Here is a 115,343-nt window from a genome sequence, read left to right as displayed (position 1 = left end):
CAATTTTTACTAAAATTCTTCTCCAAATCCGTTAAGGTCACGGGTAAGTGTTATCCATAATACAAAATTCATGCGTTTAGAGCAGTTGCAGGCATTTCTGTCCGTAGCCGAAACTGGGAGCTTTCAGCAGGCTGCTCGTAAGTGTGACGTGACGCAATCTACCATTAGTCGGCAGATTCAAAGTCTCGAAGCAGAACTAGGGTTGCCATTGCTGCACCGCACGGCTCAAGCAAAATTGACTGTCGCAGGCGATCGCTTTCTCCCCCACGCTCGTAAAATTTGGCATGAATGGCGCACCGCTTCTCAAGAACTCGCTGATCTCTTAGAAGGCAAGCAGCCCGAACTTTGTGTTGCTGCAATTCACTCAGTTTGTGCATTTCATCTGCCGCCTGTGCTTCAGCAGTTTTGCCAACAATATCCAGAAGTTCAGCTACGAGTCACTTCCCTGGGCAGCGATCGCGCCCTCAAAGTTCTCAAAGATGGGCTGGTGGATCTGGCGATCGTGATGAACAACCGTTTCCTGACAGCTAGTCCCGATATGGTGGTTGATCCGCTTTATGATGAGCCAGTCAAAATCTTGATGTCGGCCAACCATCCGCTCACTCAATACGCTGAAGTGCCCTGGTCAGAGTTGGTGCGGTTTCCCCAGGTGGTTTTTAAAGATGGATATGGGATGCAGCGACTGGTACAAGAACAATTCCAGCGTCAGGGAGCCGTTTTGAATGCGGTTCTCGAACTCAATACACTGGATGCTTTTCGGGGGATTGTCCGGCAGGGTGAACTGATTGCGCTGTTGCCCCAGGGAGCTATTCAGGATGTCCATCACGACCCGATGCTGGCCGTGCGATCGACCACTGACCCCACCATTATTCGCCAAGTTGTCTTAGTCACTACTCAAGATCGGCTACAAATTCCTCCAATTCAGCGCTTTCGTCAGCTTGTTCATGAATTGATGATTCCCGCCAGTATGGTTGCAGAAAATACGGTTGCTCGATCGCCCAGAGCGGTAGTCTAAAGTCACACCGAATCGAGCCAGTCTGGAGAAACCCTTAAGTTTGGTTGAATGGGATTATGAGCAACGAATTTAGAGCGCTACTGCGAAAAGTGGGCAGCGGCCCTCATACCAGTGAAGATTTGAGCCGGGTAGAAGCAGCGGCCGCCACTCGCATGATCTTGCTACAAGAAGCAACCCCTGCCCAGATTGGCGCTTTTATGATTGCCCATCGCATCAAGCGCCCGACTGGAGAAGAGCTGGCGGGAATGCTCGACGCTTATGATCTGTTAGGCCCAAAACTTCAACCGATCGCGGCTTCCTATCCAGCGACCGTGTTCTCGATTCCTTATGATGGGCGATCGCGCACGGCTCCCATTTTACCGATCACGACGTTGATTCTCGTTGCGGCAGGCGTTCCTGTGATTTTGCATGGGGGCGATCGGATGCCTACCAAAGAAGGCATTCCCCTGATCGAATTGTGGAATAGCTTGGGCATCCATTGGGAAAAGCTGTCTCTTGCTCAAGTTCAGCAGGTTCTGGAAGCGACAAAACTTGGGTTTGTTTATGTGCCCAATCACTTTCCTCTAGCACAAGGAATCGTGCCCTATCGCGACCAGATCGGCAAGCGTCCTCCCTTCTCGACGTTGGAGTTGATGTGGTCGCCCTATGCGGGTGAAACGCATTTAGTGAGTGGCTTTGTGCATCCGCCGACCGAGAACATGTTTCGTGAAGCGTTTGCCCTGCGGGGATTGCAGCATTTTACGACCGTCAAAGGGCTAGAAGGGAGTTGTGACTTGCCTCGCGATCGTACTGCTATCATCGGTCTCAACACGCCGACTCACCCGTCAAACCTCACCAGTGAAAGTACGTTTGATCGGCTACATCTGGTTCCTCGTGAGTTTGGGTTTGCGGGCAAGGAAGTCGCGATCGCATCCCCTGACGATCTAATCACCAGCTTTCAAACCGTCTTGCAGGGCAAACCCTCTGAGATGATGCAGGCTGTCCTGTGGAATGGAGGATTCTATCTGTGGCGGTGTGGAGTCTGCTCTGACATTCAAGCAGGATTCTCACTGGCGGAGGCTCTTCTCTCTCAAGGCAAGGTCGCTCAAACTCTCAAGCAGATCATTGCGGCTGTCGATGCGGCTAGTGCTGTGTCAAGCAGAGATTAGGGATTCTGTTCTCTTTGCTAACGGGCTAAACTACGGGCAAAATCATGCCTTCTCGCGCCAATAGGCTATTGGGAAACATCGTTTGCACCTCGGCTTCTACCTGATCGAGAAAATCATCGTCGTGGTTAGGGTCGTGGTGAAACATCACTGCCTTCTTGACCCGGGCCGCTTCTGCAACTTTCAGCGCTTCTTGCCAGGTAGAATGTCCCCAGCCGATCTTGGGAGTTTTGGTATCGTAGTATTCTGTGTCGGTATAGCAAGCGTCGTAAATCAAAACGTCTGCGTCGCGGGAGAGATACACCAGATCTTCGTCAATGCGATCGGGATAATGTTCGGTATCAGTAGCGTAAACGGCGGTGCGACCTTGCCAGGTAACTCGATAGCCTAGAGCCGTGTTGGGATGGTTGAGCGGGCCTGTCTCGATCGTAATGTCATCTAACTGCACAACATCCCCAGCCGACAGCTCATAAAACTTCATGTCTGACTTCATCACCTGCATTGGCACCGGAAAGTTGGGATGGTGCATCTGGTCACTGAGTCTCTGTTTCATGGTCGCGCCGTTGGGAGCGATGCCGCCGTAAATGTGAAAACAGTTTCCGGGAATAAATGCAGGCAGAAAGAAGGGAAAGCCTTGAATGTGATCCCAATGGGAATGGGAGAAGAACATGTACGCTTCGACGGGGGACTGCTTGAGTAGCTGTTTGCCTAAAACCCGCAGGCCCGTGCCGCCATCAAAGATCAACCGTTTGCCGCCGACTCGCATCTCGACGCAGGAAGTGTTTCCCCCATAGCGGACGGTCTCGCTGCCAGGGGCGGGAATGCTACCTCGCACCCCCCAAAATTGGATCACGAACTCTGGTGAATAGGTCATTTCTGGATCTGCGCTTGCCTCAAGAGCCTGTAATCTGAGTTGAGAGTGTTGATCAGGAGCGGTTGTCTCACGGTCAGAGTGTGACATTTGGGTCAAAAAAGGTTTGGTTCACCAATGGCTAAACAGTAGAAATGCTTGCCGCTTCAGCTTTGATATCTTCATATGCTACCCATTTCAGTGAGGGAGCTACCAGTCTACCCACCATTACAATCTTCTAATAAAGATTAAAGGCTCAGGAATTTCCCAAGCCTCTTTTGTGCTGATTAATTTTGTAAACGTCTAGGTATAGGCTTTGATGCATTTTTCGACGAGAGGCAGCACTTTATCTACATCCTGCCAGCCCAAAATCTCGGTTACTTTTTTCTCTAGGTTCTTGTAGGTTCTAAAGAACTCCGCAACTTCTTCTAGGCGATGAGCAGCGATGTCATTGAGCGACTTGACGTTGACGTAACGAGGGTCTTTGTCAGGGACACAGAGAATTTTTTCGTCACGATCGCCACCATCAATCATTTCTAACATGCCGATCGGACGTGCGGCAATCACACATCCCGGAAAGGTGGGCTGATCCATGATCACCATGCCATCGAGGGGGTCGCCATCATCGGCTAGCGTGTTAGGAATGAAGCCATAGTCGTAGGGATATTGCACGGAGGCATAAAGAACGCGATCGAGCGCAAAGGCGTTCAAATCTTTGTCAAATTCGTATTTATTCTTGCTCCCAGCAGGAATTTCGATCAAAACGTTGATCAGACCGGGTTTAGGTTGAGCAGGAATGCGAGTTAAGTCCACTGGCGGTTTCTCCAAGCGAAAAAGGGATGAGGGAGTGTCTTCGATGATCTGTTCCCCCTTTGGGGGTAATACGCTACGCGAGAGGGGTAAGGGATGAGAATGTATCTGTTTATCCTTTATCCATTCTTGATTTTAGGGGAAGAGGGCGATCGTCCACTCAAGAGATCTGCGATCGCCCAAAATTCCGGTGTTTAGGCTTCTTCTTCGATGGGAGGAGGCGGTTCGATCGGCAGCTTGTAGCCCTGCTCAAACGCAAAGCGCACGAGTTGTGAGCGATTTTCTAGCTGAAGCTTGCTCAAAATGTTGCTCAAATGGGTTTGGACGGTACGTGGGCTGACAAACAGATGATCGCCAATTTGCTTGTTGGTGTAGCCCTGGATCACTTCCCAGAAGACTTTCTCTTCGGCAGGGGTCAGGGGAAGGGGACTGGGCGGCGGCGCAGCGGCAGGAGTCGTTTTGGATTGTTGCATCAGCCGGACGATTTCAGAGTTCATCCGTCGCGATCGTTCTAGCTGTGCTTCGATTTTGGCCAGCAGTTCTCTCGGCTCAAAGGGTTTGATCAGATAGTCATCGGCTCCGATCGAGTGCCCCTGTACCCGGTCTTCAACTTCTCCTTTGCTGGACAAGAAAATGAATGGAATCAGTTGCCCCAAGCGAGTAGCCCGTAGCCGACGGCAAAATTCATAGCCATCCATTTCGGGCATCAGCACGTCGGACACAATTAGATCGGGCGGGTCTTTCTCAAAACTGGACAAGCCCTCAAGCCCAGATGCCGCATCCTGAACGAGATAGCCCCGCTTTTCGAGGTAGCGAATTAAAGCTGTGCGAAGGGTTGTGTCATCGTCAACGACAAGAATCTTTTTCATTCACGTCTCCATGTAGCCCGCAAAGACGTACATCATCTTGGTTTTAGCCTTCTCAAATGGATCTTAAATGGAACTGCGTAAAGCGAAAGCGATCGCCACGATTCGGAACGTTCTCTCATGAAACTGTTCTTGCCACTTCATCGTATTTTAGAATCTTGTGATATTTCTTGATGATCGGAAATTTTGCGTCAAGAGTTGATGAAAAAATACGATGAGACAGTCTATCCCCACTTGAGAAAGTTTGGTAGCCTACAGAGCAGCCTTAACCCATCTATCGTACTCGACAAGCCAGATTTGGATGATCGATGTGCTTTTGATGGAGTCAAGCTGTCAGATTGCCCTCGATAAACCCCCTTCGATTTTATGTACGAAAAAATTACTCCGCCCACCCCTGGTTCTGCAATTACGTTTCGAGACGGTGAGCCGATCGTCCCTGATAATCCAATTATTCCTTTTATTCGCGGGGATGGCACGGGGATTGATCTGTGGCCGGCTGCTGAGAAGGTGTTTGATGCGGCGGTACAGGCTGCCTATGGAGACAAGCGCAAGATCACCTGGTTTAAGGTCTATGCCGGGGATGAAGCCTGTGAGCAGTATGGGACGTATCAGTATCTCCCCGAAGACACGCTGGAGGCGATTCGGACTTATGGGGTGGCGATTAAGGGGCCGCTGACGACTCCGATCGGGGGGGGGATTCGCTCCTTGAATGTGGCCCTGCGTCAGATTTTTGATCTCTATGCCTGTGTGCGTCCCTGTAAATACTATGCGGGTACGCCTTCTCCTCACAAGACTCCTGAAAAGCTGGATGTGATTATCTATCGGGAAAACACAGAGGATATTTATCTAGGAATCGAATGGAAACAAGGCAGCGAAGTGGGCGATCGCTTGATCAAGCTGCTCAACGAAGATCTGATTCCTGCGACTCCGGAGCATGGCAAAAAGCAGATTCCGCTTGATTCTGGAATTGGCATCAAGCCCATCAGTAAAAAAGGCTCTCAACGATTAGTCCGGCGGGCGATGCAACATGCGCTCCGATTGCCCAAAGCCAAGCAAATGGTGACGCTGGTACACAAGGGCAACATCATGAAGTATACAGAGGGGGCGTTTCGGGACTGGGGCTATGAGTTGGCGACGACAGAATTTCGAGAAGTGTGTGTGACTGAGCGGGAGTCCTGGATTCTCGGCAATGTGGAGCGTCAGCCTGGGATTTCGCTAGAAGACAACGCTCGTCAGATCGATCCAGGTTTTGATGGGCTGACAGTCGAAAAGAAAGCCGCCATCTGCAACGAGGTGAAAGCCGTGTTAGACGCGATCGGCGAATCTCACGGCAGCGGTCAGTGGAAAGAAAAATTGATGGTCAACGATCGCATTGCAGACAGCATTTTTCAACAGATTCAGACTCGTCCTGATGAGTATTCAATTTTGGCGACGATGAATCTCAACGGCGATTATCTATCCGATGCGGCAGCGGCGATCGTCGGTGGGCTAGGCATGGGGCCAGGAGCCAATATTGGGGATTCTTGTGCCATTTTTGAAGCAACTCATGGAACAGCCCCCAAACACGCGGGACTCGATCGCGTCAACCCCGCTTCAGTCATTCTCTCTGGCGTGATGATGCTGGAATTTATGAGCTGGCAAGAAGCGGCAGACTTGATCAAGAAGGGACTGGGCGCGGCGATCGAGCATCGAGAAGTCACCTACGACCTGGCCAGAATGATGGAACCTCCCGTCGAGCCGCCTCTGAAATGCTCCGAATTTGCGGATGCAATTATTCGGCACTTCTAAGGGAGTTTTGACTTAACGTCAGTTCGATAAACTTTTTCGCTTCGTTGCCAGGGGATTCGCCCCCTAAATCCCCCATTCTGAGGGACTTTGAATCAGCATAATTTCTTTGAACTCTGGAACTTTCTCTGGGTCAAAGTCCCCCAATTTTGGGGGATTTAGGGGGCTGAAGCTGATCGCAACGAAGCGAGTCACTCTCATCGAACTGACGTTAACTTAGAGAAGAGACTAGAGACTTTGGACTTTACATAGAGCAGGGTCAAGTCTTGGGTCTCTTGTCTAATGTCTAAGGATTGGAAAACGTGTTGATTTGCCCGCCACCGATAAACCGACCTGGGATCGGGCGAGGGGCAGACAGAGGAATGTTGTTTGCAGGAATGACCTGGGTCGAAGGTTGAGGCGCAAAAGCGTCGGGTGAGGCTCCTAATCCTGGAGTTGGAAGCGGTTGCCCAGGATTGAACTGAGGTGTACTGGATTGAAGGGGGGGCGCGATCGCAGGAGTCGCTGGTGTCCCACCAGATAAACTATTTTGTGAACCAGAAATCGGCTGAGACCCTTCAACTAAGTTGGTGAAGGAATTGGTAGCGGGGGCATTGTTGGGAGTCGTTGCATTAACGCCAAAACTGCCCAAACTGGTGGTGCCTTCGATCGGCGCGCCTGACCCAGGGACAGCAGTAAAACTAGAAGGAGTCAAGGGGGAACGATTTTCGGCCGTTGTGGCATTAGGCGGAGTCGTCAAGGGAGATTGCAGGGGACTTTGAGGTAGCGGGCTGGGCGTTGAAGAAGGAGTAAGCAGATTATTAGTTGAGAAGATCTGCTGAGTAGCAAAGGGCGTTTGCTCAGAAGGCTGCTGTCCGCCTGAATTATTGGCTGAGTTGGGGAAACCCGATCGCTGTAGCGGGATCGGTGAATTGCCTAAATTGCCAAAGAGTCCGGGGGTGAGCTGAGTTTGATTGGGTTGAGTTTGATTGGGTTGAGCTTGATTGGTCGTAGAACCTGCGATCGGAATGCCTTGCAGATTGGCCAAATTTGTAGGTTGAGGGGCTGACTTAGTTGCCCCAGACTGATCGGGACTTGCAGGATTGGCCAAAATGCCCACATCATTGAGCAACAGCGGCAAAGTGTCAATATCTGCGCCGATCGCGCGATCTTCTGCCGAAAGCGCATTCTCATCGGTCTCAGCGCCTGATTGAATTCCCAAATAACTCAAAAATTCGGGTCGCGTCCAAAACTCCCACGTAAAGAGCATGACCAGCATCAAGACGATCGCAGGTGCCCAAAAGACAGGACGGGTCAGCGGGCGAAGTCGAGCGATTAAATAGCGACGAGCAGGCGAAGATTGGCGGCGCATAACTCAGGGGGCGGTAAGAGGAGTGGAAAAGTTGACAGAAGATTTGAGACTGCCCTAATAAACAAAATTGTAGTGGGCAGAGGCGCGATCGACCTCCGTGAGCCAGGTTTCGCCTACAAAATTTCACGAACAGAACTTTACTTAATTTACTCAAATCATTTAAGTGCATCCGTTAAAGCTCGATCCAAAAGTTTGAGAAGTGACAAGGTATACGAGGGCGATCGCCGAAAAATGTCACTCGGCTAAAACTCGTGAATGCGGGTTGGGTAAGCTTTTTAGCTTCAAAAACACCTTCTAAACGACCTGAATCTCTTTAATTTAAACGAGCACTCCATAAGTCAGGAGATCTCCATGTACATCTGTGGACTTATGGCAAGATTTGGAAATATTTCGTAACATAGACGCATCAACGGGCAACGGTGTCAATTGGTTAATCAACCCATCAACCTACCCGTTTGCTGATCAAAAGGAGCCGAAATGACTCGTCAACAAACGTCCGATCTGATTGCGTTCGTCTCAAGTCTCAAAAATGGGATTTGGCTCCTGGGAGTTTCGTGCTGGCTGTTTGGCATCACCGATCGCACGATCGCATCCTTTTCGGATGGTTATCTCTCTGCTCTCGACATCGTTCAACTTTTTACAGCGTCGTTCTTTTTCGTTAGCTGGCTTTTTCTAAAACCTGCCAAAGTTGATAGAGAAGTCATTCACCAAGAATAATTGATGAAAGGGTAGGGCTGACTTCGGTAATCGTGGCTGGCGGTCAAAACCGTATCTATCGAAACGAGGTCTGCCTTCCCAAACCAGAAGAGTTTCTCAACCTAGCAACTGCCTTCTGCGTCAAAACTAAAAGTCTCTATTCATGCCTCATGCCTCATCCCTATTCTTAAAAGTCCGACGCATCACCCACTGCATCAAATCAGGAAAAAGCCGATTGGACACGAGAGAAGGATTAGCAGAGCCGACAAGCACCTCTGTTCGTTTGTGTTTTACAGCTTCCCAAACGGCTTTGGCGACATCTTCAGGCTTCTCGACTACAGGCACACTGAGAACTTGCTCAACCTGTTGACGACGATCGCTCTGGTCGGCCGCATCCTTACCCCGAAAGATAGCCCGCTCCAAAAAGTCACTTTTGATAATACTGGGATAGATTCCACAAACCGTAATGCCCTTGGGTGAAAGTTCTGATTGCAGGGATTGGGTCAGACCTGTAACCGCAAACTTAGCCGTACTGTAAGGGACAAGATAAGGAATCGGCACTTTGCCCCCGATCGAACTAATGTTGACAATGGTGCCGCTTTTTTGCTCCAGCAGATGAGGGAGTAGAGCGTAAATGGTATGAATATAGCCCCACAAATTGGTGTCGATCGCTTGATGCCAGTCATCCAGTGAGAAGGCTTCGGCGGGCCCCGAAATGTAGATACCTGCGTTATTGATTAATACGTCGATCGATCCAAATTCTGACAACGCTTGATCGACAAGATTTTTGACCTGTTGAGGATCTTTCACATCAGTCGGAACTGCCAACGTAGCGTGACCTGATGTTTTGAGTTCTTGCGCTAATGCAAAGAGTCGATCGCTATTTCGAGCCGCTAATACTGTGTTGTAACCCTTTTGAGCAAATAGCAGCGCGATCGCTTTACCAATCCCTTGAGAAGCCCCTGTAATCAGAACTGTAGAAGCCATATTTCTGCAATCGAAATGTAAGAGATATTATCCATTAGTTTGCCGAATTAGCTCAAGAAATCGTCTTACTTTTGTTAGATTCTGACGGCTCAAAAGGGTCGTATTCCACACAGAAAAGTTAGAGATAATTGAGTTGCATTCACTTAGAAAGAGAACCTTAATTTAAGTATTTGAAATGTCTGTCTTTGGGGGCGTTGGTGCTTTAGTTCCCCAGGGGGATAGCGCACTCAGGTTCACCCTATAGGATGGAAAGCGTTCAGAAAAGTTTATTAAGGGCCATACAGGAAACCACTCAAACCCACGCTTTTACGTGCAGACGGATTAACCTTATCAGGGCGAGCGTACTTCCTTCCTGTAGATGGACGGCCGCGAATCACCAAGCAATGTTAAAATTTGTGAAGATTTGGAATAGTGAATTTCTGCATAAACCTGCCTTTTAGACATTCTGCGCCCTGATTGTGAGTTGGGTAGTTCCTCTGAAAAGCCGCTCACAAATCTCAATCTCTTATCACTCAAAGTCGTCGATCACAAACTCTCGGCAACGGGAGCCAATCAGATTAGTGCGGCCTAAAAGTTTTGATGCAATCTCTCGTGGAGTAACAGTGTGTTTCAATCTCATCAGGCACTCATGCAGCCCCAACCGATCGCCAAAGGCGCAGGTGTTAATTTTGTAAGTCAGCCTTCCCAGCGTGGAGTTTTTGTCGCGGTTTTGGTGATGGGCGTTTGGGCGATCAGTCTCTTGACGCTGTTGGCGATCGACCTTGATGGAGTACCACTTTGGGGAAGAATCGCTTTAGCAGTCTGGCAGACCTTTCTCTACACAGGTTTGTTTATTACGGCTCACGATGCAATGCATGGAGCCGTTGCTCCGCACAATCCCAAACTTAACAATCTAATGGGGTCGATCGCGCTGATCTGCTACGCGCTTTTCTCCTACAAAAAAATGATCCGAACTCACTGGCTACACCATCAAAGTCCGGCGAGTGAAACTGATCCCGACTTTCACAATGGCAAGCACAAAAACTTCTTCGCCTGGTATCTCTACTTCATGTTCCGCTACTGGAGTTGGACGCGCCTGCTGGGATTGATGGTGATTTACAACATAATGAGCTTTTTGCTGCACATTCCAGAAGCCAACCTCAACTGGTTTTGGGTGGCCCCAGCGATCGTCAGTTCCCTACAGCTCTTCTTCTTTGGAACCTACCTGCCGCACCGCGAGCCTGAAAGCGGCTACCAAACTGAAACGCGCGCCCAGAGCACTAACTGGAATAGTTTCGTCTCCTTTATCACCTGCTACCACTTCGGCTATCACGAAGAACATCACGAAAATCCTAACGTGCCCTGGTGGAGACTTCCTGAATTGCACCGCGATCGTCAAGCAGCAGTCTAGTAGACCTCACTATGAGTTTTGTAACCATTTCCCTGGATGGGAGAGAACCTCTTTCCTTTCCTGAAAAGGGATAAAAGAGTGGGTATAGTTCTTCAATCCAGACTGGTTCTTCAACCATTGCCCTGGGAATTAAGAGAGGCTGACTGCTAAACTCGTTGGTTAGAAATGCCTGGAGCTTGTTGGTTCTAACTTGAACTCTTCTTGAAGGGGGTTGGCTAATCTAGTGCTCTTGTGCTTCCCTTTTAAAGGACGCTGCGATTGAACCAATCCATTCCTGCGTTTGTAAAATTAGGTTTCAATCGTGCCTAATCTGCTGATGCCCCTCGCTAGAACTGACTCATGAATGACTTCCCGGAGTTCTCTCAGCACGGCTACCAAGTCGAAAAAGAACTAGGTCATAATCGTGCTGGAGGTCGTGTAACTTATCTTGCTACCGAGATTGCAACTGGCAAACAGGTAGTGATTAAGCAGTTTCAGTTTGCGAGAGCGGGTTCTAATTGGGCAGATTTTGATAGCTACGATCGTGAAATTCAAGTTTTGCGCGGGCTGCATCACGATGGCATTCCTCACTATTTGAGTTCGTTTCATAGCGATAGTGGGTTTTGCATGGTGCAAGAATTCAAAAATGCGGACTCTCTGGCTGAAGTGCGGAGTTTTAGCCCCAGTGACGTTGAGCAGATTGCGATTTCTGCCCTGGAGATTCTAATTTATTTGCAAAATCGCATTCCCCCCGTTATTCATCGAGATGTTAAGCCAGAAAACATTTTGGTCGATGATCAACTCAATGTTTACCTGGTAGATTTTGGCTTTGCGCGGATTGGCGATGGCGAAGTGGGCATGAGTAGCGTCGTCAAAGGCACTCTCGGCTTTATGCCCCCCGAACAGTTGTTTAACCGTCAGCTAACCGAAGCGTCTGATCTCTATGGGTTGGGCATTACGCTAATCTGTCTATTAACCAAAACCAAGACGACCGAAGTCGGAAATCTAATCGACATCACCTATCGAGTCAGCTTCAAACATCTGGTGCCAAAACTGAGTCTATCCTGGACAAACTGGCTAGAAAAAATGGTCGAACCCAGCGTCAAGGCTCGATTTTCAAATGCCAAAGTGGCCTTAGAAGCGCTGCCTGATCACCCCATGCGGCTGCCAGATGCTCGATTGAGTCAGTCTACGCTAGAGTTTACGGTCAACCGACCCGGAGAAGTCTTAACCCAAACGGTGACTGTCACCAATCTGATCCCTGATACTTTATTGCAGGGCAGATGGCAGGTTGCGTCCCATCCGAGTGATCAGGCTCACCCCTGGATCACCGTTGCGCCTGCTCAGTTTGAAAGTAACCACGCAGACTGTGAGATTTCGATTCATAGCGATCGCTTGATTCCCAACAAACTTTACGATCGCAAGCTGCTTTTACACGCCAATACCGCTACTCAAACCTATACGCTGACTCTGCACATTCGCACTAGTCCGATTCGTCTCAAGCTCAGAAGTGCAACAATGGTGCCGCTGGTGGTTCTCAATGCTTTTGCGATCTCGACTGCCTGGTTAATTTCATCGATCGCTCTGATTACCGGAACCGTGGCTTTAGCCTCCTCTGGAGTGATTTTAGGCACTGCTGCTGGGGTCGCCGTTGGATGCGAGGTTGCCGCCTGGATGTTGTCTGTCGCGGGGGCATCTTCTGGCGCAAATGCAGGGGTGATTGCGGGCGTAGCCACGGGCGTTTTGACGGTTCTGATTGCGCTGACGCAGACGATCGCCCTGCCAGGAGCCGCGCTCTTAGCGGGAGTAGCGATCGGGTTTGTAGGCGGAGGCATTTTGGGGGGAGCAACTGGCGTTGTTGTCGAACACTTTGTCAGTCGCAAAATCAAACCAGAAGCGGCAACGCTCATTTCACTGCTAACGACTGCCTTTGGGGTAAGTTTGGGGTTGGGGCTGACGTTTGGATTTTCGGCTTCGGTTGTTCCAGTTGCGATGGCGGGGTCAGGCTTGCCGTTGGGATTTTTGCTGGTGTACGGGTTGATGCAGCGGGTTAGAGTGTTTAACAACAATCGGCGATCGGAGCAACACTTAATTCGCCCTTAATTGCGGTTGAGCTTTTGAGTTTATACTCACGCTTGAAACGCATCTCCTCTGATCTCACGTATCTGCTTTAGCGAAGTCTGGGGGCGCTGCTTGAGAAGACCGTACTTGAGCATAATCAAGATTTTTCCTTGTAAGTAGTGAAGCTCGCCACCTCGGTTTCCAATCAGTAGCAGAGATGCATAGCGCACCAGACTTTTGAAGAGCGCTGTCAGATCAGTTAATAGATCACTCTTTGCCTTAATCCTCATATAGGCATAAGTCGCTCCTTCCGAAAGCAGCCTTTTGTTAAGGAAGTTTTGGCTTTGTCGGCTTAAAGGAACAGGATGATAGACCACGCAAGCAGGGTTATAAACCAGACTGTAATTACTCTGTTTGAGGCGAAGCGCGAGTTCGCTGTCTTCTCCATAAATTTGAATTTCTCGACTTTTGTTGGGCCCCAAATCTTCGTCAAATCCAGAGAATTTTTCTAAGAGCGATCTACAAATTGAATAATTCACACAGGCGGGTAAAGTGTGTTCGGGATAGAGGCTCAACTCATCTCCTTGATCGTAAGCGGGCAAGAGATGTTCCCATTGAGTGGGAATGCTCCAGTTAGGGTTTTTGTCTTCATAGCAAGGGATGATCTTGCCGCCAAGGATACCGATTTTGAGGTCAGTTTGAGTAAACGTGTCCCGAATATTTTGTAACCATTGAGCATCGACCTGAGCATCATCATCGGTGAAAGCAATAATCTCACCTGACGCATTTTTCCAACCAATGTTTCTAGCTCTAGAAGCGCCTGAGCCTTCGTCTTTTAGATAAGTAATTTTGTTAGCTTGGATGAAATCTACCAGGGCATCGCGAGTCAAACAATTTTGACTTTGATCAACCACAATCACCTCAAAAGGTTGAATGGTATTCTCAAAAACTTTCTCAACTGCTTGAGCGATCGTCTCGTGTCGATTGGCCGTTGGAATCACAACGGAAATGGTTGCAGCGGGGGTGCTGTCTCCTCGATCTGAGCCTTGGTTCAATGGAAGTTCTCCGACTACTATCGCTTGTGGAAGATATAGAAAGATTTCTCCATGACATTGTAGACATAAATACTGGGATTATATGTTACCCGCATCACAGTCTGACAGGATGTTTGAAGCTTCTGGTTATCTAGAGATTAAATTTTGGTAATTGGAGCAAAATATCTCTGCGTACCTTCTTTAGAGTGCTGGACAATTGAGCGTCCAACCTCATCTGACAGAGAGAACAGACCCCATCTTTAGGTAGAGTTTGCTCTTCTCTACAAGATGAATTTCTTTGCGATCGTCTCTCTCCCATCTTTTGAGCAGAAATGGCACAATGCAGGGGAGACGTTACCTGCGATCTCATCGAGTTACCCGCAAGGGGTCGCTTTGAGTTTGCTACAAGAAGTCGCGCCTTTGGTGATAGTGATGATGCAGCCGCTCCTCAAAACCGTTTCTCAGATTCATTACCCAGACAGCGATGGGCGACCGATGGCAGATAATACCAAGCAGTTTCGCTGGATTGTGACGATCAAAGAAAATCTAGAACTGCTGTTTGTTGACGATTCCAATATATTTGTGGCGGGTGATTTGCTGTGGTATCCGATCGAGGGCGACAACACGATTTGCCAGGCTCTTGATGTCATGGTGGTCATTGGCAGACCCAAGGGCGATCGCGGATCATATAAACAGTGGGAAGAAGACAACCTCCCTCCTCAAGTGACATTTGAGATTTTGTCTCCGGGCAATCGGCTCAAGGAAATGGTGAAGAAGCTCAAGTTTTACGATCGCCACCAGGTTGCCGAGTATTACGTCTATGACCCTGACGATAATGAGCTAATTGGCTGGCAGCGGGGCGAGCAACTCGAAATTATCGAAGAAACGTCAGGCTGGACAAGTCCTTCATTAGGAATTCGGTTTGAGATAACTTCAGAAACTTTGGAGATTTATCGCCCTGATGGAGACAGGTTTCTAGGTTTTACAGAGTTAGCTCAACTGCGCGATCGAGAGCGCCAACGTGCGGAGACAGAGCGCCAACGTGCAGAGACCGCCTTAACGGAGCTAGAAGCAGAACGCCAACGTGCGGAGACTGCTCTAACCGAGCTAGAGGCAGAACGTAGACGCAGTGATGAGTTGGCTGCAAGACTGCGAGAGATGGGGATCGACTTGAACGAGAGGGATGAGGGATGAGGGAGAACTTTGTTCCGCACTGCGAGGAGGGATGGGGATAAAGATTCAGTAGCTCGTCAAAATTAGATTGGTGAAATCCTGATGCGTATGACTCAGATCATCTGTCTTGCTAACGCTTTGAAATATGGCGATCGCTGCATTGCGGGGATTGATCCTACAACAGGTAGCTGGATTCGTCCGATTTCTGATTTGGCAGATGGGCGAATTACACCCGACATGAGACTGATTGATGGTCAAGAGCCTGAGATTTTGGATGTGTTGGAGATTCCTTTAAAAGAAGAGCCGAGTGAGACAGCGTTAGAAAATCGATCGCTCCTGCCGGGAGTCTGGAAACGAGTCGGGCGAGTTGCCCCAGCGGACGTTTTGCACTATTGCAGCCATGACGCTGAAATCTTACACAACGCTGAGAAGTATGTGACGGTGACGGCGCTCAACGCGCTTCCACTTTCAGAAAGGCGCACCGTTCAACTTGTCTATGCTCAAGAATTCTCGGTTAGCAGTAAGCCCAAGGCCCAAGGCGGACGATCGTGGAAAGGCTCGTTCGTGACCAAGACAGGAAAGATTTTAACGAATGCGATTATTACCGATCCCGTGTTGATCGATCACCTGGAGACAGGACATTCTCTACAAACGCCCTGTCTCGTCACCGTTAGTTTGGGAATGCCGCACCGACCTATAACCGGATGGCAAGGAGATGATCCCTGTTGGAAATTGATTACGGGAGCGATCGAGTTAAATGAACGTGAATTGGATGAAATTCCTCGCTGTAGCCACTCTAGGCAGCCCCCTAAATCCCCCAAGTTTGGGGGACTTTGAGCAAGAAATCCTGTCCGAAAGTCCCCCAGATTTGGGGGGTTGGGGGGCAGAAGCGTTAAATACCGAAGCGAAAAAACTCTATCGAATTCACGTTAATTTAACGCTCACCAAATCTTTGAATGCGATCGCCGTCACCCTACACCGCCCCCTGATTTAATTTCGGTTGCCCAGCATTTTGTCTCGCAGATGTTTGATTTTGTCTCGATATTTTGCGGCTTCCTCAAACTCTAGACTCTTGGCTGCTTCTTTCATCTGCGCTTCGAGTTGGACAATCAGATTAGGAATATTTTCGAGGGGAATGTCATCGGCTTGCTCGTAGACTTGATCGAGTTCTTGGGCGTTGAGGCGACGAGACACCTCCAAAAATGACAGAATCGAGTTGGCGGCTCGACGAGTAATGGGCTGAGGCGTAACCCCGTGTTTTTCGTTGTATTCCTGCTGAATTTCGCGCCGTCGTTCGGTTTCGCTGATCGCCTGAATCATACTGTCGGTCATGTTGTCGGCGTAGAGAATCGCCTGACCTTGAATGTGTCGTGCGGCTCGACCGATCGTTTGGATCAGCGATCGCGCCGCTCGCAAAAATCCTTCTTTGTCTGCATCCAAAATGGCGACTAGAGAAACTTCTGGCAAATCTAATCCTTCCCGCAGCAGGTTTACGCCGATCAGCACGTCAAACACGCCGTCTCGTAGATCTTGAAGAATTTCGATGCGTTCGATCGAGTTGATTTCTGAGTGCAAATAACGAACTCGGACACTTCTTTCTTGCAAGTATTCAGTCAAATCTTCTGCCATGCGTTTGGTTAGCGTCGTCACTAACACCCGCTCATTTTTTGGGACGCGATTTTGAATCTCAGCCAGCAGATCATCCACTTGCCCCTGAGTCGGACGCACAAACACTTCGGGATCAAGTACGCCTGTGGGACGGATCACCTGCTCGACAATACGATCGTCAGAAATATTCTGTTCCCAGTCGCCAGGGGTGGCAGACACAAAGATGCACTGATTGACCTTTTCCCAAAACTCTTCATTTTTAAGCGGACGGTTATCCGCAGCGCTGGGCAATCGGAATCCATGATCGATTAATACTTTTTTGCGCGCCTGATCGCCGTTGTACATCGCTCTGATTTGCGGTAGCGTTACGTGCGATTCGTCGATCACGAGCAGCCAATCTTTTGGAAAGTAATCGATTAAGCATTCCGGTGACTCTCCTGCTTTTCGTCCTGCTAAGTGTCTCGAATAGTTTTCAACGCCGTTGCAAAAACCAACTTCTCGCAAGACTTCTAAATCATATCGAGTGCGTTGCTCTAATCGTTGCGCTTCGAGTAATTTTCCATCTTTTTCGAGTTCTTCTAAGCGTTCTTTGAGTTCTGCTTCGATCGCATCACAGGCCGCCTCTAATCGATCTTCGGGGGTGACAAAGTGACGAGCGGGGTAGATGTTTACGCCTTCCATACTTTGCAGCGTTGCCCCTGTGACGGGATCAATGTAGCGAATTGCATCAATCTCATCGCCAAAGAATTCAACTCGAATGATCCGATCTTCGTAAGCGGGGCCAATTTCTAACACGTCGCCCTTGACGCGAAATTTGCCGCGACCCAAATCGAGATCGTTGCGCGTGTATTGAACCGAGGCCAAATCTCGCAAAATCTGACGCTGATTCATCTCTTCGCCCACCCTGAGCGGAATCGACGCATTCAAATACTCCGACGGAATCCCCAGTCCATAAATGCAGCTAATCGAGGCGACGACAATCACATCTTTGCGCTCAAATAGCGATCGCGTGGCCGAATGTCGCAGCATATCAATTTCATCGTTAATCGAAGCTGTTTTTTCGATGAACGTGTCGCTGACGGCGATGTACGCTTCGGGCTGATAGTAGTCGTAATAGCTGACAAAGTATTCGACCGCGTTATCCGGAAAAAACTGCCGCAACTCATTACAAAGCTGTGCCGCCAGGGTTTTGTTGTGCGCTAAGACGAGCGTCGGTTTGCCCACATTTTGAACAACACGAGCGATCGTATGGGTTTTTCCGGTTCCCGTTGCGCCTTTTAGAGTTTGGTAGCGGTGACGTTCATTCAGATTTTGGGTGAGGTGAGCGATCGCTTGAGGCTGGTCGCCTGCTGGCTCAAAAGGGGCTTGAATGTGAAAGTCTGGCATGTTGTTAAAAAGTCTGAATTTGCGGTGTTTGGCTCAAACTTGACAACCGATCGTTGGCATCAGCGTCGTCTTTAAGGTTCTGAGTTGCGTCCTGGGTTCAGATTCACCTTTGTCATAGTCAGACGAACTGAGTTTTCTCTCTCTATTGTAGGTCGATCGTTTCAGCCTTGTTTTTGCAGAATTTCTAAATGCACTCTAAGAATTCTCAAGCGGTTGCAGCAAATCTGACCAGCAATTTTAGTAAATTTGGACTATAAAGAAAAAGCAATTGTTCCTTATTTTGCTTCGGGCGCTGATGAAAAATTCTCCTAAGTCTAACGCCACTTCTCAACCAAGTGATCGGGCCGAAACTGACTGGAACTATGAAGCAACCGTTGCCGAAGTCGAGTCAATTCTCACGCAAATCGAGTCTGGTGAATTGGATCTCGCGGATGTCTTCGATCGCTTCTCAACGGCGGTTGAATCGCTGCGTCAATGTGAATCCTTTTTAGCCCAACGCCAAAAACAAGTTGATTTGTTGATCGAGACGCTGACCGACGAGCAAGAATTTTGACGTAATGAAGACGTAATGAATGGGAAGCTGAATCCTTTAAGCAATGCTGCCTCGTTTGCGCGTTTCTTTGTAGGAGGTGCCCACATTTCGCAGTCCAGCGCGGATCATTTGTTGTTCTAACAGTGCAAAAAAGCGAGAACGATCGCCCCCTCTGACCACGGCCTGATTGTGCGCTTCGGCCAATGCGACGGGGTAGCCATATCCCTTTTGCACCTGCGCCAACATCAAACTCAAAGCCGAATTGAGCAACGTCTGATCTTGTGCAACCCAGGCAGGGACTTCGACACGGGCAATCTCGCTGCCGACATGCACATAGCAAAAATGAATTGCATGTTCTCCATACAGATCCAAAATGCGAGCGGAGCTTTGCCACAGAGGGCTGCGTTGTCCAGGTTCGAGCAGTCTACCCCAGAGTGCAGTGTCTTTGAGCGGATCAAGCACCTGACAAGGCGGACGAGCCGTTTTATCAGCACAGTGAGTTGGGCAATCGGGCGCAAGATAAGGACAACTCTGTAACCTGAGAAAGTTTAACGCTTCACCACTTCGAGACGCACTGATATAGCCGACGATCGGGACTCCGGCCTCTCGCATCTGATCCCAGGCTTGCAAAATTGGCGTGAGAATCAAATTTCTAGCCTCTGTGGGCATCGGTTCAAGAAACCAGTAGATCAGTGAGCCATCCACCATTGCTAACGTCGGAGGCTTTGGAGTGAGGGGTGAGGGGTGAGGAGTGAGGGGTGAGGAGTGAGGAGTGAGGGGTGAGGTTCTGGTTTTGGGATTGGCCGATGTTTGGGTCGCAACCTGCGGGTAACTCGAAGCGACCCCTTGCGGGTAACTCGAAGAGATCGCCGTTACTAATTCTGCTAACACGGTTGCTTCGGAGGCGGTGCGTCGATAGCCCATCCATTCTTCGGTGCGAATGCCCCACTGCCGCGAAACATAGAGATCTTCTGGTTGATAAAAAACTTCGGGAAGGCTGTCTAGCAGGGGCAGTTTGCTTTGTCCATAGTGCAAAACGATGCGCCCAACGTTGATCAGATAGCAGTAGGCGATTTCGTGATGGCTGGGGGCGATTTGAGATCCATCGGTGGCGATGACCGTGTGAGCGATCGGAGCCACATCCACTTCAACTCGCGTGTCCAACGGTTCCACAGGTTCGGCGGCGGTGAAGATGAGGCGATCGCGCCAGGTTTGTTGATGTTCGACGAGTTCGGTTTGACGCAGGCGGGCCTGTTCGATCAAAGCTTGGGCGCGTTCTAGTCGCTGACGAGTGGCCACAGCCTCTAACGTGAGGTGTTGGCTGATGCCCTGCATTTGTTGTGCGAGTTTGGTCAGGTCAAGCATGGTACTTGGGCAGCGGAGGGAGGAGGGAGGAGAGAGGAGGGAGGAGGGAGGAAAGAATAGTTCCCATCGGTTTCAAAGGTTGTTGATATCTCTCACTTTGTTTTGATGGACTGATGGATTAATTCTATGACGCTTTTTGCAGTCAGTACACTTGATCGCCTGGTCTAATGCCAGGTTGAGAAGGCTTGAGTAAATTGCTGAAGTGACAAAAGATGAATGCGATCGCTCGCTCCAATAGACTGACGATCGCGATCGGTGTTGTAGCCCCAATCTGCTAAAAATAGCGTCACGTTTTCCAAGTTAGCCTGTTGCTCGATGCCTTGCAGGGTCTTCAATCGATCTTCGATAAACCAGATTGGGACGGGGCCATTTTTTTCGATCAGTTCTCGTAAAATTTGGGATTTTGGACGTTTGACTTCTTTGCCGTAAACCTGATCGTCTGTTAGTTGAATGCCTTGCTGACGGAGCAACTGTTGGATAAATCGCCCTTCTTTGGTGCTGATGATCACGGTTTGAATTGAACTCTCTAGCACGTCTGCCAACCGTTGCAAAACACCTGGATAAAAGCGATGTTCGGATAGCCAGCCTTCGAGATCTGAGGCAATCTGGCGATCGCGAATCTCGTCTACCAGTGCGCTGATCTGCATTGCTTCTACAGGGTCTCTAGTGGTGATTTGTAGGGCGATCGCTGCCCAGTTTTGCAAAATTTCGCTTTCTTCGATGCCCAACACCAACGCTCTGATCAACACAGGCATTTCCCATCCGGTTTCGACAACAGGACGCAGGCGATAAAACAGAGGCGATAAATCTTCTCTTGGTGTGGCATCTTGCCAAATTTGAGCATAAGCCTTCCAGGCCGTCTGAAAGTATTCTCTCAGTCCGTCACAAATTACGCCGTCAAAGTCCAAAGCGAGAATGGTCGGATTCGCTGTCATCTTTTGTTTGCAAACTGCTGCAATCTCAGACTACATGCAGAACTCAAGCTTGACCGACAAATTGATTAAGATAGCGTTCTCTAGAAGTCGATCGCTCTTTGAATCCTGAACTTGAATTCTGAAAGTTAAGATTTCTAAAACTGGGGCGCTAGGATTCGAACCTAGGGATGTCGGGACCAAAACCCGATGCCTTACCACTTGGCGACGCCCCAATACGTGACCACAAACTAATATAACAGTATTCTGGCGAAATGTGTCAAGGGAAATCTGAGAAGACAGAAAGAAGGGCGAGTGTAGCGATCAGTACGCCAAAATTAGTCTAATTTGCTTACGATCAGGGGCTAAGGATCGAGAATTAAATCACTCTTAATTCTAGCTGGCGGTTCAAACCGCGCCTACAAGAGCGAAGTCTGCCTTCGTAGATAGAAAAACTAGAAAAACGTCAACACGGCGACAATAATGGAGAGAAGCTGGATGGAGGATGACGAGTGTGAATGCAGCCGAACAAGCGATCGACCTTGAGACTGCCAGCAAAATTGCCACCGTAGTCAACTTGTTTAAATTAGAATTTCCGGATGCACGGGTCGATTTGAAGCCTTGGGCGAATGATCCAGACACGCGGGAGTTAGTCGATCCAGACTCGATCGATTTGGGGTTTCACTTTCCGGGGCGGAGTCGGCTGTTTCAAAGTCGCAGCATTTTGGTGCAGATTCGGTTTTATTCTGATTTAGAAATGAAGGCTAGACGAGCGATCGGAGTCGAAGTGGCTGGGTTTGATCATCAGGGCAAGCAATGGCGATTTTCTACGGTGCAGGATTGGAGTTTTGAAGGGATGAGTAGTCCGACTCCAGAGATTCGAGAACGTTTGAAGGGATTTTGCTGCAAGATTTTAGAAGTTTTTAATGAGAAAGATTGAGGACGGGAGAGAGACAAGAGACTGAAGTTTAAGAGTCCAAAGTCTAATGTCTGAAGTCCAAAGTCGTTTCATCAATTTCTTCGCTTGACTCCTCAAAATCGGGTTGCCATCGACAGTGGTTGAAGTTGACTTTACCGGATTGATTGAATTGCACACCTTCAGATTCGAGGAGCGATCGCTGGAGATAATCTCCCCCATTGCGAAACGGAGACTCAGAAATTTCGCCCTTTGCGTTGATGACTCGGTGCCAGGGAATGTCGGATTGCGTATCCACTCGAAATAGCGCGTAGCCGACGAGTCTAGCCCTTCCAGCGAGGTTGGCTAGTTGCGCGACTTGTCCGTAGGTGGCGACCTGTCCGTAGGGGATTTGGCGGACGATGGTGTAGATGCGATCGTAGCTAGACACCTTTTCTACAAGAGACTCTTTGCTAACGATAGATCAAACTGCTGATAACCCTCTGCTTTGCCTGTTAAAACTTCAAACGGCTTGTCGGGGTCTCCCAGGTGATTTAACACTAAAGTTGCACCCGAAAAGTCTTGGTGGTGTGTGTAATCGTTTAGCGTGACTACGGTTTTTAAGCCTGCTTGTAGGGCTGCCTGTAATCCTTGATAAGAATCCTCGATCGCCAAACAAGTTTCAGGCTGCAAATTCATCACTTCTAAGACATGAAGATACACGGCAGGATCAGGCTTTTTGTGAGGAACGACATCTCCAGCAGCGATCGTCTCAAACCAGCCGGGACTTTCTGATCCGAGCGTTGTTTCTAGCAGAGCCAAAACGTTATCTAAACTGCTTGTGGTTGCGATCGCTAGTCTGACTTCCTGTTCACGCGCTTCTTGTATCAGCCGTTTTACTCCCGGACGTAAGGGCATGACCCCCTCTCTCACGAGACTTTTGTAGTGGCGACTTTTTGCGTCGTGCAGCGTTTCGATAAAGTCTTCCAGTCCATTGGGTGGCTCAAACGACGGCTCATAGGTCTGAATGTAATACAGAATTCTCTCTTTGCCTCCTGCAACTTCTAGCAAATCGCCATAGAGGTCGATCGACCAATCCCAGTTCAGTCCTGCTTCTTGAAAGGCTCGGTTGAAGGCGACTCGGTGGCCGTCTCGTTCGGTGTCAGCCAGGGTGCCATCAATGTCGAAAATGAGGGTGAGGGGCATGGGGGGATGAGGGATGAGGGATGAACGTTCTGGTTTTGTTAGATTGGTGATCTAGTTTGGTATCAGTTTTTGCAACTTGTTGCTATTTTTTGATTACGACAAGCATCTTATTGAAAGTAGAGAATCTGGATGTCGAGAAACATCATACTGGAGTACATTTCAAACGGCTGCGAAATCCTTCTGTAGAGGATGCGCTTTAGTATGCTTACTTTGACTCTCATACCCAATCAATTTGTTAATGCTACAGATCCTTCGCCCCCTAAATCCCCCATTCTGGGGGACTTTGAGAATCCGAGACTTCTTTGGCTTGAAGTCCCCCACAAGTGAGGGATTTAGGTTGCTCTCCCAGATCTGTAGCACTCAAAGATCAATTTGGTATCAGAGTAATAAAATATGTTTCCAACTTGCGGAATGCTCATTTTCGATCGCGATTCTTTAATGAATATCCTTCCCATTCAAAAGACGTAGGCGTGATGAATTTAACTGGTTACAAGTCTGATTTTATTCGTGGTATTGTGGCGGTTTTAACAGTTTCGACTTGTTTGATTGCGGGAATGGCGATCGCTCCTTCTCGTGCCTTGAATCCTTCAGTTGAGCAGAGTTACCGGGGTCAGGGCCGCTTTCAGTTTCGGGAACAATCAATCCTAATTCAGAATATTTTCTACCGCTACACCAATGGCAATTCTAGAACGGTGCACATTAACTTAAGCAATGGTCGAGTTATGCAGCTTGAAGGAGTGTTGAGTCGATCGAATAGGCGGACGATTTTGACCATTCAAAGTGGCGGATTTACGGCCAATCGGGACGCAGATATGAGCGGTGAACTAACGCTAAACGTGATCAATGGCAAGCTGCGCGGCCTTAAAGGAAATCTCAGATTTGATAGTCAGCCCATTTCGATCGACTTTACCAGTTTGTGAAATTCAATTAGCAACGGGTTCCGCTTGTCGTCTTTTTGAGTTGGCTTGATGTTTTTCGGCTTGACGCGCTTGACGCTGGCGATCGACTTCTGTTTCTGGAATGAGTTTTTCCAGGGTGCGGGCGATGATGGGCAAAAAGCCAATGACTGCAACCACGCCGACGATATTAAACATCATTTGAGCGTTGGCAATTTGTCGTCCAACATCACTACCCGAAACTGCCTGTGCCAATTGAGCAAGCTGGGGCGCTAATAAGATTCCTACAAGGGCGCTGGCCAGATTAAACAGTAAGTGAAAGACTCCCGTCCGTAGTGCGGGGCTGCCTCGTCCGATCGTCGCCAACAGCGTATCTGCACAGGTTCCCACTTCTGCACCTAGCATGATTGCAATGCCAGCCGGAAGACCAATCAGCCCTGAGCCTGCCAATGTGACCACGATCGCAACCGTTGCAGAAGACGACTGAATGATGATCGTAAAGATGGCTCCCACCAACGCGCCCAAAAAGGGATTGCGGCCCAGGCGCTCCATCCAGTTGAGAAAGGGTTCATGGTCTCGGAAGGGTTCCATTGCGGTATCGATCGCTTCCAGTCCATAAAACATTAAGCCAAATCCCAGCAGCACAATGCCAAGAGATTTTTGATGAGAGGTTTTGCCCAAAAAGAAAACCAGCATTCCAGAAAACATCAAAATGGGAATATACAGCCCAATGTTGAGAGAAATAATCTGTGCGCCAACGGCTGTCCCGATATTTGATCCTAAGACAACACCCAGCGATTGAACAAAGGTGAGAATATTAGCACTCACCATCGCGATCACTAGAATGATGGTGACAGATGAAGACTCCAAAAAAGTGGTGGCGACGATGCCTGTAGCTACGCCTGCAAATCGGTTGGTTGTAAACTTACTAAGCAGATTTTTCATCCGTTCTTCGCCGACATCTTCTAACCCTTCGGCAAGTCGAGTTACGCCATAGATAAATAGGACTAACCCTGCGATCGCTCCCATTGCCATCTTAAAGAAATCGATTCCTTTAGTTTCTTTTTGATCGAGCGGAAGGTCAGGCTTGTTAGATCCGCTAGATTCCCCTTTTTGTTCGTCTTTTTGCTGGCTTTTGGGAGCGGATTGGGCAGCGGCAATCGACGTGAGGCTTGGAGATGAAGTCTGAGAATTTAAGGATGGCGGCGCGATCAGTAGCGTTAGAGTTAGTAGCGCGATCGCTAAATAATTGAGTACTTTCCTATTCAATCGCTTGAGAAAAAACATGATGATTCCTCACAATTTCTTGTGTTAAAGCTTCTATTGCAGTTGTGAAAAGGGTGCGATCGATTTACAGTCCGTCAGAATATGAGCAAGATACCAAGTCTTACAACTTCAGCCCTACAACTTGTTTGGAAGCGCTGATTATGAGTTAAACAAATGTCAATTGAACTAATAAAAGCACAGCAGTTCAATAGGATTAGAGTATTAGATCAATTTGATTTTAAGTCTCTTCTAAAAGAGGTAGTTTTCTATTTAATTTGGTTTAGAAACCAAAGCTTATTTTCTATTTAATCTTCTATTTAATCTAAGTTAATGACTTCTAAACTTGAGCTTAATCATTGTAAATTGATCCCCAACAAAGTGCTCAAAGTGATGTCAGTTTGGATGATTTCTTATACCAAATTGATCTTTGAACGCTACAGATCTTGCAGCCCCCTAAATCCTCCACGAGTGGGGGACTTTGAATGTAGGAGTTCCCCAGAGGTCAAGACTTTTCTAGGTTTCAAAGTCCCCCAGAATGGGGGATTTAGGGGGCGAAGGATCTGTAGCATTAACAGATTGATTTGGTATTAGAGAGTTAATTTTTTCGCTTTGGCGTTGCGTGTTTCTGCCTCCCAAGCTGCCAATTTTAGGGAACTTTAAGAGAAGATTTTTGGCTCAAAGTCCCCATCGAATTCACGGCTTCAGGGGTTTGTAATTTGCGAAGGCGGATTTTGTTCTCGTCGCTGCGATTTGAACCGCCAGGCAATAAGTGACAAGTTTTTAGGGGGTCGATCTCTTCGAGTTGCCCGCAAGGGGTCGCGATGCGGCTTGCCCCAATTCTTCTCGAAGCATTTGTTTGTAGATGCTGGGCAGTTCAGCTGTATTGGCGTTGTCTTCGATTCCATAGCCGAGACTTGTCCAGGTGCCAGAGAGCCGCTGTAAAACGGTGTTGATTTTTCCTTTTTTGAGCAACTGACGCAAATCTACGCCCCACGCCTGCGAGTCACTTAGCCATTGATAAACGACTTGATCTTGATATTCAGGCTCAAAACTATAACTTTGCCAAAAAAACATTCTCGGTGGGGCAGGGTGATAGCGTTGGGCTTGCTCAATCCAGGTGGTGGTGATGAATTGATAGCGTCCCGCCGCCGTCGAGCAGTTTCCTGTGTTGGGGCCCGCGACGATCGTCACACAGCGATCGGGATGATGGCTCAAATTGCTGATATGGTCTCCGCCATAAATCACCGTGTAGGGGCTACGCACATTCGACTCACTCGCCGAAATCGTTCGCATCAAAGCCCGAATATAAGGATCGCCGCCCCGCATCACCAAAGGAGCCTTGGCACCAGGGGCCGAATCTGCAAACCACGAAGAAGGACGCTTTCCCGCCATGTGCATTACTAAAAAGATCACGCCCAGCAAGATCACACTGCGAGCGAGCAGGTTTCCAACAAATTGTTCTAAGCCATCTGGTTTGGACTCAGGATTTGCCATAGGTTGCGATGAGGTATCTAAAACGGTGCTAGAGCCAATTACTCCGAAGCATTCTAACCTTAAACTCATCAGTCACCACTTCTCTAACGGTCGGTTCACCAAGTTGACACTTTTAGTCCAGTGTTCAGTTCGATAGCGTTCTTTGCTTCGCTGTTTGGTGCTTCTGCCCCCAACCCTCCAACTTGGGGAGACTTTTAGCCAGAGGTTCTGATTCAAAGTTCAGCAAATTCATTGAGTTCACGCTGTTTAGAACACGATCGTTCCGTTCTGAGATAGAAGTGTTGGACTCTAGAAGTGGATCGTTTCGATCTCAAATAGAAAGATTGGACTGTAGAAGTGGATCGTTCCGTTCTGAGATAGAAGTGTTGGACTGTAGAAGTGGATCGTTCCGTTCTGAGATAGAAGTGTTGGACTCTAGAAGTGGATCGTTCCGTTCTGAGATAGAAGTGTTGGACTGTAGAAGTGAATCGTTCCGTTCTGAGATAGAAGTGTTGGACTCTAGAAGCGGATCGTTTTGATCTCAAATAGAAACGTTGGATGGCTGGAGGTCGATCGTTCTGTTCTGAAATAGGAACGTTGGGTTGTGGAAGCGGATCGTTTCGATCTCAAATAGAAAGGTTGGGTTGTGGAGAGCGATCGTTCTAATTTTTTCATCCCTCCTCCCTCCTCCCTCCTCCCTCCTCCCTCCTCCCTTCCCTAGCCCGTCATTCGACTCAGCAAGGGAGCCGCACCGAGAAGCGCTTGAGTATAAGGGTGTTGTGGATGTTTGAAGAGCGTCTGTGTGTCACCGAGTTCGACGATTTTTCCAGCATTCATCACGGCGATACGATCGCAAAAAAACCGCGCCACCCAAAGATCATGCGTAATAAACAGATAAGTTAGATCAAATTCGGTTTTCAACGTTTGCATCAGTTGCAGCACTTGAGTTTGCACCGTCGCGTCTAACATGCTGACTGGCTCATCGCAGATCAAAAGTTTGGGACGAGTAATCAAGGCACGCGCGATCGCGACTCGCTGTTGTTGTCCGCCCGAAAGCTGATTGGGATAGCGATCGTAAAACTCTGCTGGCGACAAGCCCACTCGCTCTAACATCGACTCGACTTCTTGTTTGGCCTTTTCTAGCGTAGCTAATTGGTGAATCAATAACGGATCGGCCACGCTTTGTCCAACGGTCATTCGAGGATTGAGACAGGCGTGCGGATCTTGAAACACCATCTGAATCTGACGGCGCTGTTGTTGAAGCTGGGCGCGATCGAGCTTTGTCAAGTCCTGCCCCAAAAATTCCACGCCCCCGGAGGTTGGATGCAACAGTTGCAAAATCGTTCGTGACAGCGTACTTTTTCCGCAGCCCGATTCTCCGACCAAGCCCAAAGTCTCCCCGGCGTAGAGTTCCAATGTGATGTCATCGACGGCTCGGATCGTTCGATCAGTCTGAGAAAACAAGCGATCGAGCAAATTCTGTTCCAGCGCGTAGTGCTGTTTGAGATTTTGTAATTTCAGAATAGGTGAGGTGTGAGGCGTGAGGCGTGAGGACTCAGATTTGGCTTGTTGTTGAAGGTGGAGGGCGGCGTTGAGCAGCGATCGCGTGTAGTCGTGCTGAGGTGCTTGAAAGACGGATTGTGTCGTGCCCGTTTCGACAACTTTGCCATCGTACATGACCGCGATGCGATCGCAATATTCGGCAACCAGGGCCAGATCGTGGGAAATCAGCAGCAGTGCCATATTCCGCTCACTACACAGTCGAGTCAGTTCTTGGAGAATTTGAGCCGAAATGGTGACATCCAGACTGGTCGTCGGTTCATCCGCCACGATGAGTTTGGGATTTAATAACAGAGCGAGGGCGATCGCGACTCTTTGCCGCATTCCTCCACTAAACTCATGGGGAAACTGTGACCAGCGGCTTTCGGGAATGTTGACGGCGCTAAGGGTGGCGATCGCTCGTTCCTTAGCCTGTCTTGTCGAAAGGGTTGGCTCGTGGGCTTTGAGGGTTTCTAGACAGTGATCGCCGATCGACATCAACGGATCAAGGCGCGTCATTGGATCTTGAAAAATCAGCGCAACGGCTTCTCCTCGAAAGCGACGCAACTGAGCAGGCGACAGGTCTAAAACCGAATCTCCTTGAAAGCTGACTCGTCCCCCAACTCTGGCATCCGAAGAGAGCAACCGCATCGCGGCCCGTCCCAATGTGGATTTACCGCAGCCTGATTCTCCGACCAGTCCCAGACGATCGCCCGGCTGCAAGACAAAGGACACATCATCCACGACATTCTTTTGCCCTTCGCGGTAGGCCACACGCAGATTTTCAATGCAGAATAAGGGTTCGCTCATCGTCAGCAATCCGTTTTCCGCTACTTTACCAGACCTGATCGTGATTCCGATCGTCCCCTTAATCTTCGACCTGATTGACTCGACGCAGACTCAAGACATCGGTCATCTTCTTGATCTGAGCAAAGGTATGTTCGAGTTGAGCATGATCACAGATGTCGATTCCCAAGTCGATCACAGCCGTCTGATCGGGAAACGTCCTCACTTGAGCATTGCGAACGTTGATATTGTTGTCGGTTAGACGCGAGAGAATATCCTTGAGAACGCCAACGCGATCGATGACTTCAATCTGAATGCAAACGGGATAAACCTGCGGTCGGCCGCCATTGTGAGTTGTCTGATTCCAACTGACGGGCACCAGACGATCGCCATCGACCTGATCCACATTCGGGCAGCCCTGACGATGAATGGAAATGCCCCGATTACTGCGAGTGACTGCGCCAATGATCGCTTCTCCCGGCACCGGATTGCAGCAGCCCGCGACGTGATACAACAAACCCTCCACACCTGCGATCGGTGACTTGCTAGAGGGGGCAGGCGGCAGCGATCGTAAAGTGGAGGGCAGCGGCAGCAAAATCTTAGAATCGAGATTATCAGAAAGTTTGGCTAAAGGCTGTTGAGCTTTGACGGCTTCTCGAATGCGATTGATAACCAGATTGACGGTAATTTCGCCATAGCCGACGGCAGCTAACAAATCTTCGACGCTGTGGTAGTTACATCGCTCGGCAGCGGTGAGCATCGGGGCAGACTTGAGCAGCGCTTCAAAGCCATTTTTGCCCAATTCTTTTTCTAACAACTCTCGCCCACGGGCCACATTTTCGTCGTGATGCGATCGCTTATACCATTGACGAATGCGATTTCTGGCTCCCGTGGTGACGGTGAAGTTGAGCCAATCGAGGCTGGGGTGAGAATTCTTTTGGGTAATAATTTCTACGATGTCACCGTTTCTCAACGTCGTATCTAGCTGCACCATGCGACCATTGACTTTAGCTCCTGCACAGTGGTTGCCAACTTCGGTGTGAATGCGATAGGCGAAATCTACGGGGGTCGATCGCGGACTCAGAGAGACGACTTCTCCGCGTGGCGTAAAGACAAATACATCACCATCAAACAGATTGTCTTTAATGCTTTCGAGGTATTCTTGCGCGTCTTTGAGGTCGTTTTGCCAGTCGAGAAGTTGTCGTAGCCAGGTAAATTTTTCGTCGGTGGTGGTCAGGGCACTGTTAGAGCCGCCTTCCTTGTATTTCCAGTGGGCGGCAATCCCATACTCGGCAACGTGGTGCATTTCCAGAGTACGAATCTGAATTTCTAGCGGTCGTCCCTGGTCGCCGATGACAACAGTGTGAAGCGATTGATAGCGGTTGGGTTTGGGCAGTCCGATGTAGTCTTTAAAGCGTCCGGGAATGGGACGAAAGCTGTCATGAACGACGGCCAGAGCGCGGTAGCATTCATCATTGGTTTCGACAATCACCCGAATTGCCGCCACGTCATAAATTTCTTCATAGCCTTTTTGCTGGCGCTGCATCTTTTGATAAATGCCATACAGATGCTTGGGACGGCCGCTAATTTCGACACAGTGAACGCCGAGTTGATCTAACCGCTCTTTGAATTTGTTGGCCACATCGCTGAGGCGGGTTTCTCGATCGATGCGCTTCTCCGCTACCAATTGCTGAACTTCGCGATAAGCGTCATTTTCGAGATATTTGAACGCCAGATCTTCGAGTTCCCATTTGAGATTGCCGATGCCTAGACGATTGGCGAGGGGCGCAAAGATTTCTCGCGTTTCCAAGGCAATCCGGCGGCGTTTTTCATCGGGTAGATGTTCGAGTGTCCGCATATTGTGCAGGCGATCGGCTAGTTTGACGACGATCACGCGGATATCCTGCGCCATTGCCAAAAACATGCGGCGAAAGTTTTCGGCTTGACGTTCTGTTTTGCTGGAGAAATTGAACTTAGAAAGCTTGGTTACTCCGTCCACTAGCAGCCGCACCTCTGCCCCAAATCGCTGCTCGATCTCTTCGGGCGTGACCTCCGTATCTTCGACCACATCATGCAAAAATCCAGCCGCAATCATGACGCTACTGCCGCCCAAATCGCGCAACAACCCCGCAACCGCTACGGGATGAGCAATGTAAGGTTCGCCAGAGGCTCGATACTGCCCTTCGTGAAGCTGATAGGCAAAGTCAAAGGCTCGACAAATCAGATCGTTGTCTTTAGGAATCTCGCCCGCAGAGAGTGGGGGTTGCTGAATGAAACACTCGCGCAACCAATCTGGAGGCGTGAAGTCAGTGGTAGGAATGATAGAAGCCGCTACGTTCATGCTGTCAGGCTCGGAGAGTTGGGATCGGAGACTTAACTAAATAACGAATGATTCTACTGCAAGAGTGTATACGAATATACATTTAGTCGCTTTGAAAGTGAAGAGTTCTAGCAGAGCTAAAAGCGTGCCAGGTTCATTCACGAAACTAACTGAGCAAATGAGAGACTGCAAAACAGCGATTCTTGGTCAGACGCTAGAAGATTTGCCGAGTTATATCAATTAAAGGGTGAATTTTTTGACTGTCTTAGGGTCAGACTGGTTTTATGCTCATTCTATCAATTGGAATAAGTTTCCTTACAGGAATCTTGGGCTTTAAAGGGATTTTTGGCAAGCAATAAATTATGTCGTCTGCTGAAATACGATCGATGAATCCAGACAGAACCCCTAAAAAGCGACCCAAACTCCACGCTAAACTGAGCAAAGTGTCAAACCTTGAGAGCATGTTGCCAGCGTTACACCGCGATCGCTACCAAGAATTTTCCCACGCTTTGCAGGCGCTTGAGGCGTTGGTCAATCAGCCTGAGTGCGACGGTGCGATTTTAAAGTCAGAAGTTCTAGACATTCAAAAATTCTTTCAAACCCAGATCAGCAGTTTGGATCTGGAAGCTTTGGACGTAGACGTTAGTCAGCGATCGTATGCCGTTCAAGTCGAGATGGACAAGCAGCTTAGACTCTTGAATATGGATGTGATGTTTTTGCAGACGGCGCGGCGATCGACAACCCATGATCAACGAGTGCAGCAGATTAAAGAACGACTCAAAACATTGATCAGCTATTGTCAAGGATTGCTCACAATGCGTCGAGCCGAAGAGTAACTTTGAGGTCTGTTTTGGAATTTCAAAAAAATTACATTTAGAAGTTCTAAATTATGGAAGTTCGAGCTGAGAAACCAGAAGATATAGAAGCAGTTCGCAGCGTTAATGTTGCGGCGTTTGGGCGAGAGGGTGAGGCGGATTTGGTCGATCGCTTGCGAGGCGCTACTTCTACGTTATCGCTGGTTGCGGTGGAGGCTGATCAAATTGTGGGACATGTATTTTTTAGTCCAGTTGCGATCGCAGGAGAATATACCAATGATTCAACTAATAATTCAACTAATGATTTAACTAATGGTTTACTCATTCTTGGATTAGCACCCGTCGCAGTGCTCCCCAACTATCAGCGACAAGGAATTGGCTCATTACTGATTCGGCAGGGTTTACAAGCGTGCATTCAATCTGGTTGCAAAGCGGTTGTTGTCCTGGGTTCTCCAAAATACTATTCACGATTTGGGTTTACTCCAGCCAGCGAGAAGGGACTGAAGTGTGAGTATGCAGTTCCAGATGAGGCATTTATGGTATTGGAATTAAAAGCAGGTGCTTTAGAGGGCTGTGTTGGAACGGTGAAATATCGATCGGAGTTCGCCGCACTTGAGTAGCGCACTGTTTTGTGGCTGTTTGCTTGACAAGACTTTTTGCCTGGCGGTTCAAATCGCAGCTAAAAGATCAAAATCCGCGCAGGCGGATTAACAAACCCCTGGATGAGTTTAGTCTGCAAAGGCATACGTTGTTCTTTTAACGTGAATTCGATGAAATCTCTCGCTGTGACGATCACTCCAGGCAGCCCCCTAAATCCGCCAAGTTTGGGAGACTTTGAGCAAGAAATCCTGTCCGAAAGTCCCCCAGATTGGGGGATTGGGGGGCAGAAGCGTTAAATACCGAAGCGAAAAAACTCTATTGAATTCACGTTCTTTTAGGCGCAAATTCTATTTGCCAGTCTCAACTTTGTAGACAAAGGGTTGTTGGAGAACAGTGGTGGAACTTTAATGATTGATTCAATACAAAAAATAGGGTGCATCCAATTTGTAGAACACACCCCAGGACTTATATCAGATCAACCTTTCAGCTTGTCGGCGGCAAAACAACTCGTTTAGCTAACCCGACACTTTTCAAGCCTTGAATCGCCCACCAGGTGACATCCACTTCCCACCATTTCCAGCCCGCTTTGGCCACATTGGGGTAAGCATGATGATTGTTGTGCCAGCCTTCGCCATAGGTGAGAATTGCTGCCCACCAGAGATTACGAGAATTGTCGTCAGAGTCAAACGATCGATACCCTCGCATGTGAGAAGCCGAATTGATCAACCAGGTGCTATGCCACAACAAAACGGCTCTCAAAAACACCCCATAAATCACAAACGACCATCCGCCCACCAGATACAGCCCAACTGCTACGGGAATTTGAAGTAATAGAAAGGAGCGATCGAGCCAGCGATAAAACCGATGTTTGTCTAGATCAGGCGCAAACTTTTTGTAAGAATCGTAGTCAAAAAACTGCTTCTGTGGATAAAACAACCAGATCATATGACTCCACCAAAACCCACGATCGGCAGAGTAGGGATCTTGAATCGAATCTTCGGTATGCAGATGGTGCATTCGATGTCCGCCCACCCAAAAGACCGGGCCGCCTTGTAATGCGAGTGCGCCTAAGACTGCCAGCGTATATTCCAACCATCTCGGCACCTGAAGACTACGATGCGTCAACAATCGGTGATAGCCCAGACAAATCCCAATGCTGCCAAATAGCCAGTGCAGCACCAGCATCACGCCCAGCGCCGACCAGGAAAAAAACCACGGAGCCAGCAGCGCCAGCAAATGAAAGGTGCCAAAGAAGCCCAGATTGACCCAGCTAAAAGCAGGCGACTCCTCGCGAGTAGCTCCAGGAGAGCGACGATTTGAAACAACAGATTGCGTGGGATTAGAAGTCATAAAAATCCTTGATTTAAGATGGCGGTAACTCACCCAATAAACTCACCAAATAACAGAGTGTGCAAATCGCAAGATTCTAGATGCGATTCGTTATTTGCAGCGACTCCGGGTGAATCGCTCCAAGAGAGCGCCTTGATCAACGGCGAGACCGCTTCACCCGTTTAGTAAGAAAGCCAGTTACAGTAAGAGTAAGGATGCAAGTGTTACTTACATTCCATCACGATAGCAACAGTTTTGTATTTGTGCAAGTGCTGCTTGCATTTCTCGCATGTCTAACCCCAGAAGCCCCACCCGACAGCGTTTAATTAATGCAGCACTGGAGCTATTTGCCGCTCAGGGAGTCACCGAAACGACGACCAAACAGATTGCAGAGTTGGCCGACGTGAATGAAGTGACGCTGTTTCGGCATTTCGGCAACAAACACGGATTGCTGCTGGCGGTGATCGAGGAAGCGGCGGTGTTTACCAACCTGGGGCAGGACTTGATCCAGCGAGCCGATCAGACCAGTAGTATCTATCAAGCACTCAAAGACTACGCAACGGCGTGTTTGCAAGCATTAGAGCGAATTCCAGAAGTGGTGCGATCGGTCGTCGGTGAGTCAGGTCAATATCCTTCTGAAAACCGTGAAGCGTTGGGCAGAGGGTTTACTCAAGCCAATCGATATGTGGCTGCTTACTTTCAGACCGTCATCGATCGCGGGCAGCTTCACAGCCATTTACCCGCCGAAAAGTTGGCTAGTTTGCTCAATGACATGCTGTTGGGCTATGCGGTGATTGAGTTCACCAGCGAGTTTCATGATCTGTGGCAGGATCGCGATGACTTTTTAGAAAATTTGGTGACGCTGTTTTTGCATGGAGCGGTTTCTCAGACTCCAGGGGCGATCGTTCCAGTTGTGCCACCCGTCGCGGCGACTCCGATCGCAAAGATTGCAGACCTACCCGCCAATCTGGTGCATTCAATTCTGCAAAGGGGCAAAAAAGCAGGGCTGCAAGACTATGCGCTGGTGTATGTTTTGTTTGGGGCAGGCTTGAGTCTAGATGAGGCGTTGAGGCTGGAGCGACCCCTTGCGGGTAACTCGGAGAGATCGCACCATGTTCACGATGCCACCCATCAGCTTTTGCAAGTTAGTCAAGGGTTGATTAGACAAGTCCCGATCAATCAGTGGATCATGGGCAAACGCTACGGCTCGTATGCCAAAAATCCCTTAACTCAATGGCTGAGAAGTCGTAAAGATACTCATCCAGAAATTTTTGTGGAGAACGGTCGACCGCTGCTAGAAGACGAAGCTCAACAGCGTTGGCAACAATTAACTCACGGTCTGGTCACGCCCGAAGGACACCCTCCTAACCTGGAGCAAACCCAGCAAACCTGGCGAGTTGAGATGTTAATGCGCGGCATCAAACTAGAAGATCTGTGCATTCTAACGGGATTGGATGGGGCGAGATTGCAGCCTTATGTATATCGCGCTAGAGAAAAGGCCGCATTAGAGCAGGCAATTCGGCTTGACCAGAGAGGATGACGTGGGGATGTCAAAAGGCTTGCAAAGACAATATTCTCAGCTTGTGTAAGACTTTTCTCTCAGGCAATTCTCATCTTTTTAGCTGGGTGAAGTGTTAATCTGTAACAAGTATGTTGTACCTTGCAATCAGCTAATAAAACCAATTTCTAAAATCTTAGCTCCGTAGAAAATAGTTCAGTCGTTGAAGCTCATTGAGACCCCTTCAGAAAACGTTTAAGACAGGCATAGAATGTCATTCATTTTAAATGATGATCCAGCGAAGTCAGAAGAGGCTCTATTGCTGGCAAAGGTTGCCCAAAAAGATCAGGCTGCACTGTCCCAACTATATGATCGCTACGCTCGAATTATTCACGCCATCGCCCACAAAAGTCTGAGATCGACCGAGGAAAGCGAAGAGGTTGTGTTGGATGTGTTTTCACAAATCTGGCGCACGGCCGATCGCTACGACCCCACTCGCGCCAGGGTGGACACATGGATTTTTATGCTGGTTCGCAGTCGAATTTTAGACCGATTACGCAGTTTGCAGCGGGCCACCAAGACCGAAATGGCTTCGATCGAGGCGGTTCAGATCCAATCGGGTAAATCTAGCGTAGATCCGATCGAAGATGCCCTAATTTTAGAACGTCGGGATATTGTGTCTACTGCCCTCAGCAAACTTCCGGATGAGCAGCGGCAAGTCATCGAGTTGGCCTACTACAAAGGGTTGTCTCAGAGCGAAATTGCGGCTGAGGTGGGGGCTTCTTTGGGCACGGTCAAAACGCGAGTTCGTCTGGGGCTGAGTAAGCTCCGCACGGCTTTAGGAAATTGGCAAGAATGAGAAGTGGGTGGGAACTCTGGACTCTGAACTTCGGACTCTGGACTGCTACTAAAGTCTCTAGTCGAATGTCTCCGGTCTGATGTAACGATTCCCGTGTCTCTAGTTCCATTTCTCTGGTCTAATGTCGCTGCCTCTTCTGCCGCGTTAATCTAGATAATTGCCAGGAGACCTTGAATTCAACCCCTAAAATTAGAATGCGTATTATTTTTGATCCAAGTTCATATACTTACGATGAAGCAGAGATGTGATGGAACCTGAAAATCCTTGTATTGATGAGATGATCGCAGCGCGCTCGTTAGATATTTTGGACGAGGACGATCGACGGTTGGTAGATCAGGCGATCGCGCAGTCTCCAGGATTGGCAGCAGAATTGGCAGATTTTCAGGCGGTGGTGGCGGCCCTAGCTTATAGCGCTCCCAGTCCGGCGATCGCGCCCAATCTCAAAGAACGGTTGTTTGACAAGATTAGAGTTGCAGATTCCGCGCGGCCGCTACCCGGTGATCGATTTGTTCGCGCTGAGGATCAAGTGTGGCAACCTCATCCTTTTGTCCCTAGAGTGACGATCGCTATTCTGCATCGCGATCGAACTGACCGTAAGTTGACTTGTCTTTTACGGGCTGAAGCCGGGGTGACTTATCCCACTCATCGTCATGCATCGGTTGAAGAAATCTACATGCTGGAGGGCGATTTGGAGGTGGCGGGGCAGGTCTATTATGGGGGCGATTACATTCGCTCAAGTCAAGGCTCTAGTCATGCGCCTCATACCCAGGGCGGCTGTATGTTTCTGATCAAGACATCGCTGGATGATGAATATTTCAATTAACTTAAATTTGGACTTTGAACTAGAAACCTGATCTAAAAGTCCCCCAGAATTCGGGGATTTAGCGATTATCAAAATCTGGATTGCCGATTGTCTTGCAACCCTTTCTCGTTAGTGCAGTCTTTAGTCTCCTACTAGAAGACTTGTAAACCAGAATCTTGTCTAAAAGTCCCGCAGAATTGGGGGGTTGGGGGGCAGAAGTGCCCAGCAACGAAACAAAAAAAATTGTCGAATTGACTTAAGCTATAAAACCTTTTACACCCTCCACAAAACCATCCGAAGCACAGAAGTTAATTTGTAACGATTCAACTCGGCAATCGCCATCACACGCTAAAAGACATCCAGAGAACAGACAGACTTTAGAGAAAAGTTTATGAACAAGATAAGCAGATCAGTAGTATAAAAACAATCTTGTTTAACCCAACTGATTTGCAAGTTCTTTTCTCTATTATGATGACCGTTACTCATGCAAGGCTCACTTAGACGCATTTTCACTGGGGCACTCTTTTTTGCAATCACGTTTGCCCTCGCCGTAATAGGCTATGTCATGGCAGGCTGGTCAGTTTTGGACTCCGTTTACATGGTGGTGATCACCACATTTGGAGTGGGCTATGGCGAAGTGCGCCCGATCGACACCCGCGACAAAAAAATCTTGACTATCCTGGTCATCGTCGCCGGAACATCATCAGCCGTCTACATGGTCGGCGGTTTTGTCCAAATGATTACCGAAGGTGAAATCAACAAAGCATTAGGAGCCAGAAAAATGACCCGCGCGATCGAAACCCTAGAACAGCACATTATCATTTGTGGCTTTGGGCGCATGGGGCAAATCCTAGCGCGAAAAATAGCCGATGCCAATCTGCCCTTCGTCGTCATCGACAACAACCCCGAACGCATTGCCAAAGCCGAAACCCTCAACTACCTGGTGCGACTCGGCAGCGCTACCGACGAAGCAATTTTGTACGCCGCAGGAATCGATCGAGCCAAGGTTCTCGCGACGGTTTTGCCCGATGATGCCGTTAACGTGTTTATCACTCTGACGGCGCGTGAGTTAAATCCTAATCTGATGATCTTGTCGCGGGGCGAGCTTCCTTCTACTGAGAAAAAACTTAGACTTGCGGGGGCCGATCAAGTCGTTCTCCCCGCCGCCATCAGCGCTTTGCGAATGTCTCACATGATCACTCACCCCGCCACTTTGGATTTTCTAAATCAAGACGACGGCCGCAGCAATCTCAACGAGTTACTTGCTCAGGTGGATGTCCAGGTGGATGAGTTGGCGATCGCGCCTGGTTCTCCAATGGTAGGAGTCACGATCGGCGATATTGAATTTCGCGGCAAAGGCACGTTTATCATCGTTGCACTGCGCCAAGCCGACGGAACGACCATCAATCATCCCAGCCAGTCGCTAACCTTAGCCGAAGGAGATGCGGTCATTGTCATGGGGCACCGAGGCGACATTCCAAAATTTGTTCGTAGGCATGTGGTTAAGCGTCCTGGTCGATATAGAGGCGCTACGTTTTGATTAGCCAACCAGTAGAGTGCGATCGGAGCACGTACGATCGTCCCTTTTTTTATAAACAGTCCTTTTGCCCGTAGCGCTACTGATGGCTTTTCCTGGGCTTCGCTAGGTATGCGGAGTCACTTTTTTGGAAATTTGTTGAATTGGTAGTTAATGAGAAACAATTCAGGCTCTATTTCAGTAATAACACTTAATTTATTCGTTAGGTAGTAGAAGATCAAATTTTTACAGACTCTCAGAGATCCGTGAAACCATCGTCCAGAAAGGCTTCTAATAAAGAATTAACCAAGAACGATCGAAAGTAGTGACGCAGCCCAAAAGAACTGTTAGAAGTATTAGAAGATACACAGTACGGTTGGAGAACTGTCACCCCAACGGACTGATTTCAAGACCTTAGCTGCACTTCATTTACACATCCATGAACACCAAATTCTTCTCAGGTTTCCTCGCTGCGACCGCTGTTGTCACCGGAGTGGTTGCTCAGTCTTCAGCCGCATCAGCCGCCGCTCTTTCTCCCAGCGACACCGTTTGGAATAGCGCTCAACCCACCATTCTGGACAAGTCTCAAACAGGCTTTGACGACGCACCCTATCAGCAGTACGTCCAAGCAGAAAGTGTTGAGCTTCCCAATAGCGGACAGTTCAAACTTGATGCCGCCAAGCTCAAGCTCAAGTATGACTACAACGTTTCTGCATTCTTCATCAACGAAGGGGCAGGCTACCGCAACCAACTCGCCTTTACGTCAGAGGGTGCAACCAACACCAAAGGGCTGCTCTTTGGAGACATCTCTTGTGAAGGAAGTGGTTGCGTCGGCGGTTGGGGCGGAAACGCACTGAAGCTGGGAGATGGCGTTAGATTGGGTCAGATTTTGGGCGGTTCTCAACTCGACTTTTCTCTACGCGCAGATGGTCTAAATCGGGGCACAGGCGCAAACGTCTTTGGCACCCAGACGGCTATGAATGCAGATGGTCTTCAACACGTCGTGGCTTATGCGGTCAACAATCGCTACTTGCTGCTGGGCTTTGAAGATCTGTACGGTGACAAGAATGCGACGGGCGGCAAAAACGAAAACTCCGATCGTGACTTCAACGATACAGTCTTCATCGTAGACATCGGTGAAAAGAATGTTAGAGCACTGATGAAGCCTGTGCCTGAGCCTTCTGTCGCGCTGTCCTTGCTGGGTCTGGGGGCTGCGGGTCTGATGCTGCGTCGCCGTCAAAACAGCACCGTCAAATAAAGTTTCTGCTGTTCCTAATCCATGTGAGTAGTTCGTAGTCTGTGCTGCGGACTACTTTTTTTGTGTTAGTTCAATTGAGTTCTTTCACGTCGTTATTTAACGCTTCTACCCCTGACTCCCCAGTCTAAAAAACTTTAAGCCAATTTTTGTGGAACTCGAAAGTTTGAGAAAAGCGGCGCATCAGAATTTTTGCAAGGCACGATCGCAGATTCCTTAGACATTGGATTCAGACACTGAATTCAGACATTGCATAGAAAGAGCGATCGCGCCAAACATTAGGCTCCTAGCCAGCGGGCTGCATCTTTGGCATGGTAAGTGAGAATCAAATCCGCCCCGGCCCGTTTGAAACTAGTCAGCGTTTCTAGAACAATCTTCTCTTCATCGACCCAGCCGTTGAGCGCTGCCGCTTTGATCATCGAATACTCACCCGATACGTTGTAGGCGGCTACCGGAAGATTGGTCGCTGCTTTGACTTGATGAATGATATCCATGTAAGACAAGGCGGGCTTGACCATGAGCATATCGGCTCCTTCTGCGATGTCGAGTTCGATTTCTTTGATCGCTTCACGCACATTGCCAGGGTCCATTTGGTAGGTACGGCGATCGCCAAATTGGGGGGCTGATTCTGCTGCGTCTCGGAACGGCCCATAGTAGGCAGAGGCATATTTAGCAGCGTAAGAGAGAATTGAGATGTCTTCAAAGCCTGCGGCATCCAGTCCTTCTCGAATCGCTGAAACAAAGCCATCCATCATGCCAGAGGGCGCAATGATATCGGCTCCTGCCTTTGCCTGAGCGACGGCGGTTTTTTTCAATAATTCCAGCGTTGGATCGTTGAGAACTCGTCCCGTCAGATCGCCAACTTGGAGATAGCCACAGTGACCATGCGGCGTATATTCACAAAGACAAGTGTCGTTGATCACGATCAGATCGGGTACTGCTTGTTTGACGGCAGTCGTCGCTTTCTGGACAATTCCGCACTCGTGCCAAGCGTCCGTCGCATCCACATCTTTGTCAGCAGGGATGCCAAACAAAATGATTGCAGGAATACCCAGGTCGTAGACTTCTTTGGCTTCTTCGACGATTTTGTCGATCGACAACTGAAACACCCCCGGCATGGAGCGCACTTCTTTGGCGATCGCGTCACCAGGTACCGCAAACAGCGGGTAAATCAAATCACTGGTAGTCAACACATGCTCACGAACCATCCGACGCAGTTGAGGATGATTGCGGAGACGACGGGGACGATGAGTTGGAAACATAGGGACTGAAGGAAGTTGGCTGAATGTTTGCAGTATTTTAAGAGTCTAAGGCCTTCGGAGGGAGGAAGTACTTATATGGAAGATTACAAAGTGTAAAAGTGAGAGAGGGAGGAGGGAGGAGGGAGGAGGGAGGAGGGAGAACTGGCTTTGGGGTTCTTTGGTTAACAGGGTTCGTGAGTTGATCGAAAGCTAATGCATGGAGTCTCCTCACGAGTTCCTCAGATGATTGTTTTATTCTTTGAGTGAGAGGTACTGTTTTTGTCTCGTAGGCTAGAGGTGAAAGGGTGACCATGATCAAAACGATGGCTTCAGACTTATCGCTTGATGAACTGTGGGAGACGGTGCCGTTGGGTGAGCAGACTTTTCGACCTGAGCAAATTACCCATCTTCCTGAGTCGGTGCAGCAGTATCTCAACCACGCCATTGCTGACAAAACAGTGCTTGCATCGGCGGTTCGCTTACGGATGCATGGCGAAATTAAGTTGCAGCGTTGGCTTCCCTTTAGAGCGGAGCAAGTGATTTGTCGAAGTCGAGGAATGATCTGGCAGGCTACAGTGCGAATGAATGGCATTCCGATCGAGGGATTTGATCGTCTGGTTGATGGAGCAGGCTCAATGCAATGGAAACTGTTGGGCATGATTCCAGTGATGATGGCCGCGGGGGGTGATGTGACGCGATCGGCCCTTGGTCGAGTTCAGGCAGAATCGGTCTGGTTGCCGTCTATCTTTTGTGACGATCGCGCTGATTGGACGGCTGACGGTTCACGTCTTCACGCTCAATTTCTCGCCTATGGCAATTTAGCAAAGCTCTCGCTGACAGTTGACCAGGGGCGACTTCTAACAGTAATGTTGTCGCGCTGGGGCAATCCAGAAGGGGCTGAGTTTCATGATGTGGACTTTGGAGCGATCGCAGAAGAAGAACGAACGTTTGGCGGCTACACGATTCCGACTCGACTGCGAGTGGGCTGGTATTTTGGCAGCAATCGCTTTGAGTCAGAGGGCGAGTTTTTTAGAGTGACGATCGAAGATGCGATCTATCGATAAATCAGGGCGTAGGACGAGAAGCCGATTTGGGTGGGGGAATCGTAATGTCGATCGCCGTTACGGGTTGCCCCAGACTGGCGAGTGAGGGTTGAATATCTTTCTGATTGCCCACGACTAAAGTCACAATTTTTTCAGGCTGAAGATATTTTTTTGCAACACTTTGAACATCAGCGATCGAGGTTTTCTCAACTTGCTGGCGATACCGAAAAATGAAATCCATCGGATACCCAAAGTACTCATATCTCAGCAATCGCGAAAGCGTCTGACTGGGATCTTGAAAGTTAAAGATAAACGAATTCAATACAGAATCTTTAGCGAACGCTAATTCACTTTCAGAAACAGGCTGAGTGCGAATCTTTTCTAACTCGCCCAACACCGATCGAATAAAGGGAACTGTCGCGTCCGATCGCGTCTGTCCTCCTGCTATAAATACGCCTGGGTAATCGAACTGCGGACTCCAACTGGCGTAAACTGAATACGCAAGACCCTGGCGCGATCGCACTTCGTTAAATAGTCGCCCTCCAAATCCACTTAACACATTGTCCATAACAGACAGCGCTGGGTAATCGGGATTTTTTAGCGTATCGCCCAGATGCCCCATTTGAATATAGCTTTGCGTTAGCTGTGGCTGACTGACAAAGAAGATACCGCCCTGTTTGGCTTGAGAAACGTCTGGTAGTGAAGGAGTGGATCGAGCTTTTGCGGAATTCCAGGTGTTGAATTTTGACTCAATGAGCGATCGCATTTTTTGACTATCAAAATCACCTACAATTCCCAAAAGCATATTTTTGGGATAAAAATAGCGTTGGTAAAAACTGATTAAGTCTTCACGGGTGACGTTTTCTAGTGTTGCATATTCAACGGTTCTCGCGTAGGGACTAGTGTTGCCATAAATAAGTTTTTCAAATTCTCGACCTGCAATTTCGTTGGGGTCATCGTTGCGTCGAGCGATTCCTCCTTGCGTTTGCAGTTTTGCTAAATTAAATTTTTCAGGCGCGAAGGCTGGCTGCTGAATCACTTCTGCAAACAAGTCAAAGACTTCCGTTAAGTCTTCGCTGAGAGCGCTAAAACTGGCACTTCCTGACGTAGAGCCAATGCTCGTTTCGACGGAGGCCGCCCGTTGTTCTAGGCGTTGATTGAGTTGGTCAGGGGAATTTTTTTGAGTGCCGCCCGATCGCATCACGGCTCCAGTCAATCCCGCTAAACCTGTTTTATCGAGGGGTTCAAAGCGATCGCCTGTACGTACCAGTGCTGTACCGCTGACCAAAGGCAATTCGTGATCCTCCATCAAGTAGACGATCATGCCGTTTTGAAGCTGAAAGCGAGTGTAGTCAGGCAGCTTAATTTCGGGAGGGGATGAAAATTTGAGATCGGTGTAATGCTTGGGTACGTCAGCAGAAGCTGGGAGAATCAGCGCCAACGATAACAGCAACGCAGGCAAGACAATGAACGAAAATACAAGTGTAACAGTTTTTGCAATCCGATTTTTACGATTCATTGCTTTCATTCAACACACAATCCCTAACAAAACTTTCAACACTCAAGCCAACAGTTCGTCAACGCCCATTCTAAAACCTGGTAACACGATTTGAGTACAAACCACTTCACCAGAAACAAAGATTTTTCTCGTCTCCTGAGTCAGGACGATGACCCAAAAATTGTTTGGGAAAATTAGCCAAACTTCTTCACCACCAGACTGCAAATACTCATAGGCTTTTGCAATCACAGCTTCTGCAAAGTCAGTCGGTGAGACCACTTCAGCACTCAACGGAAAACTTTGGGGCAGCGTTTCAGCATTGCCAAACTGAGCCGCTAGAGATGGATTCAAGTAGGCAACATCTGGCTTGCGTCCTTGTTTGTTTGTGCGACACGGCGCTTCTGTATAAACTTCTCCACCCAGCTTACTTTGCTCTTTGTAATTCTCCCAGTGAGTTGCCAGTTTTGCCTGGACTCGACCATGCTTCAGCGTCATTCCATTATTTGCAATGAGATGTCCATCAACCCAAACCTCCGGATTCTTATGGATTAGCGCTCCATTGACCCATTCTGTCCCTTTCACAGGGTTTTGCATCCAATCTTCTAGAGAGCAGATTTCTCGCAAACTGGTAGAAGTCATTTTGTTACTCCTGTTACGTCTTGATTTGAGCTTAACGTTCTAGAGGCAGAATGCGTCCGATCGTTCGATTCTCAGCCGTAAAGGTTGCTTTAGCGACGCGTTGGACATCATTGGGAGTAATTTTGGCGATCGCTTCCAACTCTTTGAATAAATTGCGCCAGCTTCCGGTTTTGACTTCATACTCCAGCAACGATTCAGCCATGCCCCTATTTGAGTCGAGCGATCGCAGCAATCCCGCTTTTGCTTGAGTTTTTACCCGGTCTAATTCTTGAGCAGAAACCAACTCCGTTTTCAGGCGTTCTGTTTCCGATCGCAGCGCTTTTGCCGCATCTTCCACTGATTTTCCGGGAGCCGTCAGCGCGTAGAACAACATTAAGTTGGGATGTTTGTCGCCGGGAAATCCATTGAGTCCCTGAGCGGCCAACGCGACTCGCTTCTCTTCGACTAGAGATTTGTATAAACGAGACGTGCGCCCATCGCTGAGAAGACTGGCGATCGCTTCGTAAATAATACTATCGGGATGGTTCAATGCGGGACGGTGATAGCCTTCGAGATACCAGGGTTGTGAGTTGAGACGCAGGGTGACTTCTCTAGTCTGAGTTTGAGGTGGCTCCACAGCCGTCACATCTGGAGGAGCAGGTCTTGATTTGAACCGACCAAAATAAATCTGGGACAAGCGCTTCACTTCTTTGGGATCGACATCTCCCACCAGGGCGATCGTCAGATTATTGGGCGCATAGTGAGTCTCAAAAAATTCCTGCACATCTTTGCGCGTCAGATTGCGAATATCCTGGTCGTAGCCAATCACCGGACGCTTGTAGGGATGAACCTGAAACGCTTTGTCTAAAAAAGCTTCGATCATTTGCCCGATCGGGGAGTTATCCGTCCGCAGTCGGCGCTCTTCGAGAATGACAGCTTTTTCTTTGTAAAACTCGCGAAACACTGGCTCCAAAAAGCGCTCTGACTCCAACGACATCCACAGTTCCAATTTGTTTGCTGGGAAGCTGTAAAAATAGCGAGTGGCATCGCTCGACGTATTAGCATTCAACCCCACGCCGCCTGCTTGCTCAACGATGCGTCCCAGTTCGTTTTGCTCAACCAGCTTGGCGGCTTCGGCTTCGATGCGATCGAACTCCTGCTGCAATTTAGTCGCTTCTGCGCCTTTTGCGGTTTGGATTTGTTCAGAAAGCTGATCTAAGCGATCGAGCAAGGGCTTTTCTGCTTGAGCATTCGTCGTCCCAATTCGCGTCGTTCCCTTAAAGGCCAAGTGTTCTAAAAAGTGAGCCACTCCTGTTTTTCCATCCGGCTCGTCTGCGCCGCCCACATCTGCATAGGTGAGAAACGAAACAACGGGAGCCTGGTGCCGTTCCAGAACAATAAACTTCATGCCGTTGTCGAGCTTAAACTCAGTGACCTGATCAATCACTCGATCCACATAGGGCTGAATGGATTGAGTCGGCGGAACTTCGGTACGAGCATAAGCGGCTTGAGGCAACCCTTCCCACGTCAGAACGATCGCCAGAAAAATTACCAAACGAATCACCAAACATCTGAAAACTTGACTTTGCAGCAATGGATCTCACTCACGATGAAGAGCAACGGGATCAAACTCTTTAAACGATAGTGAGTAATGGCAATTTTTGGGGAATTTTTAACGAGTTTCTTACTGACGAAAGCTGCGCTGACGGTAAAAAATATAGGTGTCAAACAGGGCACCGACCAGAGCACAGGCGCACCCAATCACCAGTGAGCCTTCTAGCGCGTTACCATTACCAAAGGTTTGAAGAAAGATTTTGACCTGCTCAAGTCCCATTCGAGAAAAGCCATCCAGCCAGGGAAACAGCCCCAATAGCCCTAGCCCGGCGATCGCGCTTCCAACCAACACCAAAGGGGCAATAAAGCTGAAGACGCTTGTCAACGCGAGAGAACGCAAATAGCTGGATGCAAGGCTCATATACATGGCACACTCTGAGCAGTCATACAGGACAGGTAAACTGGAAAAACGCTTTCCGAGTCTTCCTCCAAACTTCTTCCAAGATAGAAGTGATCAGGGTAGTTCCGACCAATTGTTCAGAAATCTTAAATCTTTATAAAGAAACTTGGTGAACTTTCTCACAGCAGTATGACATTCACCCAAAGATTTTTTTTGTAACCCGCTTTACCAGTTGCTGACCTATTGCAGAGATTTACGCAGATCTACTTAGGGGCAGAATTTGCGTTTCAAACTTGGTTAAATGGCTTGTGTCTTCAGAGTGATGAAGGAACGATCGCAACTTCGTAAAATCACTCCATTCCATTAATTTGACACTGAGGAATTTCTATGCAAGTCCTTAAACATCCAGAAGCCAACAATAATCCTGGTGATCCTCGAAATCGTGAAGTGGTTTTTCCGGGCTACGACATTCAGGACGGTAACTTGGCGACTCCGATCAACTCGTCTCCGATCGTCCGGGCTTATATCAATGCACTCCCAGCTTATCGGGCTGGATTGTCACCGCTGCGTCGAGGGCTAGAAGTGGGAATGGCTCACGGCTACTGGATTTTTGGCCCATTTGCCAAGTTGGGGCCGCTGCGCGACACCGATATTGCTAATCTGGCCGGGCTGCTGTCTACGATCGGGCTGCTAATCATCTCCACACTTACCCTTTCTCTCTATGCCAGCAGTAATCCTCCTGGGCCGACGGTTACCATTACAACGCCCAATCCACCCGATACATTCCAATCAGAACACGGTTGGAATGAGTACGCCAGTGGCTTTTTGATCGGGGGAATTGGAGGAGCAGCCCTTGCTTACTTCTTGCTGAATAATATTGCTTTGTTTAAGAACTTTGCGGCAGGGCTGTAGGCGATCGTCATTGCTACTTTCTTAGACTAAATAAGATTGAATTCACATTAAAAAATCAGGCGGATGCAATCGATAAGACTGGATCTGCCTGATTTAGGTTGAAGCGTAATCTAGTTGACCGACTGTTTGAGCAGTTTGGACAACAATTAACCATTGAAGTCAGTTAACAGACCGCAGGAACAGGCTCAAAGAGGGCTGACTCAATCTTGCTCAAGGCTTCTTCGAGGTCATCATTGACGATTTGAATGTCAAACTCATGAGCCGCATTCACTTCTTCTCTGGCTCTTGCCAAACGCCGCTCGATCGCACTGTCAGAATCTTGTCCCCGGCCACGAATGCGAGTTTCTAACTCACTCATCGAAGGGGGCAAAATAAACATTCGCAGCGCACTGGGGAAGGTTTTGCGAATCTGCCTCGCTCCGTCTAGTTCGATTTCTAATATTACCCACTGTCCTGCTTGGATCTTGTCTTGGACTGCCTGACGAGGAGTGCCATAGCAGTTGCCCGCAAATTCTGCCCATTCCAGTAGTTCGCCCTGCGCGACCATCCGCTCAAATTGGAGCCGCGTCACAAAGTAATAGTCTCGTCCGTCAATTTCTCCAGGACGGGGAGCGCGAGTTGTGACTGAGACAGATACATAAATTTCTGGATGACGACGAAGCAGCGATCGCAGTAAGGTGCCTTTTCCTACACCGCTTGGCCCCGTCAAAACAATGAGTCTACCCTTGCCCATAGTCTGCCTCGAATGCGTTAGCGCTAAAGTTCCCGGTTTCGTGATTATGTGAGTATAGCGTGTAACCTTTATGAGTTTAGAGTTCTGAGTTCTTAATCCAAAACTTGGAAGAAGTCAAAACGCTACTCTTCTGTCTCTCTGGTAAAAACAAATCGATTGGCCACCGTTTCGGGCTGAATGGCTGAGAGAATAATATGTCCTGAGTCTGTAATAATCACGGCTCTAGTGCGTCGTCCATAGGTGGCATCTACGAGCCTTTTTTCGTCTCTTGCGTCAGTGATTAGTCGTTTGATAGGGGCAGATTCAGGACTGACGATCGCCACAACTCGATTGGCGGACACAATATTGCCAAACCCAATGTTGATCAACTTGATATCGGTCATGGGCGGTTTGTCCGATCGAGCCAAGCTAGGGAACTCACCCCTCATCGTATCTGCAAAAAAATCTCACTACAAGGTAAACACGCAAACTTAATAGATAGCTTTTGGATACCGGACTTAAGACAGCAAATTCAAGACATTAAACTCAAAACCTTTTCTATTCACTTCTATTCACAGTCTAGCCAGTCCTGAATTCCTTATTTTTACACCACACGATAGACTCAAGAGAGGGATGAATTCGTAACAGATGAATTAAAAACAATGGTTGCAGAATTGAACTGTCAAACCTGAAGACTGTTCATCCTCGATTGTTCATCGTTTCTAAAGAACTATTTTGCAACCTGTTGACCTAACGACACTGACCGCGGCCTGCTGCGAAATTCGGACTGATTGGCTGCCTGCTCGATTGGAGCAAGTCTATCAGCACGATCGCTTTACGGTATCTCTGGCGCTCCGCACATTAGATCGGCGAGGTTGGTTAACGATTTCCTGGCATCCGCAAGCGGCTCGAATTGGGGTGGGCAGTCCACCGCCTCGGACTCCAGATACCTTTACCTTTAGTCAACAGTTGCGTCATCAGGTGGGAAATCTGGCCCTGGTGGCGATCGTCCCTGTGGCTGCGTGGGAGCGTGCGCTCGATCTGCAATTTGCCAAACGTCCGGGTGATCCGGTTTTGTGGCATTTGTATGTCGAGATTATGGGCAAATACAGCAATGTGATTTTGGCAAATCAGGACAATCAGATTGTGACAGCGGCTCATCAGGTGAGTTCTAATCAATCTAGCGTTCGCCCGATTCAGACGGGTCAGCCTTATGAGTTGCCGCCTGCGCTCAGAGATCCGAGTCCCACTTTGAGCGAAAGTTTGGAAAGCTGGCGATCGCGCGTTGCGCTGGTGCCCGGTGCCATTCGTCGTAACCTGCTCAAAAACTATCGGGGTCTCAGTTCTGCCCTGTTGCTCTCAATGCTGCAAGCGGCAAAGCTTGACCCAGACGAATCGACCGAAAATTTGACCGATGCAGATTGGGATCGCTTGTTTGACCGCTGGCAGACCTGGCTAAAGACGCTAGAGAATGGCGAGTTTCAACCGGGTTGGACGGCGACAGGCTACACCGTAATGGGTTGGGCCATGACTGAGCCAGTGAGTTCGGTACAAACGCTGCTCGATCGCTACTACACCAACCAACTCAACCAGCAGGTTTTTGGGCAACTTCGTCATCAAATTCAGCAGAAGCTCAATACGCTGTTGGGCAAGCTACGAGTCAAAGCAGATTCTTTTAAAGGTCGGTTGGCGAGCGCTGATCAGGCTGATCAATCAAAGCAGCAGGCCGATTTGTTGATGGCGCACCTGCATTTGTGGGAACCGGGACTAAAAGCGATCGAGCTTCTAGACTTTGAAACCGAGCAGCCGATCAAGATTCCCCTTGATCCCGAAAAAAACGCGGTGCAAAATGCTCAGGCACTCTACAAACGTCACCAAAAATTAAAACGAACTCGTGGGGCGATCGAGCCGTTACTTCAAGCCGTTCAAGAAGAAATCGACTACCTCGAACAGGTCGAAGCCACGCTGACTCAATTTACAGACTATCAAGCGCCCGAAGATTTAGAAGCGCTGGAAGAGGTGCGCGAAGAACTGATTCAGCAAAATTATATAGAAGCGTCTGACTACCAAAAAGAGCCAGCTAAAGAAGATGCGGCAAGTCGTCCTTATCAGTACAAAACGCCCAGCGGCTTTGAATTATTGGTGGGAAGGAACAATCGACAAAACGATCGACTGACGCGATCGGCAAATGAATACGATCTCTGGTTTCACACTCAAGAAATTCCTGGCAGTCATGTCCTTTTACGACTGGAACCTGGAGCCGCGCCTGACGAATCTGATCTGCAATTTGCGGCTGACTTGACGGCCTACTACAGCCGCGCTCGACAAAGTGAGCAAGTCCCCGTCGTCTACACCGAACCCAAGCACGTCTATAAACCTAAAGGCGCAAAACCTGGAACGGTTATATATAAGCAAGAGCGCATCCTCTGGGGACAGCCTCAACGAGTCAGCGAAAAGTAGCGATTAGGCCCGGCAATCAGTCAGGCTTTTCGATCGCGTCCTCTACCATTAGAAAGAGCTATGTCACCAAACTGTGAATATTCGTGACAAAAAGTTTGTGTATGTTGTTACAATGTTGAGCGAATAGGGCTTAATGACCTAGAAAGAACCCGCCGCAAGTATGGGAACGCGTGGATGGGTCTTCTCCAATGTAAAAAGATACGAAAACGACAACAGGTTGATTTGGGCCGGCTTTTTGACAAAGCTGGCTATTTTTTCGCCAAACGTCACTAAGACGAACCTTCACAAAGGGTTGGCAACTACTAGTTTTTACCAGTAAATTTTGAACACTGCCGTATCACAAAAAACAGTCTGCCTTCTCTAACATCCAAGGTGAGCGATCGAAAGCGTTTCGCGATATGATGCAAAGCCATTAATGCCCCCAAGTCTCGGTAAATCCTTTCGGTGAATCCTAACTACGCACTCGTTCACGAATGGTTAACGCCCAAAGCAACAGGTGGCTCAGAACTTGTTGTGCAGGAAATTCTCAAACATGTGGATGCTGATTTGTACGCACTGATTGATTTTGAATCGGTGAATCCCAAAAGCTATCTTTATCAGCGCAAGATTGGCACGACTTTTTTACAGCATTTTCCGTTTGCTCAAAGGGGTGTTCAGAAATATTTGCCGTTTTTGCCGTTGGCGATCGAGCAGCTTGATCTGCGTCACTATGATGTGATTCTCTCGTCGTCTCATGCAGTGGCCAAAGGCGTTCTCACGGCTCCGCATCAGATGCACATTTGCTATTGTCACGCCCCAATGCGCTATGCCTGGGATCTGACATTTGACTATCTAGACGGCAGCAGATTAGGGCGGGGTTTGGCAGGCATTCCGACTCGATATTTGTTACATCGACTGCGCCAATGGGATGTGATTTCTGCCAATCGAGTCGATCATTTCATTGCCAACTCTAAAACCACGGCTCGACGCATCTGGCGCTACTATCGACGATCGTCCAAAGTGATTTATCCCCCTGTGAATATCGATCGCTTTCCGTTTAACTCTGCCAAACAAGATTTTTATGTCACGGTTTCTCGACTCGTTAGCTACAAAAAAATCTCACTGATCGTTCAGGCGTTTAATCAATTGGGATTGCCTTTAGTTGTGATTGGCAGCGGTGCAGAACTCAAACACCTGCAACGCATCGCCCAGCCCAATGTTCAGATTTTAGGATGGCAACCCGATGAAGTCGTGAGCGAGTATCTTTCTCAAGCCAAAGCCTTTGTCTACGCGGCTTACGAAGATTTTGGTATCGCTCCCGTCGAAGCTCAAGCCTGCGGAACTCCTGTGATCGCGTTTGGGGCAGGCGGCACTTTGGAAACGGTGCGAGATGTGCGGCAACACGGCAGCCAAGGAACGGGCGTTTTATTTTCTGAGCAAACTGAACAAGCGGTGATCGAAGCGGTGCAAATTTTTGAAACACACTATCCTATTTTGGAGCCAGCCGTCGCCCGATCGCACGCTCTTTATTTTCGAGCCGATCGCTTCCAACAACAGTATTTGTCATTTTTAGACATCGCTTATCGAGACTTTCAAGCCAAAAACTCCTGACATTCTGGACGAATTATTCAAAATTACCTATTTAGAGGGGAGCAAATTCACTCAGAAGGAGTCTATGGCTTTATGATTTGACTGTGTGGTGTGGAATTGTTAAGGAGTAAGATGACTGCCGAAAGCCGACTCATCTCCGGTAAATCTATTCGGACATTTCTCAAGCGTGAGATAAGACCGCTTATTCTCAAAACCCTGCATGGGAAACGCGCTAAAAGAATGTTTGATATTGCATTCTCGCTTGCAGTTTTAATTTTGTTTTCTCCGGTTTATCTGCTTCTCTCGATGCTGATTGCGCTCAGTTCGGAGGGGCCGATTTTCTACGTGCAAGAGCGCGTCGGGAAAAACTACAAACGATTTGGCTGCATCAAATTTAGAACGATGGTTGCCAAGGCCGACGAAGCACTGGTCGAGATCATGGAAACCTCTCCCCAGATGCGCCAGGAATTTGAAGACAATTTCAAACTCAAGTACGACCCGCGCATTACCTGGATTGGTCAGATTCTCAGAGTTACGAGCCTCGACGAGTTTCCTCAATTTTGGAACGTGCTGAAGGGCGATATGAGTGTGGTCGGGCCGCGTCCCCTTGTGGTAGAAGAATTGCCCAAATATGGACAACATACCGATCGCATTCTCACCACTCGCCCTGGCATCACAGGATTGTGGCAAGTCTCCGGGCGTAACGACATCCCCTATCCTCAACGGGTCAGAATGGATCTCTACTACGTCAACGCTAGAAATTTTTGGCTAGATCTGCGGCTGATCGTGAGAACGATCGGGGTTGTCCTCTTCCCAAAAAACAACGGCGCGTATTAGATTGCAAAGCGCACCCTACGTCAGCTTTGGCCTTATGAAATATCGGGGTCTGTAGAAAACTTCTTAACTGAATTTTCAAAATCAATCAAATCGATCGACTTTCTGCTCAAAGCTTTACAAAAGCTTCAGGGAGTCGATTTTTTATGTAGAAACCATCAAGCCTGACCGCCGATCCGGACTAAACCCCCCTTGCGTGTATTTACTAGCAGCACGGCTCTATCAAATTTGCGTTTCTACCGATTGGTTTCTAGTCTTCATCAAAGATCGAAACGCGACCTTGAGCAGTCCAGCACAGTACGGCGAGTGATGAATCCTTCAACAAATCTTGTTCTAGATTCTATCGAACCTTCATCACCCAAACAACCGCTTTACGGTAGCCTGGATGTTATTTGTGCGACTGTCCGAGGGATAACTAGACGTAGAAAATTCAAGATAGATTGACGTTACAGTAATCGGAAGCGAGTCAGCGATCGTGCATGGCGGCTCCTTTCTAACCAGTAGTTGCAGGCGAGGAAAATCAAGAATGACGCAGCGTAAGCGGGCACTTTTAACGGGTATCACAGGTCAAGACGGCTCCTATTTGAGCGAATTGCTTCTCGAAAAGGGCTACGAAGTTCATGGCATTATTCGTCGGACTTCGACCTTTAACACCGATCGCATCGATCACATTTACGAAGATCCCCACGTTGAAGATGCAAGACTGTTTTTGCACTATGGCGATCTGGCAGATGGCACCACGCTGCGCCGCATTTTAGAAGAAGTTCAGCCTGTCGAAATCTACAACCTGGGCGCTCAATCTCACGTCCGCGTTAGTTTTGACTCGCCAGAATACACCGCCGATGTCGTCGGAATGGGCGTTCTGAGAATTCTAGAAGCCATTCGTGACTATCAACAGCGCACCGGAATCGAAGTTCGCTTTTATCAAGCAGGCTCTTCTGAGATGTATGGCAAAGTTCAGGCCGTCCCTCAAAATGAAGACACGCCGTTTTATCCTCGCAGCCCTTACGCCTGTGCCAAGATGTACGGTCACTGGCAGACGGTCAACTACCGCGAATCCTATAACCTGTTTGCGTGTAATGGGATCTTGTTTAACCACGAATCTCCCCGTCGCGGCGAAACCTTCGTGACTCGTAAAATCACCCGCGCTGTTGCTCGGATTGTCGCTGGCAAACAGAAGAAGCTCTTTATGGGCAACCTGGATGCCAAACGCGACTGGGGCTATGCCAAAGATTATGTGCGGGCGATGTGGCTGATGCTGCAACAAGAACAGCCCGACGACTATGTGGTCGCTACGGGTGAGACGCACTCGGTCAAAGAATTTCTGGATCTGGCTTTTGGCTATGTGAATCTGGATTGGCAAGACTACGTTGAGTTTGACGATCGCTATCTCCGTCCGACGGAAGTAGATCTTTTGATCGGTGACCCTGCCAAAGCCAAACAAAAGCTCAATTGGGAACCCTCTGTCACCTTTGAAGAGTTGGTTCACCTGATGGTTGAGGCTGACTTAGGCGCATTGGGCTTAGGCTCCCCCGACAGCAAATTTGCTCAAGATCACGCCACCATTCGCCAAAATCTTGTCGGTAGCACATCGTTTTAGGATCGCACTCGCCCTGGAGAAGAGCATGACCTCAACAACGTTAGATCTCAAAAATAAGCGGATTTTGGTAACGGGCGGCGCTGGCTTTTTGGGTCGTCAAGTGATCAGCCAGCTCTGTGACGCGGGGGCTGACTTAGAGAAAATTACGGTGCCGCGATCGCAAGACTGTGACCTCAAGCAGCTCGAAAACTGTCAACGGGCAGTCGATCAGCAAGATGTGGTTGTTCACTTAGCGGCTCACGTCGGCGGTATCGGTCTCAACCAGGAAAAGCCTGCGGAGTTGTTTTATGACAACTTGATGATGGGCACTCAGTTGATTCACTCGGCGTATCAGGCAGGGGTTGAGAAGTTTGTCTGCGTGGGTACGATCTGCGCCTATCCCAAGTTCACACCCGTTCCGTTTAAGGAAGACGACATCTGGAACGGCTACCCCGAAGAGACCAACGCCCCTTATGGGGTTGCTAAAAAAGCTCTGCTGGTGCAGCTTCAAGCCTATCGTCAGCAATATGGATTTGATGGCATTTACCTTCTGCCTGTGAATCTATACGGCCCCGAAGACAACTTTGATCCGCGCAGTTCGCATGTGATCCCAGCGTTGATTCGCAAGGTGCATGAGGCGCAGATTCGAGGTGACGAGCAGCTACCCGTGTGGGGCGATGGCAGTCCGACTCGCGAGTTTCTCTACTCGGTGGATGCGGCGAGAGGAATTGTGATGGCCACTCAGGCGTACAGCGATCCTGAACCTGTCAACTTGGGAACGGGGTATGAGATTTCGATTCGCGATCTGATTACCTTGATTTGTCAGTTGATGGAGTTTAAGGGTGAGATTGTTTGGCAAACGGATAAGCCCAATGGTCAACCGCGTCGCTGTCTAGATACCGAACGGGCAAAAGCCGCTTTTGGTTTCACCGCTCAGGTCGGATTTGAGGAAGGCTTGAGAAATACGATCGCCTGGTATCGCCAAAACGCGCAGTAGTCGATCGCTCAAAATTCATCAGCTTGTAGAGATACTCCAACCGGGTGTCTCTCTTGCTTTTTAAAGGGTTTTTGGAAGACAAACATCGGGCGCACAGAGATGGGGGAACGCGATCGTCGTCACCTTCAAGTTAGCTATAGCGTAATCGCTGAAACGTTTGTTGAGAAATGTTTTTACGCTGTGGACGGTTTCTATAAAGATGAGATTAATTTCAATCTCATCTTTGGCTATTCCCTGTGGGTACGCACCAAACCTTCTCTTTGGGCATTGATAAAACCTACTTTACAAACTCTCTAGGAGGAATTAAACTTTGATGGTTAGTGAGCATTCACCAGGAATTTAGTTATGAGCCTTTGGGACAGCATTTTAGCCGAATCAAACGCAGGTTTTACTGGAAGTACACTGGCTTTTGGAGATCCTCGCGATGTTTTCATAAATAGTGTTAATAGAAATTCTTTGAACACCCAATGGTTTTTTCAAGGTGCTGTATGGAGAAGCAGTTATTCAGATCAAGGTATCTACGGCAATACTGCCGCAGGTGGGAATGGTAATGACTACACCACGGCTTACAACGAATACAGCAGCGGAATAGACTTTTTGTTTGGCGGTGCTGGAGCAGACACTTTTGTTGCAGGTGATCAATTTGGTCCTCACTATTTTAGTAACAATTTCGGTCTTACGAATCCTCGTTTTGCAGTTGTTACTGACTACAACATCAATGCAGGTGATATGGTTCAGTTATCATCACTAGGACTTAATGGCTACACTTCTGGCGAAATTAATCTTCCTGGTAATGCAATTCCAGATGCGGTTCTTTATTACAACAACAAACCAATAATGGTCTTTTTGGATACTCCTATAACTAGTTTGAAGTTTACTCTTGGCTAGAGTAAGCGCGAATCTTGCTGTAAGTTAAAGAATTCACCAGCAGAGAATCCACAAACCAATAATGGTCTTTTTGGATACTCCTATAACTAGTTTGAAGTTTACTCTTGGCTAGAGTAAGCGCGAATCTTGCTGTAAGTTAAAGAATTCAGCAGCAGAGAATCCATTCGCTTTCTAGCCCCTAGAATCAGACGCAGAAGAACTTTTTGAATCTGAACGACACACCCTCAGAGATCAATCACGGCAAAAGTCGGGTAGGCGCGAATGGCATATTCTTGCCAGACTCGAAACCCGCGATCGATCAACACTGGATGCTCAATGTCATAGCGCAAAATTGCCTGACGAATGTTCTCAGTTTCTTGCTCGTGATCAAACTTGGCAGAGTGAATGGCGATCGTCGTCAAGCAAGTCTGATATTTCTCTTCCAAATATTTCAGATCGGGCAGAACATGTAGACAGTTGATGCAGCCATAAGTCCAGAAGTCGAGCAAAACGACCCGCCCTTTGAGATTTTTGAGCGAGAGGGGACGATCGATATTTAGCCAAACGCAGTCTTGAGGCAGTTGGGGGGCACGGACACGAGGCATAAAAAATTCGCAAAGCTTGATGCCCTCACCCTAGCGAAAAAAAGAGGCCCGATTCGATCGGGCCTCTGATTCTACTAACTTGTTTGTTGCTGACTTTTACTGAATGGCTGGGATGGGGATGGGTTCGTCAGAGGGGGCTTCTAGTGTTTTGGGGAGTTCGATCGGAGTTTCGGGCGGGGCGGGTTCAACAGGACGATTCGTTTGATTTGACGGTTCGGCGACTCTAGCGGCTGGCTGTCTTGGTTCAGTGGGTTTGACTTTAAGAGGAGGTGAGGCAATTGGCGGATTAAGCGGCATTCCCAATCGCTTCTCTAATTCGCTTCTCGGCTTGGTTGCAGGCACTTCGGGAGTTTCAGGTAACTGAGTTTCAGGAAGCGAGGGAGCTTCTTCTGGTTCAGCTTTTTCGACTGCTTCGATCGGGTCTTCTACAAGCGGCTCAGGCGCAGTGCTGGGAGAAGGTTGGGGCATTTCGGGGCGACGGAGGCGATCGAAGAATCCTTTCTGAGGGGTCTCTTTGACGGGTGAAATCGGAAGGTTGGGAATTGGCTCCTCTGAATCCGTTGGCTCGACTGCTTCTTCAGGAACAGGTTCTACAGAGGGAGTCGGATCTGGTGTGATAGTTGGAGACGGTTTTACTGTTTCAGGACGACGGAAGCGATCGAGAAAACTTTCTCTTGGGGCTTCTTTGACCGTTGGACTCGAAGGGTCTGAAGTTGGTTCTTGGGCTGGCTCGGCCCCTTGCGGGTAATTCGGAGAGATCGTCTCTTCAGGATTTGGCTCCATTGTGGGAGTGGGTGTCACCTGTGGGAGTGGTTTTATTCGTTCGGGGCGACGGAAGCGATCGAAGAATCCGCTTTGAGGGGCCTCTTTGACAGGGGGAATCGGAAGTTCGGGAATGGGCTTCTCTACTGACTCTGGTGGAGCTTCCTCTATCTCAGGAATGGGAGACACACTCGGAGTCGGGTCTGGCGTAGGAATGGGAAAGGGCTTGGGCGATCGAGGGCGGCGGAAGCGATCGAAGAATCCGCCTTGAGGAGCCTCTTTAGCCGATGGAACCGGGAGTTCGGGAATGGGGCTTTCAGTCGGTGGTGCTGCTTTGGGCGTTGGCTCCACAGTAGGAATGGGTTCAGGAGTCACACTTGGCGTTGGTTCGGGAGAAGGTTCCAGATTCTCAGGACGGCGGAAGCGATTGAAGAAGCCTTTCGGCGCTGGTGACTCAGGCTCGACCCCTTGCGGGTCACTCGGAGAGATCGCAGGCTTCGTCTCGTCTTCTTTGGTTTCATCCTCGATCGGCTTTTCTGTCGGGGTCGGCTTCGGGGTGACTTCCACTGACGGAACAGGGGACGGAACAACGGGGATCGGCTCTGGAGAAGGAGTCGGTGCTGGTGAAGGTACTCTAGGCTTGTCGTTTTGGTCAACGATGCCACGAGCATCTGCCGCAGAGATTTCACCACGAACTAACTTAGACAACGTATCTTTGCCGTTCGGTTCATAGGTGAAGACTCGTGCCGTGTTGTTGTAGACATTCTGAATCGAATTGCCCTTCTCGTCGATGTACTGCAACTGCACCCAATTTTTGCCAGGCTTAAAGCCTTTGAGATAGAGCGGCTGCCAGCGATCGATCACAAAACTTTCCCCATTCACCGTCACCTTAATGCGCCAGTCCACCACATCATCTTGCTCATCTTCTTCGGCGACAAGGTGCAGAGGAGCATTGGTCAGATAGAAATCTAGCAAAACTGGTTCTGCGCCATACGTCCCCTGTGGACGGCTGTAAGTCAACAGCGGCAAATTGGGATCAGGATTATTGTCAGAAGTTTTGGTGAAAACGTGAAACATCGTCTGAGCATACGCGCCATCATTCTTAAAGCTCTCATGCCAGGGACGACCCGCCAATACTCGAATCGTATGAGTTCCAGGGGCCAGATCTGTGAACGTAATTGGCTGACTCGTGTCGTAAACTGCCCGATAAGGCTGATTATCTAGAAAGACATGTAGATGAGATCCCAGTCCCAAACTCTCATCCTTATATAGGGGCAGATCCTTGACTTGAAGCCGCACCTCTACGGCATCGTCCTGCAACACTTCGCCCGCACGAGGAGAGACGATCGTCACCTGCGGCTGATACTTCTCTAAAACCTGCCGCAATTCTTGAATCACCTCTGGCGGCGAGACTTCTGAAATCTTGCCAGCCAACTTGACAGGGGCAGCACCCGGAGCAGGCGGCTCAACGGATACAACCTTTTCGCTGCATCCCCACAGATTTAACAGCAGCAGTCCAGATATCAGTAACGTCTTAGCAACAGTCCACCAGCGGTTGATCCCAAACACCGAGCATACTCCTACATACGAACCAGTCTTCAGCTACCAGCTTAGGGGTTTGTGGGGCGATCGATTGAATATTTCTCAACCTGACGATTTGTAAAACTGTGTAGATATATGTATGAAGGGCGAACTGCGCTCTAAAAACCTGCCAAAACAAGCTGTCTTTAGAGAACGGTAATGGAGGAAATTGAATTCGCGACGACAAATTTAGTCTTACAAAGCACAGATCACTTGCTGCGTCTTGCTTCTACAACAAATTGTTAATAACTAGATGAATAAAATATCGTTTACGCTCAATGGTTTTGATTTACTTTTTCGATGTTTGAGAGATGTAAAGTTAATCGACAAACCCTTGACTTTTGATGACTTGCTAAAAGTTGGAACCCAATCACTATCCCTCTTTCACAGAGTTTGAATTATTGTTAACTGTCTCTGAAAACGTCTTCATCATCCACCTATAATGACGCAATGAGAACCCACAAAGGCTACTTTCATGACGATTGCAGGATTCTGACCTAGTTGTGAAAAGACACTTTGTTCTCAGATCAACCGTTAAGACTGCACGCAAGTTACAAAGCACACGCTTTTATACGAATGAAGATAGCCATTCAGTGCAGCAAAACCGAACCGTCTGGGATCAAAGACCAGCCTGAAGTTCGGAACTTGCTCGTTCCTTGTCTAGAGAGAGGAGAGTCTCAATGACAATTAGCCCACCGGAGCGCGAGGCAAAGGTCAGGGTTGTTGTCGATAAAGATCCGACTCCTACTTCCTTTGAGAAGTGGGCACAACCGGGTCACTTCGATCGCACCCTATCTAAAGGCCCAAAAACCACCACCTGGATTTGGAACCTTCACGCCAACGCCCATGATTTCGATAGCCATACCAGCGACTTAGAAGACGTTTCTCGTAAAATCTTTAGCGCCCACTTTGGCCATTTGGCAGTTGTGTTCATCTGGCTGAGTGGCATGTACTTTCATGGCGCTCGCTTTTCAAACTATTCTGCTTGGCTTGCTGATCCCCTCCACGTAAAGCCCAGTGCTCAAGTGGTGTGGCCGATCTTCGGTCAAGAAATCCTCAATGCTGATGTCGGCGGCGGCTTCCACGGGATTCAGATTACCTCTGGGTTCTTCCAACTGTGGCGAGCAGCAGGCATCACCAACGAATTCCAGCTTTATGTCACCGCGATCGGCGGATTGGTCATGGCTGGTCTGATGTTGTTTGCCGGGTGGTTTCACTACCACAAACGCGCTCCCAAACTGGAATGGTTCCAGAACGTGGAGTCGATGCTCAACCATCACCTGTCTGGCTTATTTGGACTGGGTTCCCTCGGTTGGGCTGGACACCAAATCCACGTCGCTCTTCCCATCAACGAGCTTTTGGATCGCGGCGTTCCCGCAGACAAGATTCCGCTGCCTCACGAGTTCATTTTGAACTCGCAACTGATGGCAGACATCTACCCCAGCTTTGCCAAAGGACTGACTCCTTTTTGGACATTGAATTGGGGCGAATACGCTGACTTCCTCACCTTCAAGGGTGGCTTAAACCCTGTCACAGGCGGACTTTGGTTGACAGATACCGCGCATCACCACCTGGCGATCGCCGTCCTGTTTATCATCGCGGGTCACATGTACCGCACCAACTGGGGCATCGGTCACAGCATCAAGGAAATTCTGGAAGCGCACAAAGGCCCCTTCACTGGCGAAGGTCACAAGGGTCTATATGAAGTGCTGACGACTTCCTGGCACGCTCAACTCGCCATTAACCTGGCAATGGTTGGCTCTCTGAGCATCATCGTGGCGCAACACATGTACGCGATGCCTCCCTATCCGTATCTGGCGACTGACTACGGTACACAGTTGTCGCTGTTTACTCACCACATGTGGTTGGGTGGCTTCTTCATCGTCGGTGGAGCGGCTCACGGTGCCATCTTTATGGTGCGGGACTACGATCCGGTTGTGAATCAAAACAATCTGCTCGATCGGGTCATCCGTCACCGCGACGCTATCATTTCTCACCTCAACTGGGTTTGTATCTTCCTGGGCTTCCACAGCTTCGGTCTGTACGTTCATAACGACACGATGCGCGCTTTGGGTCGTCCTCAAGATATGTTCTCGGATACCGCAATTCAACTTCAGCCTGTGTTTGCTCAGTGGATTCAAAATCTCCACACGCTGGCACCTGGCTCAACGGCTCCCAACGCTTTGGCTCCTGCGAGTTATGCATTTGGTGGCGGTACGATCGCAGTCGGCGGTAAGGTTGCCATGATGCCGATCGTCCTGGGTACGGCGGACTTTATGGTTCACCACATCCACGCCTTTACGATTCACGTCACGGTACTCATTCTGCTGAAAGGCGTTCTGTTTGCCCGTAGCTCACGTCTGATTCCTGACAAAGCAAACTTGGGCTTCCGCTTCCCTTGCGACGGCCCCGGTCGTGGCGGCACCTGCCAGGTTTCTGGTTGGGATCACGTCTTCCTCGGTCTGTTTTGGATGTACAACTCCATCTCCGTCGCCATCTTCCACTTCAGTTGGAAAATGCAGTCGGATGTTTGGGGAACCGTTGCACCAGACGGCACGGTTGACCACATCACGGGCGGCAACTTTGCTCAAAGTGCAATCACGATCAACGGCTGGTTGCGTGACTTCCTCTGGGCACAGGCCTCTCAGGTGATTAGCTCTTACGGTTCAGCGCTGTCGGCTTACGGCTTGCTGTTCTTGGGCGCTCACTTTGTCTGGGCATTTAGCTTGATGTTCTTGTTTAGCGGTCGCGGTTACTGGCAAGAACTGATCGAGTCGATTGTTTGGGCACACAATAAGCTAAAAGTTGCACCTGCGATTCAACCTCGCGCCTTGAGCATCATTCAAGGTCGGGCTGTAGGTGTGGCTCACTACCTCCTAGGCGGAATTGTCACCACATGGGCATTCTTCCTAGCGCGGGCACTGTCACTTGGATAAGCCAGGAGGAATCAAACGCACTTATGGCAACTAAATTTCCAAAATTTAGCCAAGACCTTGCCCAAGATCCCACAACCCGTCGGATTTGGTACGGAATCGCTACGGCTCACGACTTTGAAAGCCACGACGGAATGACGGAAGAGAAGCTTTACCAAAAGCTTTTTGCGACCCACTTTGGTCATCTGGCAATCATCTTTCTTTGGGCATCAGGTAGCCAATTCCACATCGCTTGGCAAGGCAACTTCGAGCAATGGATCAAAGATCCTTTAAATGTCCGCCCGATCGCTCATGCGATTTGGGACCCTCAATTCGGTAAACCTGCGGTAGATGCGTTCTCTCAGGGCGGCGCAAACTACCCGGTTGATATCTCCTATTCCGGTCTGTACCACTGGTTTTACACGATCGGGATGCGGACGAATGCAGACCTTTATCAAGGGTCAATCTTCCTGCTGGTTTTGGCGGCCGTCATGCTATTTGCTGGCTGGCTCCACCTTCAGCCCAAATTCCGTCCGAGCCTGGCCTGGTTCAAAAACGCAGAGTCTCGCCTCAACCACCACTTGTCTGGTTTGTTTGGTGTGAGTTCTCTCGCCTGGGCGGGTCACTTGATCCACGTTGCCATCCCCGAATCTCGCGGTCAGCACGTCGGCTGGGAAAACTTCCTTTCGACGATGCCGCACCCCGCAGGGCTAGGGCCCTTCTTTACGGGCAACTGGGGCGTGTATGCAGAAAATCCTGATACGGCGAACCATATCTTTGGTACGGGCGAAGGCTCAGGAACTGCGATTCTCACCTTCTTAGGTGGCTTCCATCCTCAAACCGAGTCGCTTTGGTTGACGGATATGGCGCATCACCACCTGGCGATCGCCGTCCTGTTCATCGTTGCGGGTCACATGTATCGGACAAACTTCGGCATCGGTCACAGCATCAAAGACATGCTGGACAGTAAGAAGGGTCTGGTCGGTGGACGATCGGAGGGTCAGTTTAACCTGCCTCACCAGGGGTTGTATGACGTTGTTAACAACTCCCTCCACTTCCAACTGGCGCTGGCGCTGGCAGCTCTCGGAGTCATCACCTCGCTCGTTGCTCAACACATGTACGCGCTGCCTCCCTACGCTTTCATGGCGAAGGACTTTACAACACAGGCTGCGTTGTATACCCATCACCAGTACATTGCTGGATTCTTAATGGTGGGGGCGTTTGCTCACGGCGCTATCTTCTGGGTTCGGGACTACGATCCTGACCTGAATAAAGGCAATGTGCTCGATCGTGTTCTCCAACACAAAGAGGCAATCATCTCTCACCTGAGCTGGGTGTCTCTATTCCTCGGCTTCCACACCCTCGGCTTGTACGTTCACAACGACGTGGTGGTTGCATTTGGAACGCCTGAAAAGCAAATCTTGATTGAGCCTGTGTTTGCACAGTTCGTTCAAGCGTCCTCTGGTAAAGCGCTGTATGGTATGCAGACCTTGCTATCTGACCCCAACAGTATTGCTTCGACTGCCTGGCCCAACTACGGCAATGTGTGGCTCCCTGGCTGGTTGGATGCGATTAATAGCGGCACCAACTCTCTGTTCTTGACCATTGGGCCGGGCGACTTCCTGGTTCACCATGCGATCGCGCTTGGCTTGCACACCACCACCCTGATTTTGGTCAAAGGTGCGTTGGATGCGCGAGGTTCTAAGCTGATGCCTGACAAGAAAGACTTTGGCTACAGCTTCCCTTGTGATGGGCCAGGTCGTGGCGGTACTTGCGACATCTCAGCCTGGGATGCGTTCTACCTCGCGATGTTCTGGATGCTGAACACTATTGGCTGGGTGACGTTCTACTGGCACTGGAAGCATCTCTCGATCTGGTCGGGGAATGTGGCTCAGTTTAATGAAAGCTCAACTTATCTAATGGGTTGGCTCCGTGACTACCTGTGGCAATACTCTGCGCCGTTGATCAACGGGTATAACCCCTACGGCATGAATAACTTGGCGGTTTGGGCGTGGATGTTCCTCTTTGGGCACCTTGTCTGGGCAACGGGCTTCATGTTCTTGATCTCCTGGAGAGGCTACTGGCAAGAACTGATCGAAACCTTGGTTTGGGCACACGAGCGGACTCCGCTTGCCAACCTGATTCGCTGGAAGGACAAGCCTGTGGCAATGTCGATCGTCCAAGGTCGCTTAGTTGGTCTAGCTCACTTCACTGTGGGGTATGTGTTGACTTACGCTGCCTTTGTGATTGCGTCTACAGCAGGTAAGTTTGGTTAACGCCAACTAACTCTGTAGGCAAATAGAAAGAGTCCCCTGCCGATCGGTGGGGGATTTTTCGTCGTAGCAAGACTTCCACTTTATGGGACGGCTCCCAAGGTTGCCTAGTTACTTACTGAATGCAATCCCTTACAAGTCGCCTCAAACTGAACTGCCTTCTAGGAAAAAAGTTTGTATGTCGAAGTATGAATACAATGCATGATCTTTTGCCTCAAGAACAAAACTTCATTTCTGAAATGCCGTTCCTGAAGGAGCAATTGAATACTTTGCTTGGCTTTGATGCTTGCTCAGAAGACATTGAGAATAATCTTTCTGTTGTGGAGTCAGGTTTGAGAGAACGACTATCCAATGGAAGCACTATTCAAGAGCTATTTGCGCCAACAGTTGCTTTCATTACACACTTGATAGCTGAAACAACTGGAGGAAGCTTAAAGATGTTTATAGATAGGAGAAATGTTTATCCGTTTTGGGAGCCTTGTGTTGTGAAACCCGATGGCTTGTTTTGTTTTCCAGTCACACCCGCCCTTCAGTTTCTGCATGAGGAGCAATCCTTAGTAGATTGGATTCACTTCGAGATAAGAGGTAGCAACATAACTGGAGGAGCAACCTCAAAAGATATCGATATCACAGTTGGAGATTTGAACTCTTGAGAAGCCCCTGCGTTTCTAGATCTCTCAATCACAACATAGACAAACTAGCTCTTAGTGGTCGTCTCTGACTAGCCTTCGTTTTGTTGATCGCGATTTCGATCAAGACGGCGCTGCATCTCATCAAAACGACGATCGCTATCAATCTTTAGCTGTCTCAGGTCGGCTAAGAGAATTTCAAACCGTTGATCGCTCTCCAGGTGACGCTGACGGGTTGCTGCCAATTCGGCGCTAACGGTTTCAAAATTAAGCTGGTGAATCTGGGCGGTCTGCAAAAGGGCTTCTGCGGCGACTCTTAGATCGGACATATCACGCTCCAAGTTGGTGATTCTAGTGTCTAAAGGCTCCGGCTGCTGCGGGGTTTGGCTCATCGTGACTTCTATTCCTTATTCTAGATAATTACAGTCTGACGAGTTTAAGTATTTGTCAATCACTTCTCCAATTTCTGTCTCCCGATCCCCACTCAATATTTCATTACAAAACGTATTACAGAAAAATAATTACCAACGCAAAGCATAACGATAAGTTATTTAACAAACCAGAATCTCTAAAGTGTGGCTTATCACAATCCTGATATTGTTATTAAGAAGCCGTGCAAAAACACCAGAGCGGATGTAAGCCAAAAAACTGATTCAAGAAATTGGGATCATTTATATCAAGCTGATCCCCTATTGGTGTACGGTACAAAATGGACAACCAAAATCGGTCAGGCGGTCTGTCTGAATGCGCTTGGTGCTGCTTGCTGAAATTTTGACGATTTAAACAGGAAGGGAGATATGTCGTACGCTCAAACCAAGACCCAGAGCAAAACTGGGTACAAGGCTGGGGTTCAAGATTACCGTTTAACGTATTACACCCCAGACTACACCCCCAAAGATACCGATATTCTGGCAGCGTTCCGGGTCACACCTCAGCCTGGAGTCCCCCCCGAAGAAGCAGCCGCCGCCGTCGCAGCCGAGTCTTCTACAGGCACCTGGACAACCGTGTGGACAGACCTGCTGACCGATCTCGATCGCTACAAAGGACGCTGCTACGACATCGAACCCGTCCCCGGTGAAGACAGCCAGTTCATCGCCTACATTGCATATCCTCTGGATTTGTTTGAGGAAGGCTCCGTCACCAATCTCTTGACCTCGTTGGTTGGTAACGTGTTTGGGTTCAAAGCGCTCAAAGCACTGCGTTTAGAAGATTTGCGGATTCCCATCGCTTACTTGAAGACCTTCCAGGGGCCCCCTCACGGCATTCAAGTTGAACGCGACAAAATCAACAAATACGGTCGCCCAATGCTGGGTTGCACAATCAAGCCCAAACTCGGTCTATCAGCTAAGAACTACGGACGCGCCGTTTATGAATGCTTGCGCGGCGGTCTGGACTTCACCAAAGACGACGAAAACATCAACTCGCAGCCTTTCCAACGGTGGCGCGATCGCTTCCTCTTTGTCGCAGACGCAATCCACAAATCCCAAGCAGAAACTGGCGAAATCAAAGGTCACTACCTGAACTGTACCGCCGCCACCTGCGAAGAAATGCTGAAACGGGCTGAGTACGCCAAAGAACTCGAAATGCCCATCATCATGCACGACTTCTTGACGGCAGGCTTCACCGCAAACACCACGCTGGCTCACTGGTGCCGCGACAATGGCGTTTTGCTGCACATTCACCGCGCGATGCACGCTGTCATCGACCGTCAGAAAAACCACGGGATGCACTTCCGCGTCTTGGCTAAGTGCTTGAGAATGTCCGGTGGTGACCACATCCACACGGGAACTGTCGTTGGTAAGCTCGAAGGTGACAAGGCAATTACCCTTGGTTTCATCGACCTGCTCCGCGAAAACTACATCGAGCGCGATCCGTCTCGTGGGATCTACTTCACCCAAGATTGGGCCTCAATGCCCGGTGTGATGGCGGTTGCGTCCGGTGGGATTCACGTATGGCACATGCCTGCTCTTGTGGAAATCTTCGGTGACGATTCCGTGCTGCAATTTGGTGGTGGGACGCTCGGACACCCCTGGGGTAACGCACCTGGTGCAACGGCTAACCGCGTGGCTCTCGAAGCCTGTGTCCAAGCCCGCAACGAAGGTCGTGACCTGATGCGTGAAGGCGGCGACATCATTCGTGAAGCTTGCCGTTGGTCTCCTGATCTGGCGACCGCTTGCGAACTTTGGAAAGAAATCAAGTTTGAGTTTGAGGCTGTCGATACCGTTTGATGAACAGGGATGAGGGGTTGTCTTCGATGATCTGTTCCCCCTTTGGGGGTAATACGCTTCGCGAGAGGGATGAAGGATAAAAAGAAGAGTCGGTGGTGAGAGAGGAGAAATGTAGTAGTACACTCATTCTCAACAATCTCCAGACCTTACTCTTCAACACAGTCTACTCATTCCTCATCCCTCATCCTTCATCCCTCCCTTTATGGATCTCAAGCGAATTGCGAAAGATACGACAAAAACGCTGGTCAGCTACTTGACTTATCAAGCAGTGCGAGTGGTGATTGCCCAGTTGGATGAAACTGAGCCGAAGCGGGCTTACTGGCTGCATCAATTCTCATCACGAGAACGAATTCAGGACGGCGAGGCTTATTTGCAAGCGCTGTTTCGCGAACGGCAGGATTTGGCATTCAGGATTTTGACCGTGCGAGAACATCTTGCAAATGAGATCTCAGAGTTTTTGCCGGAAATGCTGCGATCGTCGGTTCAAGAGTCCAACATGGAGCAGCGCCGCCAGCAGTTAGAACGTATTACGCAGCTAGATTTGACGACTCCCACTGATTCTGAACCGTCTGAATCTTCTGATTCTGAAGACTCCTAAAGGAGTCGCGTCCACATTAACCCATCCATCTTTGAGGACATTCATGAAAACTCTACCCAAAGAGCAGCGTTTTGAGACTTTCTCCTACCTGCCCCCGCTGACTGATGCCCAAATTGCCCGTCAGATTCAATACACGATCGACCAGGGTTATTTTCCTTGCATCGAGTTTAACGAGAAGTCTGACCCCGCAGAATACTACTGGACGATGTGGAAGTTGCCTTTGTTTAATGCAACTGGCCCTCAAGAAGTCTTGAACGAAGTGCAACAGTGCCGCTCTGAGTATTCCAACTGCTACATTCGTGTCGTGGCCTTTGACAACATCAAACAGTGTCAGGTGATGAGCTTTATTGTTCACAAGCCTGGTACGAGTGGCAACAGCAGTGGCTACCGTTATTAGTTTGCGATTCGCCAATGTTTGATTGGCAGTTGTTTTGAGGTTCTTAACAGAGAATCTTTCACATGCATCGGGGAGTAGTTTATGCTATCTCCCTTTTTTGTTGTTGTAATGTTTGTTCTACTAATGTCGATTCGACGAAGTTCTTTCCAGTCAATTTACGTCGTGTTGTTTTACTTAAATATTGAAATGGGTCTGATGAAGCACGATCGCTACAAAACCGTCTCATCAAACCCATCTAACTAACTTTTAATTTGAAGTTGTTTTGGTTACCTAATTAGGCATTCGAGGAAGTCATTTTTTCGACTTCAGCAGGCTTAAAGAAACCGACGTATCCTGCAACAAGGGCCGTCAATGCATTAAACCAGACATTGTTTCCGTAGATCGGCATTAGCCCAAATGTCGTATTTGTGGCGGGCAGCAAACCCATGAGAACAATCAGCGTATAGACGATCGCAAAGCCGCGATTGTAAACCAACGAACCGCTAAAACTTGTGGCAGCCGCAATTCCTAAAACACCAACGACGATGTGAATCGCATTGTGCAAAAAGTTAGTTGGAAACAATCCAAAAACATGTCCATAGCCATCCGAAAAAGACAGTCTAGGAACATAAACTCCAGTCACAGGAGCATCTCCCGGAAACTGAATAAAGCCAGGAATAAACCCAGCAATCCCGACCACTAAAAAGACAATTCCTAGAATCAGAGCGACTGCACGTTCGCTGTCAATTAACTTCTTGAAGGTAGAAGGAAGACTGTTCTGCATTTGATTACCTCAGTGGTTGAAAAATTGAGTGCCATACTCACCATTCAAATAAGGTTTTGAGAATAAAAATCTGTCTGAAGGCATTCTTCGATCGGCTGAATCTGAGAAAGAATGCCCCTTAAAATCCTGCGGAAAACCCAACTCAAAATAGCGTGAAATCCGCTCAGAGACTAGCACTCAGCCAAGTCAAATACTCGCGATAATAGAAATATCAAAGAGAAGATTAATCCGAATGAGAATTCAATCATCCGTGCTAGTTCACTTAGGGTTTGGTAAGTATGTGCGCTCTGACCAGGTGACGGCTGTGATTCCGATCGAAGAAGAGCGCGGCCCCGGTCGTCGGACTTTTGTGCATGTGCAGGGACAGTCTGACCCTCTGATTGCCTCTCGTGCCGAAGATTCGATTGTCCGTGATCTCGTGCAAGAACCCCGCGAAGTCACCCAGGCTCGTCAGCAGCAAGAGATTTTGCGCGATGTCTTCAACGATTTGCAGCAGGTGAATAAGTCAGTTCGTCGGTTTTCGCGAGATGAAGGTGGGCTGGATCTCGATCGCTTAGAGCGGCGGATTCGCGAAGTCATCGAAGAATGAATTTCTAAAGCACCTTGCCTAGGGCACCTTCAGAGGGTGGGCGAGCAGTGGACTTTCCTCTAGTGGACTTTCTTCTACTGCAACCGAGAGCGGGTCGTAGCCCAGTTGTTGGCTAATGCGCTGACGGGCCAGCGATCGGTACTCTAGAAAATGCTCCCCCGCGGCACACAATCCCAGGTACATGTTGAGAAACTGCGGCTTCTGACGCGCAATTTGCCAAAGCTGCCACCAAAACTGGGATCGTGTGCCTGATCGCCAAATTCCCTGAATCCACAGCAGTTGAGCGATGAGCCGCAGACCTTTTCCTGGCGGAAAGTGGACATTTTGCTGAAGTCGAGGATTGGCAGTAATCGCCAGACAATGCTGAAAGCAACGCCGCAGATAGTGGGTTGGCTCATACATCGTCCACAGCGCTTGCAGATATTCTTGGGCAATTTCTTCGATCGGGCGGGTTGGCTCAAAATTCATCAGCGTGTTCTGATCGCCGACTTCGAGAGCATCGTGGCTACGGCGGATCAAGCGTTGCTCTTTTTGCAGCCGATCCCACAGTGCCGTGTTAGGGGGAGCTTGCAAAATTCCCAGCATGGGTTGAGGAATATTAGTGGCCTCAACAAACGCTTGAATTCGTGACCCTGCACCTCGGCGTTCTCCATCAAACCCCAAGATAAAACCTGCATAGATTAGCATTCCTGCCTGGGTAATTTTGTGACAAGCCTCAATCAAGGGACTACGGGTGTTTTGCGGTTTGCGCGTGACTTGCAGGCTGTCTTGATCCGGCGTTTCGATGCCCAAAAAGACGCTGTAAAAGCCTGCTTGCCTCATCAGATCCAACAATTCCTCATCTTCAGCCAGGTTGACCGACGCTTCTGTAAAAAAGGTGAACGGATACTGGCGCTGTTGCATCCAGGGAATCAGTTCTCGCAAAAATCGTTTGACGTTGCGCTGATTGCCGATAAAGTTATCGTCCACAATGAAAATCGAGCTACGCCATCCCATGTCATAGAGCGTTTGCAGTTCGGCTAAAGTTTGGGCAGGCTCTTTAGTGCGGGGTTTGCGACCGTAGAGGGTGATGATATCGCAGAATTCACAATTAAACGGGCATCCGCGTGAAAATTGGATTGCCATCATGAAATAGGCATCCAATTTGAGCAAGTCAAACCGAGGCATAGGGCTTTGTGTCACATCAGGTTTTTCGGTGGCTCGAAAAGTGCCGCTTTGTTGACCCTGAGCGATCGCCTCGACAAACAAGGGAATGGTGAGTTCGCCTTCATCCAAAATCAGATAGGTTGCACCGGACGCTAAAGCATTTTCAGGCACCGAAGTCGGATAGGGGCCGCCAACGGCAACCTTTTTGCCTCGCCGCACACTCTCGCCAATCAGCGCGTGGAAATCGGTTTGCTGTGCTTGCATTGCTGACAAAATCACGACATCACACCAGTCCCAATCTGCCTCGGTTTCGTAACCAACGTTGCGATCGTAGAAGCGAATTTCCCAATCTGACGGCAAAAGTGCGGCAACGGTGATGATTCCCAACGGCGGAATGGTTGCCTTCAGGCTGGCCATTTCCATGAAGCGATCGTAAGACCAGAAGGTTTTGGGGAAGCGGGGATAGAGCAAGAGTACTTTCATCAAACTGTCCTCAGCAAAATGAGCAATCTGCTGCGCCTCAGAATGTAAGGCGGCAGGCTTAGATGGAGTGAACTTAGATGGAGTAAAGAAGTCTTTGCGTCGAAGCGATGAACAGTGAGCGTTGTTTCGTAGAGAGTTATTCGAGCCAGGAAGAAATTTCCATTGCAACTCAGTCGGGTTTACATCAAGTTTGGAAACTTCGATTAACTAGAAACTACGAATTATTTCTATCAAACAGCAGGTTGAGAACATCAGATACGATTCGCCAACTATATAAATATTTTGAAAAAATTGGTTACATAAACATCAAAAAGGCGATCGAACTGTCGATCGCCCCCTTCTTTGTGATTATTTTTTGAAATCCGAGAACTAAACAGCGGCCAACTCAGGCGCAGGACGTTTGCTGTTACGAATCCCTTCGATCGCTGTGGCATAATCGGGCGCGTTGAAAACGGCGGAGCCAGCAACGATCGCGTTTGCTCCCGCTTCGATCACTTGCCAGGTATTGTTAATTTTCAGACCGCCATCGACTTCGATCCAGGGGTCTAAACCACGCTCATCACACATTTGACGCAGCTTGCGAATTTTGGGCAACACCCCAGGAATAAAACTCTGTCCACCAAAACCGGGGTTGACGCTCATAATCAGCACCAGATCGCACAGTTCCAGAACATAATCAATCAGTTCTAACGGGCTACCTGGATTGAGGACAACACCAGCCTTTTTGCCGTATTCTTTGATTTGACCCAGCGTACGATGCAGGTGAGGAGACGCATTGTGTTCAGCGTGAACATAGATGTGATCTGCACCAGCTTTGGCAAAATCGCCGACATATTTCTCAGGTTCAACAATCATCAAGTGAACGTCGAGCGGCTTTTGGGTGACCGGACGAATCGCTTCGACAATCAGGGGCCCGATCGTAATATTGGGGACAAACCGACCATCCATTACATCCACATGAATCCAGTCTGCTCCTGCTGCATCGACAGCGCGGATTTCGTCTCCTAAACGGCTAAAGTCAGCAGAGAGAATAGAAGGAGCAATGACGATCGGCTTTTGGGATTGGCTCATGGTGGTATTGCGGTTTGGGGTTCAAGGATTGTGATCAGTTTAACAAATTGTGAATATTTTCTCTCATTTATTCAGCAGAAGTTTGTGAAGATTTAGGAACAAATACCTATGAGGGAGAACTGCGATGATCTGTTCCCCCTTTGGGGGTAATCCGCTGCGCGAGGAGGGATGAGGGAGAATAGGTGAAACGGTGTGATGGAGCGTGAAGACGGTGAAGCGATCGCGAGCTTTAAATCTGAGTTGGGTTGTTTTGGGAGTTGGATGCTTAGGGTTGCAGGGGGCCACGGTACGAACGTCGATCGATGAGGATGGCATTGATGCGCTGAGATTGCAACAGCCGCCTTATAACTTGACAGGCAAGAAGATCGCGATCGGACAGGTCGAAATCGGCCGGCCGCCTCAATTAGGTGTAGATAAAGCGGCTAACAAAAATCGCGTGGTGTTCTTGACGAGAACGTTCTTAAGAAACCAGCCAGCTAAAAGTAATACAAATTTAGACACCCATGCGGCTCAGGTAGCCAGCGTCATGATCGCCAACAGCAAAGCAATTAAAGGCGTTGCGCCCAATGCTCGACTCTATTCATCTGCGGCCGCCATTCCTCAGCGCAGCGGACAACCCGAAGAATGTGCAGCAACCCAACATCTGGCGATGCAAAACGGCGGCGACCTGAGAGCAGTCAACTTTAGCTTTGGGGAAGCCCTTCAGCAAGACCCGCGCCCCAACGCCAAACTCGACGGTAATGCTTTGTTGACTCAGTGTATTGACTGGTCTGCACGAGTGCATGATGTCGTCTATGTGATTGCTGGCAACCAGGGCAAAGGCGGCATTCCCATTCCTACAGACAATTTCAACGGTATGAATATTGCCTTTAGCCGACGAGTGAATGGGGTGTTTGCAAAGGTTGATTTCTCAAATATTGGCGATACGGCTCCCCGCATTCTCAAGCAAAACGATGGCGTAGAAACGATTTTGGGCGGCCGTCGAGGCATTTCACTACTGGCTCCTGGTAGCAAAATTCCGGTGGCAACTTTGGATGGTAGACAGACGAGTGCAGTCGGGAGCAGTTTTGCGGCCCCCCACGTCACCGGGGCTGTGGCACTTTTGCAGGAATATGGCGATCGTCAACTTCGCGCCAGTTGTCAACGCGGTCTGGGCTGCAAACTCCCCTGGGGATTGAATGCCCGTCGCCACGAGGTGATGAAAGCCGTCATGATTAACTCTGCCGAAAAGCTCAAAGACAAAGGCGATGGACTGCTGTTAGGAATGACGCGCACCGTGGTTGAGAAAAACAATCAAACCTGGCTCGATTCTGATGCTTACCGAGATGCCAAAATTCCGCTGAATATTCAGATGGGGGCGGGTCACTTGAATGTGTTTCGAGCGTATCAGCAGTTTAGTTCGGGCGAGTGGAAGGCGGGAATGGTGCCTGCGATCGGCTGGGATTATGGGGAAGTGAGGAGTGAGGAGAGAGGGGTGAGGAGTGCAGAAGCTTCTGGTCAAAAATCTTCTCAGGATTATGTATTAGAAAAGCCTTTGCAGCAGGGGAGTTTTGTCTCGATCACGCTGATCTGGGATCGGCTGGTGGAACTGTTGGATAAAAATCGTAACGGTTCCTATGAGGTGGGAGACACCTTTCGCGATCGCGGACTCAACAATCTAGATCTCTACTTAATGCGGGTTGAGGACAATGACATTCGTCAAAGTGTCTGGTCTTCGGTTAGCGACAAGGACAATGTAGAACACATCTTTCATCAGGTTCCTAGTTCAGGACGCTACAAGATTCGGGTGCAGTTTCGCCAACGGTTGAATGAGCCGACTCAGCCTTATGCGCTGGCGTGGTGGACAGTGCCGTCACAAAAACGGTAACCAATCACGAATCTGAGGTTTGAGTAAAGTACCGTAGCAGAAAGAACATAAAGCGTAGTTAGTGGTTGCTGACTGCCAAACGCTACTCATTGGGGACGCGATCGATGAATAAATTTATTTTGACTAAAGAATTGGGATTCAAGCCCCGCTCCTTCAGGACGGCTTTCTTTCTGAATAAACACTCTACCATTTACTCAGCATGGTATGATCCAATCATGCAAACGCTAACTTACGAGTACAAACTAGACCCTACAACTGAACAGCATCAAGCCTTTGAGCAATGGCTTGAAACGTGCAGACAGGTCTATAACTATGCTTTGCGAGAGCGCAAAGACTGGGTTAACTCTCGCAAATGTGCGGTCAATGCTTGCAGCCTCAGACAGGAATACATCCTGAGCGCAGATGCGCCCAGACCAACGTTTTATAGTCAGTGCAAATCCCTTGCATCGGCAAAAGAAACGAATCCAAACCTCAAGATTCCTCACACTCACGTTCTGCAACAGGTTCTGAGAACCCTAGAAGCAGCCTTCGTGGGAATGTGGGAACAAGGTCGGGGCTTTCCTCGGTTCAAGAAACGGATGCGGTCATTCCTCTATCCGCAATTGAACAAAGCACCCGTTCAGGGAGAAATGCTCAACCTCCCCAAGATTGGAGCGGTCAAGATGCGTCTCTCTCGCCCCCTGCCAGAAGGGTATGAGCTAAAGCAAGTTCGGGTGGTCAGAAAAGCTTCTGGCTTTTACGCCATGCTGATCTTGCAATCAAGCGTAGAGATTCCTCAACCCATGCTATCGGGTCACGGGGTAGGAATTGATTTAGGGCTGCAACACTTTCTCGCAACTTCAGACGGCAAGTTGATTGCGAGACCTCGATTCTTCGTTGATGGACAACGCAAGCTGAAATCGCTGCAACGTCAACTCAAGCGCAAGACAAGAGGCTCTAGAAAGTCGCAGCAACTTCAACGCAGAATTGCGAGACATCACGAAACCCTCTCAAACACGCGCAAGGACTTCCACTTTAAGACGGCTCATCACTTGTGCGACAGCGCTGGGATGGTTTTCGCGGAAGACCTCAATCTCAGAGCCATGTCAGCCGGGATGTTGGGCAAGCACACCTTGGACGCGGGCTTTGGACAGTTCCTCAATATCTTGAGCCATGTTTGTTGGAAGCGAGATGCTTACTTCGCCAAGGTGAACGCCAATGGCACCAGTCAAACTTGTCCCAACTGCCAAGCGCACACGGGCGAGAAGGAGTTGTCAGAGCGAGTTCATAAGTGTTTTGAGTGTGGATATGAAACCAATCGAGACGTTGCAGCCGCTCAAGTGGTGATGCAGCGTGGCTATACAGCGGTGGGGCACATCGCAGTGAATTTTGGGGAGGGCAAGCGACATGAGTTATCCCGATGAACCAAGAATCCCCTCGCCTTTAGGCAGGGGAGTTGTCAATAAACTTGGAATTGCAATGCTGGCGACGATCGTCACGCTCAGTTCGATCAGTTGCTCTAGCGTGGCAAGTCCGAATCTGACGGCCAAAAATCCACCCCGCACCGAAACCAAGCAGCCTCCAAAAACCAAGCTTGTGGTCAACCCGCAACTCGTCACCGCCAACACCCGCTTTGGCTTCAAGCTATTTTCTGAAGTGCTGAAGCAGGATGGCAAAAAGAATGTGTTTGTGTCGCCGTCGAGTGTGGCGATCGCGCTCTCAATGGCTTACAACGGCGCAGGGGGCACAACTCAGCAAGCGATGGCCAAAGCGTTAGAAGTCAATGGATTGAGCCTGCAAGCAGTGAATCAGGCAAACTCGGATTTGAAGCAACTTCTGCAACAGGGAGATCCAAAAGTTGAGCTAACGATCGCCAATTCTCTTTGGGCTAGACAGGGCGTAAACTTCAAGCCTGCGTTTTTGGAAAGTAACAAAACTTTTTACAATGCCGAGGTGACGACGCTAGATTTCTCCAGCCCGACCGCGCCCAAAACTATCAACAGTTGGGTTGATCGCAATACTCGCGGCAAAATTAGCGAAATCGTAGACTCGATCGACCCCGACCAAGTGATGTTTTTGGTCAACGCCATCTACTTTAAAGGCAAGTGGACAACTGAATTTAACAAACAGCAGACGAGCGATCGTCCGTTCTCTTTGCCCAACGGCAGCCAAAAACAGCATCCCACCATGCAGCAAAAAGGCGAATATCGCTACTTTGAGACGGAGCAGTTTCAAGCGGTGAGCTTGCCTTATGGAAAGGGGCGCACCAGTTTGTATGTGTTTTTGCCCAAAAAAGGATCTAATTTGACTGCGTTCTCCAAGACCTTGACGGCCGAAAATTGGCAGACCTGGATGAAAAAATTTGGCAAGCGGGAAGGACTGATCGAACTGCCCCGCTTCAAGATGGAATATGAGATCGAACTCAAGAAAGCATTGTCTGCCTTGGGCATGGGAGAAACCTTTGATCGCCAAGCCAATTTCTCCAACTTAGCCGACGTGCCCGTCAAGATCGATGAAGTCAAACACAAAACCTTTGTCGAAGTCAATGAAGAAGGCACCGAGGCGGCGGCTGTTACCTCGATAGGCATTCGTACTACCTCCGTTCAGGTAGACAGTCAGCCCTTTGAGATGAAAGTCGATCGTCCCTTTTTCTGTGCGATTCGGGACAACAAGACGGGTTCGATTTTATTTATGGGGTCGATCGTTGATCCCAAATAACCGGAAGCAAAAAAAAGGCACAACTGAATGCGCCTTAGTTTTGTGAATTTCAATCGTGAATCAGTTAAAAGCCGCTAAAGTCAAGGGATGAAGCCAGTTCTAATGCTTTTTTCATCCCTCAACTCAACCCCTTAGCTCTTGGTTTGCACTTCTACTTTCTCGACATCAGCCGTTGAATGAGTTTCTGACTGATCCTTTAAGAAAACGGGCGGCGTTGAAGTGTTGGCAGACTCGATCGGAGTCCAGTCTGTATGGAAAACACCTTCCTTATCGGTACGCAAGTACGTGTGAGCGCCAAAGTAGTCGCGCTGGGCCTGAGTGAGATTTTGGGGGAGGCGATCGCGGCGGTAGCTATCAAAATAGTCCAGCGACGCACTAAACGCCGGAACCGCAATTCCACTCTTAGCCGCTTGAGCCACCACTTCACGCCAGGCGAGCTGCTTATCCAAAATGGTTTGTTTGAACTCAGGAGCCAGTAGCAAGTTGGGTAGATCAGGATTTTCATTGAAAGCGTGCTTGATCTTATCCAAAAAGCCAGCCCGAATAATACAGCCACCTTTCCAGATGCGGGCACATTCAGCCAGATTTAGCGCATAGCCATAGGTTTTAGACGCGCTGCTCAGTAGGGCCATGCCTTGCGCGTAAGAACACATTTTTGAGCAGTAGAGCGCATCCCGCACCATGTCGGTAAAGGCTTTGGCATCACCTGAAAACTGCGTTCCTGGGCCAGTCAACACCTGCGACGCTTCTACCCGCTCTGTCTTGAAGGAAGACATGATTCGAGCATTCACCGCCGCAATGATCGTGGGAATCGCGACCCCTTGTTCGAGAGCATCTGTCACCGTCCAGCGCCCTGTTCCCTTTTGTCCAGCGGCATCTAAAATCACATCAACAATGTGCCCGCCCGTATCGGGATCGAGTTTTTTGAAGATGTCGGCGGTGATTTCAATCAGATAAGAATTGAGTTCTGGGGTTGTATTCCATTCAGCAAAAACGGCTTGAATCTGATCATTATTCAAACCAGCCACATTTTTGAGCAGGTCATAGGCTTCTGCAATCAGTTGCATATCACCGTACTCAATACCGTTGTGAACCATTTTGACGTAGTGACCTGCGCCACCCGGCCCAATGTAAGTCACGCAAGCCCCATCGTCTACCTGAGCCGCAATCTTGGTGAGAATCGGTTCTAGATATTCGTAGGCAGACTTTGTACCACCCGGCATCAAACTGGGGCCATTTAGGGCACCTTCTTCGCCTCCACTGACTCCCATGCCGATGAAGGTAAACTTGGCTTCTTCTAAGGCGCGGGCGCGACGGGCAGTATCGCTAAACAGGGAGTTTCCTCCATCGATCAGAATGTCACCCTCATCGAGCAGGGGTTTGAGTTGATCGATCATGGCATCGACAGGTGCGCCCGCCTTGACCATAATCAAAATTTTACGGGGACGATCGAGCGACGCAACAAACTCCTCGATCGTATAAGCCGCCTTAACATTTTTACCGCCTGCCCGTTTTTCCATAAAGGCATCGGTTTTCTCACGAGAACGGTTGTAAACCGCAACGGGAAAGCCATTACGCTCGACATTTAGCGCCAGGTTCTCGCCCATGACCGCAAGACCAATTACTCCAAAACTCTGTGCCATAAGACTCTCTGCTAACTCTGTAAAAGCTGGGGCTGCAATTCTTCACCCTTACGGTAGCCTGATCCTCACAAGATAGCCTGGAAGATTAGATTAAGACTCTGAGGCGAGACAGATTCAAAATCGGACAGGTCAAGCCAAAATTTCCAGGAGTTGAGCAGGAGTTTGAATCAAAAAATCGGGCTGGTGCGCCGCTAACACGTCAGGAGAATTGAAACCCCAGGTCACCGCGATCGCCCTCACACCACTTTTTTTGGCTGCCTCAATGTCTCTCGTTTCGTCGCCGACATAGAAAGTCGATCCGGGATCAAGCTGATTTTGCCAAAGAATGCGTTTGATCAAGCGACTTTTGCCAAACGGGTGGCGACTACAAACCACACAGTCAAAAAGCGGGTCTAACTGCTGAATCTTGAGAAAGGATTGGATGTTTTCTTCAGAGTTGGTAGAAACGATACCCAGACAATCGCCTCTCGCTTTCAGGGCTTGCAGCGATTCTTTCATGCCAGGAATCACCTCAATTTGCTGAACTTCTCGTCGCATCTCACCAATAAATCGGCGCAGCAGAAAGGGCAATTTGAAAATAGAAATATCGGTTTGTTTGATAATTTCTTTAGAACTTAGATTTTGCAATCGTTGGAGATCTTCACCCTCGATCGGCTGATAGCCAAACTCTTTTGCCAGTTGATTGATCACTCGAATCGCCGTCTCAATGCTGTCTGCGATCGTTCCATCAAAGTCAAACAAAACTACATTCACAGAACCTCGCAACCCTTACCTGTCAACTCGATCGCTCCCTTAAAACAACTGCCCAGAAGGCCAATTGAACCTCTTGGGCAGTCTATCTTAAAACAGGATGCCGATCATCCAGATTATTTGCCAACTACCTGATTTTTTAGCTTATCAATCTCTTGCGACAGTTCTTGACGATCAGAGGCTTTCAGCAGATAGCGATAGACAAACCAGATGGCGTATCCAAAACCAATTAGCTCAAAGGTTGGCTCCAGCAAGGGAATTTCGTTAAGCGCGCTCAGGACGGCGAGGGTCAGTTTCACAGAGACGATCGAGCCAAAAATCAGACCCAGATTTACGATCGGCTTTTGGTATTCTGCAAAAAACTTGCCAATGTATTCGGGCAGCGCAGAGACAAAGGAGTAGGCTTTTTCGCCAATTTCGCGCCATTGTTCATTATCAGCCGAGTTCATCGGTGCGAGAGTGCCCGCTTCGTCTGTGTTGATTGGCTCAATTACGCCACTGGGAGTAGCGGTGTATTCTGCTTGTTTCAATTCAGGTTCTACCATAGTAAATTCCTTGAGAACGACAATTGGGGCATCGACTGGACAAGGGCCAGCGATCGGACAGTAACAGAATTCAAGAACAGGTTTCGCTATCTTTCAAACATAGACGAACCAAAATTTGAACACGCCACTTGCAAGATAGATAATTACCCGAATATTCGGATTCTGTAAACTACATCTTTACTGAAGATAGTAGTAGATGTTTGAGAAGATGGATTCTATCAGAGGTGGAGTCTCCGGATTTTGCTCAATCCGCCCACTTAATCAGAAACCAATATTGTATTGATTTAAAAGCCAGAAAACTGAGTGAAAGCACTTATTTTTCCTCGACACCGATCAAACAAACGATACTTTCCCAAGACAGGCCCGTTGCTTTTTCCTAAAGAGGATTGATTCCAGGCGCATCTGGTTCGTCAGTATAGTACAAATAGTCTGGCTAAACCCTAGTTGAAACAAACCGTTTGGATCGCCTGCCAGATTTTGTCGCTGACGTTGGCCAAGGCGTGATCACTCTCCAATTCAATGAACGTTACCCAGGGACGATCGCTGGCATAGTTTCGACTCGCCTGAATGGGGATCACGTCGTCCTCAACGCCATGCAAAATAAGTGTGGGAAGTGACCGCTGCAACCGACTTGTCTCATACTGACTGCAATCTACGACAAATTGATAATCCAGCGGCAACAGACGATCTGCTCCGTAGTGATAGACCGACAAGGGGGTGCCCGATCGCCATTGCTGCAATTGTCGCGATCCCAACTTGGGCAGCCAGTGATCCAAAAAGTCAAAAGCGGGGGCCAAGAGAATCAAGCGATCGACCTGTGGATTTAATTCTCCCAACCAGGCAGCGGTCAGTCCTCCAAAGCTAGAACCGATGAGAGTGACGGATTCCCCCGGCAAAAAGCTCGACTGCACTTGCTGAATCTGGCGAGTCAGCGTCAGATGTGTGAAATCGTTTTGATTGAGATCGGGAATGTGAAGGGTGAGATTTTGTTGAGTAAAGCGATCGTAGAGATCTTGAGCCTTGCGCGATCGGGGACTCGAAGCAAACCCATGCAGATAATAAAACGTCACAAATCTTTACCCTTTCCTGGACGACGCATCCCTGGATTCCCGCGTTGATCCATGCGTTCAGCAAATTTTTGTCGCTGTTGAGGAGTCAAAACCTGACGCATTTCTAACATGCTGTTGAACTGAGTGTCTGCTACCTGCTGTCTTAGCGTTTGTGCTTCGCGATATTTCTGCCGAATCGCCTCAACGCTGGCATCTCCCGCCATCAACGTACGTAATTCTTGCTGTGACTGACGGGCCGCTTGGCGTTGACTCACCAACTTGTCCTGATACTGCTTACGAATCGATCGCATCTTCTGCATCTGGTCAGGCGACAGATCCAAGTCTCTTAACCAACCCATCCCCCGCTGTCTCACTAAGGGATCAGGACTTTGGGCAACTTCTTGTGGCTCACTCGCAGCGATCGTGTCTGGTGAAGACGCAGGCGCAGAGCCTTGTAGAGTCGGTCTAGCAAACACTACAGCACCTCCAAGAAGAATCAGGGCAGCGGCGATCGTGGGCAAGGGGCGGAGCATGGGAATTTTGGGGAGGGATGAGGGATGAGGGATGAGGGATGAGGGATGAAAAAGAAGTTTGTTACAGAGTCGGGAGAGCTAAGTAAATTCTGATTAATAGAGACGTTTAACCAGAAGTCTTGTCTGAAAGTCCGTCAGAATTGGGGGGTTGGGAGGCAGAAAACGCCAACAACGAAGCGAAAAATCTCCTCGAATTGACGTTAACTTACTGCTCGTCACTGACAGGGAGAAACTGGGTATCTGAATCGTTGACGGTGTTGTGCCAGTTAGTTTCCATAAAGTCTTCCAGAGAGGCGAGTTCGGTGGGGCTGGGTTGGGGAGGGAGAAAGGCGCGGTAGCTGAGGAAAGAGGCGACCAAGGTGGCAGCGATCGCCGAAGGCACAACCCATAAATAACGTGGCCTTTGAGCAGGGGCCATCTCTGGAAGCGCAGACATCAAAGCATCCTCTAAATCCTCAGACGCAGGAGGCGAAACGGGGCGATGTTGACGTAAAAACTTCACAAGATCGTGATCGTCAGGAAACTGGCTCATATCTGCACTCCTTCTGTTTGCAGAAATTGTCTCATCGCTGCACGGGCATGAAATAAGCGAGACTTTACCGTTCCGATCGGAATCTCTAAAATCTCAGCCACTTCTTTTTGAGGCAGACTTTCTAGATCATGCAGCACCAAAATCGTGCGGTGGTCAAAGCTCAAGGTTTTTAAGCCTCGCTGCACCAGATCTTGATAGTGCAACTCCATGAGATCGGGCGCGTCTTGCTGAGTGGGCGCTTCACGGGTCAACGCTTCAAACCGCGATCGGCCTTTAGCAGCAAGCTGTCTTTGATCCGAGGCGACGTTCCAGGCGATGCGATAAAGCCAGGTCGAAAACTGAGCCGTCTGACGAAACTTGGGCAGCCCCTTCCAGGCTCTCAAAAACACCTCCTGTACCAAATCGTCTAACATGGCAGGCTCACACATCTGAAACAAAATTCCTCGAACGCGATGCTGATGTCGCTGATAGAGTTGCCGAAAACTTTGTCGATCGCCCTGGATACATCGCTGCACCAGATCTTGATCAGACCCCTCAGAATGGCTGTGAGACGGATGATTGGCTATCACTTCAATCGACGCAGCTGACACCTGTGGATCTGCCTCCACCGGATTGATTCGTTATACCCTTTAGACGGGAACACAAAGAAAAGGGTTCAACCCTAACCCGTCAAATCCAAACGTAAGATCGCTCCATAGATTGATCCATAATAAGATCCCCCAAATTGATACTGAACTTGATCCCATGTCTCCTCCTTCTGAGCAAGTTATTTTAATTACAGGTGCATCTGCGGGCATCGGTGCAGCCCTGGCGCGAGTCTTGGCCACCCACTATCCTGGGATTTGCCTGGTATTGGCGGCTCGCAGCGTAGAAAAACTCTCACAGGTTGCAGAGGATTGCAGCAAGGCGGGGGCAGACGTGCTGACCGTACCCACTGATATCGCTCAAGCCGAACAGATTCAGGCGTTGGTGGACGCAGCGATCGCTCGATTTCAGCGGGTCGATGTGCTGGTCAATAATGCAGGCTATGGGCAGATGGGGCCGATCGAGCTAATTCCTACAGCCGCCGTTCAGAGACAATTTCAGGTTAACCTGTTGGGCACGATCGCCCTGACTCAAGCCCTGATCCCGATTATGCGAAACCAGGGAGGCGGCAAAATTATTAACCTCAGTTCTCTGGGTGGTAAGATCGCTTTTCCGTTTGGCGGACTTTATAGTGCGTCTAAGTTTGCGATCGAAGCCCTCAGTGATGCCCTGCGGCAAGAATTAGAGCCATTTAATATTCGGGTCAGCGTCATTGAGCCAGGGCCCGTCAGTACAGAATTTTTTGAGGTGGTGGATCGAGAAGTCGATCGCACAATTCAAAACCCCGAAAAATCACCCTATCGCGCAGCCTTCAAAAAGCTAGAAGATCTCGAAAAGCAAACCAGTAGTCGAGCCTGGACTTCAGAACGAGTCGCCAGCGTGATCATTCGTGCGATCGCGGCCCAACATCCCAAACCGCGCTATGTTGCTGCCACCAGCGGAAACTTCTTATTGTTCATGATGACCAAAGTTTTGCCGACCAGTTTGGTAGACAAGTTTTGGCAGAGATTTTATGGAATCGACCTCGTGGCAAAAGACTGGCAAGCCCAACAAAGGAGTCCAAAACAATGAGTTCAAAGAAACCCATCCGCAGACCCCATCGCCGTTCAATCTTTCACCCTCAACCCTCACCCCCCTCTGCAATGGATCTTCTCGAATATCAAGCTAAAGAACTCTTTCGGGAGATGGGCATCCCCGTTTTGCCGTCCCAAAAAATCGATCGTCCCAGAGATCTCAAAGCGCTAAAAATTCCCTATCCTGTCGTGATCAAATCTCAGGTTTATACAGGGGGACGCGGCCGGGCGGGGGGAGTGCGATTTGTCGAGAATACGATCGATGCCGTGGCCGCCGCGCAAACGATTTTTAACTTGCCCATTTTGGGAGAATATCCCAAGGTGCTGTTAGCCGAGGCCAAATACAATTCTGACCAAGAACTTTATCTAGCAGTTGTGCTAAACCGATCCATTCGTCGTCCGGTTCTGTTGGGGTCGCAAAAAGGCGGTATTGATGTGCAGTCGGCGATCGATGAAATGCAGCATGTCGTCGTCGATCAAGAATTTTCACCTTTTTATGCGCGTCGTCTCGCTCTCAAAATGGGCTTGCAGGGAGCCTTGATCAACTCCGTCAGCGCGATCGTCGAAAAGATGTATCGTCTCTTTGTAGACAAAGACCTGGATCTGGTCGAAATCAATCCTCTGGGCGTGAGTCCGACGGGTGAAGTGATGGCCCTTGATGGCAAAGTCACCGTCAACGATGATGCACTGGCTCGACATCCGGCGTTGGCGGCTATGCATTCTAAGCCGATCGTCCCCGTCCCCGATCGGCTTCCCGAAGTCAGTTCTACCCTTGATCCCGAAGGGCAAATTGGCATTCTCTGTAACGGCGCAGGGCTAACGATGGCCACGATGGATCTTGTGTGTCAGTCAGGAGGAAAACCAGCCAGCTTTATGAATATTGGCGGCGAAACTCACAACATCTGGCTCAAACATTCTCTCTCAGATCGACTAGAGCAAGGGTTGGATCTGATTGCTCAAAACAAACAAGTGCGCGTTATTTTGATCAACTTGATTAGTGGGACGGTTTCTTGTGACGAATTGGCAGCGGCGATCGCACGGTTTCTACAACGCCACACCCACAACATTCGCAATATCAGCGAAGCAAGGGATGACTTGACGCTCAATCGAGCCAATCGCCCTCCAATTTTGGTTGCCCGTTTAGTCGGGTCTCATCTATCTGAGGCAAATGAGCGCCTGTCTGCCACTCAGGCCTTTGTTAGCGAAGATTTGGATACCGCCGTTTCTCAAGCGATCGCGCTCTGCAAGTCAAATAAAAAGGGGACTTAATCAAAAATTAAGCGCTTCTTAACTTACAGTTGAATAAGTACTTCTACGGATCTTTCGCTGAAAGTTTGAGTCATTAGTATTTCAGCTTAGAAACTTCAAAAATTGTGATCGACTCAGCAGAAATTTAAACCTGGCTGCGTCATAGTACCAGTCATAGCCTCTCGATTGACTATGCCAAATTGCCGAAAACCTCTCCATCTTTGTGCGTAGGAACTTCCGGCACGCCTGCCCCAAAACCTGTTTTAGGGAGAGTTGCATCCCCATTCTGGTCATTCTATAGTTACTTACTCAAAAGCTATTTACTCAAACGCTCCTACAAGCAAAAGACTTTCGATTGACTCACTCCTCTATCCACTTTCTTAGAATTTTATGAATTTCACCCCACACAGTAAAGTTGTCGTGCAGGGCATCATGGAACCTCTGGGCATCACCTATGCTCCTTTAATGCAGGCCTACGGCACCAATATTGTTGCAGGGATCAGTCCAGGATTTGGAGGGCAGATGCTGCATGAGATCCCAGTGTTTGACATGCTGGAGCAGGCGCTTCCCCTGGTTGGTGCGATCGACACGGCAATCATTTGCAATCCTCCCTATTCAGCGCTGGATGCTGCTTTAGAAGCGATCGCGGTTGGAGTCCGCCAAATTGTGTTGATCGGTCAGGGAATGCCTCCGTTGGATATGGTGCGGCTGATTCGCAAGGCAGAAGCGACCGAAACGCTAATTGTCGGCCCAAACAGTCCCGGTGTGATTGTGCCGGGTCAAGTGCTGCTGGGCATTCATCCTCCCGAACTGTACAGCCCTGGCTCGATTGGATTGATCAGTCGGAGCGGCACCTTGACCTATGAAGTCGCCTGGTCGCTGACACAAGCTGGACTGGGACAATCGATCGCCGTCAGTATCGGAGGAGATGCGATCGTCGGTTCGTCATTTCCACAATGGCTCCAGATTCTCGACGAAGATGAGCAGACGGATGTGATTGTTTTGGTCGGCGAGATTGGAGGAGACAGCGAAGAAGCCGCCGCCCACTACATTGCAGAAGCGATCGATAAGCCTGTGGTTGCTTATATTGCTGGCAGAAGCGCCCCCAGAGGAAGAAGAATGGGTCATGCTGGCGCAATCATTGATTTGCAGGTGGCAGATTTTGGCCCAGATATTGGCACTGCCGAGAGTAAAGTCAGCGCCTTCAAACGTGCCAAAATTCCCATTGTCGATCGCCCCTCTGACATTCCCACGATGGTCAAGAAATTGCTGAAACTTCCTGCGCGGCGATCGGCTGGGTAACGACTGTGGATTTGATAAACCTGGCGAATTAATTCGCAGCTATGAGAACAAAACCCGCCTTCGCGGGTTAAATTTTTAGTTCAAATCTTACTGATGAGAGATCTGGGCCATTGCTCAAAAGGTGACTAGAGCAAAGCGTTTCATCGAATTGACGTAGATTTTATGGCAAAAGGACGGAGGAATTGGCGCTACATCTCCTGCTTTGGATAGGAGTTAAGGAACGCGATCGCACCTACGCTTTAAGTCAAGAATCTGCAAAAGCCATGACTCAAGGAAACAGCCTCACCTTGCCTGCTGGCACCGAGCCACCCGATTTTGAACGGGGTTCTATCTTCTTCATCGGCACCGCCACCGTAATTCTGCGCTATGCCGGATTCACGATTTTGACCGACCCCAATTTTTTGCATCAGGGCGACCACATTCACCTGGGATACGGGTTAACCTCGACTCGGCAGACTAACCCCGCGATCGACATCGAAAACTTGCCCCCGATCGATTTCGTTTTGTTGTCTCACAAACATGATGACCACTTCGATCGTATTGCCGAAGAAAAACTAGATAAAGGAGTGGCGATCGTCACGACTCATCACGCTGAGAAATCGCTGAAAAAAATCGGCTTTCGTGAAATTTATCCACTCGACACCTGGGACACGCTAACCGTTAACAAGGGAACTGCTTCGCTAAAGATCACGGCGATGCCTGGGAGACATGGGCCCGGAATCATGTCCGCGCTGCTTCCCAATGTCATGGGCAGTATGTTGGAGTTTCAGCCAACCCCTGGAGACATCAAATTTCGCATATACATCACAGGCGATACGCTAGTCTATGACCAAATTAGAGAGATCCCAAAACGATTCACGAATGTGGATCTGGCCCTATTGCATCTAGGAGGCACCAGAGCCTTTGGAATTTTAGTCACAATGGATGCTCAGCAAGGAGTCGAGATGATTAAAATTATTTCTCCTCGTCGGGCCATTCCCATTCACTTTAATGACTACACCGTATTCAAGTCACCCTTAGAAGAATTTGTGCAGGCCGTTGAGCAAGCTGGATTATCAGACCGTGTACATTATGTGAGTCATGGTGATACGTTTGCGTTTGAAGTTGCGGCTTATTTGCAATCAACTTCTTAAATAAAAATCAGTAACGAGTTATGAAAACAATCGAACCTAATGTAGCAACGCATCCAGATTTTAGACTAGCCGCCGCTGGAGGAATTCTGTTGGGCATGGGATTCGCAGGATTTTTTGATGGAATCGTTTTACATCAAGTTTTGCAGTGGCATCATTTGCTGACAAGTATTCGTCCGACTGATAGCCTTGCTGATCTCGAAGCTAACACCTTTTGGGATGGAATCTTTCACCTGGGAGCCTATGGATTGACGATCGCTGGACTCATTCTCTTATGGCGGGCCAGACCGCAGCTACCTGAGTCGCCCAAATTTCTCAGTGGTTTAGTTCTTTTTGGATTCGGCTCGTTTAACTTGATCGAAGGCTTAATTAATCACCAGATCTTGGGCATTCACCACGTCAAGTATGGGTCGCATCAAGCCGCCTGGGATATGGGATTTTTGGCTCTGGGAATTCTATTTATGATTGGAGGCTGGTTGCTTTTTGATCGCACCCGACCCAGACCACCGTCTTCCAAAAGTTAGAGATTGCCAATCAGATGTATTAATCTCTGCTCATCATAAAGGGTGAAGAAAAATGAGGTGACGATCGCTACGATCAAGCTAAATTTGAAGAGGAAGATTCACCTTGAAACCAAATTTAGTTTCCAAGCAGGTCGATCTAAAAGAGTGCAAAATTCGCTATTTAGAAAGCGATCCTTCTGGAGAAACTCCGCCGATTCTATTTCTACACGGTTGGGGAATCTCAGCGCAGCCTTATCACGAAATTCTCACACTTCTGTCTCAAAACCATCACGTTATTGCCCCAGACTTACCTAGCTTTGCCGGATCAACGCGCTCCGAACTAGTCGAAAGCTACGCCCATTACTCAGATATTTTGGTTTCTTTTTTAGACACGATCGCCATTCCAAAAGTTCATTTAGTCGGTCACTCCTTTGGAGGCGGAATTGGGGTCACGATCGCTTCTTTTGCACCCAAGAAAATTCAAAGTTTGGTGCTGGTTGGCTCTACAGGAATCCCCTCCGGCTCTATTCTAGAAGTGCTATTGCGCCGAGCGATCGAGATGCCTTTACAGATATCAATTCCCAAACTACAGTTACAACTCGTTGAGATTCCTCAAGTCTTTCTGCCTAATTTAGTCTTTAACACTGGCAACTTTATTCAAGCGCTATTTCTTTCATTAGAAAAAGACCTCGCCCCACTGCTTTCTCAAATTCAGGCTCCTTGTTTGTTACTCTGGTCACGAAAAGATCTGACAACTCCCCTTTCGTCTGGTCAAGAATTTCATCGCCGTATCAAACACTCCAAACTAACGATCGTCGAAGAGGGATACCATGAGTGGAATCTATTGTATCCAGAGAAGTTCACCGCGATCGTTTCAGAATTTATCGAGCACAATGCGTCTTCCGTAAGAGGCGTTACGATCGCTTAAGGGGGCATAATTTAAGTTAATTAGTATTTCTACCCATACGAGCGATGAACTGCTCTCTATTTAACAATTCTGTGGTTGACCGTATTCTTGTCGTTGATGATGTTGCCGACAACTCATTCTTACTGCAAACTCTTCTAGAACTTGAAGGCTACCAGGTCGAAGTCGCAGACAGTGGCTATTCTGCGCTCGAAAAAATTGAGTTAGAACCGCCTGATCTAGTTTTGCTAGATGTGATGATGCCAGGCATGAATGGTTATGAAGTTGCAAAACATATTCGTAAAAACCAGCAGCTTCCTTTTATTCCCATTTTGTTAGTAACAGGGTACGACTCAAATTCTCTACCTCAAGTGGATGAGGTTAGTGTCAATGGGTTGATTCACAAACCTGTTGTATTTGATGAGTTGTTAACGAGAGTTCAAACACTTCTTCACCCTGATTTCAGCTAAAAATTTCACTCAAAATCCCGAAAAGCTAACTTCACCGAGAGCAAAGCATTTTCTAACCTTTTTCTTGGCTAAACAAGCTCTATCTCAAGATAGACAGAAAACTTTGAAGAAACCTTTTAGGATTTGAAACTAGAGGGATTCTTGTAGTTTAAGAGCCTTCTTCTCAGACACCTTGTTGATAGTTTGTATCTGCGCTATGGCAGAGCTTGGAGAGTTAGCGATGAACACCATTCGTGTGGCTTTAATCGAGGATCATGACCTTACTCGATTTGGTATTCGTGCGGTTTTACAACAGCAGCCAGAAATTGAAATTGTGGGTGAGGCGCGAGATGGCCGATCGGGACTAAAAATGCTCGAAGCGACCCGTCCTGATGTGGCGATCGTTGATGTGGGCCTGCCGGATATGACTGGAATCGACCTGACTCAGCAGTTTAAGCAGTCACAGCCAACCGCAGATGGAACTCCCAAAACTCAAATCTTGATCATGACGATGCAAGACAACGAGGAGGTCGTTTTGGCGGCCTTTGCGGCTGGAGCAGATTCTTACTGCATGAAAGATGCCAGTCTGACGCGCTTATCAGATGCCGTGAGAACAACTGCCGAAGGAAACGCCTGGGTCGATCCGGCGATCGCCAGAATTGTCTTACATCAGGTTCAACAAGAGCCACCAACTTCCAGCAAAAATTCTGTCAACAGCACGATTAACATCAATCGCCTCTCCAATGAAGACAGCGAAATGATGCTAACGTATCCCCTAACAGAGCGAGAGTTAGAAGTTCTCAAACTGATTGTCGATGGATGCAGTAACGCTCAAATTGCAGAGAAACTGTACATTACGGTTGGCACGGTCAAAACCCATGTGCGAAATATTCTAAACAAGCTCTGTGCAGACGATCGTACTCAGGTAGCCGTGCGTGCGTTGAGAGCCGGACTGGTTAGATAAAAGCGCGTCACGAATTGGGGTTCCCTTAAAGAATGCAGAAGTTTGGGGAAAACGGTTTGACGCACCTCTACAAGACCCTTTAGAACAGATCTTGTAGAAAGATTCTACAAATTAGCCAGTAGGGTTCTAATCTGCTCAACCCGTTTACGATTGACACCCAGATCGCTTTTGCCCAATCGAGACGCAGACCGCACCTGAATCACATTGGCAGAGTGATCGAGGTAAAACTCTACGTCATCTACAAATCCCATTAGGGCGCTGGTAAACTCGGCATACAGATAGTCTTCGCGCTCGATGACAATTTGAGTTTTGGGCAGCGACTCAATGATTTGTTTGAGTTGGGCGATCGCCTGCTCTGGTGCAGATGAGTAGCTCAAAGGGGCAATCTGATGTTCTGCGTCTCCGGCCTGACTACACACACAGTTGGGCGTATCGGGACAGGGTGACAATTGACCATCTTTTACCCCTAGCGTTGTGGGTCGTTTTCCTGCAAACATCGGCATCACATTAAATAAAACAGATTGAATAGAATATGCAGATTTTAACGTGAATTCAATGCAATCCTTCAGTGCAATGTTTCAACAAGAAAGAACCTAAATCTGCAAGTGAGGGACGTTGGAATAGAAAGCTTAAATGGATTACAAGTCAACACTCTTAGGAATGAGAATTAAATAATATCGAATTTTGTAGAGTAGGTTGAGTAATCGCGAAACGCACCGCCAATGATTAAAATTAACGTCAGTTCGATGAGAGTGACTCACTTCGTTTCAATCGGCTTCAGCCCCCTAAATCCCCCAAAATTGGGGGACTTTGAACGAGAGATCTTGTCCAAAAGTCCCCTAGAATTGGGGGGTTGGGGGGCTGAAGTGCTGAATAACGGAGCGGAAAAACTCCATCGAATTCACGTTAAAATTAGTGCGTTTCGCGTCTCTCAATACACCCTAAGCAATTGTCGGTTTTATTAGACCCACAGTCCCTAGTGAGTTAATAATTGTCCAAATGACGTTAATTGAATTCGGGGGCATCAGAGCTATTCAGTTATCCTGCCTTTGCTTGCAAATAGCGTCGTCCGACTTCTGTCCAGTTGACAACGTTCCACCAGTTGCTCAAATATTCAGGGCGACGGTTTTGATACTTTAAGTAATAGGCGTGCTCCCAGACATCGTTGCCCATGATTGGGTATAGACCTTCCATCACAGGCGTATCTTGATTGGGCGTTGACATGATTTGAAGTTTGCCACTGCGATCGTGCACCAGCCAGACCCATCCACTGCCAAAGCGATCGGCTCCTGCTTTATTGAACTGTTCCTTAAATTTCTCAAAGCTGCCAAAGGTTTTGGTGATTTCTTGGGCAAGCTCGCCTGTGGGTGCGCCACCGCCTTTGGGACTCATGATTTGCCAATACATCGAGTGATTGACATGTCCGCCGCCATTGTTGCGAAACTTAGTGCGAACCGCTTCGGGCACCTGATCGAGTTTTTGCAGCAACGATTCAACCGTTTGCTTGCTCAGATCGGGATACTCTTTGAGGGCATCATTCATATTTTTGACATAGGTTGCATGATGTTTGTCATGGTGCAACTGCATCGTCTGCGCGTCGATATAAGGTTCTAACGCATCGTAGGCATAAGGCAGAGGGGGCAACACCGCAGGATTAGCGCTCAGTCCCGCAGAAGCCGCTGGAGCCGCTGTAGGTTTGGGCATCGAAGGGGCTTGAGCGTTTGCCTGATAGCTGACAAGCAGAAATGACAGCATGACTCCGATCGCAATCAAGCTGATCTGCTGAAAAAACTTTCTCATGAAGGCTAGACCTCAAAGTTGGGACATCGGACAACAGGAAACAACGCCATGAAAACACATTTATTCCAGGCTCGCAGCTTAGAATCGCAAATTAAACAAAATCATTATCTGTGGCAAACATTCAGCCCCAATGCAAACACTATCGTTCAATCTGCATCAACCTGCATGAATCGCGATCGCAAGCTTAGCGATCGTCGCCGCCCGTCACATCTGCCCAAGTAGGGAAATTCGGCGTTGCTGATTGGAGGGATGAATCTGTGGGAAGTGTTAATCTCTTCGCCCTAAATCCCCCAAAATTGGGGGACTTTGAACCTTGGGGTTCCCGCCGCTTTGGGGCAATTCGTCCCCTGATTCAGTAACACCGAAAATTCTTTCGTCAACTGTCTTTTTTGACCGGAAGCTGTGCCACCCGAAACACAGCCTGATTGCGTCCTTTGTGCTTTGCCTCATACAACCCCGCATCAGCCGCGTTTACCAACATCTCAGGCGACAAACCCGCCTCCGGCACCAGACTCGCCACCCCCATACTCAAGGTCACAAACGGAGAAACCCGCGACCCCACATGATCTAATTGCAGCGCCTGTACCTCAAGCTGAATCGCCCTTGCCACCTGCAACGCTCCTTGAGCATCAGTATTGGGCAATAGCACCACAAACTCCTCTCCTCCATAGCGAGCCGCCAGATCCGTTGGTCGTTTTACCGCTTGCTGAATCGCATCTGCAACCCGCCGCAAACAGTCATCGCCCTTGGGATGCCCATAGGTATCGTTGTACCGCTTAAAGTAATCGACATCGCAGATGATCAGCGCCAGAGACCCTTGAGATCGCAGCGATCGTGACCATTCTCGCTCTAGCCACTCATTAAACGTGCGTCGGTTAGCCAATCGGGTCAACTCATCCTGACTCGACAAAATACTCAAACGCTGGGCCTCAGCCGCCGTCATCACCGTTGCGGATGTAAGAATCGCGATCGACACAGGCACCACAGGCACCCACCAGCCCACAATCAGCAACCCATAGCTCAACGCAACCACTCCCGACATCAGCAATAGCGTGAAGGCAATTTTGTGGGGACGAGCAACCTGACGAGCGTTGATCCAAAACCCGACATAAGCAACCAGCACAATCAACAACCATTCCGCCCACTTGGGCAACACTTGCATCAGCGGTCGATCGTCTAAAACAGCGCTAATAATCTGACTGGTGACATTGGCATGAAGCTCAACACCCGACATTGGCTCAGGGCTGGAGCCAGACGCACTGCTATAGGACGTAAAAAACACATCCGAATCGCCAACTGAGGTATTGCCAATCATCACAATCCGATCTTTGAGCAATAGATCAGGAATGCGGTCTTCTAGAATGTCGATCGCCGAAATCATGCGAAATTTGCCCGTTCTCCCCCGTGGGTTGAGCAAAATTTGATAGCCTCCCGCATCTGCGTTGACATAGCCTCCATCGTGCTGCGTCAAGCTTGGAAAGGTGACAGTCTGTAGCTTGAGTACAGGAGATGGGAGATCTGGGTTGATGCCTTTAGCTTCTAGATAATTTAAAGCCAGCCGCAGCCCAAACGACTCGATCGCTGTCGGCCCCTCGGCACTAGGATAAAGCAACCCCCGCCGCACCCGTCCGTCAAAATCGACAACCACATCACTTGCAGAAATGCGATCGTCGTCAATCAACACCCGATTGCCTGCCACCGCCGCACCTTGCTGGTCACCGATAATTTTGGCAATGCCAATCAAGTTAGGAGTCGTTTTGAAGACTTGGAGCAGTTCGGGGTGTCCGGGTGGCGTGGGCAGGCTGCGAAAAAAGTCTAGACCGATGACGCGGGGCTGTTGCGCTCGAATTCGCTTCAGCAATTTAGCCATCACCTGATCAGAAATTTGAGAACTGCCTAACGCACGCAAATCCGTTTCGCCAAAGCCCACAATCACAATGCGATCGTCGTCCGGTTCAGGAGGTCTCAGTTGCAGGAGGCGATCGTAGGCGGCGAGTTCCCAGAGTTGGAAGATGCCCAGCGCCCGCAGCAAAACAATACAGCTTGCCGTGGTGATGCCTGAGAGCCAAAACGCTCGCGTCATGAAACTTTTTGACCCTCGATCGCTAACAGATGGACAACGGTGAGACTAACTGAGTGTAAGAGCATTGACGTGACGGTTTTTAAAGATACAGACGATTAGAGAAAAAACTTGATCAGAGCGAGTCACAGCGTTTGTTTGGGTAGACCCAAAAGCCTAGTAAGAGTCAGCTTAATTATGGTTTGAAGGAAATTCTCAGCCAGGTCAGAAGCTGTGTGCTTTTTGAAGATTTAATATAAGGGGGATTACTGAGACTTCTAGATTAACAGTTTAGCGAAGAATTTAAAAGTAGCCAGACCAAACCAGCAACTCAATCCTTTATAATCATCCATACCTCGCAAACGACTTCAAGAATTCACCTTTTGCCCCAATGTTGTCAGAATAAAGCATCTCAAGCACAACGTGAAGAGACAGACTCAGCTATACGGATACTGGTTTGTATCTTTTGAAATCAGTATAAAGACTTAAAAATTGAGACTGCTTTCTATCCGATCGTGCCCTCAATCACTCAGAAACTGCTGCTCTACTCCGAGTTAACCCATCAAAATATTCTCTACCGCTAACGAAATCTTTTGGTAGCACTTGCCACTCGCTGCTGAACCAACCACACATTTCTTAAAAAATCGCAACGCATGATCACTCAAAGTTGGGCAGTTTTTTTGCTTGGTTTGTGCATTTTTGGTTCGCTACCCCTAAAAACGCTGGCGCAAATCCAACCCGCGGCTGACGGTACACGCACGATCGTCACGCCCCAGGGCGACCAATTCAATATCAAGGGGGGTACTCAGACGGGGAATACCCTGTTTCATAGCTTCGATCGCTTCAATCTCACCGCTGATCAGGCTGCCATTTTTCGATCCGATCCGAGCATCCGCAACATTCTCAGTCGGGTGACCGGGGGCGATGCCTCAATCATTAATGGGCTGATTCAGATAACAGGCGGCAACGCTAACCTGTATTTGATGAATCCAGCGGGGGTGTTGTTTGGGGCGAGTGCTCGATTAGATGTGCCTGCTGCGTTTGGGGTGACAACTGCGAATGGGATTGGGTTTGGCAATGGGCGGTGGTTTTGGGCAACGGGAGTCAATGACTATGCCAGGTTGGGGGGCACTCCGATCGAGTTTGCCTTTCTCACACCGCAGTCGGGCAGCATTTTTAACGCAGGTCAACTCATTGTCAAACCGGGACAGTCGCTCACGCTACTAGGAGGCAGTGTTTTAAATACAGGAACTCTGAGCGCTCCAGGGGGTGACATTACGATCGCAGCCATTCCTGGAGAAGCGCGCGTCCGCATTAGTCAAGTGGGGAGTTTGCTGAGTGTAGAATTGCCGTTAGCCAATCAGGGAGAATCACCGCACACAACACTGCCAAAATCGCTGCCTCAACTCCTCGCCGGAGGAGCGCTCAACGATGCCACCGGAGTGGTCATTGAGAATGGACTGATCAAGCTGACCAGTTCTCCCGCTTTGAGTCACCCGCAAGGAATCATTCTCCAGCCCGGAACAGCAATTATCAGCGGACAGGTTTTGACTCATTCCGCGACGGCCGGGCCCTCCCAGATCACCCTGCTGGGTGACAAAATTGCACTGGTCGATGCCACCCTCAACGCTTCTGGAATAACGGGGGGAACGATTCGCATCGGAGGAGACTATCAGGGACAAGGAATACTGCCGCGATCGCAGTTTGTTTTTGGCAATGACAAGACGCAGATCAGCGCCGAGGGTCTCAATGGGGGCGGTACGATCGTCCTCTGGGCTGACCAGACAATGCGCTTTTATGGCACACTCACCGCACCGGGAGGGCAGGTCGAAACGTCTGGGAAAGAGCGCCTCGATATAACGGGTGCCCGCGTCCAGGCAAACACCTGGCTACTCGATCCTGCTGACATCAACATTGTGGCAGGTGGAACCGGAGCTTTCGCAGGCGGAGTCTTTGATCCAGTCACGAATACCACAATCGATCCGACTACTATTGCAGCAGCGATCGACAACGGAACCAATGTCACGATTACAACCACTAGCGGAACGGGCGGCAACGGTGACATTACTTTGACGGACTCGATCAATCAAACGGGAGGCGGAACAGCTTCACTCTCGCTGATTGGACGACGTTTTTTGCAAAATGACAACGCTACAATTAATCTCAATAGCACAGGAAGTTTGTCGTTTAATCTCAATCAAGTTAATCCAGAAGCAAGGCCGCCCACAAGCTCGATTCAATCTGCGATCGCCGCCATTGGCAACGTCTCCGGTAGTCGAACGATTAACCTCTCAGCAGGCAGCTATACCGGAAATACAACGATCAACGTGAATAAATCTGTACTCATTCGCGGAACCAATCGCTTAAACACTTCGATTAGCGGAGGAGGAACGGCTCGCATTCTACAAATTGCACCGGAAGCAGTCGTAGGCTTAAGTGATCTGACAATCACTGGAGGGAATGCGATAGCTGGATCAGGTGGCGGAATTTTGAACGCAGGTAATTTGGTTATCAATAACAGCACGATTACCAACAATACCACCGGAGAAAGCGGCGGCGGCGTTTACAACGTAGGAGATTTGACGATTCGTAACGCCAATATTTCTAACAACACGGCAGCGATTCATGGCGGCGGTCTTGATACTTCTGAAGGCAACGCTACGGTGAACGACAGCACCTTTACCAACAACATCGCTACCATTGACGGCGGCGGCATCAGAATCTCAGGATCAGAAGTCACGCTAACCGTTACCAATAGCCAATTTTTGAACAACACAGCCGGATTTGGGGGCGCGATCGAAGCCTCCCTAAACAGCTTGACCACCATCACAGGCACCACGATCGACCGCAACATCGCAACGGTCAACGGTGGAGGCATTCAAAACGACGACCAAAGCACCCTGATTCTCACCAACAGCAGTCTCTCCAATAATCGTGCCGATCGCGATGGAGGCGGACTGTTTGGGCGAGGCAATTTTACGATCGTCAACAGCACCCTATCCAACAACACGGCTGCCCGTAATGGAGGCGGCATTGCTCGATCAAATCCATCCAACACGACCACCCTTCTCAACAGCACCATCGCCAGCAATCAAGCAGGACTGGAAGGCGGGGGAATTTATGCAGAACCGAATGCGACCGCGACCGTCCTTCGCAACACGATCGTCGCCACCAACGCCAACCCCAATTCGCCGGATGTCCGAGGCAACTTTAACGATCAGGGCAATAATTTAATCGGCATCATAAACGGCAGTACAGGCTTTACTCGCAGCCCGCTAGTCGGCACCGCCACCAACCCGATCGATCCCAAACTTGCCCCCTTGACCCAGAGCGGAACGGTACAAATTCGGGCGTTACAAGTGGGCAGTCCCGCGATCGATGCAGGCAGTAATCTCGATGCCCCCATAACCGATCAGCAAGGTTCAATCCGAATTGTCAGCGGCACGATCGACATCGGCGCAGTTGAGTCAAATTTTGCCGCCGATCCCGTCAGTCCTGATCCGATCAGTGCCCCAAAAATTAATCCGACTGATCTGACGATCGTGCCTCCAGCGCTGTCATCCCTTGCCCAGTTTTCTCAACCCAATCAGGGCATTATCCGTTTAGAGCAATCTTTAAACCGAGACTTTGAGCAATACTTTGGCTTGACGAATTCCTCTCCAGTGAGCACCGCAGACATTCAAAATACGCTGACTCAAGTACAGCAGCAAAAGGGCATTCGGACGGGCATTATTTACGCCGTGTTTGTGCCGCGATCGACTCCCCCCGCGCCGCCCACAGGAGAACCTAAAGAGGGGGAGTCAATCTTCCCCCTGCTGCGCCCTCAAAAACGGGACGACGATCGTCTAGATTTGATTTTGATCACCGCCACAGGTCAAGCCATCCGCTATTCCACTACGGCTGATCGCGCGCAGGTCACTCAGCAGGCAAAACTCTTTCGACTGGCGGCTTCTGACGCAGAAGATCCCAATGGATATGTTGCCCTGTCCAAACAGCTTTATGGCTGGCTTTTACAACCTCTCGAACCTGAGTTAAAAAAAGCCCGCATTGTCAGCCTGATCTACTGCCTGGATGAAGGATTGCGAACCGTCCCGATCGCCGCCCTCTCTGACGAAACTGGCTTTGTCATTAGCCGCTACGCCGTCTCAGTCACCCCCAGCATGTCTTTAATCGATCGCAGACTGACCCAGCTAACCGGGCAAACCCTTTTGGCTATGGGAGCCGATCGCTTTCAGGCTCTCGACCCGCTTCCTGCTGTCCCCACCGAACTCAACCTCATCAGCCAACAGCTTTGGAGAGGCAAACGGTTTCTCAATCAAGACTTTACTTTGGCAACCCTGATCGCCCAAAAACAGCAGTTTAATCCTGGAATTTTGCACCTTGCCACCCATGCCCAATTCAACGCGGGTGCCCCCGATCGCTCCTACATTCAGCTTTGGGATACCCAAATTCGATTTAGCCAACTGCGATCGCTACAACTCGATAAGCCGCCGATCGATCTGCTGGTCTTGAGCGCTTGCGCCACTGCGGTCGGTAGCCCCGATGCCGAATTAGGATTTGCAGGATTGGCCGCCGCTTCGGGGGTGCGATCGATCCTCGGCAGCCTGTGGGATGTCTCTGATATCGGCACCCTCGCCCTGATGAGCGAATTTTATACCGAACTAAAAACTGCCCCCACCCGTGTCGAAGCCCTGCGTCGCGCACAACTGTCACTCCTCACAGGCAAAGTCCGAATCGAGAATGGTAGCCTAATCACATCTCAGGGTAAATTTTCGCTCCCAGCTAATCTGACTCCTGCTAAGACGATCGCCTTCATCCATCCTTTCTACTGGTCAGCCTTCACACTCGTTGGCAACCCGTGGTAAACCCTTAGATCTAACAAATCAGTTGAGGAAACTCATCTGGTCATGCCCCCGTCGCTGATCCCCAACCCTCCGGATTCTTGCCAAGAAACTTTGTAGAACTCAATCATGTGAGTTTGATGCCGTTAAGCCTTGATGTTTTGCGCTTTCTCCAGTCCCTGATCAAATCGGGAATCCAGGAGACTTCTCAGGAGACTTCTCAAAGGTGCAACCCTGGCAAAAACTCTGTCGGATTCACCTCAAATCGACGATCGATGCCCGGCTAAAAGTGTCCCCCGCCTAAAGTGATTTCAGATCATTTGAGCCTCTCGGTCAATTCTAATGAGCTTTCTGCCAACTGCCCCCGTTGTGCCATTCTCCGATCGGAGCGTGACAGACGGGATTTGTTGTTAAAGGGAGCATTAGAGCGCGACCTGTTTTAGACCCGTGAATCCCGTGTATTCCCATCGCACAGATACTCAGAACCATGTCAAACCTCAGATTGCTCCATGCCGTGACGTTGGCTGCGATCAGTTTCTGCTCGATCGTTGTCCTTCCGTCCGATCTCACGGTTCGTCCTTTAGAAATTGGCTCTCCCGCATCGGCTCAAACTCGTCGAGTCCGCTGGACACCCAATCGCAAGCTTGGCAGCGTTCGCAGTACCCTTTCTGGCGGCAGACGAGGACAGGAAATTGTCACTTGTAATAACAACTCCTCTAAGCCCACAGCTCTGACGCTGCTTGTTCCCGACACGGCCGAAGGACTGGTCACCACCGCCAGCAATCCCAGCTTTTTTTGGCACATTGAGACTCCCAAAACGGTGTCAATGAAGTTTGTGCTGTCTGATCCGGCTGTTGCCCAACCTGTGTTTGTCAAAGAGTTGCAGTCTACCAAGTCGGGCATTGTCCAGGTTGATCTTCCGACCAAAAAGCCGCTCAAGATTGGCACGCAATATCGTTGGACGGTCTTAGTCACCTGTAAAGTAGGCGGCACGAGTGAAATCTACGCCAGAAGCTTTATTCAACGGGTAAACAATCCCTTGCTACAGCGCCAAATTCGAGGCAAATCCAATCTCGAAAAAGCGGTCGCCTTTGCCGCCGATGGAATCTGGTACGATGCCCTGGATGCGCTGCTAGAGGCTTACCAAAAAGATCCCAAAAACGCCTACCTGCGATCGGAACTCAAGTCTCTCCTCACCCAGGTGGGCAGCAAACCGATTTTGCAAGTCGCTGATCGAGGACTCTAAAAGGATTGCTCATAAAACAAAGGCTAACGAATGCTAGTAGCTTCGCAAGTGCCTTCAGCAACGCGCCTAAAAGAACAAAGTCTGCGTAGACTAGACCGATTCAGGCTTTATTAATCGGCATTAATCCGCGAAATGATTTTGTTCTCGTCACTGCGGTTTGAACCGCCAAGCTTGACCAAATTGACGTTAAAAGAATTTCGGTCGATCGTCCCCTCGCTGTCTAGCATAAGAATGGACAATATGGGGCGGAACAATGGTGCGACTCAAAATTTGGCAATGGGCAGTGTTGGGGCTTCCGATCGCCCTGGTCTTTGGCTTTTTGCTCCTAAGTGCCGGATTTCAGATTCACGAGTGGGGTCTTAGCTGGATCTGGGCCGTCTTTGGGGTCGTCTTTGTAGGCTGGCGCTGGCTTTTGGTGAAATGGACACGTCCCGCCCTGGCTCAAGTCGAAGCGATCGTCACCGAACTGGCCGCCGAGCAAGCAGACATTCCCACCAGCGCCTCTGCCACCGTTTCGAGCCAGCAAGCCGATGCTGCACTGCAAAAAATCCTGCAAGAAACCCGCAGCGATCCCCCCCTCTGGGAAGACTGGAACATCTTCTGGCAGCGCTGTTTACAGCTTATTAGCGCGATCGCCCAAATCTACTACCCCCAGACCAAACAGCCCTTACTCAATATCTACATTCCCCAGGCCTACCGACTGCTACGCGGCACAGTGGATGATTTGGATCAGTGGATGCAGCGATTGGGGCCGGTTCTCAACCAAGTGACGATCGGACAAGCCTATCAAGCCTACGAAATCTACCAGAAGCTAGAACCCTCTGCCCGCAAAGTCTGGCGAGCCTGGAACTGGGCCCAATGGTTGCTCAACCCCGCCGCCGCCGTCGCCCGCACAGCCACCCAACGCACCAGCGATCGCGCCACCCAGGAGCTATTAGGCAACCTCAACCAACTGCTACGAGAAGCAGCCTTGAGAAACTTAAGCAGACAAGCGATCGCACTCTATAGCGGCAGTGCCAACCCCGGTCTAGAAACCGTCACCCCGGCTCAACCTGCCCTGCCAAAAGCCCAAACCCAAACGCTGCGCGAGATTCTGTCTCAAACCAAATCACCCGAAGCAATCGCCCAACAGCCTGTCAATTTGCTGCTCGTCGGTCGCACCGGAGCCGGAAAAAGTAGCCTGATCAACACCTTGTTTGTCGAAGCTCAAGCTCAAGTGGATGCTCTACCCAGCACCGATCGCCTGCAAGATTATCGCTGGCAAACCTCCACCGGAGAGGCGCTAACCTTATGGGACACGCCTGGCTACGAGCAGATCAACCGGGGCGAATTGCGAGATCAGGTGATCGACCATGCCGCCCATGCAGATGTAGTGTTGCTGCTTACGCCCGCGCTTGATCCGGCTTTGCAAATGGATCTCGACTTTCTCAAAGATCTCAAAGCTGAAGTCAAAGATTTACCGACTCTGGCGATCGTCACCCAGGTCGATCGATTGCGGCCGATTCGGGAGTGGCAGCCTCCTTATGACTGGCGATCGGGCGATCGTCCCAAAGAAATTTCCATTCGAGAGGCGACGGAGTATCGATCTGGGGTGTTTCAAGAAACCTGTTCGCTGGTGTTGCCATTGGTGACGGGGGGCGATCGTCGTCAGGCTTGGGGAGTCGAAGCGTTGTCGGTCGCGCTGTTGGATCTGATCGATCCCGCCAAACAGTTGCGGCTGGCCCGATTTTTGAGAAATTTGGATGCCCGGACGATCGCCGCAGCCCGATTGATCGATCGCTATACCTTCCAGATGACCACCACGCAGGGGTTGGCCGCTTTCCTCAAAAGTCCTATTCTCAGCTTTATTTCCACGCTCACGACAGGTTCACCCAGTCTGGCGCTGATGCTGGCTGAGAAGATTCCGATCGAGCAGTTGCCTGTTGTGATTGGCAAACTTCAACTTGCTTACGAGTTATTTAATCTGCTGACCGCTCAAGAACTCAATCCGCCGACCTTTGATCTGATGTCCTTTTGGGGGTTGTTGTTAGAAAACTCTGCATCGCCCGACAAAAACGCCTGGGCTTTTGGTCACGCTCTAACGGAATATTGGACGCAGCCACTCACTCCAGACCAGCTTCAGGCTCGATTTGAGTACTATTTGCAAGTGGCACAGACCACCTAGAGACTGAAAGTCCCCCAGAATTGGCAGGTTGCGAGCACAAGCACCAATAGCGAAGCGAAAAAACGGCATCAAATTCACAGTCTCGAATCCACATTAATGAGAAGAGAGATTGCTTTTCTTTACCTTTAATGGACGATCGCTCGACTCCTGGGCTGCACCAAAATGCTATAAAAGGTTGCGTGACAGAGCGGCTGATTTGGGCAAACTAAGTTTTAGCCGTCGGATAGTCACCTTAAACAAACTCTTAGATTGACGAAATAGGTAGTATTTAGCATGACGATCGAGCAACTTCAGCCCGCCCCGATGCAGCAAGTCGGAGTTTACGTTCCTTACTATCCCCAGGCGAGTAAGAAGCAACTTCTACCCTATGCGATTAGCCTCTACCAAAAAGGCGCATTAGAAGGTCAGCGAAAAATTGAGGGGGCTGAAAGCATCCCATTTATTGCAACCTGGAATGTGTCTACGCTTCCGGCTGACCTCTGTCGCTGTCGTCTGCAATTTGATGGCAACGCTGAATTGAGCTACGAAATCATGATGGCCAATTTTGAGTTTGTCGATTTCTTGATCGAAGTTGTGATGAATTTTCGCCGCACTCGTCTGGCCGATTTTTCTCAATCCTTTTATCGCAAGCTGCTTAAGCTAGAAGACTAACTTCATCAATTTATGATTTGCGCTGTAGGAGTGTGATTTTTTTTCTTTTGCAGCAATCTTTATACGTAAAATTCCCTCTTATAAATTTAAAATAAGCAGGAAGCGATCTCTGTGAGTTACCCACAAGGGGTCGCTCATTCTTCAGGGATCATCGCCGCGTCCTTTTTACAATTCAGCATGACGATCGAGCAGTTACAGCCTGCTTCTATTCAGCAAGTAGGGCTTTATTTGCCTTACTACCCAGCTAACAAAAAGAAAGTCTTGCCCGATGCCGTTTCGCTACACCAGACGGGAGCGATCGAAGGCAAACGCAACATCGAAGGAGCCTCAGACATTCCCTTTATCGCTACCTGGAATGTCTCACCCTTGCCTGCGGATCTGTGTCTCTGTCGGATTCAGTTTGATGGCAAAGCCGAATTGAGCTACGAGATCACAATGGAAAACTTCAAATTTGTTGATTTTTTGATCGAGGTGCTGATGCAATACAGACAAAGCAATGGGCAGATTACAGACTTTTCGCGATCGTTTTACCGCAAGCTCCTGCGCTTTGAAGATTAAGCTCTGATGAAAGGGCTTTTTGAGGCTGTTTTTTTGTGATAGATTTTTGCAATCCAAACATTGTGTCGCCTCAATGAAACCGCCAGCGTTGAGAATCAGGTTCGACAAAACGGTGCGCTTTACCCACAGCCCCCTTGCGATCGCGAGTTTGACTTTTCTCAGCTTGATTTTGACACAGGTTTCTTCTTCCCAATCCCAGGGTGCGCCTCCAAAACCACAAGCCAGCGCTGCGCTAGAACAGGGATTTGTTTCGCGATCGCAGGGGGATGCGGTCAACGCTTACGCCGCCTTTGAGCAAGCAATCCGGCTGTCTCCAAACTATGCCGAAGCTTATGTAGCCAAAGCTGGTCTTTTGTTTAAACAGGGTCGCTCGATCGAAGCGATCGCCGCCTACGACCAAGCCCTCAACTTGAACCCCAACCTCGTCGCTGCCTATCTAGGAAAAGGACAAGCCCTGGCCCGACAAGGCAAACGCAACGAAGCCAGAGAACTTTTAAGATCCGCCGAAGGCACCTTCCAATCTAAGGGCGACACTCAGCAAGCAAAAATCATTCGGCATTTACTGCCAAAGCTTTAAGGCGAATTCAATGAAAACGCACCAGTGAGACAGGCGACTTCTGAGAAGTTCGACGAAGTTTTTTCGCTGCGGTATTCAGCACTTCTGCCCGCAAGCTGCCAATTTTGGAGGATCTTCGCCCAGATTTTGGCTTCTTTCATCCTTCATCCCTCCAAAGCGGGTAGTTCTTCCAGGATCATGAATCGGACGTGATTGAGCGCCAGATCACCGATCGACAAATTAAACAAATCACCCACCGGAACACCGCCACTTCTCAGCGACTCAAATGTGATCCCTTTGCCGATTTCTGCATGAAACCAGGGCAGCCCCATAAAAAAGCGAGTGGGATAAGGGCCGCGATCGATAATATCGTCCGGGTTTGACTCCATTGGCAGCCAGCCAAATCCAGGCACGTAAAACTCAATCCACACATGGTTATAGTCTGGTTCTAGAGGAATGCGCTGACGTTCGGGGTAGGGCGGACATTTGTAGCGGCCCACCGTCCGGCAGGCGATGCCATTGAGTCGAGCCAGTGCCAGCAAAACGCCCACATATTCGCCACAGGAACCAACGCCCCGCTCGATTACAACATCTGGAGAATCAATGTGAGGCTTGATCCCATAAGAGAGGCGATCGTAGACATAGTTGCGAATTTTGAGAATCTTCCGCAGCAGGTTGGTTTCGGTGCCGATCGCTTCTTTGGCCGCCGCTTGAATAATGGGCGTGTCCATTGCTAGTTCGTCATCGTCGATCAGATACTGGGCTTGATATTCAGGCGGGAGATCGGGCGCTTTGTACACATCTTCTGGCGAGAGTTGGTACTTGATCCCGCGCACTTCTAGCAGCGCTTTCCAGCCAAAAATGTGGCGTTCGTCAGACTTGAGCGAGTCAAACTTAAAGACGGCGACCCGCTGACCCGCCTGAACTTCTTCGGTAAAGGGAATGCCGATCGCTTCGACCGATCGCACCGTTTGCCGATGAGTTTCTGCGGGGAGCGCAATTCGCCATTCCAGATCTTCCAGACTCACTTCGTCAAGCGGCAGCAATTCTTCGACATAAGACATCTCGACCAGATAGCCATTTGACAGCGCGTATCGACCTTGTTTGTCGTAGCGAAACTGAAGCGGATGAATGAACGTGCGATCGCGATAGGCCAATTCGTGGCTGGGATCTTCGTTGGGATTGTCTCGAATGTAAACCTCTTCGCTGGCGTAGGAGACAAATAAAATCGGGTTTCCAGTCGTGGGATCGGTGACAAACGCCAATCCAGTCGGACTTTCAAACGGGGTCAATACGCTGAAGTTGAGTTCGCCGGTGGCGCGATCGAGACAATACACCGTCTGCTCGGTGCGATCGCATAGCCAGAGTTCTTCATCGCGCACAGTCAAATTCGTCGCGCCCACTCCAGGTAGCGGAAACTGGGTGATCTTGAGTTTGGTGTCTCGCTGGTAGATCGAGATGTAGCCCAGCTTTTGAGAAGTCACGTAGACGGTAGACTGCCAAACGCCCACCCCATCGACGGCATAAGGCAACGTGACAAACAATCGAGGTGTGAGATCGTCAAAGCTGCAAAAGTAGACGCTATTTTCTAACGCAAACCAGATGGTGTCCTCCGCAACCGCCAACCCAGTCGCATCAACAAATTGCTCAGTATTACAAGCGTTGACGATCGTCGTGTTGTCGGTAGCAGGCTCAATCTGCGTCAAAAACCCGCGAATGGAATCGATTGCCAACAGTCGATCGCGCCAGACGGCCAATCCATTGAGGGCGTAAACAGCGATCGGGCGAATCGTTCTCATCGGGATCGGGTGAGGAGCGGTATGAGGAGGGAACTGGTCGGGAGAGATGCCGAGATTAAGCATCGGAATTTAATGTAATCCGTAAATACGAATGATCATAAACATAACTGTCAATTGATCAATGTATCTAGAGAGGCGCTCTGCAAAAATAGCATGGTCAGAGAAATCAAGTTTGTGCGCGATCACCCATTCTCCAGCCTCAAAAGCAAAAGGAATCATCAGGAATCATTTAGGTTGTGCCTTTAGATAGACTTCACCTTTAGAGAAGCCCTCTATGCTAAGAAGTGTAAAGCTAAGAAATGTGAAGCCCATAGGAGCATTCCCATGAAATCTACCACTAGCACCGATTTACCTCCCGTTTCGACTGCATATAACGGCAAAGACCGTAACGCTTTTCTGTTTGGTTGGAGTCCTCAAGCCGAGCTTTGGAACGGTCGCCTGGCGATGATTGGCTTTTTGGCTTACCTGGTCTGGGATCTGGCTGGCTTTAGTGTTGTGCGTGACGTGTTGAACCTGGTTAGGTAGTCCGTTGGCAAACGTCGATTAACAGTCAGTCAAAAAGTGGGAATGGTTTGCAGAAAGCAGGCTGTTCCTATTTTTTTGACGACTTTAGAAAGATAAGGCTAGCGAATGCTGTTAAGTGCCTTCGGCAACGCACCCATGAGAACGAATGCCTTTTCTGGGACGTTTTTGACTCAAAAATTTAAAGCAGATCTCTACCTTTAGTGGGATAGTTCAAAATAGTGAGATTGACAAATCCTGGAGAAGGTTATGGCTCAGATTATTGCGTTGGCAGCCTTTGTTGCCCTAGTCGGTGGGGCGATTTTTGGCTATTCGCGCTTTGAGAAAAAGAATAAGCAAGCGCAAGTAGTCGAGCGAGTTCAGACTTCTTTGCCCCAATCTCTGCCACCAGCCCTGCCAGTTGCGACGGTTGAGAAGCCGCAATCGTCCTATCAGTCACCACCGATCGCCGACCCGTGGGAAGTCGAAGAAACGGTCTCAGACCCAACTCCCGAACCGATGATCGAAGCAGAAGAAAGCCGTCGATCGTCCGTTGAAGACATCAGTTTGCCTCCAGCGATTCACGATCCGCGCCGTCCTCAAAGTGCCAGCTTAGAGAATATCAGCCAGGAGGTTTTGGCCTGGGGTCGCTCAAAACAACTCAAACATCTGCCCAAATTGATTCAATACACTCGACATTCGAGTCCTGTGATTCGCGGATATGCAGCAATGGCGATCGGCGAAATTGTCTCTCCCCACAGGGTCACAACCGAGGTAGAAAAAGTGATCCCAATTTTAGGCAAGCTGACTCAGGATTCTAGTATGCAGGTGAGACTGTTTGCGATCAAAGCATTAGGCTCGATTCAGTCAGAAAAAGGGTTGCCCTATCTGCAAAAGGCGCTAGTGAGTTCGTCGGGCAGTGTGATGCAAGCCGCCAATGCCGCCATTCAAAAGTTAAAGCTCAACTATGGAATTGTGGCCGTCAAGCCAACTAAAAAGATTCATAAGTAACGAATTTGTGAGCTTTCATCCCTCATCCCTCATCCCTCATCCCTCATCCCTCATCCCTCATCCCTCATCCCTCACCCCTCATCCCTCATCCCTAATTATCCTCTCGCCCATTTCCCATCTCGCCTAGAGCCGCGACGATCGCTTCAGCTTCTCCACTAATGCGCCACAGCGTACGACTGGACTCTTTGCTGACGAGTTCGTACTCCCCTTTAAAAGCCTCGATCAGACTGGGAATCGCCGACTTAGCCTCTGGGCCAATACAACCCAGCGCATAGGCTGCCACCCAGCGAACCTGCCAATCTTCATCTTTGAGTGCCGCCGTCAACGCGGGAATGGCCCCTCTCGCGGTCGCATTAAAACTAGCCAACACCCAGGCCGCCGTACTGCGGACATACGCAGGCTTTGATTCTAAAGCACCAATCAACGCAGGAATGGCCATCGTGCCCAACTTGCCCAAACTCGCGATCGCTTCTCCACTCACCCGGCGATCGTCATCTCGCAACCGTTCGATTAGGGCTGGAATGGCAGTTCTCGCTTCGGGGCCGATTTGTCCGATCGCTCTCGCCACTTCTCGCCGAATTCGCCAGTCTCGGTCTTGAAATTCTCGAATCAGAGCAGGCAAAACCGCTTTGGTCGCTGGCCCCAGTTCTCCCAGTTCACGAATGGCATCCAGTCTCAGCAGCGTGTCCCCGGTTGAGAGTTGAGGAGCAAGACGGCGCATCCGCTGGTCAACCTGAGCTTTTCGCAGGGTTTCGGCACTCAGCCCGACTCGTTTGCCCAATTCTTCTAACACATAGTCGGGCACGTCAGTCTCTTCGGCTCGTGTCAAACAACAATCTCGCATCGCTAAAAGGAAGCCCTGAATGCTTTCGGGGGCACCGGGCATCGAGTCCGCCAGCAGCAGCCAGTCGTCCCAGAGGGGTTTTTGGTTGGTGTAAAGCTCGACTAAATGTAAGGCTGCGAGACATTCGGCCAACGGGTCGAGGGCAAAACAGATCTGATCCTGAGCGGGCCCGATCGCCTGAATCACCCGCAGTCGTTTTTCTAAGTGTTTGAGTCGCGCTTTGACCGCTTCACTATCGGCACCTGTAGCGGCTTCCAGTTCTGCCAGAATGGTATCTCGCTTAGCAGGCGCGGGATGGTAGTACTGTTTCAAGCATTCCCAGGCGATAATTTTGGCATCTTCATGAACGGTGAGATTATCAGGTTCGTCTGGCGTGGCATCCCGATTTAACTCATTTAAATAACTGAGCATCAGATCGGGGATGTTATCTGGCAGATTTTCTTCGGCAACGTCTTCTTTTTTGGCGATCATCTGCTCGGCGTAGAGCTTGGCCAACAGAACGGTGATGTTGCGCTGACCGACCATTTTGGACAGTTGGCTACAGGCATCAAAATATTCAGAATCGGTGAATAGTTCTCGTTTGCTGCGTTGAGTTAGATAGGCTTCTAAAAAGGAAGATAGGCGGTTGCCCTCGATGCGAAGTGGTTTGATTGTGGTCTTGGGCACTTCGTCCAGGGTTTCCTCGACTCGTGACGTAACAATCAGCGCATTTGCCGGAAAGTCAGGATGACCGGGGCGAATCTGTTCGCGGGTGGCTTCGCTGAGTTCGGAGAGGCGATCGACAATCACCACAATTCTGCGTTGCCGGAGCAGCCGTTCGAGAAACTCGTCAGATAGAGGATCAGAGGCATCGATCAAGGCTTGCAGTTGTCCGCGAATCGCCTCCCGAAAAGGATTCTTATCATCCGGCAGCTTAAAATCTAATTCTTGTTCGATCAACACGGGCAACATGCGATGACGACAGAGCCGCGACGTTTTATCATCCGCCATTGCCCACTTGGCCAAATGACAGGCCAGACTGGTTTTGCCAATGCCGCCTTCTCCCCAAATTAAGAGGCACTGCCGCCCATCCCAAAAGGTCGTATGCAAATCGTGACTGGCCAGTTCAGCAACGGTATTGCCATCCAACACGACAGGAATCGGAATGTAAACCTTACGATCGCTCACCGTATTTTTGTGGGCAAACGCTTCTCGCGCTACGTCGATCTGCTGACGAACCCAGGCATCCAAAACTCGTGGGTGATAGTGAAACCAGCCGACAAATAACACAAACCGCAGGGGAACTTTGACGCTGCCACCCAGCGGACTGGGAATCTCAAAATCGGTGTAGGGCTTGAGAGCGTTGTTGAGTTTGAGCAGCCATAAGGGACGTGCTAAAAGGACGATCGCCCACAAAGACGGCATGGTCATGAGATAGAGTAAAATGCTCGCGATCGCGGGATTAGACTGTCCCCATTCAAACACTCGTTCAAATAGCCGCGACTCTTTCTCATTTTTGAGCACGCTAAGAGAACGCCGCACCGCCGCCAGCACTTCTTCGCTAAATCCTGCCTGGACATCTTCAAGAACGGGCAACGCTTTTTCGAGATTGGTGTAAGCGTCGGATAGCTCTGTCGTGTTGAGCGATCGGGCTTTATCTTGCAAAACGCCTGCAATGCGAGTCAGAGCGGCTGCCGTACTCAAGCGCACTGCCGGATTCTCATCTTTGAGAGCTTTCACCAATTCAGGTAGGGCAGACTTTGCCTCTAGTCCAATTTTGCCCAAAGCGGCCGCCGCATACTGACGCACATCTTTATCTAAATCCGACAGCGCAGTGGTCAATTCGGGAGTTGCTGACTTTGCTTCAGATCCAATTTTACCCAGGGTCAAGGCCGCAAATGATCGCGTGTCTCGATCGCTGTGTCGCAGTGCTCTCGTCAATTCTGGTACGGCTGCCCCCGCGTCTAGTCCAATACTTCCCAGGGCGGTAATCGCTTTGAGTCGAATATCTTTATCGCCATCGGTGAGCAACTGAGCGAGGATTTTGACCGATCCCTTAGATTCCGACCCCAGCTTGCCTAGCGTGACGATCGCCCCCACTTGAACTTCTTTTTGAGGGTCAGAGAGGGCCTGCGTCAGATCAGGAACGGCCAATTTTGCATCTGCTCCCAGGTTAGAGAGCGCGTAGATCACTTTGAGCCGCACCGCCAGTTTAGAATCGTTGAGCGTCGCCACCAAGGCTGGAACCGCTGACTTAGAGGCTTCGCCAATTTTTCCGAGAGCAGTCGCCGCCTCGCCTCGAATCTGGGGGTCTGAGTCCGACAAAGCCACTGTCAAATCGGGTACCGCAGAACTGGCCACACTGCCAATTTCCGCCAGCGCCTTGATCGCCTTGACCCGAATGGACAGATTACGGTCGCGCACCAATTCTGCCAGCATCGAGACCGCAGGTTTTGCTTCGGCCCCCATTTCGCCCAGAATCTGAATCGCAAACAATCGCACTTTTGGCTTTTCTTGAGGATTTTGAGCCACCTGCACCAGGGCTGGAATTGCTGAAACTCCCAGGCGTTTGAGCGAGGCCACTCCATCTGGAGACTTGCGATCGGCCAGTTTGCTAAGTTGGGACGATGAAATCTCAGTCGCGTCGAGGCGATCGAGTCCTTGGGTAGGATGAAGCCCGATCGACAGACACAAAAGGCTCAAGATCAGAAGAAAGTTTTGTCGGGTGCGCGTAGCCATGCCAGAACGCCTGCAAAAATGGGTAGTCGATGCAGGGGTGCCGTAAAAAGATTGGGGGTGCGATCGCGTCTAAGTGAAACCTTTAAAGGCTATCTGCGTAAAATCTAGTAGAAATTTCCTACGATGACTGCGATCGGTAATACTTGGCAACCCTGATACCGTAATTGTTCCCCAGTAGTTTTGCCAGATCGCGGTCAACTTCATGAAATTCTTTTAAATGTGGTGTAGCGTTCCTGAATGGATACTGCCGGGTTCTAATGGCAAAAACAGCGTAAACACTTCACCTTGTTCGGGTCGCTGTCTGACAATCAGCTTGCCGCCCAATGCTTGAAACAGATTCTTGGTCACCGTTAAATTGAGACTCAAACTGCCCGTTTCTGGCTGAAACATCAACACCTGACCCAGCGACTTGAGCAAGGGTTTGTAGTGTCCTCGCGTTTTGGCTTCGTGATGCTCAGTTGGACTCATTTGAGACTGAAGCTGTAATTTAAGCTGATCGCCCGCCAGCGTCACCTCAACTTGAATGCAACTTCCAGAAGGCAAACTGCGCGCAGATCGATCGATCAAACTCGTCAAAGCCTGATCTAACATCGTCGGATCACTCACCACAGGCGGCATCTGTTGCGGCAAAATCACTTCTAGCGTCAGATTGCGCTGACTGGCTTGCTTTTGCCATCGAGGAATGCTCTGCTGCAACACTTCGGTTAGAGAAGTCGGAGTCAGGGAAGTTGATTCGAGTTTTGTCGCCGACGTTTCTAACTCAACGGCTCGAAAGATCAGCCCAAATCGATCGATTTGTTCACTACACTCGCGATCGATCATTTCTAACCGCTTGATCACATCGGGCAGCAAGTCTCGCCGTTTGAGCAGCGATCGGGTCAGCGTGCGAATCGTCGTCAAGGGCGTTCTGACTTCGTGAGCGATCGCTTGCAGCAGTTCGACATCAAGGCTTTGGGGAGACGACAAAATCGCGGACGTAGTAGAGGCCGACCTAGCGCGTCGGCGTGTTCTCTGTAAGGCGATTCCGATCTGTTCTTCTCTGAGTTGAGATTCTTTGGAGTCTTCGATATCGGGAAGGTGGGCAAGCAGTTGATGGCTAAACTGAGTCACCAGTCGATAGTCAGGCGCGATCGGCGGAAACTGCTGAAACAACCGATCCAACCGTCCGACCTGATACGCATTCATCAACACCACTCGCAGGCGCAACGTTTGCCAAACCCGCTCCACACAGTCAGGGTCAAACGAAAACGAAAACTGAGGATTGCCGTCAGCATCTTCGCCCAGCACCATCGCCAGACTAAAGCGATCGGTCAGGGCAAAACAAAACTGCTCCGCCGCCAGCGGATCTCCGGGCAACAGCGACAACGTAGGATTGGTTTCACAAGGCGATGGCTCACCCAAAGCAGGCGGCAACTGAAACGGCAACCCCATCAACGTCGCCATCGGATCAGACGTAAAAGACCAGGTTGCGTAGTTTGCCAACAACTCAGGCTGACCCAAAACAGGCAACGGCCCAGCCAGGATCACCCCTTTGACTTGAGAATCTTCTGACATTGCCTGCTGATTTTGTTGCAGCAAGACTTCTAAAGCGGCGATCGCGCCAAACCATTCCCGCTCGGCTCTGACTCGCTGTTGAGCTACCGAGAGCTTTTTGGGAGACGGCGCTAAAAGCTGATCACCCGTTGTTGGCGAAGTCAAAATCTCACTGAGAGTTGGTAAAATCCACTCGTGCATAATCCGTTCAATACATTCGACCGCTACCTGACTACGAGCGTATCTAGATTTGAGCACGATCGGTGAGTGTAGAACCGTACCGATCGAGGTGCAATGTCCGCCTTTTGAAAGATTAGCAGCGAATTCGAGTTTCTATTGATGTACGGCTAACTGTCGAAGCGAAGACGTAAAAAGCTAGACAGAATGAGGATAGATGTTTTGGTAATCAAAAAGCTGAATGGACTGGCAAGAAATTTCTGGCAATTGGGTTTTAGTCCCGGCGCGACCTGTGGCGATCGTTCACTTTTTGGGCGGCGCATTTGTGGCCACTGCTCCCCATCTCACCTACCGCCGCCTATTGGAATATTTGGCAACCCAGGGCTATGCGATCGTCGCCACTCCCTTTGTCAATACGTTTGATCATGCTGAAATTGCTCGATCGGTGTTCAAAAGCTTCAACATAGCGCTAGAAGTGTTGCAAACTCGCATCCTCAACCGTTACCTTCCGATTTATGGCATGGGACACAGCATGGGCTGCAAGCTGCACTTATTAATCGGCAGTCTGTTTTCGGTAGAGCGATCGGGCAATATTTTGATCTCCTACAATAATTTCTCTGCCAAGGAAGCCGTTCCTTTAGTTGATCAATTTTCCACTGTTTTCCCGGTCGAGTTCACTCCGTCACCGCTTGAGACGCATCGAATGATTGGCGATCGCTATCAAGTTCGGCGCAATTTGCTGGTGAAATTTTCTAACGATACGATCGACCAGTCCGTTCCGCTATCCAACATTCTAGAAAAGCGCTTTCCTGGCATGAACTCGCTCAGAACGCTCAACGGCAGTCATGTGACCCCTCTAGGACAAGATATGAAATGGCAAGCAGGAAAAGACTTCACACCCTTTGACGCGATCGCTCAGTGGATGCGCCAAGAAGTCTACCGCGAACTCGCCCAACTCGAAAAAACCATTCTCCTGTGGCTCAACCCGTTCTCTTAAGGGATGAGGGATGAACCAAGATAAAGTTGCGGAGTTAAAAGGTTGAGCTTGAAAATGTTTGGTGAAATTTTTGGGATTTTGAGCAAGCTCTATCAGCATTTCATCCCTCATCCCTCATCCCTCATCCCTTCTTTCACCCTCATCCCTGTCCCTCGTCTTATGGTAAGATTTGCGCGTCCAAATACAAGAAGTCATACATGACGCTGACACACTCTGAGATGGGGGTCGCTACGCTGGGGTTAATGGATGTCGATGCCGTTCAAAAAGCGCTGAATCGATCGAGAGCCTCAGTCTACCGTTATGCCAACACCAATCCCGACGAAGCAAATCCGCCCTACGATCCCAAAAAGCTGAACGCAGAACTGCGAGAGAGTCCCAACGATATTTTGCTGTTTCACCCCAACGAAGTGGCGCGGTTTGCAAAAGATGTCTTGAGAATCAAACAGGTGACGATCGAAGTCCAAGAACCCCAGTCCAACGCCACTCAAGAACTGCTGCAAGCCATCTTGACCGAGTTGCAACACATTCATCAAACCCTTAAAGCGCGATCGTGACCTTAAGTTGCGTCTGAGTTGCTTAAGTTGCGATTGTTAACCAAAAGTAAAAATCCCTCCAAATCCCGTTAGAATTATTTATACGAGTGAAAGATTTCTCTCTAATTTTGGGCTAAATGATGAAAGCTGCGCGTTTTCTGACGTTAGTCTAGTTGAGTTGGTTTAAATAATTTATGCAATCTGGTAGTCCGCCTACCACTCCATCAGGACACCCTACTCACACAATGGCAAATATTATTGGGACGGCGATCGCCTTGCTCACGTTGATCCTCCCAATTTTGATGATTGGTCACTACACACCCAGTAGTTCACCCACCATTCAACCCACTCCTGTCGCTGACGTGAAATAGCTTCCGCTTCAAAGTCTTGCAGCATTTCATTCAGATCCGGCAAAATAGATAGACCCTACCCGAATGATCCGTGCAATCGCTATGATCAAGGGAAGTGTTATTTATATTGTTCTGGGGCTGGATCAATGACATCGTATGCAACCTCGACTGCCAGGGCCGACATGAGCGAACTGCGGCGTTTAAAGACGTTGCTGCCGCCCGAATTGCAGAGTTGGGTGACGATCGAAGTCACAACTGCCGTCAATCCGACGCTGATTACCAGTGAAGAAATCGGCCGGGACGAAGTTGAAATCCAAATCGACATGCCGAAATGGGATCAACTGGCGATCGACCAGCGAAATCTTCTGTTTTGGCACGAGGTCGCTCGGATTCAGGCCGACACCATCCCCAAAGATGGCTGGGAAATGGCGGCTCTGGCGATCGGTCTTGGTGGCGCGGTTGGCGAACTGTGGGTACAAGATGCCTTGCTGCTGATTTTGGCCCTGGGACTGTCTGGGGTAGCTGGCTTTCGTCTCTATCAGAAAAACAATAGTGAGCGTAACCTGCAAGAATCCGCCGATGCTGACGAACGGGCGATCGCGCTCGCGACTCGATTTGGCTACACCTTGCCCAACGCCTACAAAAGTTTGGGAAGTGCTCTCAAAACGCTAATCGACCAGACTCCCAAAAAGCGGCTCCGCAGCAAGTATGAAGCTCGTCTCAATGCGCTGAAGAAAAGTGCAGCCAAGGCAAAAGCTAAGATGAAATCTTCGGCTCCTAACGACTTTGAGTAGAGTTTGCGACCGAATCTAAACCTTTTTGGAAAAGAGAATGGGTAGCGGACGATTAAGGCGATACTTAGGGCCTATCCGAAAACCATAAAATCTGTGAGATGATGAAGGCAAGCGAGT

General features: G+C 49.3%; 101 protein-coding genes and 1 tRNA gene. 58 read left to right on the top strand and 44 right to left on the bottom strand.

Going from position 1 to position 115,343, the window contains the following annotated elements; genetic code table 11:
• Positions 1-70: 70 nt before the first annotated feature.
• Together ACJ2PR_RS03895 and ACJ2PR_RS03890 are read left to right on the top strand one after the other, a co-directional pair.
• Positions 71-1,015: a LysR family transcriptional regulator gene (locus ACJ2PR_RS03895; RefSeq protein ID WP_446875998.1), complete on the top strand. Its 945-nt coding sequence runs from the start codon at positions 71-73 to the stop codon at positions 1,013-1,015.
• A 56-nt stretch (positions 1,016-1,071) separates the two neighbouring features.
• Positions 1,072-2,163: an anthranilate phosphoribosyltransferase family protein gene (locus ACJ2PR_RS03890; RefSeq protein WP_446875996.1), complete on the top strand. Its 1,092-nt coding sequence runs from the start codon at positions 1,072-1,074 to the stop codon at positions 2,161-2,163.
• Between the two features lie 25 nt (positions 2,164-2,188).
• Here the strand turns inward: ACJ2PR_RS03890 and ACJ2PR_RS03885 are convergent, their stop codons facing one another.
• The 3 genes from ACJ2PR_RS03885 to ACJ2PR_RS03875 form a co-directional block, all read right to left on the bottom strand.
• Entirely contained in the window at positions 2,189-3,034 is an 846-nt protein-coding gene (locus tag ACJ2PR_RS03885) for an MBL fold metallo-hydrolase (protein WP_446875994.1), read from the bottom strand.
• Between the two features lie 279 nt (positions 3,035-3,313).
• The gene (locus ACJ2PR_RS03880) at positions 3,314-3,823 is read right to left on the bottom strand and encodes an inorganic diphosphatase (protein WP_446858275.1); all 510 of its coding nucleotides are present in this window, start codon (positions 3,821-3,823) and stop codon (positions 3,314-3,316) included.
• Positions 3,824-4,014: 191 nt separating this feature from the next.
• On the bottom strand, positions 4,015-4,689 hold the full coding sequence (locus ACJ2PR_RS03875) for a response regulator transcription factor (protein WP_446858274.1): 675 nt from the start codon (positions 4,687-4,689) through the stop codon (positions 4,015-4,017).
• Positions 4,690-5,052: 363 nt separating this feature from the next.
• On the opposite strand from ACJ2PR_RS03875, the gene ACJ2PR_RS03870 reads away from it, so the two are divergent.
• The gene (locus tag ACJ2PR_RS03870; RefSeq protein WP_446875993.1) at positions 5,053-6,474 is read left to right on the top strand and encodes an NADP-dependent isocitrate dehydrogenase; all 1,422 of its coding nucleotides are present in this window, start codon (positions 5,053-5,055) and stop codon (positions 6,472-6,474) included.
• A gap of 283 nt (positions 6,475-6,757) precedes the next feature.
• On the opposite strand, the gene ACJ2PR_RS03865 is transcribed toward ACJ2PR_RS03870, so the two are convergent.
• Positions 6,758-7,822, bottom strand: a complete 1,065-nt coding sequence (locus tag ACJ2PR_RS03865) for a hypothetical protein (RefSeq protein ID WP_446875991.1) — start codon at positions 7,820-7,822, stop codon at positions 6,758-6,760.
• A 477-nt stretch (positions 7,823-8,299) separates the two neighbouring features.
• Between ACJ2PR_RS03865 and ACJ2PR_RS03860 the strand changes: the two genes are divergently transcribed.
• Positions 8,300-8,539: a hypothetical protein gene (locus ACJ2PR_RS03860; protein ID WP_446858271.1), complete on the top strand. Its 240-nt coding sequence runs from the start codon at positions 8,300-8,302 to the stop codon at positions 8,537-8,539.
• Between the two features lie 147 nt (positions 8,540-8,686).
• Here ACJ2PR_RS03860 and ACJ2PR_RS03855 read toward each other — a convergent pair whose 3' ends face one another.
• Positions 8,687-9,505 carry an SDR family NAD(P)-dependent oxidoreductase gene (locus ACJ2PR_RS03855; RefSeq protein ID WP_446875990.1) on the bottom strand — a complete coding sequence of 273 codons (819 nt, stop codon included), beginning with the start codon at positions 9,503-9,505 and terminating at the stop codon, positions 8,687-8,689.
• Between the two features lie 604 nt (positions 9,506-10,109).
• On the opposite strand from ACJ2PR_RS03855, the gene crtW reads away from it, so the two are divergent.
• Both crtW and ACJ2PR_RS03845 read left to right on the top strand, forming a co-directional pair.
• Positions 10,110-10,895: a beta-carotene ketolase CrtW gene (gene crtW, locus ACJ2PR_RS03850; RefSeq protein ID WP_446875989.1), complete on the top strand. Its 786-nt coding sequence runs from the start codon at positions 10,110-10,112 to the stop codon at positions 10,893-10,895.
• A gap of 339 nt (positions 10,896-11,234) precedes the next feature.
• Positions 11,235-12,977 carry a serine/threonine protein kinase gene (locus ACJ2PR_RS03845; protein ID WP_446875988.1) on the top strand — a complete coding sequence of 581 codons (1,743 nt, stop codon included), beginning with the start codon at positions 11,235-11,237 and terminating at the stop codon, positions 12,975-12,977.
• A gap of 26 nt (positions 12,978-13,003) precedes the next feature.
• Here the strand turns inward: ACJ2PR_RS03845 and ACJ2PR_RS03840 are convergent, their stop codons facing one another.
• The gene (locus ACJ2PR_RS03840) at positions 13,004-13,990 is read right to left on the bottom strand and encodes a glycosyltransferase family 2 protein (RefSeq protein ID WP_446875987.1); all 987 of its coding nucleotides are present in this window, start codon (positions 13,988-13,990) and stop codon (positions 13,004-13,006) included.
• A 267-nt stretch (positions 13,991-14,257) separates the two neighbouring features.
• On the opposite strand from ACJ2PR_RS03840, the gene ACJ2PR_RS03835 reads away from it, so the two are divergent.
• The 3 genes from ACJ2PR_RS03835 to ACJ2PR_RS03825 all read left to right on the top strand — a co-directional run bounded on the left by ACJ2PR_RS03835 (position 14,258) and on the right by ACJ2PR_RS03825 (position 16,136).
• Positions 14,258-15,163, top strand: coding sequence for a Uma2 family endonuclease (locus ACJ2PR_RS03835; RefSeq protein ID WP_446875985.1), 906 nt, complete (start codon positions 14,258-14,260; stop codon positions 15,161-15,163).
• 87 nt (positions 15,164-15,250) lie between these two features.
• Positions 15,251-15,979, top strand: coding sequence for a dual OB domain-containing protein (locus tag ACJ2PR_RS03830; protein ID WP_446875984.1), 729 nt, complete (start codon positions 15,251-15,253; stop codon positions 15,977-15,979).
• Positions 15,966-16,136: a hypothetical protein gene (locus ACJ2PR_RS03825; RefSeq protein WP_446875983.1), complete on the top strand. Its 171-nt coding sequence runs from the start codon at positions 15,966-15,968 to the stop codon at positions 16,134-16,136. Before ACJ2PR_RS03830 ends, ACJ2PR_RS03825 begins: the two co-directional genes overlap by 14 nt.
• On the opposite strand, the gene uvrB is transcribed toward ACJ2PR_RS03825, so the two are convergent.
• Positions 16,133-18,136: an excinuclease ABC subunit UvrB gene (gene uvrB / locus ACJ2PR_RS03820; protein WP_446875981.1), complete on the bottom strand. Its 2,004-nt coding sequence runs from the start codon at positions 18,134-18,136 to the stop codon at positions 16,133-16,135. The genes ACJ2PR_RS03825 and uvrB overlap by 4 nt on opposite strands.
• Positions 18,137-18,431: 295 nt before the next feature.
• Here uvrB and xseB point away from each other — a divergent pair, with 295 nt between their 5' ends.
• Entirely contained in the window at positions 18,432-18,689 is a 258-nt protein-coding gene (gene xseB / locus ACJ2PR_RS03815; protein ID WP_446858262.1) for an exodeoxyribonuclease VII small subunit, read from the top strand.
• Between the two features lie 36 nt (positions 18,690-18,725).
• Here xseB and ACJ2PR_RS03810 read toward each other — a convergent pair whose 3' ends face one another.
• From ACJ2PR_RS03810 to ACJ2PR_RS03800, 3 genes are all read right to left on the bottom strand, one after another.
• Positions 18,726-20,033, bottom strand: coding sequence for a DNA double-strand break repair nuclease NurA (locus ACJ2PR_RS03810; protein WP_446875980.1), 1,308 nt, complete (start codon positions 20,031-20,033; stop codon positions 18,726-18,728).
• Between the two features lie 164 nt (positions 20,034-20,197).
• Positions 20,198-20,968, bottom strand: coding sequence for an HAD family hydrolase (locus tag ACJ2PR_RS03805; protein WP_446875978.1), 771 nt, complete (start codon positions 20,966-20,968; stop codon positions 20,198-20,200).
• A 140-nt stretch (positions 20,969-21,108) separates the two neighbouring features.
• Positions 21,109-21,180, bottom strand: a tRNA-Gln gene (locus ACJ2PR_RS03800).
• 269 nt (positions 21,181-21,449) lie between these two features.
• Between ACJ2PR_RS03800 and ACJ2PR_RS03795 the strand changes: the two genes are divergently transcribed.
• On the top strand, positions 21,450-21,884 hold the full coding sequence (locus tag ACJ2PR_RS03795; RefSeq protein ID WP_446858258.1) for a hypothetical protein: 435 nt from the start codon (positions 21,450-21,452) through the stop codon (positions 21,882-21,884).
• A gap of 43 nt (positions 21,885-21,927) precedes the next feature.
• Here ACJ2PR_RS03795 and ACJ2PR_RS03790 read toward each other — a convergent pair whose 3' ends face one another.
• On the bottom strand, positions 21,928-22,290 hold the full coding sequence (locus ACJ2PR_RS03790; protein WP_446858257.1) for an MGMT family protein: 363 nt from the start codon (positions 22,288-22,290) through the stop codon (positions 21,928-21,930).
• Positions 22,291-22,295: 5 nt separating this feature from the next.
• Positions 22,296-23,045 (bottom strand): HAD family hydrolase, encoded by a 750-nt coding sequence (locus ACJ2PR_RS03785; protein WP_446875976.1) that lies wholly within the window; start codon positions 23,043-23,045, stop codon positions 22,296-22,298.
• A 473-nt stretch (positions 23,046-23,518) separates the two neighbouring features.
• Here ACJ2PR_RS03785 and ACJ2PR_RS03780 point away from each other — a divergent pair, with 473 nt between their 5' ends.
• Entirely contained in the window at positions 23,519-23,965 is a 447-nt protein-coding gene (locus tag ACJ2PR_RS03780; protein ID WP_446875975.1) for a hypothetical protein, read from the top strand.
• 3 nt (positions 23,966-23,968) lie between these two features.
• Here the strand turns inward: ACJ2PR_RS03780 and ACJ2PR_RS03775 are convergent, their stop codons facing one another.
• From ACJ2PR_RS03775 to ACJ2PR_RS03760, 4 genes are all read right to left on the bottom strand, one after another.
• Entirely contained in the window at positions 23,969-25,228 is a 1,260-nt protein-coding gene (locus tag ACJ2PR_RS03775) for a Na/Pi cotransporter family protein (RefSeq protein WP_446875974.1), read from the bottom strand.
• Positions 25,229-25,987: 759 nt separating this feature from the next.
• Positions 25,988-26,770 (bottom strand): glycoside hydrolase family 24 protein, encoded by a 783-nt coding sequence (locus ACJ2PR_RS03770; RefSeq protein ID WP_446875973.1) that lies wholly within the window; start codon positions 26,768-26,770, stop codon positions 25,988-25,990.
• Between the two features lie 627 nt (positions 26,771-27,397).
• Positions 27,398-29,029: a dipeptide ABC transporter ATP-binding protein gene (locus ACJ2PR_RS03765; RefSeq protein WP_446875972.1), complete on the bottom strand. Its 1,632-nt coding sequence runs from the start codon at positions 29,027-29,029 to the stop codon at positions 27,398-27,400.
• Between the two features lie 58 nt (positions 29,030-29,087).
• On the bottom strand, positions 29,088-31,346 hold the full coding sequence (locus ACJ2PR_RS03760) for a RelA/SpoT family protein (RefSeq protein ID WP_446875970.1): 2,259 nt from the start codon (positions 31,344-31,346) through the stop codon (positions 29,088-29,090).
• A gap of 341 nt (positions 31,347-31,687) precedes the next feature.
• Between ACJ2PR_RS03760 and patD the strand changes: the two genes are divergently transcribed.
• Positions 31,688-32,161, top strand: coding sequence for a heterocyst frequency control protein PatD (patD, locus tag ACJ2PR_RS03755; RefSeq protein ID WP_446875968.1), 474 nt, complete (start codon positions 31,688-31,690; stop codon positions 32,159-32,161).
• Positions 32,162-32,214: 53 nt separating this feature from the next.
• Positions 32,215-32,760, top strand: coding sequence for a GNAT family N-acetyltransferase (locus tag ACJ2PR_RS03750; RefSeq protein ID WP_446875967.1), 546 nt, complete (start codon positions 32,215-32,217; stop codon positions 32,758-32,760).
• A gap of 463 nt (positions 32,761-33,223) precedes the next feature.
• Here ACJ2PR_RS03750 and ACJ2PR_RS03745 read toward each other — a convergent pair whose 3' ends face one another.
• A complete protein-coding gene (locus tag ACJ2PR_RS03745; protein ID WP_446875966.1) occupies positions 33,224-34,090 on the bottom strand; it encodes an acyl-CoA desaturase in 867 nt (288 codons plus the stop codon).
• A 268-nt stretch (positions 34,091-34,358) separates the two neighbouring features.
• Here ACJ2PR_RS03745 and ACJ2PR_RS03740 point away from each other — a divergent pair, with 268 nt between their 5' ends.
• From ACJ2PR_RS03740 to ACJ2PR_RS03720, 5 genes are all read left to right on the top strand, one after another.
• Complete coding sequence (locus ACJ2PR_RS03740; RefSeq protein WP_446875964.1) at positions 34,359-35,609, top strand: TetR family transcriptional regulator; 1,251 nt, start codon at positions 34,359-34,361, stop codon at positions 35,607-35,609.
• A 229-nt stretch (positions 35,610-35,838) separates the two neighbouring features.
• On the top strand, positions 35,839-36,426 hold the full coding sequence (locus tag ACJ2PR_RS03735; RefSeq protein ID WP_446868040.1) for a sigma-70 family RNA polymerase sigma factor: 588 nt from the start codon (positions 35,839-35,841) through the stop codon (positions 36,424-36,426).
• Positions 36,427-36,673: 247 nt separating this feature from the next.
• Positions 36,674-37,249, top strand: a complete 576-nt coding sequence (locus tag ACJ2PR_RS03730) for a cupin domain-containing protein (protein ID WP_446868039.1) — start codon at positions 36,674-36,676, stop codon at positions 37,247-37,249.
• A gap of 463 nt (positions 37,250-37,712) precedes the next feature.
• Positions 37,713-38,768, top strand: coding sequence for a potassium channel family protein (locus ACJ2PR_RS03725; RefSeq protein ID WP_446868038.1), 1,056 nt, complete (start codon positions 37,713-37,715; stop codon positions 38,766-38,768).
• Positions 38,769-39,183: 415 nt separating this feature from the next.
• Positions 39,184-40,002: a DUF4114 domain-containing protein gene (locus ACJ2PR_RS03720; protein ID WP_446868037.1), complete on the top strand. Its 819-nt coding sequence runs from the start codon at positions 39,184-39,186 to the stop codon at positions 40,000-40,002.
• 275 nt (positions 40,003-40,277) lie between these two features.
• Here the strand turns inward: ACJ2PR_RS03720 and hemB are convergent, their stop codons facing one another.
• The gene (hemB, locus tag ACJ2PR_RS03715) at positions 40,278-41,261 is read right to left on the bottom strand and encodes a porphobilinogen synthase (protein WP_446875962.1); all 984 of its coding nucleotides are present in this window, start codon (positions 41,259-41,261) and stop codon (positions 40,278-40,280) included.
• A 290-nt stretch (positions 41,262-41,551) separates the two neighbouring features.
• On the opposite strand from hemB, the gene ACJ2PR_RS03710 reads away from it, so the two are divergent.
• Positions 41,552-42,304, top strand: a complete 753-nt coding sequence (locus ACJ2PR_RS03710; RefSeq protein ID WP_446868055.1) for a DUF6544 family protein — start codon at positions 41,552-41,554, stop codon at positions 42,302-42,304.
• Between the two features lies 1 nt (position 42,305).
• Here the strand turns inward: ACJ2PR_RS03710 and ACJ2PR_RS03705 are convergent, their stop codons facing one another.
• The 4 genes from ACJ2PR_RS03705 to ACJ2PR_RS03690 form a co-directional block, all read right to left on the bottom strand.
• On the bottom strand, positions 42,306-43,802 hold the full coding sequence (locus ACJ2PR_RS03705) for a M16 family metallopeptidase (RefSeq protein ID WP_446875961.1): 1,497 nt from the start codon (positions 43,800-43,802) through the stop codon (positions 42,306-42,308).
• Positions 43,803-43,844: 42 nt separating this feature from the next.
• Positions 43,845-44,420: a Uma2 family endonuclease gene (locus ACJ2PR_RS03700; protein WP_446858238.1), complete on the bottom strand. Its 576-nt coding sequence runs from the start codon at positions 44,418-44,420 to the stop codon at positions 43,845-43,847.
• A 31-nt stretch (positions 44,421-44,451) separates the two neighbouring features.
• On the bottom strand, positions 44,452-45,954 hold the full coding sequence (locus tag ACJ2PR_RS03695) for a M16 family metallopeptidase (protein ID WP_446875960.1): 1,503 nt from the start codon (positions 45,952-45,954) through the stop codon (positions 44,452-44,454).
• Positions 45,955-46,083: 129 nt separating this feature from the next.
• Positions 46,084-46,380 carry a hypothetical protein gene (locus ACJ2PR_RS03690; RefSeq protein WP_446858236.1) on the bottom strand — a complete coding sequence of 99 codons (297 nt, stop codon included), beginning with the start codon at positions 46,378-46,380 and terminating at the stop codon, positions 46,084-46,086.
• A 360-nt stretch (positions 46,381-46,740) separates the two neighbouring features.
• Here ACJ2PR_RS03690 and ACJ2PR_RS03685 point away from each other — a divergent pair, with 360 nt between their 5' ends.
• Positions 46,741-47,265, top strand: coding sequence for a photosystem I reaction center subunit XI (locus tag ACJ2PR_RS03685; RefSeq protein WP_446858235.1), 525 nt, complete (start codon positions 46,741-46,743; stop codon positions 47,263-47,265).
• Between the two features lie 163 nt (positions 47,266-47,428).
• Here the strand turns inward: ACJ2PR_RS03685 and gmk are convergent, their stop codons facing one another.
• Both gmk and remA read right to left on the bottom strand, forming a co-directional pair.
• Positions 47,429-47,998, bottom strand: coding sequence for a guanylate kinase (gene gmk / locus ACJ2PR_RS03680; RefSeq protein ID WP_446868032.1), 570 nt, complete (start codon positions 47,996-47,998; stop codon positions 47,429-47,431).
• Positions 47,999-48,120: 122 nt separating this feature from the next.
• Positions 48,121-48,381, bottom strand: a complete 261-nt coding sequence (remA, locus tag ACJ2PR_RS03675) for an extracellular matrix/biofilm regulator RemA (protein WP_446858233.1) — start codon at positions 48,379-48,381, stop codon at positions 48,121-48,123.
• A 331-nt stretch (positions 48,382-48,712) separates the two neighbouring features.
• Here remA and ACJ2PR_RS03670 point away from each other — a divergent pair, with 331 nt between their 5' ends.
• The 6 genes from ACJ2PR_RS03670 to ACJ2PR_RS03645 all read left to right on the top strand — a co-directional run bounded on the left by ACJ2PR_RS03670 (position 48,713) and on the right by ACJ2PR_RS03645 (position 56,304).
• Positions 48,713-50,437: an Rqc2 family fibronectin-binding protein gene (locus ACJ2PR_RS03670; RefSeq protein ID WP_446875959.1), complete on the top strand. Its 1,725-nt coding sequence runs from the start codon at positions 48,713-48,715 to the stop codon at positions 50,435-50,437.
• A 444-nt stretch (positions 50,438-50,881) separates the two neighbouring features.
• Complete coding sequence (locus ACJ2PR_RS03665; protein ID WP_446868030.1) at positions 50,882-52,027, top strand: glycosyltransferase; 1,146 nt, start codon at positions 50,882-50,884, stop codon at positions 52,025-52,027.
• A gap of 111 nt (positions 52,028-52,138) precedes the next feature.
• On the top strand, positions 52,139-52,843 hold the full coding sequence (locus ACJ2PR_RS03660) for a sugar transferase (RefSeq protein WP_446875958.1): 705 nt from the start codon (positions 52,139-52,141) through the stop codon (positions 52,841-52,843).
• A gap of 523 nt (positions 52,844-53,366) precedes the next feature.
• On the top strand, positions 53,367-54,440 hold the full coding sequence (gmd, locus tag ACJ2PR_RS03655; protein ID WP_446875956.1) for a GDP-mannose 4,6-dehydratase: 1,074 nt from the start codon (positions 53,367-53,369) through the stop codon (positions 54,438-54,440).
• Between the two features lie 25 nt (positions 54,441-54,465).
• Positions 54,466-55,416, top strand: a complete 951-nt coding sequence (locus ACJ2PR_RS03650; RefSeq protein ID WP_446858228.1) for a GDP-L-fucose synthase family protein — start codon at positions 54,466-54,468, stop codon at positions 55,414-55,416.
• Between the two features lie 345 nt (positions 55,417-55,761).
• Positions 55,762-56,304 carry a hypothetical protein gene (locus ACJ2PR_RS03645; RefSeq protein ID WP_446875954.1) on the top strand — a complete coding sequence of 181 codons (543 nt, stop codon included), beginning with the start codon at positions 55,762-55,764 and terminating at the stop codon, positions 56,302-56,304.
• Between the two features lie 224 nt (positions 56,305-56,528).
• On the opposite strand, the gene ACJ2PR_RS03640 is transcribed toward ACJ2PR_RS03645, so the two are convergent.
• Both ACJ2PR_RS03640 and ACJ2PR_RS03635 read right to left on the bottom strand, forming a co-directional pair.
• Positions 56,529-56,888, bottom strand: a complete 360-nt coding sequence (locus ACJ2PR_RS03640; protein ID WP_446875953.1) for a thioredoxin-like domain-containing protein — start codon at positions 56,886-56,888, stop codon at positions 56,529-56,531.
• 96 nt (positions 56,889-56,984) lie between these two features.
• Positions 56,985-59,219: a hypothetical protein gene (locus ACJ2PR_RS03635; protein ID WP_446875951.1), complete on the bottom strand. Its 2,235-nt coding sequence runs from the start codon at positions 59,217-59,219 to the stop codon at positions 56,985-56,987.
• 692 nt (positions 59,220-59,911) lie between these two features.
• On the opposite strand from ACJ2PR_RS03635, the gene psaA reads away from it, so the two are divergent.
• The 3 genes from psaA (at position 59,912) to ACJ2PR_RS03620 (ending at position 65,069) form a co-directional block, all read left to right on the top strand.
• Entirely contained in the window at positions 59,912-62,167 is a 2,256-nt protein-coding gene (gene psaA / locus ACJ2PR_RS03630) for a photosystem I core protein PsaA (protein WP_446875950.1), read from the top strand.
• Positions 62,168-62,190: 23 nt separating this feature from the next.
• Positions 62,191-64,419, top strand: a complete 2,229-nt coding sequence (gene psaB, locus ACJ2PR_RS03625; RefSeq protein ID WP_446875949.1) for a photosystem I core protein PsaB — start codon at positions 62,191-62,193, stop codon at positions 64,417-64,419.
• A gap of 185 nt (positions 64,420-64,604) precedes the next feature.
• Positions 64,605-65,069, top strand: a complete 465-nt coding sequence (locus tag ACJ2PR_RS03620; protein ID WP_446875948.1) for a hypothetical protein — start codon at positions 64,605-64,607, stop codon at positions 65,067-65,069.
• Positions 65,070-65,137: 68 nt separating this feature from the next.
• Here the strand turns inward: ACJ2PR_RS03620 and ACJ2PR_RS03615 are convergent, their stop codons facing one another.
• Complete coding sequence (locus tag ACJ2PR_RS03615; RefSeq protein WP_446875947.1) at positions 65,138-65,437, bottom strand: hypothetical protein; 300 nt, start codon at positions 65,435-65,437, stop codon at positions 65,138-65,140.
• 405 nt (positions 65,438-65,842) lie between these two features.
• Here ACJ2PR_RS03615 and ACJ2PR_RS03610 point away from each other — a divergent pair, with 405 nt between their 5' ends.
• The 3 genes from ACJ2PR_RS03610 (at position 65,843) to ACJ2PR_RS03600 (ending at position 68,268) form a co-directional block, all read left to right on the top strand.
• Positions 65,843-67,273: a form I ribulose bisphosphate carboxylase large subunit gene (locus tag ACJ2PR_RS03610; RefSeq protein ID WP_446858218.1), complete on the top strand. Its 1,431-nt coding sequence runs from the start codon at positions 65,843-65,845 to the stop codon at positions 67,271-67,273.
• A 202-nt stretch (positions 67,274-67,475) separates the two neighbouring features.
• Entirely contained in the window at positions 67,476-67,871 is a 396-nt protein-coding gene (rcbX, locus tag ACJ2PR_RS03605; RefSeq protein WP_446868021.1) for a RuBisCO chaperone RbcX, read from the top strand.
• A gap of 43 nt (positions 67,872-67,914) precedes the next feature.
• Positions 67,915-68,268 (top strand): ribulose bisphosphate carboxylase small subunit, encoded by a 354-nt coding sequence (locus ACJ2PR_RS03600; protein ID WP_446858216.1) that lies wholly within the window; start codon positions 67,915-67,917, stop codon positions 68,266-68,268.
• 274 nt (positions 68,269-68,542) lie between these two features.
• On the opposite strand, the gene ACJ2PR_RS03595 is transcribed toward ACJ2PR_RS03600, so the two are convergent.
• Complete coding sequence (locus ACJ2PR_RS03595) at positions 68,543-69,031, bottom strand: DUF4383 domain-containing protein (protein ID WP_446858215.1); 489 nt, start codon at positions 69,029-69,031, stop codon at positions 68,543-68,545.
• 232 nt (positions 69,032-69,263) lie between these two features.
• On the opposite strand from ACJ2PR_RS03595, the gene ACJ2PR_RS03590 reads away from it, so the two are divergent.
• Positions 69,264-69,620, top strand: coding sequence for a hypothetical protein (locus ACJ2PR_RS03590; protein WP_446858214.1), 357 nt, complete (start codon positions 69,264-69,266; stop codon positions 69,618-69,620).
• 18 nt (positions 69,621-69,638) lie between these two features.
• On the opposite strand, the gene ACJ2PR_RS03585 is transcribed toward ACJ2PR_RS03590, so the two are convergent.
• A complete protein-coding gene (locus ACJ2PR_RS03585; RefSeq protein ID WP_446875946.1) occupies positions 69,639-71,249 on the bottom strand; it encodes a B12-binding domain-containing radical SAM protein in 1,611 nt (536 codons plus the stop codon).
• 369 nt (positions 71,250-71,618) lie between these two features.
• Positions 71,619-72,320: a ribulose-phosphate 3-epimerase gene (gene rpe, locus ACJ2PR_RS03580; protein ID WP_446858212.1), complete on the bottom strand. Its 702-nt coding sequence runs from the start codon at positions 72,318-72,320 to the stop codon at positions 71,619-71,621.
• Positions 72,321-72,531: 211 nt separating this feature from the next.
• Between rpe and ACJ2PR_RS03575 the strand changes: the two genes are divergently transcribed.
• The 3 genes from ACJ2PR_RS03575 to ACJ2PR_RS03565 all read left to right on the top strand — a co-directional run bounded on the left by ACJ2PR_RS03575 (position 72,532) and on the right by ACJ2PR_RS03565 (position 76,884).
• Entirely contained in the window at positions 72,532-74,187 is a 1,656-nt protein-coding gene (locus ACJ2PR_RS03575) for a S8 family serine peptidase (RefSeq protein ID WP_446875945.1), read from the top strand.
• Between the two features lie 215 nt (positions 74,188-74,402).
• Positions 74,403-75,590 (top strand): RNA-guided endonuclease InsQ/TnpB family protein, encoded by a 1,188-nt coding sequence (locus ACJ2PR_RS03570; RefSeq protein ID WP_446875943.1) that lies wholly within the window; start codon positions 74,403-74,405, stop codon positions 75,588-75,590.
• Positions 75,574-76,884, top strand: coding sequence for a serpin family protein (locus ACJ2PR_RS03565; protein WP_446875942.1), 1,311 nt, complete (start codon positions 75,574-75,576; stop codon positions 76,882-76,884). The genes ACJ2PR_RS03570 and ACJ2PR_RS03565 overlap by 17 nt, the downstream gene beginning before the upstream one ends.
• 131 nt (positions 76,885-77,015) lie before the next feature.
• Here the strand turns inward: ACJ2PR_RS03565 and gndA are convergent, their stop codons facing one another.
• The 7 genes from gndA to ACJ2PR_RS03530 form a co-directional block, all read right to left on the bottom strand.
• Positions 77,016-78,527 (bottom strand): NADP-dependent phosphogluconate dehydrogenase, encoded by a 1,512-nt coding sequence (gndA, locus tag ACJ2PR_RS03560; RefSeq protein WP_446875941.1) that lies wholly within the window; start codon positions 78,525-78,527, stop codon positions 77,016-77,018.
• A 129-nt stretch (positions 78,528-78,656) separates the two neighbouring features.
• The gene (locus tag ACJ2PR_RS03555) at positions 78,657-79,280 is read right to left on the bottom strand and encodes an HAD-IA family hydrolase (protein ID WP_446875940.1); all 624 of its coding nucleotides are present in this window, start codon (positions 79,278-79,280) and stop codon (positions 78,657-78,659) included.
• A 113-nt stretch (positions 79,281-79,393) separates the two neighbouring features.
• Complete coding sequence (locus ACJ2PR_RS03550; protein ID WP_446858207.1) at positions 79,394-79,822, bottom strand: CAAD domain-containing protein; 429 nt, start codon at positions 79,820-79,822, stop codon at positions 79,394-79,396.
• A 440-nt stretch (positions 79,823-80,262) separates the two neighbouring features.
• Positions 80,263-80,892 (bottom strand): YqiA/YcfP family alpha/beta fold hydrolase, encoded by a 630-nt coding sequence (locus ACJ2PR_RS03545; RefSeq protein ID WP_446875938.1) that lies wholly within the window; start codon positions 80,890-80,892, stop codon positions 80,263-80,265.
• Positions 80,889-81,404, bottom strand: coding sequence for a Spy/CpxP family protein refolding chaperone (locus ACJ2PR_RS03540; RefSeq protein WP_446875936.1), 516 nt, complete (start codon positions 81,402-81,404; stop codon positions 80,889-80,891). Before ACJ2PR_RS03540 ends, ACJ2PR_RS03545 begins: the two co-directional genes overlap by 4 nt.
• Before the next feature lie 205 nt (positions 81,405-81,609).
• Positions 81,610-81,936 carry a hypothetical protein gene (locus ACJ2PR_RS03535; protein ID WP_446875935.1) on the bottom strand — a complete coding sequence of 109 codons (327 nt, stop codon included), beginning with the start codon at positions 81,934-81,936 and terminating at the stop codon, positions 81,610-81,612.
• Complete coding sequence (locus tag ACJ2PR_RS03530; RefSeq protein ID WP_446858203.1) at positions 81,933-82,526, bottom strand: sigma-70 family RNA polymerase sigma factor; 594 nt, start codon at positions 82,524-82,526, stop codon at positions 81,933-81,935. Before ACJ2PR_RS03530 ends, ACJ2PR_RS03535 begins: the two co-directional genes overlap by 4 nt.
• Positions 82,527-82,680: 154 nt before the next feature.
• Here ACJ2PR_RS03530 and ACJ2PR_RS03525 point away from each other — a divergent pair, with 154 nt between their 5' ends.
• The 8 genes from ACJ2PR_RS03525 (at position 82,681) to ACJ2PR_RS03490 (ending at position 90,094) form a co-directional block, all read left to right on the top strand.
• Positions 82,681-83,592: an SDR family oxidoreductase gene (locus tag ACJ2PR_RS03525; RefSeq protein ID WP_446875934.1), complete on the top strand. Its 912-nt coding sequence runs from the start codon at positions 82,681-82,683 to the stop codon at positions 83,590-83,592.
• Positions 83,589-84,863: an ATP-grasp domain-containing protein gene (locus ACJ2PR_RS03520; protein WP_446868009.1), complete on the top strand. Its 1,275-nt coding sequence runs from the start codon at positions 83,589-83,591 to the stop codon at positions 84,861-84,863. The genes ACJ2PR_RS03525 and ACJ2PR_RS03520 overlap by 4 nt, the downstream gene beginning before the upstream one ends.
• 369 nt (positions 84,864-85,232) lie before the next feature.
• Positions 85,233-86,144, top strand: a complete 912-nt coding sequence (locus ACJ2PR_RS03515) for a succinate--CoA ligase subunit alpha (RefSeq protein WP_446868008.1) — start codon at positions 85,233-85,235, stop codon at positions 86,142-86,144.
• Between the two features lie 182 nt (positions 86,145-86,326).
• The gene (locus ACJ2PR_RS03510) at positions 86,327-87,277 is read left to right on the top strand and encodes an MBL fold metallo-hydrolase (RefSeq protein ID WP_446875933.1); all 951 of its coding nucleotides are present in this window, start codon (positions 86,327-86,329) and stop codon (positions 87,275-87,277) included.
• Positions 87,278-87,297: 20 nt separating this feature from the next.
• Positions 87,298-87,798: a DUF2243 domain-containing protein gene (locus ACJ2PR_RS03505; protein ID WP_446875931.1), complete on the top strand. Its 501-nt coding sequence runs from the start codon at positions 87,298-87,300 to the stop codon at positions 87,796-87,798.
• A 103-nt stretch (positions 87,799-87,901) separates the two neighbouring features.
• Positions 87,902-88,705, top strand: a complete 804-nt coding sequence (locus tag ACJ2PR_RS03500) for an alpha/beta fold hydrolase (protein ID WP_446875930.1) — start codon at positions 87,902-87,904, stop codon at positions 88,703-88,705.
• A 44-nt stretch (positions 88,706-88,749) separates the two neighbouring features.
• Complete coding sequence (locus ACJ2PR_RS03495; RefSeq protein ID WP_446875929.1) at positions 88,750-89,151, top strand: response regulator; 402 nt, start codon at positions 88,750-88,752, stop codon at positions 89,149-89,151.
• Between the two features lie 220 nt (positions 89,152-89,371).
• Entirely contained in the window at positions 89,372-90,094 is a 723-nt protein-coding gene (locus ACJ2PR_RS03490; protein ID WP_446875928.1) for a response regulator, read from the top strand.
• A 104-nt stretch (positions 90,095-90,198) separates the two neighbouring features.
• Here ACJ2PR_RS03490 and ACJ2PR_RS03485 read toward each other — a convergent pair whose 3' ends face one another.
• Both ACJ2PR_RS03485 and ACJ2PR_RS03480 read right to left on the bottom strand, forming a co-directional pair.
• Positions 90,199-90,597, bottom strand: a complete 399-nt coding sequence (locus ACJ2PR_RS03485) for a DUF1499 domain-containing protein (RefSeq protein WP_446875927.1) — start codon at positions 90,595-90,597, stop codon at positions 90,199-90,201.
• Between the two features lie 535 nt (positions 90,598-91,132).
• Entirely contained in the window at positions 91,133-91,894 is a 762-nt protein-coding gene (locus tag ACJ2PR_RS03480; protein ID WP_446858193.1) for a superoxide dismutase, read from the bottom strand.
• Between the two features lie 48 nt (positions 91,895-91,942).
• On the opposite strand from ACJ2PR_RS03480, the gene ACJ2PR_RS03475 reads away from it, so the two are divergent.
• Positions 91,943-92,116, top strand: a complete 174-nt coding sequence (locus ACJ2PR_RS03475; protein WP_446875926.1) for a hypothetical protein — start codon at positions 91,943-91,945, stop codon at positions 92,114-92,116.
• Positions 92,117-92,270: 154 nt separating this feature from the next.
• Here the strand turns inward: ACJ2PR_RS03475 and ACJ2PR_RS03470 are convergent, their stop codons facing one another.
• Positions 92,271-93,977, bottom strand: a complete 1,707-nt coding sequence (locus ACJ2PR_RS03470) for a CHASE2 domain-containing protein (RefSeq protein WP_446875925.1) — start codon at positions 93,975-93,977, stop codon at positions 92,271-92,273.
• A 629-nt stretch (positions 93,978-94,606) separates the two neighbouring features.
• Between ACJ2PR_RS03470 and ACJ2PR_RS03465 the strand changes: the two genes are divergently transcribed.
• On the top strand, positions 94,607-98,818 hold the full coding sequence (locus ACJ2PR_RS03465; RefSeq protein WP_446875924.1) for a CHAT domain-containing protein: 4,212 nt from the start codon (positions 94,607-94,609) through the stop codon (positions 98,816-98,818).
• Positions 98,819-99,133: 315 nt separating this feature from the next.
• On the opposite strand, the gene ACJ2PR_RS03460 is transcribed toward ACJ2PR_RS03465, so the two are convergent.
• The gene (locus ACJ2PR_RS03460; protein ID WP_446858190.1) at positions 99,134-99,283 is read right to left on the bottom strand and encodes a hypothetical protein; all 150 of its coding nucleotides are present in this window, start codon (positions 99,281-99,283) and stop codon (positions 99,134-99,136) included.
• Between ACJ2PR_RS03460 and ACJ2PR_RS03455 the strand changes: the two genes are divergently transcribed.
• The 5 genes from ACJ2PR_RS03455 to ACJ2PR_RS03435 all read left to right on the top strand — a co-directional run bounded on the left by ACJ2PR_RS03455 (position 99,282) and on the right by ACJ2PR_RS03435 (position 103,990).
• Positions 99,282-100,040, top strand: coding sequence for a DUF928 domain-containing protein (locus tag ACJ2PR_RS03455; protein ID WP_446875923.1), 759 nt, complete (start codon positions 99,282-99,284; stop codon positions 100,038-100,040). The two genes, ACJ2PR_RS03460 and ACJ2PR_RS03455, sit on opposite strands and share 2 nt — an antisense overlap.
• A 253-nt stretch (positions 100,041-100,293) precedes the next feature.
• Positions 100,294-102,204, top strand: coding sequence for a GTPase (locus tag ACJ2PR_RS03450; protein WP_446875922.1), 1,911 nt, complete (start codon positions 100,294-100,296; stop codon positions 102,202-102,204).
• A gap of 273 nt (positions 102,205-102,477) precedes the next feature.
• Entirely contained in the window at positions 102,478-102,855 is a 378-nt protein-coding gene (gene ebsA / locus ACJ2PR_RS03445; protein WP_446858187.1) for a type IV pilus biogenesis protein EbsA, read from the top strand.
• Positions 102,856-102,966: 111 nt separating this feature from the next.
• Complete coding sequence (gene ebsA, locus ACJ2PR_RS03440) at positions 102,967-103,413, top strand: type IV pilus biogenesis protein EbsA (protein ID WP_446875921.1); 447 nt, start codon at positions 102,967-102,969, stop codon at positions 103,411-103,413.
• Between the two features lie 73 nt (positions 103,414-103,486).
• Positions 103,487-103,990, top strand: a complete 504-nt coding sequence (locus ACJ2PR_RS03435; RefSeq protein ID WP_446870403.1) for a tetratricopeptide repeat protein — start codon at positions 103,487-103,489, stop codon at positions 103,988-103,990.
• Positions 103,991-104,133: 143 nt separating this feature from the next.
• On the opposite strand, the gene ACJ2PR_RS03430 is transcribed toward ACJ2PR_RS03435, so the two are convergent.
• Positions 104,134-105,768 (bottom strand): transglutaminase domain-containing protein, encoded by a 1,635-nt coding sequence (locus ACJ2PR_RS03430; protein ID WP_446875920.1) that lies wholly within the window; start codon positions 105,766-105,768, stop codon positions 104,134-104,136.
• A gap of 324 nt (positions 105,769-106,092) precedes the next feature.
• On the opposite strand from ACJ2PR_RS03430, the gene ACJ2PR_RS03425 reads away from it, so the two are divergent.
• Together ACJ2PR_RS03425 and ACJ2PR_RS03420 are read left to right on the top strand one after the other, a co-directional pair.
• A complete protein-coding gene (locus ACJ2PR_RS03425; RefSeq protein ID WP_446875919.1) occupies positions 106,093-106,293 on the top strand; it encodes a chlorophyll a/b-binding protein in 201 nt (66 codons plus the stop codon).
• A gap of 246 nt (positions 106,294-106,539) precedes the next feature.
• On the top strand, positions 106,540-107,280 hold the full coding sequence (locus tag ACJ2PR_RS03420) for a HEAT repeat domain-containing protein (protein ID WP_446875918.1): 741 nt from the start codon (positions 106,540-106,542) through the stop codon (positions 107,278-107,280).
• 91 nt (positions 107,281-107,371) lie between these two features.
• Here the strand turns inward: ACJ2PR_RS03420 and ACJ2PR_RS03415 are convergent, their stop codons facing one another.
• Both ACJ2PR_RS03415 and ACJ2PR_RS03410 read right to left on the bottom strand, forming a co-directional pair.
• Positions 107,372-110,842 carry a HEAT repeat domain-containing protein gene (locus ACJ2PR_RS03415; RefSeq protein ID WP_446875917.1) on the bottom strand — a complete coding sequence of 1,157 codons (3,471 nt, stop codon included), beginning with the start codon at positions 110,840-110,842 and terminating at the stop codon, positions 107,372-107,374.
• 213 nt (positions 110,843-111,055) lie between these two features.
• The gene (locus ACJ2PR_RS03410) at positions 111,056-112,633 is read right to left on the bottom strand and encodes a sensor histidine kinase (protein WP_446870409.1); all 1,578 of its coding nucleotides are present in this window, start codon (positions 112,631-112,633) and stop codon (positions 111,056-111,058) included.
• A 160-nt stretch (positions 112,634-112,793) separates the two neighbouring features.
• Here ACJ2PR_RS03410 and ACJ2PR_RS03405 point away from each other — a divergent pair, with 160 nt between their 5' ends.
• From ACJ2PR_RS03405 to ACJ2PR_RS03390, 4 genes are all read left to right on the top strand, one after another.
• Entirely contained in the window at positions 112,794-113,549 is a 756-nt protein-coding gene (locus ACJ2PR_RS03405) for a DUF1350 family protein (RefSeq protein WP_446870410.1), read from the top strand.
• A 197-nt stretch (positions 113,550-113,746) separates the two neighbouring features.
• Complete coding sequence (locus ACJ2PR_RS03400) at positions 113,747-114,103, top strand: resolvase (RefSeq protein ID WP_446875916.1); 357 nt, start codon at positions 113,747-113,749, stop codon at positions 114,101-114,103.
• 173 nt (positions 114,104-114,276) lie between these two features.
• A complete protein-coding gene (locus tag ACJ2PR_RS03395; protein WP_446858177.1) occupies positions 114,277-114,453 on the top strand; it encodes a hypothetical protein in 177 nt (58 codons plus the stop codon).
• A gap of 125 nt (positions 114,454-114,578) precedes the next feature.
• Complete coding sequence (locus ACJ2PR_RS03390; RefSeq protein ID WP_446858176.1) at positions 114,579-115,226, top strand: DUF3318 domain-containing protein; 648 nt, start codon at positions 114,579-114,581, stop codon at positions 115,224-115,226.
• Positions 115,227-115,343: the final 117 nt, after the last annotated feature.

It is taken from the genome of Phormidesmis sp. 146-33 (genome assembly GCF_052939515.1).
This window is presented reverse-complemented; position numbering and strand designations above follow the sequence as displayed.

What these genes read in the sequence shown, in the direction of transcription:
- ACJ2PR_RS03895 (WP_446875998.1), top strand. Translation starts at nt 71, where the DNA reads ATGCGTTTAGAGCAGTTGCAGGCATTTCTGTCCGTAGCCGAAACTGGG.
- ACJ2PR_RS03890 (WP_446875996.1), top strand. Translation starts at nt 1,072, where the DNA reads ATGAGCAACGAATTTAGAGCGCTACTGCGAAAAGTGGGCAGCGGCCCT.
- ACJ2PR_RS03885 (WP_446875994.1), bottom strand. Translation starts at nt 3,034, where the DNA reads ATGACCTATTCACCAGAGTTCGTGATCCAATTTTGGGGGGTGCGAGGT.
- ACJ2PR_RS03875 (WP_446858274.1), bottom strand. Translation starts at nt 4,689, where the DNA reads ATGAAAAAGATTCTTGTCGTTGACGATGACACAACCCTTCGCACAGCT.
- ACJ2PR_RS03870 (WP_446875993.1), top strand. Translation starts at nt 5,053, where the DNA reads ATGTACGAAAAAATTACTCCGCCCACCCCTGGTTCTGCAATTACGTTT.
- ACJ2PR_RS03865 (WP_446875991.1), bottom strand. Translation starts at nt 7,822, where the DNA reads ATGCGCCGCCAATCTTCGCCTGCTCGTCGCTATTTAATCGCTCGACTT.
- ACJ2PR_RS03860 (WP_446858271.1), top strand. Translation starts at nt 8,300, where the DNA reads ATGACTCGTCAACAAACGTCCGATCTGATTGCGTTCGTCTCAAGTCTC.
- ACJ2PR_RS03855 (WP_446875990.1), bottom strand. Translation starts at nt 9,505, where the DNA reads ATGGCTTCTACAGTTCTGATTACAGGGGCTTCTCAAGGGATTGGTAAA.
- ACJ2PR_RS03845 (WP_446875988.1), top strand. Translation starts at nt 11,235, where the DNA reads ATGAATGACTTCCCGGAGTTCTCTCAGCACGGCTACCAAGTCGAAAAA.
- ACJ2PR_RS03835 (WP_446875985.1), top strand. Translation starts at nt 14,258, where the DNA reads ATGAATTTCTTTGCGATCGTCTCTCTCCCATCTTTTGAGCAGAAATGG.
- ACJ2PR_RS03830 (WP_446875984.1), top strand. Translation starts at nt 15,251, where the DNA reads ATGACTCAGATCATCTGTCTTGCTAACGCTTTGAAATATGGCGATCGC.
- uvrB (WP_446875981.1), bottom strand. Translation starts at nt 18,136, where the DNA reads ATGCCAGACTTTCACATTCAAGCCCCTTTTGAGCCAGCAGGCGACCAG.
- xseB (WP_446858262.1), top strand. Translation starts at nt 18,432, where the DNA reads ATGAAAAATTCTCCTAAGTCTAACGCCACTTCTCAACCAAGTGATCGG.
- ACJ2PR_RS03810 (WP_446875980.1), bottom strand. Translation starts at nt 20,033, where the DNA reads ATGCTTGACCTGACCAAACTCGCACAACAAATGCAGGGCATCAGCCAA.
- ACJ2PR_RS03805 (WP_446875978.1), bottom strand. Translation starts at nt 20,968, where the DNA reads ATGACAGCGAATCCGACCATTCTCGCTTTGGACTTTGACGGCGTAATT.
- ACJ2PR_RS03795 (WP_446858258.1), top strand. Translation starts at nt 21,450, where the DNA reads ATGACGAGTGTGAATGCAGCCGAACAAGCGATCGACCTTGAGACTGCC.
- ACJ2PR_RS03785 (WP_446875976.1), bottom strand. Translation starts at nt 23,045, where the DNA reads ATGCCCCTCACCCTCATTTTCGACATTGATGGCACCCTGGCTGACACC.
- ACJ2PR_RS03780 (WP_446875975.1), top strand. Translation starts at nt 23,519, where the DNA reads ATGAATTTAACTGGTTACAAGTCTGATTTTATTCGTGGTATTGTGGCG.
- ACJ2PR_RS03775 (WP_446875974.1), bottom strand. Translation starts at nt 25,228, where the DNA reads ATGTTTTTTCTCAAGCGATTGAATAGGAAAGTACTCAATTATTTAGCG.
- ACJ2PR_RS03770 (WP_446875973.1), bottom strand. Translation starts at nt 26,770, where the DNA reads ATGAGTTTAAGGTTAGAATGCTTCGGAGTAATTGGCTCTAGCACCGTT.
- ACJ2PR_RS03765 (WP_446875972.1), bottom strand. Translation starts at nt 29,029, where the DNA reads ATGAGCGAACCCTTATTCTGCATTGAAAATCTGCGTGTGGCCTACCGC.
- ACJ2PR_RS03760 (WP_446875970.1), bottom strand. Translation starts at nt 31,346, where the DNA reads ATGAACGTAGCGGCTTCTATCATTCCTACCACTGACTTCACGCCTCCA.
- patD (WP_446875968.1), top strand. Translation starts at nt 31,688, where the DNA reads ATGTCGTCTGCTGAAATACGATCGATGAATCCAGACAGAACCCCTAAA.
- ACJ2PR_RS03750 (WP_446875967.1), top strand. Translation starts at nt 32,215, where the DNA reads ATGGAAGTTCGAGCTGAGAAACCAGAAGATATAGAAGCAGTTCGCAGC.
- ACJ2PR_RS03745 (WP_446875966.1), bottom strand. Translation starts at nt 34,090, where the DNA reads ATGACTTCTAATCCCACGCAATCTGTTGTTTCAAATCGTCGCTCTCCT.
- ACJ2PR_RS03740 (WP_446875964.1), top strand. Translation starts at nt 34,359, where the DNA reads ATGTCTAACCCCAGAAGCCCCACCCGACAGCGTTTAATTAATGCAGCA.
- ACJ2PR_RS03735 (WP_446868040.1), top strand. Translation starts at nt 35,839, where the DNA reads ATGTCATTCATTTTAAATGATGATCCAGCGAAGTCAGAAGAGGCTCTA.
- ACJ2PR_RS03730 (WP_446868039.1), top strand. Translation starts at nt 36,674, where the DNA reads ATGGAACCTGAAAATCCTTGTATTGATGAGATGATCGCAGCGCGCTCG.
- ACJ2PR_RS03725 (WP_446868038.1), top strand. Translation starts at nt 37,713, where the DNA reads ATGCAAGGCTCACTTAGACGCATTTTCACTGGGGCACTCTTTTTTGCA.
- ACJ2PR_RS03720 (WP_446868037.1), top strand. Translation starts at nt 39,184, where the DNA reads ATGAACACCAAATTCTTCTCAGGTTTCCTCGCTGCGACCGCTGTTGTC.
- hemB (WP_446875962.1), bottom strand. Translation starts at nt 41,261, where the DNA reads ATGTTTCCAACTCATCGTCCCCGTCGTCTCCGCAATCATCCTCAACTG.
- ACJ2PR_RS03710 (WP_446868055.1), top strand. Translation starts at nt 41,552, where the DNA reads ATGATCAAAACGATGGCTTCAGACTTATCGCTTGATGAACTGTGGGAG.
- ACJ2PR_RS03705 (WP_446875961.1), bottom strand. Translation starts at nt 43,802, where the DNA reads ATGAATCGTAAAAATCGGATTGCAAAAACTGTTACACTTGTATTTTCG.
- ACJ2PR_RS03700 (WP_446858238.1), bottom strand. Translation starts at nt 44,420, where the DNA reads ATGACTTCTACCAGTTTGCGAGAAATCTGCTCTCTAGAAGATTGGATG.
- ACJ2PR_RS03690 (WP_446858236.1), bottom strand. Translation starts at nt 46,380, where the DNA reads ATGTATATGAGCCTTGCATCCAGCTATTTGCGTTCTCTCGCGTTGACA.
- ACJ2PR_RS03685 (WP_446858235.1), top strand. Translation starts at nt 46,741, where the DNA reads ATGCAAGTCCTTAAACATCCAGAAGCCAACAATAATCCTGGTGATCCT.
- gmk (WP_446868032.1), bottom strand. Translation starts at nt 47,998, where the DNA reads ATGGGCAAGGGTAGACTCATTGTTTTGACGGGGCCAAGCGGTGTAGGA.
- remA (WP_446858233.1), bottom strand. Translation starts at nt 48,381, where the DNA reads ATGACCGATATCAAGTTGATCAACATTGGGTTTGGCAATATTGTGTCC.
- ACJ2PR_RS03660 (WP_446875958.1), top strand. Translation starts at nt 52,139, where the DNA reads ATGACTGCCGAAAGCCGACTCATCTCCGGTAAATCTATTCGGACATTT.
- gmd (WP_446875956.1), top strand. Translation starts at nt 53,367, where the DNA reads ATGACGCAGCGTAAGCGGGCACTTTTAACGGGTATCACAGGTCAAGAC.
- ACJ2PR_RS03650 (WP_446858228.1), top strand. Translation starts at nt 54,466, where the DNA reads ATGACCTCAACAACGTTAGATCTCAAAAATAAGCGGATTTTGGTAACG.
- ACJ2PR_RS03645 (WP_446875954.1), top strand. Translation starts at nt 55,762, where the DNA reads ATGAGCCTTTGGGACAGCATTTTAGCCGAATCAAACGCAGGTTTTACT.
- ACJ2PR_RS03640 (WP_446875953.1), bottom strand. Translation starts at nt 56,888, where the DNA reads ATGCCTCGTGTCCGTGCCCCCCAACTGCCTCAAGACTGCGTTTGGCTA.
- psaA (WP_446875950.1), top strand. Translation starts at nt 59,912, where the DNA reads ATGACAATTAGCCCACCGGAGCGCGAGGCAAAGGTCAGGGTTGTTGTC.
- psaB (WP_446875949.1), top strand. Translation starts at nt 62,191, where the DNA reads ATGGCAACTAAATTTCCAAAATTTAGCCAAGACCTTGCCCAAGATCCC.
- ACJ2PR_RS03620 (WP_446875948.1), top strand. Translation starts at nt 64,605, where the DNA reads ATGAATACAATGCATGATCTTTTGCCTCAAGAACAAAACTTCATTTCT.
- ACJ2PR_RS03615 (WP_446875947.1), bottom strand. Translation starts at nt 65,437, where the DNA reads ATGAGCCAAACCCCGCAGCAGCCGGAGCCTTTAGACACTAGAATCACC.
- ACJ2PR_RS03610 (WP_446858218.1), top strand. Translation starts at nt 65,843, where the DNA reads ATGTCGTACGCTCAAACCAAGACCCAGAGCAAAACTGGGTACAAGGCT.
- rcbX (WP_446868021.1), top strand. Translation starts at nt 67,476, where the DNA reads ATGGATCTCAAGCGAATTGCGAAAGATACGACAAAAACGCTGGTCAGC.
- ACJ2PR_RS03600 (WP_446858216.1), top strand. Translation starts at nt 67,915, where the DNA reads ATGAAAACTCTACCCAAAGAGCAGCGTTTTGAGACTTTCTCCTACCTG.
- ACJ2PR_RS03595 (WP_446858215.1), bottom strand. Translation starts at nt 69,031, where the DNA reads ATGCAGAACAGTCTTCCTTCTACCTTCAAGAAGTTAATTGACAGCGAA.
- ACJ2PR_RS03590 (WP_446858214.1), top strand. Translation starts at nt 69,264, where the DNA reads ATGAGAATTCAATCATCCGTGCTAGTTCACTTAGGGTTTGGTAAGTAT.
- ACJ2PR_RS03585 (WP_446875946.1), bottom strand. Translation starts at nt 71,249, where the DNA reads ATGAAAGTACTCTTGCTCTATCCCCGCTTCCCCAAAACCTTCTGGTCT.
- rpe (WP_446858212.1), bottom strand. Translation starts at nt 72,320, where the DNA reads ATGAGCCAATCCCAAAAGCCGATCGTCATTGCTCCTTCTATTCTCTCT.
- ACJ2PR_RS03570 (WP_446875943.1), top strand. Translation starts at nt 74,403, where the DNA reads ATGCAAACGCTAACTTACGAGTACAAACTAGACCCTACAACTGAACAG.
- ACJ2PR_RS03565 (WP_446875942.1), top strand. Translation starts at nt 75,574, where the DNA reads ATGAGTTATCCCGATGAACCAAGAATCCCCTCGCCTTTAGGCAGGGGA.
- gndA (WP_446875941.1), bottom strand. Translation starts at nt 78,527, where the DNA reads ATGGCACAGAGTTTTGGAGTAATTGGTCTTGCGGTCATGGGCGAGAAC.
- ACJ2PR_RS03550 (WP_446858207.1), bottom strand. Translation starts at nt 79,822, where the DNA reads ATGGTAGAACCTGAATTGAAACAAGCAGAATACACCGCTACTCCCAGT.
- ACJ2PR_RS03540 (WP_446875936.1), bottom strand. Translation starts at nt 81,404, where the DNA reads ATGCTCCGCCCCTTGCCCACGATCGCCGCTGCCCTGATTCTTCTTGGA.
- ACJ2PR_RS03535 (WP_446875935.1), bottom strand. Translation starts at nt 81,936, where the DNA reads ATGAGCCAGTTTCCTGACGATCACGATCTTGTGAAGTTTTTACGTCAA.
- ACJ2PR_RS03525 (WP_446875934.1), top strand. Translation starts at nt 82,681, where the DNA reads ATGTCTCCTCCTTCTGAGCAAGTTATTTTAATTACAGGTGCATCTGCG.
- ACJ2PR_RS03520 (WP_446868009.1), top strand. Translation starts at nt 83,589, where the DNA reads ATGAGTTCAAAGAAACCCATCCGCAGACCCCATCGCCGTTCAATCTTT.
- ACJ2PR_RS03515 (WP_446868008.1), top strand. Translation starts at nt 85,233, where the DNA reads ATGAATTTCACCCCACACAGTAAAGTTGTCGTGCAGGGCATCATGGAA.
- ACJ2PR_RS03505 (WP_446875931.1), top strand. Translation starts at nt 87,298, where the DNA reads ATGAAAACAATCGAACCTAATGTAGCAACGCATCCAGATTTTAGACTA.
- ACJ2PR_RS03495 (WP_446875929.1), top strand. Translation starts at nt 88,750, where the DNA reads ATGAACTGCTCTCTATTTAACAATTCTGTGGTTGACCGTATTCTTGTC.
- ACJ2PR_RS03490 (WP_446875928.1), top strand. Translation starts at nt 89,372, where the DNA reads ATGAACACCATTCGTGTGGCTTTAATCGAGGATCATGACCTTACTCGA.
- ACJ2PR_RS03485 (WP_446875927.1), bottom strand. Translation starts at nt 90,597, where the DNA reads ATGCCGATGTTTGCAGGAAAACGACCCACAACGCTAGGGGTAAAAGAT.
- ACJ2PR_RS03480 (WP_446858193.1), bottom strand. Translation starts at nt 91,894, where the DNA reads ATGAGAAAGTTTTTTCAGCAGATCAGCTTGATTGCGATCGGAGTCATG.
- ACJ2PR_RS03475 (WP_446875926.1), top strand. Translation starts at nt 91,943, where the DNA reads ATGAAAACACATTTATTCCAGGCTCGCAGCTTAGAATCGCAAATTAAA.
- ACJ2PR_RS03470 (WP_446875925.1), bottom strand. Translation starts at nt 93,977, where the DNA reads ATGACGCGAGCGTTTTGGCTCTCAGGCATCACCACGGCAAGCTGTATT.
- ACJ2PR_RS03465 (WP_446875924.1), top strand. Translation starts at nt 94,607, where the DNA reads ATGATCACTCAAAGTTGGGCAGTTTTTTTGCTTGGTTTGTGCATTTTT.
- ACJ2PR_RS03455 (WP_446875923.1), top strand. Translation starts at nt 99,282, where the DNA reads ATGTCAAACCTCAGATTGCTCCATGCCGTGACGTTGGCTGCGATCAGT.
- ACJ2PR_RS03460 (WP_446858190.1), bottom strand. Translation starts at nt 99,283, where the DNA reads ATGGTTCTGAGTATCTGTGCGATGGGAATACACGGGATTCACGGGTCT.
- ACJ2PR_RS03450 (WP_446875922.1), top strand. Translation starts at nt 100,294, where the DNA reads ATGGTGCGACTCAAAATTTGGCAATGGGCAGTGTTGGGGCTTCCGATC.
- ebsA (WP_446858187.1), top strand. Translation starts at nt 102,478, where the DNA reads ATGACGATCGAGCAACTTCAGCCCGCCCCGATGCAGCAAGTCGGAGTT.
- ACJ2PR_RS03435 (WP_446870403.1), top strand. Translation starts at nt 103,487, where the DNA reads ATGAAACCGCCAGCGTTGAGAATCAGGTTCGACAAAACGGTGCGCTTT.
- ACJ2PR_RS03430 (WP_446875920.1), bottom strand. Translation starts at nt 105,768, where the DNA reads ATGAGAACGATTCGCCCGATCGCTGTTTACGCCCTCAATGGATTGGCC.
- ACJ2PR_RS03425 (WP_446875919.1), top strand. Translation starts at nt 106,093, where the DNA reads ATGAAATCTACCACTAGCACCGATTTACCTCCCGTTTCGACTGCATAT.
- ACJ2PR_RS03420 (WP_446875918.1), top strand. Translation starts at nt 106,540, where the DNA reads ATGGCTCAGATTATTGCGTTGGCAGCCTTTGTTGCCCTAGTCGGTGGG.
- ACJ2PR_RS03415 (WP_446875917.1), bottom strand. Translation starts at nt 110,842, where the DNA reads ATGGCTACGCGCACCCGACAAAACTTTCTTCTGATCTTGAGCCTTTTG.
- ACJ2PR_RS03405 (WP_446870410.1), top strand. Translation starts at nt 112,794, where the DNA reads ATGGACTGGCAAGAAATTTCTGGCAATTGGGTTTTAGTCCCGGCGCGA.
- ACJ2PR_RS03400 (WP_446875916.1), top strand. Translation starts at nt 113,747, where the DNA reads ATGACGCTGACACACTCTGAGATGGGGGTCGCTACGCTGGGGTTAATG.
- ACJ2PR_RS03395 (WP_446858177.1), top strand. Translation starts at nt 114,277, where the DNA reads ATGCAATCTGGTAGTCCGCCTACCACTCCATCAGGACACCCTACTCAC.
- ACJ2PR_RS03390 (WP_446858176.1), top strand. Translation starts at nt 114,579, where the DNA reads ATGACATCGTATGCAACCTCGACTGCCAGGGCCGACATGAGCGAACTG.